A 102,893-nucleotide genomic window follows, 5' to 3' on the forward strand; every position below is an offset into this window, starting at 1 on the left:
ACAACGAGCCCGTCGCCGCAGGCGGCTCCGACTACGGCGCGGAATCGATCAAGGTTCTCAAGGGCCTGGACGCCGTGCGCAAGCGGCCGGGCATGTATATCGGCGACACCGACGACGGCTCCGGCCTGCATCACATGGTCTACGAGGTGGTCGACAACGCCATCGACGAGGCGCTTGCCGGCTGGTGCGACCGGGTCGATGTCACGCTCAATGCGGACGGCTCGGTGACCGTCACCGACAACGGCCGCGGCATTCCCACGGAGATGCACGAGGAGGGCGTGTCGGCCGCCGAAGTCATCATGACCCAGCTGCATGCGGGGGGAAAGTTCGACCAGAACTCCTACAAGGTGTCCGGCGGCCTGCATGGCGTCGGCGTTTCGGTGGTCAACGCGCTGTCCTCGAAGCTGACGCTCAGGATCTGGCGCGGCGGCAGCGAGCACATGATGGTTTTCCGGGACGGCAACGCCGAGGCGCCGCTCGCCGTGGTCGGGCCGTCGAACGGCCGCACCGGGACCGAAGTGACCTTCCTGCCGAGCCCGGCCACCTTCACCATGACCGAGTTCGACTGGCACACGCTCGAACATCGGCTGCGCGAGCTCGCGTTCCTCAATTCCGGCGTCACCATCACGCTGACCGACAATCGCGGCGTCGAGCAGAAGCGCGAGGAGATGCACTACGAGGGTGGTGTCGAGGCCTTCGTGCGCTGGCTCGACCGTGCGAAATCGCCACTGATCAGCCAGCCGGTGGTGCTGAAGGGCGAGCGCGACGGCATCGCCGTCGAGGCGGCGCTGTGGTGGAACGACAGTTACCACGAGAACGTGCTGTGTTTCACCAACAACATACCCCAGCGCGACGGTGGCACGCATCTGGCAGGCTTCCGCGCTGCGCTGACCCGTCAGGTGACGGGCTACGCCGACAGCTCCGGCATCATCAAGCGGGAGAAGGTGTCGCTGACCGGCGACGACTGCCGCGAGGGGCTGACCTGTGTCCTGTCGGTGAAGGTGCCGGATCCGAAATTCTCGAGCCAGACAAAGGACAAGCTGGTCTCCTCCGAAGTCCGGCCGGTCGTCGAGAGCCTTGTCGGCGAGGGACTCTCGGTGTGGTTCGAGGAACATCCCGCCGAGGCCAGGGCGATCGTCTCCAAGGTCGTCGAGGCCGCGGCCGCCCGCGAGGCGGCGCGCAAGGCGCGTGAACTGACCCGCCGCAAGGGCGCGCTCGACATCGCCAACCTGCCCGGCAAGCTCGCCGACTGCCAGGAGCGCGATCCGGCCAAGTCCGAACTGTTCATCGTCGAGGGCGATTCGGCCGGCGGCTCGGCCAAGCAGGGCCGCGACCGTGCCTTCCAGGCGGTGTTGCCACTCAGGGGCAAGATCCTCAATGTCGAGCGGGCGCGCTTCGACAAGATGCTGTCGTCCGAACAGATCGGCATGCTGATCACGGCGCTCGGCACCGGCATCGGTCCGGAGGACTTCGACATCGGCAAGCTGCGCTACCACAAGATCATCATCATGACCGACGCCGACGTTGACGGCGCCCATATCCGCACGCTGCTGCTGACCTTCTTCTATCGCCAGATGCGCGAACTCATCGAGCGCGGCCACCTGTTCATCGCCCAGCCGCCGCTCTACAAGGTCAAGCGCGGCAATTCCGAGCAGTATCTGAAGGATGAACGGGCGCTTGAGGACTACCTGCTCGCCTGCGGGCTGGAGGACGCCTCGCTGACGCTCGCCAATGGCGAGGTCCGCACCGGCGCCGATCTGCGGGCGATCGTCGAGGAGGCCCGCATCATCGCCAGGACGATCGACGCCCTGCATCACCGCTATCACCGCACCACCGTCGAGCAGGCGGCAATCGCCGGCGTGCTCAGCCCCGATGTGGGCAAGTCGGAAGAGGAGCGGCAGGCCGCCGCGGCCTACATCGCCCGGCGGCTCGATCTTCTGTCGGAGGAGACCGAGCGCGGCTGGGTCGGCATTCCCACCGACGACGGCTTCCGCTTCGAGCGCGAGGTGCGCGGGGTGAAGGAGGCCTCGTTCATCGACCGGGCCCTGTTGTCCTCGGCCGATGCGCGCAAGCTCGACAGCCACGCCGCGCACCTGCAGGAGGTCTATGTCAAGGCTGCGGTGTTCCGCCGCAAGGACGTCGCCACCGAGATCCGCGGTCCGAGCGCGCTGTTCCGCGCAGTGATGGCGGCCGGGTCTAAGGGGCTGTCGCTGCAGCGCTACAAGGGGCTCGGCGAGATGAATCCCGAACAGCTCTGGGAAACGACGCTCGATGTGAACGCCCGCTCGCTGCTGCAGGTGCGGGTGCGCGATGCGGCCGACGCCGACGAGATCTTCACCGAGCTGATGGGTGACGTTGTCGAGCCGCGCAAGCGGTTCATCCAGGAGAACGCGCTCAGCGTGTCGAACCTCGACGTGTGAGGCTGGCGCGGGGGTGAGCAGGCGATTGTTACTGCCGCGCAGCGAGACAGTTGCGCTGCGACGCGGACGGCTGCACGGGCCCGCACCGGGTGGAGCGGCGCGGGCCCGCGACGGTCGCCGCCGCCGGCGGTCGGGTCGGACGGAGATCAGCCGGGCGGCGGCGACGCCGGGGGAGAATCGATGAGCGGGATCAGCGCGGCGCGGCAGGCTGCCGACAGCCCGTCAGCATGGTCCCTGAAGCAGGCGGCAAGGCGTCCGTCGCCGGGCCGGACCGACCTGCAGTAGCGTTGATAGTCGGCCACGCAGGCCATGCGGATCGCCTGCCGCGTGGTGCGGTCGAGACCACCCGTCTCCTGGGCGCGCGCCGTCGTGACCGCCATTGGCGCCACCGCCATGATCCCGGCCACCAGGCCCAGGGTCCTGGGGCGAAGCATTGCAATCGGCATCGTTGCTCTCCCTGCCGGTGCCTCCGAATGGGACCCACCATGCATGGCTGATGTCGCAGAACTGTCCCTCGCGGGGCGGTAAAGTGTAAGACTTGGTCGCCGCCCGCGCCGAAGCGGTGCGATGCGGACGCCGATCGGGGACAGCAGGCGCCGGGGGATCGGGTACGCTCGGGACTCAGGGGCAGGGGAGAAGCCGGACCGGATCGGCCCCGCCCACGAGCTCGGCGAGGCTGCGGCATCCTTCCGGCTCGGTGCACAGGCTCCAGTCGCCGGCCATCGCGGTGTCGGCCCGGCGCAGCACGATCTGCGTCCGCGTGTCGTCCCGCGGATGCCAGACATACCAGCCGTCGACGAGCCGCGCCTCCGGGGCCGGCTCCATGCCGGCGCCTGAGCCCTTGAGCCGCACGGTCTCGAGCACGAGGCGGTCCGCCTCGACCCGCCAGTCCTCCTGCCACGGGATGCGTTCGACCGTGTGCATCCAGGTAAGCGTGAAGGCCGTTGCGGCGATGCGCGCCGCGGCGACGGCGCTCGCCAGGCACACAGCCATCGCTCAGCCTGCCGAAACGGCCGCCGCGCGGCTGCGGCGGTTGCGCCACCACACCCAGCCGACGAAGGCGAAACAGGCGGCAAGGCCGATCTCGTCGGTGATCGGCAGGGCGACGATCAGCAAGGCGGCCCCGGCGAACGCCCACAGCCGCTCCCACCAGGCGAGCCTGACGCCAGCGAAGCCGATTGCGGTCGCCCCCCACAGCGAGATCGCCAGCAGCGCCTTGAAGACGTTGTAGGCGACCGCCGGCCAGAAGCCGATCGCCGCGGCGAGCGGTCCGCCCGGCTGCAGCATCAGCGTCGGCGCGTAGACCGCCATGTAGGGGATGACGAAGCCGGCGATGGCGACGCGCACCGCCTGCACGCCGATCTTCATGCCCGATTCCTTGGCGATCGGGGCTGCAGCGAAGGCGGCCAGCGCCACCGGTGGCGTCAGGTCGGCCATGATGCCGAAATAGAAGACGAACATGTGGCTGACGATCAGCGGCACGCCGAGATCGAGCAGAGCGGGGCCGGCGATCGACGAGGTGATGATGTAGTTGGGGATCGTCGGGATGCCCATGCCGAGGATCAGGCAGGTCAGCATGGTCAGCACCAGCGACAGGAACAGCGAGCTCTCGCCGATTGCCACGATCACCCGGGCGAAGGTGGTGGCGGTCCCGGTCAGCGCCAGCACGCCGATGATGACACCGACCAGCGCGCAGGCGACGCCGACGGGCAGCGCGTTCTTGGCGCCCTCCGCGAGGCTTTCGACCGACAGCTTCAGCGTCTCCCGTCCGCCTCTGGTGAACAGATTGGCCACGATCAGCAGCCCGATCAGCAGCACGACGATGTTGATGCCGAATCGGAAGAACTGGCTCGCCGCCAGGCCGAGCGCCACCCAGAACACCATTCTCAGTGCGATCGGTCCGAGCCGGGCGGCGACCGGCACGCCGAGGATGATCAGCATCGTCAGCGCCAGGCCGAGCGTTCCGGCGAACAGCGGCGTGTAGCCTGAGAACAGCAGATAGACGAGCGCGGCCAGCGGCAGGATCAGATACCAGCGCCGCCGGAGCGCGCCGAGCGCGCTCGGCAGTTCATCGCGCGGCAGCCCCTTCAGACCGAGCCGGCCGGCTTCCAGATGCACCATCCAGAACACGGTGACGAAGTAGAGGATCGCCGGCACGATTGCCGCCGTCACAACCTCGACATAGGGAACACCGATCGTCTCGGCCATGATGAAGGCGACAGCCCCCATCACCGGCGGCATGATCTGGCCCCCCATCGAGGAGGTCGCCTCGACGCCGCCGGCAAAGGCCGGACGGAAGCCGAATCGCTTCATCAACGGAATGGTGAACTGCCCGGTGGTCACCACATTGGCAACGCCCGAGCCGTTGATCGTGCCCATCAGACCGGAGGAGACGACGGAGACCTTGGCCGGGCCGCCACGTGTGTGGCCGACCGTGCCCATGGCGACGTCGGTGAACAGCTGGATCATCCCGGCCCGCTCCAGGAAGGCGCCGAACAGGATGAACAGGAAGATGTAGGTCGACGACACATAAGTGGGCGTGCCGTAGATGCCCTCGGTGCCGAGGAACAGGATCTCGATGATCTGTTCATAGTCGTAGGGGCGATGGCCGAAGGGCGGCGGCAGGAGGTGACCCCAAAGGCCGTAGGCGAGGAACAGCCCGCAGATGATCGGCAGCGCCGGGCCCATCATCACGTAGCCGGCGAGGAAGACCAGCGCGACCGCGACGGTGCCAACGACGAGATCGACGTCATTCGGCGCGCCGGCGCGCTCGATCACGATCTCGACGTAGAACACCCAGTGGTAGAGGCCGATGGCGAAGCCGGCGATGCCGAGACCCGCGAACAGGGCGACGCGCCAGCCGGCCAGTGGCGCGCGGTTGGCGACGAGCCCGAACAGCAGCAGCATCAGGAAGCCGACATGCACCGCCCTGACCACCTGGCTCGGGATCGGTGAATAGGCGGCCGTCCACAGCTGGAACAGCGAGAAGGCGATGGCGACCGCAAACAGGATCGCCGCGCCTGGCCGGGGTCCCCAGGCCCAGTGCTGGGTCTCCCGCGGTGCCGTCGCACCGTCGGGCGCCGCGATGCGTGCTGCGGTCATGCGAGACCCCTGACTGCCGGCGGCGCGGCGCGCGCATCGGACGGATGTGGCGGTTTCCCGGCCCGAGATGCGCCGGGCCATGATGCGCCCGTTCGGGACGCGGCGATGGCCGGGGCGGCCCCGGCCATCGTGTTGCACCGCCGTTCGGTCATGGCGCCGTGCCCGGTCTGCGGTCGTGCTGAGACCGGTCCGGTGATCTACATCACACCCTTTTCCCGGTAATACCGCTCCGCACCGGGATGCAGCGGGATCGGCGAATCCTTCGGCGCATTCTCCAGCGAGATCGCCCGGGCAGCCGAATGCGCCGCGACCAACTGATCGAGGTTCTCGAAGATCGCCTTGGTCATGCCATAGGCAAGGTCGTCGGACACGCCCGAATGCGTCACCAGGAAGTTGACGACCGCAGCGGTCGCGACATCCGCATCCTGTCCGGTGTAGGTGCCGGCGGGAATGGTCGCGGCGATGTACGGCGCGCCGATCTTCGCGACCACGTCGGCCGGTACCTCGACCACCACGATGTCGACCGACGTGGCGAGATCTCGGATCGAGGCGACGCCGAGCCCGGCCGACTGCAACGTGGCGTCGAGCTGGCGATTCTTCATCAGTTCGACCGATTCGGCGAAGGGCAGGTACTCGACCTTGCCGAGATCGTCATAGCTGATGCCGGCGGCGCCGAGGATCGCCCGGGCGTTGAGCTCGGTCCCCGAACGCGGCGCGCCGACCGACAGGCGCTTGCCCTTCAGGTCTGCCAGCGTCGTGATGCCGGACTCCTTCGAGGCGACGATCTGGATGTAGTTCGGATAGATCGCGCCGATTGCCCGCAGCTTGTCGAGCGGCGCCTTGAAACCGGCATCCGCATTGCCTTCCCAGGCGAGCGCGACCGAATCGCCCAGTGCCAGGGCGATTTCCCCCTTGCCGTCCTGAAGCAGATTGAGGTTCTCGACCGAGGCCTTGGTCGACTGCACGGACGGCTGGACGTCGGGGATCTGCGCGGCGAACAGCTTTTCCATGGCGACGCCGAGCGGATAGTAGACGCCGGCCTGCCCGCCGGTGAGAATGTTGACGTATTCGACTGCCTTCGCGGTCAGAGGGGCGGCAACGATCGCCGCTGCTCCGGCAGCTATCAGGATGGGGCGCTTCAAAAGGTGCATCAATATTCCTCCGCGTCGACGTGTGCCTGATTCTTGGAACATGCGGTTGAGCCCGGATGGGACTGTCGGCCAATCTAACAGCCGGACCGTCGCTGACAACATGAAGGTCGCCGCTGTGATCGACGTGGCGCAGGAAGATCTTGCAGTCTTGGGCATACCAGTTACGATCATCGTAACATTGATCTCGTGATTGTAACCGCCAGGCAGGAGGTCGTTTCGATGCCCCGCATCTCCGGGTCGCCGCGCGGCAGCGGCGTCCAGGCCGTGGTCTTCGCGCTGGAGATCCTCGAACTCCTCGCCCAGCGCCAGGCGGCGGTGGGGGTGACCGAGCTCGCCAAGGCGTTCAATACCACCAAGAGCCGGATGCATCGGCATCTGCAGACGCTGCTGGCCGCCGGGTACATCATCCGCGAGGAGGACACCGAGCGCTACAAGGTCAGCACCCGACTGATCGCGCTCGGCCGGGCGGTCTCCGACAATTTCGAACTGACCTCGGTGGCCCGCCCGGTGATGCGCGAGCTGCGCGAGCATCTCGGCAATCCGGTGGTGCTGTCGCAGGCCGAGCCCGACGGCGTGCACATCCTCGCCATGCTGACCGGCAAGTCCGCGCTGGAGATCGGTGTCAAGGTCGGATCGGTGATCGATTTCCACTCGACCGCGCAGGGAAAGGTGGCGCTCGCCTTCGGCGAGAAGGAGACGCATGATCGGGTGCTCGCCGGACCGCTCGAACCGCACACCGACGACACGATCACCGATCCGGCATTGCTGGCGGCGGAGATCGACCAGATCCGCGCGCGCGGCTGGGCGTCAGCGGCCAACCAGACCACGATCGGACTGAACGCGCTGGCTGCGCCCATCCTCGACGGTGGCGGTCGCCTTGCCGGCATCATCGCCATCGTCGATTCGGTGCAATACATCCCCGAGCCGCCGACCGCCGAACAGACCGCCGCGGTGACGCGGGCCGGCCGCGAGATCTCCAGGCTGCTCGGCTACCGGCCGACCTGAGATGAGGTCAGGTATCCCACCAGGGGGTGCGACATCGTCGGTCACCGTGCGGGTGACATCGGCGGTACGCTCGGTGGCCGGCCACAGCGCGGTCATGCAGGCGCAGACGACCGTCTGGTTTCAGGCCGTCGGCGTGACCGGGACGACGACGCTGACCGACGGCAGCCTCGACGCCATCGGTGCCGCGCGCCCGCTGCCCGGGCTGCTGCCGGCGACCGGCATCGACGAGCTGCCATTGTCGGGAACCGGTCACCGGGACGGTCGAGGCCCGGATTGCGGAAAGGACGCGGCCGGCTTCCTCGCCCGCCGCAGGCCGTGCTGGTTCGGCGGCCTGGACTGGGCAACCGCCTGACCAGGCCCGAGGTCGAGCTGACCGAACAGGTCAATGATCCGCCTTGCTGCCGGCAGAGCCGCCTGGCCGGCAGCGCCTGTTCGCTGCGGAACGTCTCAATGCGGCTTGCGGTGTGCCTCGGCCGGCAGGCACGACGCGCGCACCGCCTCGCCGCTCTCCCTGACCAGGCTGCTGGTCATCGCCATCAGCTTGTTGGCCTCGCGCATGTAATCCTCGAACATCGTGCGCATGTGCTCGAGCTGCAGCTGCAGGAGTTCCGGCGGCGACTTCACATCGGTCAGCCGCGCGAAATCCTCGGCATTGGCTTCGACCCGGTGCGCCGCGAAGGCGGTGAACTCCTGCGCGAAGCGCGAGGCGGTCTCCAGGAAGCTCATCTGCAGCTCCAGCACCGTCTCCAGTGCCTCCTGATTGATCTGGAGGACGTTGGCCTCGGCGGCCGTCGCAGATCGGGATGCGGACTTCGCCATTGCGGGAACCTCCCTGCACTCGTTCGGTGTATCGAACACACTGATCGCCCCCCGGGCCGTTGCATTGCGCCTGATCAAAATCTCGTCACCAAAGCGGGCCTATATGTGACGTCATGACGGCTGCCCGACCCACCCTTGCCACTGTTCCCGCGCCGCAGCCGGACGGCGCCACCGGCGCTGCATCCGAGCCCCGCCGATCCCCGCCCGCTCCCGACGGCCTCGCCGGGTCTCGCTACGACACGCTCGCCGGGTCTCGCTACGACACGCTCGACCGCGTCGCCCGCGCCGCGCTCGCCCGGTGGACACAGGGAATTTCCCCTTGGGCATTCGCCAGCGCCTGGGCCGACTGGGGCGTGCATCTTGCCGCCGCACCCGGCCGCCAGGCCGAGCTCGTCCACAAGGCCTGGGCCGACGCGCTGAAGCTTGGCCTCTATGCGATCGAGACTGCTGCCGGGAACACCCCCGAGCCGCCGTTCCGACCCGATGCCGACGATCGCCGCTTCTCCCATCGGGACTGGCAGAAGCCGCCCTACCGGATGATGCTGCAGACCTATCTGGGGATCGAGGACTGGTGGCGGGCAGCGACCCGGCCGATCCGCGGCGTCAAGCGCAAGAGCGCGGCGCGCGTCGCCTTCATGGCCGACCAGGCGCTCGACATGCTGTCGCCCTCCAACTGGATGCTGACCAATCCGGAGATCCTCGAGGCGCTCAGGCGGACCGGCGGCGGCAATCTCGTCGAGGGGTGGCGCAACCTGATCGATGACATCGCCCGCCAGATCGCCGGCCGCCCGCCCGCGGGAAGCGAACGCTGGCGGGTCGGCGAGACTCTCGCCGTCACGCCTGGCCAGGTCGTATTCCGCAACGATCTGATGGAGGTGATCCAGTATGCACCGACGACGCCGACGGTACGCCGCGAACCGGTGCTGATCGTGCCGGCCTGGATCATGAAGTACTACATCCTCGACCTGTCGCCGGAGAACTCGCTGGTGCGATGGCTGGTCGGCGAGGGGTATACCGTGTTCATGGTCTCCTGGCGCAATCCCGGACCCGCCGACGCCGGCATTGGCCTCGACGACTACCGCACCCGGGGCGTAATAGCCGCCCTCGACGTGGTCGGCAGGATCGTGCCCGATACCCCGGTCCATGCCTGCGGCTACTGCCTCGGCGGCACCATGCTGGCGATCGCCGCCGCCACCATGGCGCGCGACGGCGACCGGCGTCTCGGGACCATCACCCTGTTCGCCGCCCAGACCGATTTTTCCGAGGCCGGCGAACTGATGCTGTTCGTCGATGAGGCGCAGATCGCCCTCCTCGAGGACATGATGTGGGACCAGGGAGTGCTCGACACCCACCAGATGGCCGGCGCATTCCAGCTTCTCAGGGCGAACGATCTCGTCTGGTCGAAGTCGGTGCGCACCTACGTGCTCGGCGAGCGCGAACCGATGAGCGACCTGATGGCGTGGAACGCCGACCAGACGCGGATGCCGGCGCGCATGCATTCGGAGTATCTGCGTGCACTGTTCCTGGAGAACCGGCTCACTGCCGGCCGCTTCGCGGTGGAGGGGCGGGTCATCGCGCTGCGCGACATCGAGGCCCCGATCTTCCTGGTCGGCACCGAGAAGGATCACATCGCCCCGTGGCGATCGGTGTACAAGCTTCACCTGTTCAGCCACGCCGACATCACCTTCGTGCTGACCTCGGGCGGCCACAATGCGGGGATCGTCTCGGAACCCGGACACCCCCGGCGCCACTACCGGATCGCCACCCGCCACGATGGCGACCCGTACCGGAGCCCGGACGAGTGGGCGGCCGTGGCGCAGGTTCGGCCGGGTTCGTGGTGGCCGGACTGGCAGGCCTGGCTTGCAGCGCACAGCGCTGCGGAGCGCGTGCCGCCGCCGCCGATGGGCGCGCCCGACAAGGGGCTCCCGCCGCTCGAACCCGCACCCGGCAGCTACGTGCACGGCCGCTGAGGCGGTCCGCCTAGCCAGCCGGCGCGGCGCCGACGAGCCCCCGTTCCCAGCCGAGCATGGCGCGCTTGCGTGTCAGCCCCCAGTGATATCCGCACAGCGAGCCGGACTTGCCCAGAACCCGATGGCAGGGCACCACGAAGGAGATCGGGTTGCGGCCGACGGCGGCACCGACGGCACGGGCCGCCTTCGGCCGGCCGAGGCGGGCGGCGATGTCGGAATAGGTCGTGGCGCGTCCGAGCGGAATCTTCAGCAGCGTCTCCCAGACCCGGATCTCGAAGTCCGAGCCGATGAACACCACCCGCAGCGGGTCGTCGGCCCGCCACATGTCCGGCCGGAAGATCCGCGCCGCATAGGGCGCGGTCGCCGCTTCATCCTCCCGGAACGCCGCGCGCGGCCAGCGCGCAGTCATGTCGGCGAGCACCCCTGGCCTGTCCTGCGGACCGTCGGCGAAGGCCATGCCGGCCAGCCCGCGTGACGTCGCCATCACCAGCGCCTCGCCGAACGGCGAGGGATGGAAGCCCCAGACGATCTCGACGCCGGCGCCGCGCGTGGCGTACTCGCCGGGACTCATCGCCTCGTGGGTGACGAACAGATCATGCAGGCGGCCGGGTCCGGACAGGCCGAGCGCGTAGGTCGCGTCCAGCACACTCGCCGAATCGCGCAGCATCTCGCGGGCCGCATCCAGCGTGATCGCCTGCAGGAACGCCTTCGGCGTCAGTCCGCACCAGCGCCGGAACAGGACGCGCAGCCGCTCCGGCGACAGCCCGACATGGGCGGCCACGGTCTCGGTCTCCGGCTGCGCACGCCAGGTTGCGGCGATGAATTCGATGGCGCGGCGAACGTTCGCATAGTCATCGGCGCCGTGCCGATGAGCATTCGCGGCGGTCGGGGGATCGGTGAGCATCACGGTCATGGCTGGCTGGCTCCGATGCCGGTGAGCGGTCGAACCTAGCGGGTCGCTCCGCCCGCCGACACCCGATTCCGCGATGCCGCCTCGTCAGGCGGCCGGACCTGCCCGCGCGGCCGCCAGCGCGCCCGCGAGCGCGCGGTGGAAGTCCGCCTTCTCGCCCGGCGACAGCCAGTAACCGATCTCGATGCCCTTGCCGTGCGAGATCAGCCACAGGCGGGTGATCTCCCCGTCCGCATCGCGGTCCGCGCCGAGCCGCACCCAGTAGGGGTTGAAGCTCCAGTCCGACTGCACGCCTCTGGCCGAGATGCGCCGGACCGTCAACTCCTCCGTGCTCAGCCGCAACAGTTCGCAGGCCCGCGCCGCCCTGTAATTGGCGCGAAAGGCGAACCAGATCAGCGCGATGTCGAGACCGAAGAAGCCGAAGACCGGCCAGGCGCCCATCGCCATGAACACGATGCCGGCACCGAAGCCGACGGTCCCGACCGCCAGCATCAGCGCCAGGAAGCCGCGCTGCGACAGCGAGCGGTGCGGGGTGATCACCGCCGAGAAGATCTCGCGTCCGCGGACCGTTGGCTGATTGGCATCGACCATGTGCGCCAATATAGAGACGAAATGACGAAGAGACAGCCTGCCGCATCGTCCGCCAGAGCGCCGTCCGGCGCAAGGGGCCGGACCGTGCGCGCGCCGGCGAAGCGCCGCCGCGTCGACTGCCTGCTCGCTCCGGAGGAGGTCCACCGCCTGTTCGCTGCGCTGCGTGCGGCCAACCCGGCGCCGAAGAGCGAGCTCGAATATGTCAACCCCTACACGCTGCTGGTCGCCGTCGTGCTCTCCGCCCAGGCAACCGATGCCGGCGTCAACAAGGCGACCCGCGCACTGTTTGCCAAGGCGGATACGCCGCAGAAGATGCTGGCGCTCGGCGAGGACGTGGTGCGCGAGCATATCCGGACCATCGGGCTGTTCCGTACCAAGGCGAAGAATGTCATCGCCCTGTCGCGGCGCCTCGTCGAGACGACGGGTGGCGAGGTGCCGCGCGACCGCGCGCTGCTCGAATCGCTGCCGGGCGTCGGCCGCAAGACCGCCAATGTCGTCCTCAATGTCGCCTTCGGCGAACCGACGATCGCAGTCGATACCCACATCTTCCGCGTCTGCAACCGCACCGGACTGGCGATCGGCCGGACCCCTCTCGAGGTCGAACGGGTGCTCGAGCGGGTGGTGCCGGACGAGTTCCGCCTGCATGCCCACCACTGGCTGATCCTGCACGGGCGCTATGTCTGCAAGGCGCGCCGGCCCGAATGCGGCCGCTGTCCGATCCGCGAGATCTGCCGCTATCCCGACAAGACCGTCTGAGGGAGGTCTGCCGCGCGTCCGATCCGCCGGTGCAACCGCACCATCAGTGAGGTGGCGAACAACGGCGTCAGCAGGTTGACGATCGGGATCGACACCATCAGCGCGACGAGCAGCCCGGCCAGGAACACCCGGCCGCCATTGGCGCGGCGCAGGTTGCGCGCGTCCTCGTAGGATCGGTAGCGCAGCGCGGCGAGCTCGAAATACTCGCGTCCGAGCAGGTAGGCGTTGGCGAGGTAGAAGGCGACGAGATTGACGCCGGGCACCAGCAGCAGCACCAGCGCGATCAGGTTGGCGAGGATCACCAGTCCGGAGAACTTCAGCGACAGCACGACCGACTGGCCGATCGGCAGCGCGACGCCCGGCCGATCGCCGGGGAAGGCGGTCGTCTCGACCGTCTCGGCGATCTCGTCGAGATGGAGTCCGGCGACCAGCGAGGTCACCGGTGCGACGAGGAACACCATCCCGACCAAAAGGCCGGCGCCGGCCAGCCAGTCGACCAGCGTCTCGAGCCAGCCCCACGGCAGCACGAGATACGAGCCGATCACCGAGACCAGCAGCAACCACAGCCCGACGAGAACCGCGATGGTCAGCCCGAGCGAGCGCAGCAGCACCCGGCGGAACGGCGCGGAGACCACGTCGGAAAGCGCGGCGAGCGCGTCGGCAATCATCGGCTCGGCATCCTGTCGGGTTGGCGGCGCCCGGACGGCGATCCGATCTCACATAGGCAGCGGCCGGGCCGGCTGCAATCGCGCAAGGCTGCGGCGCACCACCTCGCTGCGGGCTGTCGAGCCTCGCCGCGGCGCAACCGGCCGAATGCTGACGAATTAGAAAGGGGAAGAAGGTTGGAGCGGGCGATCGGGATCGAACCGACGACATTCAGCTTGGGAAGCTGACGTTCTACCACTGAACTACGCCCGCACCGCCGACACAACAACGTCCAGCGACGGCGAAGTCAAGAGGCCGGATGCGCGCTGCCGTGCCGACGCGGCAGGGCAGCGCGCTCGGGCCGCATCAATCGAACGTGATGCCGGGACGATCCCGCTCGGGCTTTGCTGCGCCGCCTCTTCTGTTACCTTCTGCCCGCTCCAGCATGATGACGGCCTTTGCCGATGAACGACCTGTCCCATTCCGCCGACTTCGTCCCGCTTGATCCCAGGAAGTTCCGCCACCCCGCCATCACCGCGAAGGGGGAGCGGCGGGCCAGCGTCGCGCTGAAGCGGCTGGAGACGCTGTGGTTCAACACCGGCACGCTGTGCAACATCACCTGCGCCAACTGCTACATCGAGTCGAGCCCGACCAATGACCGCCTCGCCTATCTGACCCGGGCGGAAGCCGCCGCCTATCTCGACGAGATTGCCCGGCTCGGTCTGGGAACTGCGGAAGTGGGCTTCACCGGCGGCGAGCCGTTCATGAATCCGGAGATCCTCGGGCTGCTCGAGGAGGCGCTGCGGCGGGGGTTCCGCGTCCTCGTCCTGACCAACGCCATGCAGCCGATGCGCCGGCCGCGGATCGCCACCGGCCTGCTGCGCCTGCGCGAGGAACATGGCGGACGGTTGCTGCTGCGGATCAGCCTCGATCACCCCACCGCCCGGCTGCACGACTCAGAGCGCGGTCAAGGCAGTTTCGACAGGACCGTTGCGGGGATCGACTGGCTGGTCGCCAACGGCTTCTCGATCGCCATCGCCGGCCGCTCGATGTGGGGGGAGGCCGAGCCCGCGGCGCGGGCGGGCTATGCGCGGCTGTTCGCCGAACGCGGCTGGCCGCTGGATGCCAGCGACCGCTCGGCGCTGGTGATCTTTCCGGAGATGGACGCGCGGCGCGACGTGCCGGAGATCACCACGGCCTGCTGGGGCATCCTGAAGGTCTCGCCCGACACGATGATGTGTGCTACCAGCCGCATGGTGGTGAAGCGCAAGGGCGCCGCTCGGCCGGTGGTCGTGCCCTGCACGCTCCTGCCCTACGAGACGGCCTTCGAGATGGGATCGAGCATCGCCGAGTCCCTCGCCGCCGACGGCGGCATGTTCGAGTCGGGTGCCGTTCGGCTCTGCCATCCCCATTGCGCGAAGTTCTGCGTGCTGGGCGGCGGATCCTGCGCGCCGGGCTGACCGGGATCGGTCACCGGACGGCGAACCCTCGGGATTGCCCCCGGCGGCGACCCGCCGCAGTGGCTCGACCTGCGCTGCATCAGCCACGCAGCTTTGCCGTACCAAGCCTTGACGGACGACGCCGTTTCGATCCCAATTCCCGCCGATGCGATGGCCCGGCGCCGGTGTCGGGACGAAGGGGGAACGATGCTGCGATTCGCCGCAAACATCTCGACCATGTTCACCGAGCTGCCGTTCCGCGCCCGCTTCGCGGCAGCGCGAATGGCCGGCTTCCCGGCGGTCGAGTTCCAGTTTGCCTATGATCACGAGCCGGGCGAACTTGCTGCCGAGCTGCAGGTCAACGGTCTCACCCAGGTGCTGCTGAACACGCCGCCGGGCGATTTCGAGGCGGGCGAGCGGGGGCTCGCGGCGCTGCCCGGTCGCGAGCTCGCCTTCGAGACGGCGATGGAGAAGGCATTCGCCTATGCCGATGCGCTCGGCTGCACCATGATCCACGTCATGGCCGGTATCCCGGATGTCAGTGTCGATCCCGACCGGGCGATGCGGACCTTCGTGTCAAACCTCCAGCAGGCTGCCGCCGAGGCGAAACGGCACGGCGTGACGCTGCTGATCGAGCCGATCAACCGGCGCGACGTGCCGGGCTATTTCCTGTCCCGCAACGAGACCGCCCGCCGGGTCATCGAGACGGTCGCCGCCGACAATCTCGGCCTGCAGTTCGACGTCTATCACCGGCAGATCGTCCAGGGCGACCTCGTTCACGGCCTGCGCGAGGATTTCGACATCATCCGCCACATTCAGATCGCGAACCCGCCGGAGCGGACCGATCCGGGTCAGGGGGAGATAAATTTCGATTGCATCTTCAAGGAGATCGCGGCGCTCGGCTACAAGGGCTGGATCGGCTGCGAATACACCCCGAAGGGCCGCACCCTCGACAGCCTTGCCTGGTACGAACCGTTCAGGCCGTTGCGCAAGCCGTCCTGACATCGGCCCTGGACCGCATGGCGGCCGGTCAGGGTGCTGCCCAGACCGGCCGCAGCGGGCCTGCTTCCTGTGATCCGGACCAGCCGTCGTCGCAGATCATCCCGGCGGCGATCCGTCCGAGAGCGATGCAGGATTTCGCCGCATAGCCATTGCAGCCGAGCGCGATGCCGATCCGCTCCCAGCCCGGCACCCGGCCGATGAACGGGCGGCCGCTGACTGTTTCGACAAGGGCGCAGGGCTCGGTGCGCCAGCGCGCGGCCGACAGCGCGGGAAACACCGTCAGCACCTCCGCGCGGATGCGCCGCGCTTCCTCCTGCGAGCCGCCGGACTGGAACCAGTCCCGCACCGCCGCACCGTCGGGCAACGGGCTGTCGATGCAACCGTTGCCGGCCTTCAGCCACAGCCCGCCGCCCGGATAGGGCACCGGCGCCACACCATAGAAGGACGTGTCGGGCGCTGCCGGGTCGAGGCCGACAATGAAGCTCGGCATTGCCCGGAACTGCGGATCGTCCGCCGCCACCTCGAACAGTACGACGGTGCGGCCGACAGGCTTCAGGTCCGGCAGCACCGGCACGAGCCGGCGGTCGCGGGCATGCGGACCGGTCGCGACCAGCACCCGCCCGCAGGCGACCCGCTCGCCCGACGCCAGGGCGACCTCGGCCCCGCCCGGACCGGTGGCCACGGCCGTCGCTTCCGTCTCGATCAGCCTGGCGCCGGCGCGCAGCGCGGCCACCTTCAGCGCCGCGACCTTGCGGCGCGGATTGACATGGCCGGCCGGTGCGGCTTCCCAGAGCACCGCGACGCCCTCGTGCGTTGCGAAGGCCGGGCAGCGGGCAGCCAGCTCGCGCCCGTCGATCTCCTCGACCGCCGCGCCGAGCGCCCTGGCGGCTGCCCGCGCCCGCGCCAGTCCCGGCGATCCGGCCGGCGCGACGCGGACGGACCCGACCGGATGATGGAAGCGGATGCCGCTCGCCGCCTCGATGTCGGGGTAGCAGGCGATCGATTCCGCGGCCCAGCCCGCCCACAGCGGGTCGGGATCGGCGATCCGCGTGATGCGCCCCTCGTCGTAATGGCTGGCGAAGGGCCCAGTGGCCGTGGCCTTGTCGTCAGGCTCGCGCGGACCGATCAGCGTGACCGAGACGCCGGCCCTGGCCAGAGCCAGCGCTGCCGAGGCGCCGATCATGCCGGCGCCGATCACCACGATGTCGGGGCGCATCATCCGGAAGCGTCCTGTACCGCCGGTCCATCGGGCGGATCACGGCGCGGCGGCGAGCCGCTCGGCCCTTTGCCGCTCCACTTCCTGGCGCTTGGTGATCAGCGACGCGGAGACGACGCCGACCGTGACGACGGCGATCAGCACCGTCGAGACGGCGTTGATCTCGGGCGTCACCCCGAGCCGGACCGATGAATAGATCCGCATCGGCAGCGTCGTCGCCCCGGGCCCGGTGGTGAAGCTGGCGATGACGAGATCGTCCAGCGACAGGGTGAAGGCCAGCATCCAGCCCGCGATGACAGCCGGCAGGATGATCGGCAGGGTGACGACGAAGAACGTCTTGAAGGGCGGACAGCCGAGATCCATCGCCGCTTCCTCGAGCGAACGATCGAAGGTGACGAGGCGCGACTGCACGACGACCGCGACGAAGCACATCGAGAAGGTGATGTGGGCGATGGTGACGGTCCAGAAGCCGCGATCGAAGTTGATCGCGACGAACAGCAAGAGCAGCGACAGGCCGGTGATCACTTCCGGCATTACCAGCGGGGCATAGACCATGCCGGAGAACAGCGTGCGGCCGGCGAAGCGCCCGTGCCGGACGAGCGCGATCGCCGCCAGCGTGCCGAGCACGGTGGCGATCGAGGCCGACAGCAATGCAACCCGCAGCGTCACCCAGGCGGCGTCGAGAAGCTGCTGGTTCTGCAGCATCGCCACGTACCATCGGGTCGACCATCCGGCCCAGATCGCCACGTTGCGTCCGGCGTTGAACGAGTAGATCACCAGCAGGATGATCGGGATGTAGAGGAACGCGAAGCCGAGCGTGATCGACACCACGTTGAACAGGGTGGGGCCCTTCCTCATCGCTCGCGCTCCTGCTGGCGCTGCTGCATGTTCTGGAAGATCACGATCGGCACGACCAGGATGAGAAGCAGCACGACGGCAACCGCTGAGGCGAGCGGCCAGTCGCGGTTGGCGAAGAACTCCGCCCACAGCGTCTTGCCGATCATCAGCGTGTCGGAGCCGCCGAGCAGATCGGGGATGACGAACTCGCCGACCGCCGGGATGAAGACGAGCAGGCAGCCGGCGATCACGCCGGGCAGCGACAGCGGGAAGGTGACCACCCAGAACGCCTTCAGCGGCGGACAGCCGAGATCGGCGGCCGCCTCCAGCAGCGTGTCATCCATCCTCTCCAGCGCGGCATAGAGCGGCAGCACCATGAATGGCAGATAGGAATAGACGATGCCGATATAGACAGCGGTGTTGGTCGACAGGATCGTCAGCGGACTGTCGATCAGGCCGAGCCATGACAGGAAGGAGTTGAGCAGGCCCTCGCGGCTGAGGATGCCAATCCAGGCGTAGACCCGGATCAGGAAGCTCGTCCAGAACGGCAGGATGACCAGCATCACGAGCGTCGGCCGCCACGCCCGCGGCGCGCGGGCCATGCCGTAGGCGATCGGGTAGCCGATCGCCAGCAGCAGCGCCGTCGACACTCCGGCGATCCACAGGCTCGACAGGTAGGAGCGGATGTACAGGTCGTCGGTGGTCAGGAAGACGTAGTTGTCGAAGGAGAGCTGCCTGATGCTCTCCCACAGTCCGGAAAGCCCCTCCGCCAGGTCAAAGACTGGCACATAGGGCGGCATCGCGATCGCTGTCTGCGACAGCGAGATCTTCAGGACGATCAGAAACGGCGCGAGAAAGAAGGCGAGCAGCCAGAGATAGGGAACGAGGACGACGAGGCCCTTCGCGCGAACCGGGGATCTGGAGCCGGTCTCGGCCATCGCGCCCCTCACTTGGTCAGCACGATGCCGGCATCGTCCGGCCAGGACACATACACCGTATCGTCCCAGCCGATCGGCCGCTCGACGAGCCGGGTCTGGTTGGCGACGGCGGACTTGATGATCTGCCCGCCCGGAAGCCGGACGTGATAGATCGACAGGTCACCGAGATAGCCGATGTCCCAGACCTCGCCCTTCACGCAGTTGCGCGTTGCTGCCTCGGGCGCGTCGAGCGAGATGCGCATCTTCTCCGGCCGGATCGCAAGCCACGCCGTGTCACCCGTCGTCGCGGGCAGGTCGCCGTCGTGGATCGCCACGATCGGACATGGCACGTCGTTGCTGACGAGTTCCACGTCGTTCCTGCCGATCCGGCTGATCCGGCCTTCGAGGAAGTTCACGTTGCCGATGAAGTCGGCCACATAGCGCGAGTTCGGATACTCGTAGATCACGGCCGGCGTTGCCACCTGCACCAGCTTGCCGTGGTCCATCACCGCGATCCGGTCGGACACGGTCATCGCCTCCTCCTGGTCGTGGGTGACGATGACGAAGGTCAGGCCGGTCTGCTGCTGCAGGTCCATCAGCTCGAACTGCGTCTCCTCGCGCAGCTTCTTGTCCAGTGCGCCGAGCGGCTCGTCGAGCAGCAGGACCTTCGGGCGCTTGGCGAGCGAGCGGGCGAGCGCGACGCGCTGGCGCTGGCCCCCCGAGAGCTGGTGCGGCTTGCGCCGCGCGAAGGGCTCGAGCTTGACCAGCTTCAGCATCTCCGCGACGCGCGCCTCGATCTGGTCTCTCGGCAAGCCGTCCTGCTTCAGCCCGAAGGCGATGTTCTTCTCCACGCTCATGTGCGGGAACAGCGCATAGGACTGGAACATCATGTTGACCGGGCGCCGGTGCGGCGGCACCGTCGAGATGTCGCTGCCCTCGAGCAGGATGCGGCCCTCGCTCGGCGTCTCGAAGCCTGCCAGCATCCTGAGCAGCGTGGTCTTGCCGCAGCCGGACGGGCCGAGCAGCGCGAAGAACTCGCGTTCGTAGATGTCGAGGCTGAGACTGTCGACCGCGACGAAATCGCCGAACCTCTTGGTGACGCCCTCGAAGCGGATGAACGGCCGGGCGGCCGGGTCCTCCCAGGGCGCGAATGCCCGCTTGATCGGCCCGATGGCCTTCGCCGCCATGTCGTCCCCCGCTTGCGGCCGCAACTGTCAGTCCCGACGTAAAGCGGGCCGGATCGGGATCCGGCCCGCCACTGCCCTGATCAGCTCCCCGACTTGATCCGCGTCCAGGCCCGCGTCACCACCCGCTGCGTGCGCGGGTCGTAGGGCGTGGTCGTGTAGAGTCGCTTCATCGTCTCCTCGTCCGGATAGATCGCCGGATCACCGATCACCTCCTCGTCGAGGAACTGCTGCGATCCCTTGCTGCCGTTGGCGAAGTACACGAAGTTCGAATTCTCCGCCGCGATCTCCGGATCCATCATGAAGTTGATGAAGGCATGTGCCTCCTCGACATGCGGCGCGTCAGCGGGAATCGCGAAGTTGTCGAACCACATCATCGCCCCCTCCTTGGGGATGACGTACTCGATCTCGACGCCCGCATCCGCTTCCGCGGCGCGGTCGCGCGCCTGCAGCACGTCGCCCGACCAGCCAACCGCCAGGCAGATGTTTCCGTTCGCCAGCGCCTCGATATATTCCGAGGAGTGGAACTTCTGGACGTAGGGGCGAACCGTCTCGATCAGCTTCGCCGCGGCCTCGATCTCGTCCGGATCCTTCGAGTCGGGGTCCTTGCCGAGGTAGTTCAGGGCCGCAGGGATCAGTTCGTCGGCCGCATCCAGGAAATAGACGCCGCAGTCCTGGAACTTCGAGATGACCTCCGGCTTGAACACCATGTCCCACGAATTGACGGGCGCGTCGGGCATCCGCTCATTGATTTTCGCCACGTTGTAGCCGATGCCGGTCGTGCCCCACATGTAGTTCACGGCATACTTGTTGCCCGGGTCGTACTTGGCGAGCCGCTGCTCGATCTCGTCCCACTGATATTCGAGGTTGGGCAGTTTCGACTTGTCGAGCGGCTGGAACACGCCGGCCTGGATCTGCCGCATCAGGAAGGTGCCGGTCGGCACCACCACATCGTAGCCGGTGCCGCCGGCGAGCAGCTTGGTTTCCAGGATGTCGTTGGAATCGAAGACGTCGTAGACGACCCGTATCCCCGTGGCCTTGGTGAACTTGTCGAGCACCTCCGGCCCGATGTAGTCGGACCAGTTGTAGACATGGACCACCCGATCCTGGGCGGCGGCCGCGGCTGTCAGCGCGATTCCGGTTGCCAGGGCGGTGGCGAGTGTCTTGAGGATCATCATCGTCTCCTGTCCGGTTGGCGGTCGGTCATTGAGGCGGAGCCGTCTGGCGCGGCCCTTGACGTCGCGGTCGGGGACATCAAATCCCCGAACACGCCGCGGTGCAACAGGAAGCGTCCCGCAGCGCCGCTAGAGATAGGTCTCGTACTCGAGCGGCGAGACATAGGACTCGAAACCGGCCAGCTCCTGCCGCTTGATCTCGGCATAGAAGTCGCGCCATCTGGCGCCGAACGCCTCGGCGACCCAATCGGATCGCTCGAAGCGTTCCAGCGCATGCCGCATCGATGGCGGCAGCGGCTCGGTGGCCACCGCCTTCACGTCCCCATCGACGGGCGCCGGCAGTGGCAGGTCCGCGGCAAGGCCGCGCTCGATGCCGGCGAGGATCGCCGCCAGCACCAGCTGCGGATTCGCGTCGGCGCCTGCCACACGGTGCTCCAGTCGCCGCGCTGGCCCGGACCCGCGCGGAAGCCGCACCGCGACGTAGCGGTTGTTCTCCGCCCACAGCGCCTTCGACGGCGAATAGGCGCCGTTGAGGCGACGGAAGCCGTTGTAGCTCGACACCAGCATCAGCGTCGCAGCATGCATGGTATCAAGCAGCCCGGCGACCGCACGCCGCAGCAGCGTCTCGCCGTCCGGGCGCTGGCCGAACACGTTGCGGCCGTCGCCATCGACGAGACTGACATGGGCGTGCATGCCGTTGCCGGCTCGATCGGCGAACGGCTTGGCCATGAACGAGGCGCGCAGGCCGCGCCGACGCGCCACCTGCCGGATGATGCGGCGCAGCAGGAGCGCCTGGTCCGCCGCCGCAAACGGATCGCCGACATGCACCAGATTGATCTCGAACTGGCCTGGTGCGGCCTCCGAGATGATGGTGTCGGTGGGCACGTCGAAGGCCTGTGCCGCCTGCTCGATCTCGGCGAACAGGTCGCCATAGGCCCTGAGGTCGGAGACGGAGTAGATGTTGGTGCGGTCGGGGCCGAGCCCTTCGATCACCGGCAACGGCGCGCCGCCGCGCCGGACCTCGGACGGCCGGGTGTCGTCGAACAGGTAGAATTCGAGCTCGAAGGCGACCACCGGCCTGAAGCCGCGCGCGGCGAGCCGATCCACCGCCGAGGCGAGCACCGTACGCGGATCGGCGAAGAACGGCGAGCCGTCCTCGTCGTCCATGCGCAACATCACCTGCGCCGTCGGCCGCGCCGTCCACGGCACCCGCCGGAGACTGCCGGGTACGGGCCGGCAGATGCCATCACGGTCCCCGGTCTCGTGGTAGAGGCCCGTCGCGACCACGTCGCCGCCCCAAGCGTCCAGGGCGAACACCGACTTGGCCAGCGCCAGGCCGTCGCGGAACAGGCCCTCGAGATGGCCGACAGGCACCCACTTGCCGCGGAACACGCCGTTGGTATCCGGCAGCAGCAGCTCCACGATCTCGATGTCGGGGTTGGCGGCAAGAAAACGCGCGGCCTCGCCAACCTGGGGCAGCGGTTCGAGTCGGGGCTTGGGATCTGCCATGCGGCGGGCTGGTTGCGACGCGATACGGATTCTGGAATGATCGACCCCGATTGTGATCACGCGAGAGAGGGCTGTCAACGTGACGGAGGCGAAAACCGACACGCTGATGCGCGAGACCATGCACGAGCGGGTCTACCGCGAGTTGCGCGCTCGGCTGATCGGCGGACGGGTCGTCCCGGGGCGGCCGGTGACGCTGCGCGGGCTGGCGGCCGAACTCGGCGTCAGCCCGATGCCGGTGCGCGAGGCGGTCAGTCGTCTGGTCGCGGAGCGGGCGCTGGTGATGACCGCCAACCGCCGGATCGCGGTGCCGCAGATGACGCAGGCGCGCTTCGACGAGCTGGTGATCGCCCGTGAGCGGCTGGAGCCGGAGGCCGCCCGGCGCGCCCTCACCACCCTGACGCGCAGCGACGTCGCACGGCTCAGGAAGATCGACGACGAACTCGAGCGGCATCTGGCCAATGGCAATGTCGAGGGCTACGTTGCGGCCAATCACGCGTTTCACTTCGCCATCTACCGGGCCGTTCCCTCCGATGTCCTGGTGCCGCTGATCGAGAGCCTGTGGCTGCAGTTCGGGCCGTTCATGCGGCTTGTCTACGGCCGCGTAGGCACCGGTTGGCTGGTGGATTATCACGAGCAGGCGATTGCCGCGATTCTCGCCCGCGACGCCGACGCGCTGGCCGAGGCGATCCGCTCGGACATTCTCGATGGCATGCGCCACATCGGCTCGAGCGTGTTCGAGGACGCCGCCGAACCTGGCCTCAGGCTGCGTGCGCGTTGAACGGCGAGCCGATTGACATTGCGGTTTTGTGATCACAGAATCCGCGACACTGTTCTGAGACACTGTTCTGACAAGGAGAGGTGCCCTTCGTCGCGGGCCGAGGGTCTGCGGCGCGCCGGGCCACGGTCATGCCGAGAAAGAAGGTCGCCCAGACGACGCTCGATTCCCCGCGCGGGGTAGCCTCCGCGGAGGAGGCGAAGGCATGGATGGCGTCGCGCCGCATCGACGACGTCGAATGTATCGTGCCGGACCAGTCCGGGGTGGCACGCGGCAAGCTGATGCCGGCCTCGAAGTTCTTCACCGGCCGGGTCATGAACATGCCGGAGTCGATCTTCTATCAGACCATCACCGGCGACTATCCGCAGCTGGCCGATGTCGCCAAGCTCGATTCCGCCGACGGCGACCTGCAGTTCAATCCCGACTTCTCGACGCTGTGCATCGTCCCCTGGGAGGACGAGCCGACGGCCCAGGTCATCCACGACGCCTTCCACCGCGACGGCCGCCCGGTCGAGCTTGCGCCGCGCCACGTGTTGAGGCGGGTCCAGCGCGCCTTCGAGATGCGCGGCTGGAAGCCGGTGGTGGCGCCTGAGATCGAGTTCTACCTCGTCAAGCCGAACACCGATCCGGACTATCCGCTGGAGCCGCCGATCGGCCGGTCCGGCCGGGCCGAGACCGGGCGCAAGTCGTTCTCGATCTCGGCGGTCAACGAGTTCGATCCGCTGTTCGACGACATCTACGACTATTCCGAGGCGCAGGGTCTGGCGATCGACACGCTGATTCACGAGGAGGGCGCCGCGCAGATGGAGATCAACCTGCGTCACGGCATTCCGCTCGAACTCGCCGACCAGGTATTCCTGTTCAAGCGGACGATCCGCGAGGCGGCGCTGAAGCACAACATCTATGCCACCTTCATGGCCAAGCCGATCGCCCACGAGCCCGGCAGCGCCATGCATATCCACCAGTCGATCATCGACGAGGAAACCGGCCGCAACGTCTTCTCCAACGAGGATGGCGACCCGACGCCGGAATTCTTCTCCTTCATCGCCGGCCTGCAGGAATATCTGCCGGCGGTCATGTGCATGCTCGCCCCTTACGTGAATTCCTATCGGCGCCTGGCGCGCTTCACCGCCGCACCGATCAACATCCACTGGGGCTATGACAACCGTACCGTCGGCATCCGGATTCCCCCCTCCAAGCCGGAGGCCCGGCGCGTCGAGAACCGGGTACCGTCCTCGGACGCCAATCCCTATCTGGCGATCGCTGCCTCGCTCGCCTGCGGCTGGCTCGGCATCGAGAACGGCCTGACGCCGAGCGAGCCGATCAAGGGATCGGCCCGCCACCTTCCCTACGACCTGCCGCGCGGCCTTCTGGAGGCGGTCGCCGCGTTCGAGGAATGCGAGCCGCTGCGCGAGGTCTTCGGCGACACCTTCGTGACCGTCTACGCAGCGATCAAGCAGGAGGAGTTCGAGACGTTCATGCGGGTGATCAGCCCGTGGGAACGCGAGCATCTGCTGCTCAACGTGTGAGCCGCCATGTCACATCCGGCTTTCATCATCCCGGAGGGAGCAGGCGAATGCGCGCCCAGGTCCGGGATCGGGATGCAGCGACCGTCGGCGGCGTCCCGGATCCGGTTCGATCGGCCGCGAGCCGATCGCCGGGATGACGAGGGATCCCTAACGAACCGACGCTTCGGCATCAGACACCGGCAGGAACCGACATGACCCACGCCCCGAATCTCTCCACCGCCGACTACCAGCGCATCGACGCCGCCCACCACCTGCATCCCTTCACGGATTTCAAGGCGCTGAACGCGGAACGGTCGCGGGTGATGACTCGTGGTGACGGGGTGTGGATCTGGGACACCGACGGCAACCGCTATCTCGACGGCATGGCCGGGCTGTGGTGCACCCAGATCGGCCACGGCCGCCGCGAGATCGCCGATGCCGTGCACCGGCAGATGCTGGAGCTCGAGTTCTACAACACCTTCTTCAAGACGACGCATCCGCGCGCCGCGGAACTGGCCGAAGTGCTCGCCGAGCTGACCCCCGAGGGGCTCAACCACGTCTTCTTCACCGGCTCCGGCTCCGAGGCCAACGATACCGTCTTCCGCATGGTCCGCCGCTACTGGACGCTTGCCGGCAAGCCGGACAAGCAGATCATCATCGGGCGCAGATATGGCTATCACGGCTCGACCGTGGCCGCCGCCGCGATGGGTGGCATGGCCGGCATGCACGAGCAGGCCGGCATGGTGCCCGGCGTCCATCACATCACCCCGCCCTACTGGTTCGACTTCGGCGGGGACATGAGTCCGGACGAGTTCGGAATCTGGGCGGCGCGGGAACTCGAGCGGGCGATCGACGAACTCGGCGAGGGCAATGTCGCCGCCTTCATCGCCGAGCCGATCCAGGGCGCCGGCGGCGTGCTGATTCCGCCGGAGACCTATTGGCCGGAGATCCGTCGCATCTGCGCCGAACGGGAAATCCTTCTGGTCGTCGACGAGGTGATCTGCGGTTTCGGCCGGACCGGCAACTGGTTCGGCTCCGACACCTACGGGTTGAAGCCGGATCTGATGCCGATCGCCAAGGGGCTGTCGTCGGGATATCTGCCGATCGGAGGCGTGATGGTCTCCGATCGAGTCTGCGAATATCTGATCGGCGATGGCGGCGAATTCTTCCATGGCTTCACCTATTCCGGCCATCCCGCCTCCTGCGCGGCCGCGCTCGCCAATCTCCGGATCATGCGCGAGGAGAAGGTCGTCGAGCGTGCGGCGAGCGAGGCGGCGCCGTATCTGCAGGCGAAATGGCTCGCCTTCGCCGACCACCCGCTGGTGGGCGAAGCGCGCATGAAGGGGCTTGTCGGCGCGCTGGAACTCGTTCCCCGCAAGCCGAGCCGCCGCGACCGCTTCGCACCGGTCGGCGACGTCGGCACGATCGCCCGCGACATCTCGTTCAACAACGGTCTCGTCATGCGTGCCGTGCGCGATGCCCTGATCATCTCCCCGCCGCTGGTCATCACCCGCGAGGAGATCGACGAGCTCGCAAGACGCGTCGAGAAGACGCTCGACGACACCCATGCGGAGCTGAAGAAGCGGGGCTGGCTCGTCTAGTCTCGTCCGCGAGGGACCGGTGCGCTCGTCCTGCCGTCATCCCGTTCCGTCTCAACCCGGAATCGGCGCTGCCGACCCTGGCGATCGGCGCGCGGTGCGCTTGGGTGCGTGGTCTGCCGATCCCGGGGCTCCGCGTTGCTCTGCCCGGGATCGCGGCAACGGGGCGGGCATTCCTCGGGGCACGGCGTGCCGGCTGCGAACAAGTTCGCCATGACAGCCCCCTATCCCCCCGATTCCTGGTACGTCGCGACGGCCGATCTGCTGCCGCCATTTCCGGCGCTCGATGGCGATACCGACGCCGATGTCGCCATCGTCGGCGGCGGCTACACTGGCCTGTCGGCGGCGCTGCATCTGGCGGAGCGGGGCGTCGATGTGGTGCTGCTCGAGGAGAATCGTGTCGGCTGGGGTGCCTCGGGGCGCAACGGCGGCCAGCTCCATTCCGGCCAGCGTCGCGACGTGGCGTGGCTGGAGCGGACGCTGGGGCGCGAGCAGGCGCAGCGTCTGTGGGCTCTGGCCGAGGAGGCAAAGGCGCTCGTCCATGACCTGATCGCCCGCCACGCGATCGAGTGCGCCTGGCGGCCGGGCCTGTTCCACGCCGTTCACAAGCCGCGCCACGTCGCCGGCGAACGCGCCTATGTCGAGAAGCTCAGGCGCGACTATGCCTATGCCGACATCGCCTGGGTCGAGCGCGACGCGCTGGCCGAGGCGCTCGGCACGGCCGTCTATTTTGGCGGCTGGCGCGACGCGGGGGCGGGGCATCTGCACCCGTTGAACTTCGCGTTGGGCCTCGCGCGTGCCGCGGCCGGCGCCGGCGCGCGCATCCATGAGGGCGTCCGCGTCCGCAGGCTCGAAGCCGCCTGCGGCCGCCATCTGCTGACCACCGCCACCGGTCGGGTGTCCGCCGAGACGGTGATCCTCGCCGGCAACGGCTATCTCGACGGCATCGATGCAGACCTGGAGTCGCGCGTGATGCCGATCAACAACTACATCCTGACCACCGAACCGATCGGCGCGGGCATTCCGGGCGGCATCCTGCAGGGCGGCGAGGCGGCCTCGGACTCCCGGTTCGTCGTCTATTACTGGCGGCCGACCGCCGATGGCCGGCTGCTGTTCGGCGGCGGCGAAACCTATTCGCGGCGCCATCCGGCTGATATCCGTGCCTTCGTGCGTCGTCACATGCTGCGGCTCTATCCCCGGCTCGAGAGCGTCCGGATCGACCACGCCTGGGGCGGAACGTTGGCGGTGACCGCCCGGCGCCTGCCCTATCTGCGCCGCCACCGGCCCGGCGTCTATGTCGGCGCCGGCTTCTCCGGTCAGGGCGTCGCCATCGCGCCCTATGCTGGCCGGATCCTGGCCGAGGCGATCCTTGGGTCGCCCGGCCGGCTCGATGCCTTTGCCGCCTTGCCCTGTCCGCCGTTTCCCGGCGGCAGATGGCTGCGGGCTCCGACGCTCGTCGCGGCGATGACGTGGTTCGCCCTCCGTGACCGGCTGTAGGCCGCACGACAGGAACGCGCGGACCCGCGGTTCATGACGTCCGCCATCGCCCGCCGTGACGGCGGGCGAGCTCGTCAGCGCGAGACGCCTGGTGCACCCTTCCGCCAGTCGCGATGCTTTGCGCTGGCGCCGATCGCGGCGGCGGACTCGGTCAGCTTGACCGATCAGGCCGTCATCGCCGCCGGTGCCGGGAAGATCACGACCAGTTCCCGTGCGCTCGTCCCCTTCCCTGTCGGCGCGGCCCGCTACACGACGTTCGTCGTCGCGTACCGTCGTCGGCGGGCCCGGCGTGACCGAGGATGGGCCTGCCCGTGGCGGTTCAGTTGGGCTGTGTCGTCGGGCGCACCACGATCTCGGTCGGGCTGACGCGCGGCGGCTGCGTCACCGCGTAGAGGATCGCCGCGGCGATGTCGGCCGGGGACAGCGGTGTCATCGATCCCATGAACTGTTCGAACGAGGCCTTCATCGTCGCATCGGGGATGTGGGCGGTGATCTCGGTCGCGACGAAGCCGGGCAGGATGGTGGTCACCCGGGTGCCATCGGCAATCAGCTCCTTGCGCAGCGTTTCCGCGAAGACGTGGATCGCCGATTTCACCCCGGCGTAGACGGCATTGCCCGGGGTGCAGAAGCGGGCGCCGAGCGAGCCGATGAAAACCAGATGGCCGCCCCCCGTCGCCCGCATCGGTTCGATCGCTGCCCGGGCGGCCAGGACGGGGGTGAGGAAATTGAGATCGGTCATCCGCCTGAGGTCGGCCGGATCGGCGGAGCGCAGTGGCGAGGACAACATGGATCCGGCATTGTTGACCAGGATGTCGAGCCGGCCGTGCCGTCGGGCGACATCGGCAACGACGCCGGCCAGCGCCGAGGGATCGTAGAGGTCGGCCGCATGCACACTGGCGCCGCCGCCGATCTCGGCGGCCAGAGCCTCGAGCCGCTCGCGGCGGCGAGCGACCAGCGCCACACGCGCACCGGCGGCGGCCAGCGCGCGGGCCGTGGCTGCGCCGACACCGGCGGAGGCGCCGCTGACGATCGCCACACGTCCGTCCAGCCGAGCCTGCTGCGAACCCATGTGTACCTCCTATCAGAACAGTCATTCGCCGTTCAGAACAATCTGTTGCTGATTAGCGAGGCAGGACTGGCATTGTAAAGTGCAAACCGGCTGCACAGCGTGAACCAGCGCAACCGACGGGTCGCGTCCGACAGGACTTGACGGCACCGCCCACAGCGGCCGCGAATGAGCGAACCGGTCACATGAGAAGACGAAGCTTCGGCGTGAACTTCGAGGCAGGGATCACCCCAAGCCGTTGCGCGCGCTGCGCCGTCGTCCCGAGGCGCCCGTCGAGACGGTCGATGCCGCTTGGATCGCGCCAGACCAGATCGGTGCCCGGTGGGGTACGGTCAGCTCCCGAACCCTGAACGCAGAGGCCGATCCGAGGAATCGCGGCCGGTGCGCAGTCGCCTTCCGAATCCCGGATGGCGAGCACCACGCTGTGTCGGGCGTATGCCGCAAGATCGTTCCGACCCGTTAGCTGGTGTTCGGCTGGGCCTGGCGGATGATGCCCGCGCGCCAATCGCAGCGCCCTGTCCGTCTCGCTCCCGATGGCGATGCCGGCGGCCGCCGCCGATCACCACGAAGCCGGCAAGGGCGGCGTCGGTCGTGATCGGCGTCAGATGCAACGCCCACCGTCCACCTCGAGCGCCACCCCGGTGATGAATTCCGCCTCGTCGGAGGCAAGCCACAACGCCGCATTGGCCACGTCGCGCGGCGTCGACAATCGGCCGAGCGGGATGGTGGAGATGAACTGGGCCCGCTTTTCCGGCGTGTCCTCGCCCATGAACAGGTGAAGCATTCCGGTCTCGCCGGCGACCGGACACAGGCAGTTGACGCGGATCCTCTTCGGCGCGAGCTCGATTGCCATCGACTTGGTGGCGGTGATCACCCAGCCCTTGGTGGCATTGTACCAGACCAGTCCGGGGCGCGGGCGGATGCCGGCGGTCGAGGCGGTGTTGATGATGACGCCGCCGCGCTCCGCCATCATCGGCACGGCGCGGATGCAGGCGAGGTAGATCGCCTTGGTATTGACCGCGAGCACCCGGTCGAACGTCGCCTCGTCGACCTCGGTCATCGGCATGTTGCGGTGCGAGGCGCCGGCATTGTTGACGAGAATGTCGAGCGGTCCGTACTGGGCGGCCGCCTTCAGCATCGCGTCGATGTCGAGCGGGTCGGTGACGTCGGCCTCGACCGCGACCGCGTTCGCACCGATCTCGCCGGCCACCCGCTCGGCGCCCTCGCCGTTCATGTCCGCGACCACGACGCAGGCCCCTTCCTCGGCGAACCGCTTGGCCATGCCCTCGCCGAATCCCGATGCCGCCCCGGTGATTACCGCAACCTTGCCCTCCAGCCGTCCTGCCATGCCTGCGCCTCCCTGACGTGGTCGCAACCCTCAGCCGCGGACCTGTCAGGCTCTTAACCGGTTCGATGCGGCGAGAAAAGCAGCAGCTGTTGCCCCCGCCGATCGGCATTGGTCGCCCCGTCGATTTTCAATCATTCGATTGACTAATTCAATCGAACGACATAGAGTCGCTGCGTGGAGTTTCCGCCAATGACCGACGACTCCGAGATCCCGTCGCCGCAGGGCGCACCCCGTCGCCGCGCCTCGCCACGCGTGTCTGGCCGCGCCGCTGGAGCGACCCGCGACCGGCTCATCGATGCCGCACTCGATGCCTTCGGCCGATACGGCTTCGATGCCGCCTCGACCCGCGAGATCGCTCGCCTTGCCGGGACCAACCTTGCGGCAATCCCCTACCATTTCGGCGGCAAGGAGGGCCTGCACATCGCCGTCGCCCGCCATATTGCCGACGAGGTGCATGGCAGGCTCGGTGGCGTCGTCGATCAGGCCGAGGCGGCGCTCTCGGCGGGCACCATCGACCCGCCGGCGGCGCGCGTCATGCTGCATGCTCTCCTCGACAGCGGCGCGGCGATGATCCTCGGCCATCCCGAGGCGGCGCGCTGGGCGCCGTTCATCATCCGCGAGCAGGCGCAACCCTCGGCCGCCTTCGACGTGATCTATGACGGCTTCATGGGTCGCGCCCATGTGGTGGCGACCCGACTGTTCGCGATCGCCACCGGCCGCCCGGCCGAGGCTGAGGCGACGATCGTCCGGGTGTTGGGGCTGTTCGGGCAGCTGATCGTGTTCCGGATGGCCCGGGCGCTGGTCGAGCGGCGGCTCGGCTGGACAGACTACGGGCCAGGCGAGATCGCGCTGGTGACGGCGATGCTGCACGAGCATCTCGACGCCATGCTCGATGCGCAGCGCGAGGCGGAGGCGAAGCGATGACGGGGCTGCGCATGCTCCTGCTCGGCCTTGTTGCCGCCGGTCTCGGCGGCTGCTGGTGGGATGAGCCGGCCGGCACGTTCCAGGGGTATGTCGAGGGGGATTTCCTCGATGTCGGAGCCGAGGAGACGGCGCGTCTCGTTGCGCTCGAGGTGCGGCGCGGCGATCAGGTCGAGGCCGGTGCGGTGCTGTTCCGCCTCGATGATGCCGATGCCGCCGCCGAGCGCCGCGAGGCGATCGCACGGCTCGACCAGGCGCGCGCCCAGCTCGCCGATCTGCGCACCGGCAAGCGTCCGGAGGAACTCGCCGTGCTCGAAGCCCAGGCCGAGGAGATCGCGGCGAGCCTGGACCTCGCCGAACGCGACCTCAAGCGGTACGAGACCCTGCACGAGGCCAGCGTCGTTTCGGACGCGCGGGCCGAGACGGCGCGCGAGCGCTTCGCGGTGCTCAGCGCCCGTCTCAAGGCGATCGAGGCGCAGCTCGAGGTGGCGAAACTCCCCGCCAGGCCAGACGCCATCGCGGCCGCCGGCCAGAATGTCGCCGCAGCCGAGGCCGTACTGGCCAGAATCGACGCCCGGCTTGCCCGGTTGAACGGCATCGCGCCGATGTCGGGCAGCATTCAGGACATCTTCTTCGAGCCTGGCGAGGTGGTTCCCGCAGGCCGCGCCGTGGTGTCCCTGCTGCCGCCCGAGAATCTGAAGGTGCGCTTCTTCGTTCCCGAAACCGACCTGTCGCGCGTCGTTCTCGGCGGCCGCGTCGACATCGCCTGCGATTCCTGTGTCGAGGCCATTCCGGCGCGCGTGAGCTTCGTTGCCCGCGAGGCCGAGTTCACGCCGCCGGTGATCTACTCGGTCGAGGCACGCGCGAAGCTCGTCTACATGGTCGAGGCGACCCCCGACGACGTCGGGCCGCTGAAGGTCGGCCAGCCTGTCGATGTGCGGCTTGCGCCATGACCGCCACGCCCAGTCCCGCCGACAACGGCAATGCCATCTCGGTCAGGGGGCTGACCAAGCGGTTCGGGTCGAAGACCGTCGTCGACCATGTCGATCTCGATGTCCGCCGCGGCGAGATCGTCGGTTTCCTCGGCCCAAACGGATCAGGCAAGACCACGACCATCCGGCTGATCTGCGGGCTGCTCAGCCCGGATGCCGGCGAAGGTGTCTGCCTCGGCTACGACATCCGCACCCAGTCGGCGCTGATCAAGGCCGAGACCGGGTACATGACCCAGCGATTCTCGTTCTACGAGGATCTGACCATCCGCGAGAACCTCGATTTCGTCGCCCGGCTCTACGACCTGCGACCGCGCCGCGAGACCGTCGACGCGACACTCGACCGCCTCGGTCTCGCCGACCGCCAGCATCAGCTCGCCGGCCAGCTGTCGGGGGGCTGGAAGCAGCGGCTGGCGCTGGCCGCCTGCGTCATGCACCATCCGAAGCTGCTGCTCCTCGACGAGCCGACGGCCGGCGTCGATCCCAAGGCGCGGCGCGAGTTCTGGGACGAGATCCACGATCTTGCCGCCGGGGGTCTGACGGTGCTGGTCTCGACCCATTACATGGACGAGGCGGAACGCTGTCATCGCATCGTCTACATCGCCTACGGGACGATCGTCGCCCGCGGCACGGTCGACGAGGTGGTGGCAAGCTCCGGCCTGAAGACCTGGGTGATTCGCGGCGACGGCTCGGCCCGGCTGATGGCGGAGCTGCGCCGTCTGCCCGGTGTCGAGCAGGTTGCCCCGTTCGGTACCGACATCCATGTGGTCGGCTCCGATGCGGCTGCCCTCGAGACGGCTGTCGCCACGATCGCCCGCCAACACGGGCTGAAGGCCGCCCCGGGCGAGACCAGCCTCGAGGACGTCTTCATCCGCCTGATGACCGAAGCCCAGGCTCGGGAACGGTGATGCGCACCGCCTGTCCGCCGCGCCACCGGCCTGCGCTCGGCATCGGACGCCCAGGCCCGTCGGGAGCGTTCGCATGAGCCGTGCTGTCTCGCTGTCGCGCATCAGCGCGATCCTCCTGAAGGAACTGATCCAGATGCGGCGCGACAGGTTGACCTTCGCGATGATGGTCGGCATCCCGATCGTGCAGCTCGTCCTGTTCGGCTTCGCCATCAATACCGATCCGAAGCATCTGCCGGCGGCAGCGATCGTCGAGGATGCCAGCCGCTTCGGCCGGGCCGTCCTTGCTGCGATGCGCAACTCCCGCTACTTCGATTTCGTCGCCGATGCCGAAAGTGAGGCTCGCGCCGCCGACATGCTGGCGCGGGGCGAGGTCGCCTTCGTCGTCACCGTGCCGGCCGATTTCGGCCGCGATCTCGTCCGCGGCGCGCGGCCGCAGCTGCTGCTGCAGGCCGACGCCACCGATCCGGCGGCCGCCTCCAACGCGGTCGGCGCCATCGCCGAGATCGTCCGCTCCGGACTCGCCCACGATCTCAGGGGACCGTTCGAGGCGCTGAAGGCGGGGCAGCCGCCGGTCGATGTGGTGGTCCACCGCATGTACAACCCCGAGGGCATCACCCAGTACAACATCGTTCCCGGTCTGCTCGGCGTGGTGCTGACCATGACCACGATCCTGATGACGGCGATGGCGCTCACCCGCGAGCTCGAGCGCGGCACAATGGAGAACCTGCTGGCAATGCCGGCCCGGCCGGCCGAGATCATGGTCGGCAAGATCCTTCCCTATATCGGGCTCGGATTCATCCAGGTCGGCGTCATCCTCGCTGCCGCCTGGACGATCTTCACCGTGCCGATGCTGGGCTCCCTCGCCGTGCTGCTCATTGCCCTCCTCGTCTTCATCGCCGCCAACGTCACGCTCGGCTACACCTTCTCGACGCTCGCCCGCACGCAGATGCAGGCGATGCAGATGACGTTCTTCTTCTTCCTGCCGTCGATCCTGCTGTCGGGCTTCATGTTCCCGTTCCGCGGCATGCCCGTCTGGGCGCAGTGGATCGGCGAGGCGCTGCCGCTTACCCACTTCCTGCGCATCGTCCGCGGCATCGTCCTGAAGGGCAACGGGATGCCGGAAATCCTGCTGGAACTCGGCGCCATCGCAGCCTTTCTGGCCGCCGTGGCGACGATCGCGCTGCTCCGATACCGCCGCACGCTGGACTGATCCGGCATCGGCCCATCCATTCCGGTCGCGGGCCGGCCGGGATGGCCGTCAGGCCGGCCCGCGATCGGGAGGGCGCCACGGTCCGCGCAGACGCTTCCCGATTTCGGCCGCTGGCTTCGTCTCGGCCTGAGGGACAGGGTTCATGCCGGCGACGACGAGGTGAAGCCTTGCATGTCGAGGCGCCTGCGCAGACGCATGCCCGTCCCTAGCCGTGCCGGAACACCACCGTCTTCGTCGTCGAGAACTCGTAGAGCGCCTCGAAGCCCTTCTCGCGGCCGTGGCCGGATTTCTTGCGGCCGCCGAAGGGCAGCTCGATGCCGCCGCCGGCGCCGTAGCAGTTGACGAACACCTGGCCGACCTGAAGCGCCTTCGCCACGCGCATCTGCCGACCGCCGTCCGCGGTCCACACGCCGGCGACGAGGCCGTACTGGCTCGCATTGGCGATGCGAATCGCGTCCGCTTCGTCCGCGAAGGGGAGTGCGGCCAGCACCGGCCCGAACACCTCCTCGCAGGCGAGCCTCGCATCCGCCGGCACCGGGCCGAACAGGACCGGCGCGGCATAGAAACCGCCCTTCGGCGCATCGGCGGCGATCCGGCCCTCGCCGATCAGCGGCAGGCCGGCAGCCTTCGCCTCGGCCACGAACCGCGCCACCCGGTCGCGCTGCCGGGCACTGATCAGCGGCCCGAGGTCGAGATCGGCCTGGTGCGGGCCGGCGACGAGCGCGGCGAAGCGGCCCGCGAGATCGGCGGTCACCTCGTCCCAGATCGATTCCTGGACGAGCAGGCGACTTCCCGCCGAGCAGGTCTGGCCGGCATTCTGGATGATCGCGTTGACGGCGATCGGCAGCGCCGCATCGAGATCGGCATCGGCGAACAGGATCTGCGGCGACTTGCCGCCGAGTTCCAGTGTTGCGCTGATATGGTTGCGGGCGGCCGCCTGCTGCACCAGCGTGCCGACCTCCGGCGAGCCGGTAAAGGAGAGGAAGTCGATGCCGGGATGGCCGGCGAGCGCCGCGCCGGCCTCCTCGCCGAGCCCGGTCACGACATTGATGGCCCCGGCCGGGAACCCGACCTCCAGCGCCAGTTCGGCGAAGCGCAGCACCGACAGGCAGGCGTCCTCGGCGGGCTTGATCACGCAGGCATTGCCCATCGCCAGCGCCCCGCCCACCGAGCGGCCGAACATCTGGGCCGGATAGTTCCACGGGATGATATGGCCAGTGACCCCGTGCGGCTCGCGCAGCGTCAGCGCCATGTGGCCGGCGAGGAACGGCAGAGTGTCGCCATGGATCTTGTCGCAGGCGCCCGCATAGAACTCGAAATAGCGCGCCGCGGCCGTCATGTCGGCCCGACCCTGCCGCATCGGCTTGCCGGTGTCGCGGGATTCGAGCGCGGCCAGTTCGTCGAAATTGTCGAGGATCGCACCGGACAGCTTCATCAACAGTCGGCCGCGCTCGGCGGCGTCAAGCCGGCCCCAGGCACCGTCGAAGGCGGCGCGCGCCGCCGCCACTGCCCGGTCGACGTCCGCTGGTCCCGAGCGCGGGATCGTGGCGAAGGGTTCGCCATCCGAGGGACAGATCACCGCGAGCGTCCGGCGGTCGGCGGCCGGCGAGATCTCTCCACCGACGACGTTGCCCCAGACCTTCGTGTGCGAACGCGATTCGGCTGCCGCCGTCATGTCTTTGACCTCCGCAGTCGCGCGCGATGATGGCACGATAGGACGGCAAATGGCTGGCAACAAGGCGGTTTCGCCGCTACCCGACCCGCCGAAATGGAACAGGCAGCATCCCCCGATGCTGCCTGTCACCCTCGCTCCGGTACTGTCCCCGTCCCGGCGCTGTCCCGTGGTGGTTACCATGTCGTCGCACGGAGGTTAAGACGCCGTTAACACGATTGCCCTGCGCCGGCGACAGCGGCCGCCCCGGCTGGCGGTCGGTCTCGATCACGGCAACCCTCCGATCCCCGTCCCCCGCGTTCTGGCCGGCGAGACATGCGTTACCTTAGCCTTCTTCAATTTCCTCGTCGGCTACCTGATCCTGCATCGCCAGCGGCCGGGGCTCGTCTCGCCCGGTCTCTGCGTCTGCGCCATCGCGCTGCACCTCACGGTCGCTGATCTCGGCCTCCTCCAGGATCACAGGAAGGACTGCCGGCGCCACATCCGTTGGCTCCTTGCAGCGGCTGTCGTGGCCGGCTGGCTCGCGGGCGTGCTGATCGGACTGAGGCCGATCGGCATCGGTTTCCTGTTTGTCCTTCTGGGTGGTGGCGCGGTAGGGACGCCGCACCCCGGCCTGCCACGGCCTTGCGCCTGCAGCAGCCTGCCTCCGCCCGGCCGGGATGACGAGGGCGTGAGAGCGGGCTGTAGCAATTGCTGGACAAGACGACATCGGCGCGCCGTCTGCACGTGCGAGGGATCCGGCAGCCAGGCGGGATCATCGAGTCCGTGACGCGATGAGCCGTCCTAGTACCCCGGCAGCACCAGCACGGTGCGCCGTACCGGCAGGCTGTCGCGCGACAGCAGGACGGACGGTCCGTCGCTTACCTGAACGTCCCAGTTCTCCTCGCCGAGCCGCGACAGGAAGCGGTTCAGCGTCGCGGTACCGAAGAAGTGCATCGGCACCACCAGCGGTACCTGCAGCTGGTCGAGCACCTCGAGCATTCCCTCGATGTCCAGCGTGTAGCTGCCGTCGACAGGGGCGAGCACGACGTCGATGCGTCCGAGCGCGTCGAGGTGCTCCCTGGTGAGCACATGATGCAGGTGGCCGAGATGCAGGATGCACAGCCCGGCCACCTCGAACACGAACATCGAGTTGGCGTCGCGGATCGTTTCGCCCATCCCGCCGCGTATGTTGGTCGTGACGTTGCGCAGCCAGACGTCGTCGACCGTCAGATCGTACCGGGCCGGCGCGCCACCCTCGCCCCAGCCCGGCAGCAGATGCTCGATGCCCGGATCGGGATTGAGCGAGTAGTGGGTGATGTGGGCGCGGTTCATCGTGGCGATGCGCGGGGTCGCGGGCGGGCGGATGGCATCGTTGTAGTCGGTGGCGATGGTCACGCCGGCCGGGCTCTCGATCAGGAAGGTCGCATGGCCGAGAAAGGTGAGCCGGACCTCGCTTTCCGCCTCGCCGTCGGCCTGGGCAAGGCGGAAGGCGGCCGGCACGACGCGCGGCATCTCCCAGGCGATCAGCCTGGGACAGCGTTCGGGCTCGACCGCCTCGGCCCGCTCGGTGTCCGCGCCGGCCGCGAAAGCGGCGAGCAGCATGCCGGCAGCCAGTCGTCCAAGTTTGCGGGCGCGCCGTCCCGCCATCTCGAAAACCTCCGACCTCGTGGCTACGAGACTGCCATGGCCGCTGCCGGCCGGCCAGCTTCCGCTGCTGACAAGCCCGTGAACAGGGCCCGACCGGCGTTGCCGATCCGCCACGGTGGCGAACGGATCGACCGATGCCCGCCGGATGCCACGATCTCATCCTTAACCCGCCCTTAATGGGCCGGATTTAGGTTCGATCACGCCGGTCGCAGCAGTCAGCCGGCGACGGGCGGCACCGCCGCTGTTCCAGCGTCGGCTCCCGCTGGCGCGCATCGAGCTTCGCGACGGAGACGGCCAAGCCCGCATGAGCCCGTACGATCTGAGACTGACCCCCGAGGACCGGCCCGGAGCCGTGTCCCAGCATCGCCCCTCCACCTCGCGCTCGGCCAAGCCCTCGCGCGACGGTTCGCGACGCACTCAACAGACGCGCCCTCGCCGCAAGCAGCGCCGTTCGCGCGGCGGCCGGCGTCGGCGCAGCCTGCTCGGGCGGCTGGTCCACGGCATCTTCCTGCTGGGACTGTGGGGCGTGATCGGCGCCATGGGCGTCGTCGGCTATTTCGCCCTCACCCTTCCGCCGCCCGAGGAACTGGCGGTACCCAAGCGACCGGCCAACGTGATGGTCGTCGCCGCCGATGGTACGGTGCTCGGCAATCGCGGCGAAACCCGCGGCGAGGAGGTGCGTCTGTTCGAACTGCCCCCCTACCTGCCGCAGGCGGTGCTGGCGATCGAGGACCGGCGCTTCTATTCCCATTTCGGTATCGACCCGATCGGCCTGGCGCGCGCTGCCTTCGTCAACCTGACCGCCGGCGGCGTCGTCCAGGGCGGCTCGACGCTGACCCAGCAGCTCGCCAAGAACCTGTTCCTCAAGCCGGACCGCACCCTCACCCGCAAGGTGCACGAGGCGCTGCTGGCGGTCTGGCTCGAGCACAAGTTCACCAAGGACGAGATTCTCGAGATGTATCTCAACCGCGCCTATCTCGGCAGCGGCGCGACCGGCGTCGAGGCAGCGGCGCGGACCTATTTCGGCAAGTCCGCGCGCGACGTGACACTGGCAGAGGCGGCGACCATTGCCGGGCTGCTGAAGGCGCCGTCCCGATTCGCGCCGACCGCCAACCCGCAGCTGGCCGAGGAGCGCGCGCAGACGGTGCTCTCGGCGATGATGGAGGCCGGTTTCATCACCGAGGAGGATGCCAAGCTCGCGCTGATCAGTCCGGCCACCGTGCGCCAGCGCACGCCGGGCGAGTCCGCCGGCTATGTCGCCGACTGGGTCTACGAACTCGTCCCCTCCTTCATCGGTGAGGTCCGTCAGGACATCGTCGTCGATACCACCATCGACACGCTGATGCAGAACGCGGCCGAGGCGGCGCTGGTGCGCGTCATCGACGCCGAGGGCAAGGAGAAGGGGGTGTCCGAGGGGGCGCTGGTAGCGATGGACACCAGCGGAGCTGTCCGCGCGCTGGTCGGCGGCCGCGACTATACCCGCAGCCAGTTCAATCGCGCCGTCAAGGCCAGGCGCCAGCCCGGCTCCTCCTTCAAGACCTTCGTCTACCTCGCCGCGATCGAGGCCGGCCTGACGCCCGACACGATCCGCAACGATGCGCCGATCTCGTTCGGATCGTGGTCGCCGGGCAACTACACCGGCAAGTTCAAGGGGCCGGTGACCCTCACCGAGGGGCTGAAGGATTCGATCAACACGGTGGCTGTCAGGCTTACCGCAGAGGTCGGGCCCGAGCGGGTGATCGCCGCCGCGCACCGGATGGGCATCACCTCGCCGATCGGCAAGAACCTGTCGATCGCGCTCGGCACCGCGGAGGTGACGCCGCTCGAGCTGGTTGCCGCCTACGTGCCCTTTGCCAGTGGTGGCTACGGCGTGGTGCCGTATGTGATCCGCCGCATCCGAACCACCGACGGCCAGGTGCTCTACGAGCGGCGTGGCGATGGCCCGGGCCGCGTCGTCTCCCTCGAGACCGTCGGCGCGATGAACTACATGCTGAAGCAGACGGTGGCCAGCGGCACCGGCCGGCGCGCAGGATTCGAAGGCTGGCCGGCCGCCGGCAAGACCGGCACCAGCCAGGAGTATCGCAACGCCTGGTTCATCGGCTACACCGCCTATCTGGTCGCTGGCGTCTGGCTCGGCAACGACGACGGCACCCCGACCAGGAAGGTTACCGGCGGCAGCCTGCCAGCCACCGTCTGGGCCGATTTCATGGCCGCCGCCCATGACGGCCTCGCCATGGCCGACCTGCCGGGCGAATACCATCCGGCGCCGAGCGGCCCGATGGTCGCCGACAGTCAGACCCTGCCATGGATGCAGGGCCAGCCCGCGCAGGCGGCTGCGCGCAGCGCCGACCCGAGCGCCCCGGTCCCGCAACGCACCGGCGGCGGGCTGTTCGGCAGGGGCGGCTTCTTCAACCGGCTGTTCGGCGGCGGCTGAGGCGGCCGCGTCTCAGGGCGGCGGGTCGCCGGCGCCGCCGCCGGCTTCGAGCCGGCAGAACGGCCCTCCCTGGTGCAGGTCGATCACGTCGTCGCCGCTCGGTCCGGGGTCGGCGGCGAGCACCGCCTCGGCGAAGACCTCCGAATCGTCCTGGGGACGGTAGCCGAGCCGATGCGCATTGGAATTGTCCCACCAGCTGCGGGTGTTGCCCGACACGCCGTAGACGATCTCGTGGCGGATGCCCGGTCGCTCGAGCCCGATTCCGATCAGCTGGACGAGATCGCGCGGGCTTATCCAGATCGCCAGCCGCCGCGCGTCGACAGGCCGGTCCAATACGTTGCCGATGCGGATCGACAGGATCTCCATCCCGTATTTGTGACCGTACAGACTGCCGAGCGCCTCGCCGAACACCTTGCTCACGCCGTAGCGCGAATCCGGCAGGGGCGTGACGTTGTCGCCGATCGTCTGGTCGCGCCGGTAGAAGCCGACCGCGTGGTTCGACGAGGCGAACACGATGCGGCGGACGCCCGCCTGTCGCGCCGCCTCGTAGAGGTTGTAGGTCCCCTCGATATTGGCCGGCAGGATCGCCTCCCACGGCCCCTCGACCGAGAACCCTCCGAAATGGACGATGCCGTCGACGCCCTCCACCGCGCGCGCGACGGCCTCGGCATCGGTCAGATCGGCGGGCACGTCCTCCTCGTCCGGGTGCCTGTCGGCGACGGGCGCCCGGTCCGACAGGCGCAGACGGTATGTCTCGCGCAGCAGCGGACGGATCATCCGCGCCGCTCCGCCGGCCGCGCCGGTCAGCAGGATCAGTTTCATGGTCATGTCGTTGACCTCGCGATGCGCCGCCGTCTGCCGTCACGGGGCAGGCGGGCCGGCGCAGTATCCGTGGCGTTGCCGTCAGGATCAACCGCGGGGGATCAATTCGCGATGGCGACGTCCGATTCTGGCAATCGGCCGCACGGCGCCGGACTCATCATCGGATGGTTCATCGCGCGCCGCATTCCCGGCCGGAACGGCTGGGCAGAGTAGTCACCGGCGGCAGCCTGACGAGAATGTTCCATATCGGGTGAGACCCGGGGTGAAGCGCCAGCGAGCAGTCCCGGGCGGCGGATCGCCATGCCGACGACGGTTCGGCCCGGCCGGTCCATTCGACCGCAACGTCACACATTTGCCGCGCAAGCAGGACCTATCGTCTGGACCCGACTGGCCGGGCGGCTGGCAGGTGACGTGCGTGCGAGCCCTGATCCTGTCCACCCTGGCCTTCACGTTCGCGAGGCGTATCCGATGACTATCCCGACGCGTGCCGCCGGTCCGCAGGTCGGAGCCTGGGGCGACAGGCTGAGCGGCTTCCTCGAGCGCCATCCCCGCCTGGCGCTCGCCGTCGCCGGATTGGAGTCCCGGCTGTTGCGCGACCGGCTCGCGCAGACCGATGTGCTGTCACCGGTCTATGTGACAGGCCTCGCCGGCTCCGGTTCGACGATCCTGTTCGAGCTGCTTGCCCGTCATCCCTGGTTTGCGACGCATCGCGGCAGCGATTCTCCGCCAGTCCTCTCGCCGGTCGCCTGGAACTGGCTCATGGATCTGGCTGGCAAGGCCACGGGCAAGGCCCGCGTGCGCGCCCTGGCCGATGGCATCAAGGACACGCCAGACCGCCTCGCGGCCTTAGAGGAGCGGGTGTGGATGGCCTTCTTCCCCGATCTCCATGCCCCGGGCAGGGACGCGGTGCTCGACCGGCGCACGTCGAACCCGCCCTTCGAGGTCTTCTACCGCGACCATATCCGCAAGATCCTGCTGCTGCGCGGCGGCGATCGCTATCTCGCCAATGCCAGCTACAACATCACCCGTATCGGCTACATCCTGAGCCTGTTTCCGGATGCCCGCTTCATCGTGCCGGTCCGCGAGCCCGTCGCCCAGGTCGCCTCGCTGATGCGGCAGCACGAACTGTTCTGCCACGCGGGCGGCATCGATCCGCGCGGCGCCCGCCACCCGGGCCGGGCCGGTCATCTCGGGTATGGCCTTGACCGGCGCGCGATGCCGATCAACGCAGACGGCCAGGCGTCGCGGATCGAGGCGCTGTGGCAACAGGGGCGCGAAATCGAGGGCTGGGCGCTCAGCTGGGCGCAGGTCTACGGCCATCTCGCCGATCGGTTTGCCGCCGATCCCGCCATTGCCGAGGCGACGATGGTGGTGCGCTACGAGGATCTGTGCGCCGATCCGCAGACGACGATGCGCGCGGTGCTCGCCCATTGCCGGGTGGAAGACGAGGCGATCATTGCCCATGCCGTCGCGACGGTGCGTGTGCCGGATCACCACCTGCCCGGCTTCACGCCCGCGGAGATGCGGCAGATCGTCGCAATCACCGGCCCGGTCGCCCACCGCTACGGCTATCCGGACCCGGCCGCCGCCGCCCGCCGCGCGGCCGTCCGCTGAACCGCTACCGCGCCGCGACGACGGCGACGTGCCGGGCGAAGTCGGGCGTCGCCATCAGCGCCTTGCAGCGCGCGAAGCGGTTGTTCGCATAGGCCCAGAAATCGTCGGCCGGATTGCCGTTGGCGTGCTGGATCAGGCCCCACAGCGTCCACAGAAGGTCGCACATCGCCTTGTAGATCACCATCCGGCCTACGTCGGCGGGCGCGGCCGGGCCGCCGAAATAGGCCTCGAGCAGACGGCGGTCCATCTCCGCGTCGAAGCCGCCTTCGACCGACAGGTCGCCGAGATCCCACATCGGATCGTTCAGTCCGGAATATTCCCAGTCGACGATCCACATGCGTGTCCCGGTGTCGAGAAAGTTCTCGCACAAGGGGTCGCAATGGCACGAGACCAGCGGCAGCTCGCGCGCGGCCAGCGCCCGGCGCACGCCGTCCGCCTCGGCGACGACGTCGTTGTAGCCGTCCGGCACCGCGGCGCCGAGGCCGGCCAGATGCTTGAGGTAGCCGTCGATCATCGCGAACAGCTCGAAGCGGAAGGCGAAGGGGGCCGCGCGGTCGTGCAGCTGCCGGAAGGCGCGGCCGGCCCGTTCGACGGCGCCGGGCCGATCGGCGAAGGCCTGCGGCGACATCGTCTCGGCACCGTCGACGAAGCGGGTCAGCATCACCCCGTCCGGCCCGAAATGCAGGACCTCCGGCGAAACCCCTGCGGTCGCGGCGGCGGCGGCGTTCACCCTCTCGACGGCGCGGTCGATATAGGCCTCGGTGCCCCTGCCGGGCAGCCTGAGGCAGAACCGGCTGCCGTCGGTGTCCACGCGGAACACACGGTTGGTCAGTCCGCCGAGCCGGGTGATCCGGGCCTCGGCGAGATCGGTCGCGGCGATCGTCGGGATGGCTGCCAGCGCCGCGCGGGCATCATCGATGTCGGACATGGTGTTCCCTTCCGTTGCCTCCGCCGTCACCCCGGCCGAGGCGCAGCGCAGAGTCGGGCGCGCGCGGCCAGACCGGAGTGTCGATCCCGGTACCCCGGCTTCGCCCCGGGCCGGAATGACGCGGCCGCGGGTTGCCGGGGCGGCGATCGACAGGCATGACGCGCTCAAGATCGGCCGCCTCATCCCCTCAGCCGCTCGCCCTTCGGATCATACACGGCGCGCGCTGCGCGCCGTGCCGGATACAGCCGGCCGTAGGCCTCGATGCAGAGGTCGCGTGCGGCAAGGTCAGCCGGCAGGTAGGCGAAGGCGATGGTACAGCCCACCGTGTGGCCGAAGCCGGCGCTCGTCGTCGTGGCGACCACAGCGCCATCCGCCAGTACGGCCTCGCCGCCGATCAGCGGGGCGAAGCCGTCGACGGTCAGTGTGACGAGCCGCCGCGACGGCCCCTCGGCCCTGATTCGCGCCAGTGCCTCGCGGCCGATGAAGTCGCCCTTGCCGAGCGCGACCGCAAAGCCGAGCCCCGCCGCGAACGGATCGGTGTCCGGCGTCACGTCCGCCGACCAGTAGACATAGCCCTTCTCCAGCCGCAGCGAATCGATCGCACGGTAGCCGACATCGATGATGCCGTGCGCTTGGCCTGCCGCCTTCAGCGTGTCGTAGACGGCGGCCGCCTCGTCGGTGGGCACGTGCAATTCGTAGCCGAGCTCGCCGACATAGCCGATCCTGGCCGCCCGGGCCCGGCCGAGCCCGATCTCGATGTCGCGCACGGCGAGATGGGGGAACGCTGCGTCGGAGACATCGTCGAGGCTCGCCGCCGCAAGCACGGCGCGCGCCTTCGGGCCGACCAGGTTGATGACCGCGATGGCGGAGGTGACCTCTTCCAGCCGCACCGATCCGTCGCTGGGAAGGTGGCGGGCGATCCAGCCCGAGTCGCGCACGCCGAACTGGCTGCCTGTGACGACATAGAAGCGGTCCCGGGCGACCCGCATGATGGTCAGATCGGCCTCGATGCCGCCCCGTTCGTTGCACAGCTGGGTGTAGACGCAGGTTCCCTCCGGCCGGTCGAGATCGTTGGCGGCGATCCGCTGCAGCGCGGCCAGCGCGCCTGGTCCGAAGATCTCGAACTTGGAGAACGAGGTCTGGTCGATCAGGCCGACCGCCTCGCGTACCGCCCGATGCTCGCGTGCGACCGCCGCGAACCAGCCCGGCCGACCCTCGAAGCTCGGCGTTTCGGACGCCTCGACCGCGCCGCTGTCGAACCACAGTGGCCGTTCCCAGCCGGCCTTCGACCCGAAGACCGCGCCGGCCGCCGCCAGCCGCCCGTGGAGCGGACTGGTGCGTTGCGGTCGTGCCGAGACCATCTCCTCGCCGGGATAATGCAGCGCATAGTAGCGGCCATAGGCCTCCGAGGATCGGGCCGCGAGCCATGACCGGTTTGCCTGATGTGGCGAGAACCGGCGCACGTCGAAGGGCCACAGGTCCATGCCCGGATCGCCGTGCAGGATCCAGTTCGCCATGGCCTCGCCGGCGCCGCCGGATGCGGCGATCCCGGCAGTGAAGCCGCAGGCGACGAAGAAGTTGTCGAGCTCCGGCGCGAGCCCCATCATCGGCTCGCCATCCGCCGATACCGGGATCGGTCCGTTGATGACCGTCTGGATGCCGATCTCCTCGAGGATCGGCAGGCGCTCTGCGGCCGGCACCAGGAACTGCTCGAGCCGCGCGTGGTTCTCGGGGAACAGTTCGCGACCGAACTCGAACGGCACGCCCTGCGGCCAACACGCCGGTGCCCCCTGCTCCCAGCCGCCGATGGCGAAGGCGCCGACATCGGGCTTCAGATAGAAGATCCGGTCGGGATCGCGGAATGTCGGCGTCTCGGGCGTCACCGCGACCTTCTTCTCGGTCACCACATATTGATGCTCGACCGCGCCGGCGGCGAGACGGACGCCGGCCATCTCGCCGATGCGCTTCGCCCAGATGCCGGCGGCATTGACCACGCAGTCGCAGCCGACCGCGCCGTGGTCGGTCAGCACGCGGACGATGCGTCGATCTCTCATCTCGAAACCGGTGACGCGGACACCCTCGCGAATCGCGATCCCGCCGGCGCGCGCAACCCGGGCATAGGCCTGGGTCAGGGCATAGGGGTCGATATAGCCGTCGGAGGGAATCCAGGCCGCACCGACGACCCCGCGGGTCGTCATCCACGGAAAGCGGTCCTTGGCCTCGGCAGCGGTGATTTCGTGGGCCTCGAAGCCGAAGCCCTTGGCCTGGGTCAGCGAGCGGCGGATCTCCGCCAGCCGTTCGGGCGAGGAGGCGATCCGGATCGATCCCGACTTCCGCCAGTCGATGACCTGACCCGATTCGGCCTCGAGCCGGTCGAAGACCGCGACCGAATTCTGCATCAGCCGGGTCAGGTTCTTCTTCGAGCGCAGCTGCCCGACCAGGCCGGCGGCATGCCAGGTCGAGCCGTGGGTGAGCTGCGCCTTCTCGATGACGAGCACATCCGATTCGCCGGCGCGGGCCAGATGATAGGCGATTGCCGAGCCGATCGCCCCGCCGCCGATGATGACGATGCGGGCGTGGGAGGGAAGCGCGCTCATCGCCGGCACCGGATGATCGCAGACCACCGCCGCCCGTCATCCCGGCGGCAGCGCGCAGGGTGCGCGGCATGCGGGGATCGGGATATGGCCAACGATATCGGCGTCGCGATCCCGGATCGGCCCTTGGCCGTCCGGGATGACGCAGGCACTGCGCATTGGTTTTCCATCACGCCTTCACCCGGATCATCTGCGGATCGTAGAGCGGTTCGAGGAACACCTCGGCCGCCACGCGCTCGGTGGCGACCTCGAGTTCGTAGCTGCCGGCCTCCACATAGGCTCGGTCGACGCCCGCACCGTTGCGGACATAGCCGTAGCCGATCGACCTGCCCACCGTGTAGCCGTAGCCGCCGCTGGTCAGCCAGCCGACGCGCTCGCCGTTGCGGTAGATCGTCTCGCGGCCGAGCAGGACGACCTTCGGGTCGACGGCAAATCCCGCCAGCAGCTTCTTCAGCGGTCCCCGCCGCTGCCGGTCGAGCGCCTCGCGGCCGAGGAACGGCTGGTTCGACTTCAGCTTGACCGCCCAGCCGAGGCCCGCCTCGAGCGGAGTATGGTCAGGTCCGATGTCGGACCCCCAGGCCCGGTAGCCCTTTTCGAGCCTCAAGCTCTCGATCGCGCGGTAGCCGGCCGGCCGGAGCCCGAGATCACCACCATGCGCGATCAGCGCCTCGTAGACATTGACGACATATTCGCTTGGCAGGTGCAGCTCCCAGCCGAGCTCGCCGACATAGGTGATGCGCAGCGCCAGGACCGGCGCGCCGGCCACCCCGATCTCGCGCACGGTGCCGAACGGGAAGGACGCATTCGACAGGTCCTCTCGGGTCAGGCGCGACAGCAGTTCGCGGCTGTTCGGGCCCATGACCGAGAGGGTTCCATAAGCCGACGTAACATCCACTGCCTGGACGTTCAGTCCAGCCGGAATGTTGCGGCGGATCCAGTCGAGGTCGTGCGTCGCGAAGCCGGTCCCGGTGACGATGTAGTAGCGATCGGCGGCCAGTCGCGCCACCGTCAGGTCGCACTCGATGCCACCGCGCGCGTTGAGCATCTGCGTATAGACGAGCCGCCCTGGCGGTCGCGTGACGTCGTTGGCGCAGATCCAGGACAGCGCAGCCTCCGCGTCCGGGCCGATCACGAGGAACTTGGCGAAGGACGACTGGTCGAACACCGTCACCGCCTCGCGGGTCGCCCGGTGCTCGCGTCCGACCGCCTCGAACCAGTTCTGTCGGCCGAAGCCGTAGACGTCTCTCGGCTCCTCGCCGGCCGACAGGTCGGCGAACCAGTTCGGCCGCTCCCAGCCGAGCTTTTCGCCGAACGCGGCGCCGGCCGCCTTGAGGCGGTCGTAGAGGGGCGAGCGCCGGCAGGGTCGGCCGCTCTCATGTTCCTCGCCCGGCCAGGCGATGGTGTAGTGCTTGCCGTAGAGTTCGAGCGTGCGCGTGCGGATCCAGTCCGTGTCGAAATGCGGCCGTCCGAAGCGGCGGATGTCCACCGGCCACAGGTCGAAGGGCGGCTCGCCTGCGACGATCCATTCCGCCAGTGCCATGCCCGCGCCGCCGCCAGAGGCGATACCGAAGGCGTTGAAGCCCGCGCCGACGAAGAACCCACGCTGCTCCGGCGCCTCGCCGAGAATGAAATTGCCGTCCGGCGTGAAGCTCTCGGGACCGTTGATCAGTTCCTTGATGCCGGCGTGGGCCAGCGCCGGGACGCGACCGAGCGCCAGCTCCATGGTCGGTGAGAAATGATCCCAGTCGGAATTGAGCAGCGCGAACGTGAAGCCCTCCGGGATGCCGTCGACGGCCCAGGCGATCGGATTCGGCTCGTAGCCGCCCATGACGAGACCGCCGACCTCCTCCTTGTAGTAGGTCAGCCGGTCGGGATCGCGCAGCGTCGGCAGGTCGGGCGTGACCCCGTCGATTCGTTCGGTGATCAGGTACTGGTGCTGCACCGAGACCAGCGGAACGTTGACGCCGGCCAGCCGGCCAACCTCGCGCGCCCACTGCCCGGCGCAGTTGACGACGATCTCGCAGGCGATCGTGCCGCGCGGCGTCACGACACCGCGGATGCGGCCACCCTCGATCAGGATGGCAGTCACCGGCGTGTCCTCGTAGAACCTGACGCCGGTCATCCGTGCGCCCTTCGCCAGCGCCTGGGTGATGTCGGAGGGATTTGCCTGGCCGTCGGTCGGCAGGTAGGCGGCACCGACCACGTCGGACACGTCCATCAGCGGCCAGAGTTCCTGCGCCTCCTTCGGTGTCAGCAGATGCATCTCGAGCCCGAAGGAATGAGCCGTGGTCGCCTGCCGGCGCACTTCCGTCCAGCGGTCGGCGGTGCAGGCAAGCCGCAGGCCACCGTTCATCTTCCAGCCGGTGGCAAGTCCGGTCTCCGCCTCGAGCCGGTCGTACAGACGGACCGAGTTGCCGAGCAGCTGGGTGATATTAGCCGACGTACGGAGTTGCCCGACGAGTCCTGCTGCGTGCCAGGTCGAGCCCGAGGTGAGCTTCGCCCGCTCCAGCACGATGGTGTCGGTCCAGCCGAGCTTGCCGAGATGGTAAGCTGTCGAACATCCGACGATGCCGCCGCCGATCACCACGGCACGTGCGTCCTTCGGCAGGTCAGTCATGAGCGTGTTTCCTGAGGTATTGCGCTTGTCTGTTCATCGTCGGTCCGGTGGCCTGACGCCTGGGCAGGGTCGTGTCACGCGTCGATTTCCGGCCTGCCGTGGAGAGCCGGGATCGGCCCGCAGGCGAGTCGCCGGTCCGCGCATCCGCGACCGGACTGCCGTCCTGATGCGGATCTGAGCCGTCACCGTCACATCTCCCCGAATGCGGCCAACGCTGCCTCGAACCGTTTCAGGTTTTCCGCCGTGTAGGCGGCGTAGTCGAAGTCGAGGGCGGAGTGGATCTCCGACACCATGCTCCACATCGTTTCGCGCAGCAGCGAGGCGCATTTCATCGCGGCGTAGCGGCGGCGCAGGTCGTCGGTGACCGGACGGTCGAAATAGGCCTCCAGCAGCCACTCCTCCTGGGCCGCCGACAGGCCGTTGTTGGAGGCGAGGCCGCCGAGATCGAACAGCGGCGAGTTGAAGCCGGCATAGTCCCAGTCGATCAGCCAGATGCGCGCCCCGTCGTCGATCAGGTTGCCGGGCAGCAGGTCGTTGTGGCCGAACACGATATCGACCGGGCCGACGGCCTGTTCGAGCCTCTCGGCGGTGTCCAGCAGGCCGGCGAGGCGATCGGTGTGACGGCTGCCGCCGTCGCGCAGCGTCGCGGCATAGTCGCGCACCACGTGGAACACCCAGAACATCAGCACCGGTCCGCGCAGCCGTTTCGGCACGTCGCGGTGGCAGCGCAGCACCACCGGCAGGATGCGCTCGAGCCGCGCCTGGTCGCGCACATCGGCGTCGGCGAGCGTCCGGCCCTCGATGAATTCGATCACCAGCGCGCCGGGCTCCCAGTAGACATCGCGCGGCGAGATGCCGGTTTCGGCAGCCGCGCGCGCGGCGGCGAGTTCGTTGAAGCGCATCACCTGATGCACGGGGATGTCGTCGCCGATCCTGACGACGAATGACCGGCCGGCATCCTCGACGCGGAAGTTGACATTGGTGATGCCGCCGCCAAGCGGCACCGGATCGACCGGGCCGGACCAGATCGGCAGTGCGGCGGCCCGCTGGCGTGCAAGCTCGATCATGGTGCGAGCCCCAGTCGCCTGCGCGTTCGCGCCGCTGCTGCGCAGACCAGTCGGTCGGCGATGATGGCGATGCAGGCGACGCAGAGGCCTGCAACGATGCCGCGTCCGGTGTCGGCCTTGGTCAGCGCGATGTAGACCTCCTGGCCGAGATCGCGGGTCCCGACCAGCGCGGTGATCACCACCATCGAGATCGCCAGCATGATGGTCTGGTTGATGCCGAGCAGGATTTCCGGCAGCGCGAGCGGCAGCTTGATACGTGCGAGCAGCTGGCGCGGCGTGCAGCCGGCGACGACGCCCGCCTCGACCAGCTGCGGGTCGATCCGGCGGATGCCATGGGCGGTGTAGCGGATCGCCGGGGCGAGCGCGTAGAGCACCACGGCGATCATCGCCGAGAAGTCGCCGACCCGGAACAGCATGACCACCGGGATCAGGTAAACGAAGGCCGGCAGGGTCTGCAGCGTGTCGGTGATCCCGCCGAGCAGCTGTCCGGCGCGCTCGTTCTCTGCGGCCAGGATGCCGAGCGGGATGCCGATCAGGGCGGCGATGAGCACCGACACGCCGCACAGATATACGGTGATCATCGCCTTCTCCCACTGGCCGTTGACGACGATGAACATCGAAAGTCCCAGCACGATCAGAGCCAGCCGCACGCCGCCGAGCCGAAAGCCGGCAATCGTCGCCAGCGCCACGATCCAGGCCCAGGGCAGCTCGGTGAGGAAGCGGCGGACCGGGACGAGCATGTTGACGAGGATGGCCGTCTTGATCGCCTCGAGCTCGTCGAAGAAGTTGACGTTGATGTACTGGACGATGGCCGCCCAGAAGCCGCCGGTCGAGATTTCGCCGGCCGGCGGATAGGTCTGGACGGCAGGAAAGGCCAGACCGGCGAGGCCGGTGCCAAGGATCACCAGCACGACCGTCGCGGTCCATGGATGGCGGCGCAGCGGGTTGGCCGGTTTCACGCCGTGCACCGGCGGCGACCGGTCGGCGAAGGCTTGGCTGAGCCGGTCGAGCGCGATGGCAAGCACCACGATCGCCACGCCTGCCTCGATGCCGCCGCCGATATCGAGCCGCCTGAGCGAGGTCAGCACGTCATAGCCGAGCCCGCCCGCGCCGATCATCGAGGCGATGATGACCATGTTGAGCGACAGCATGATCACCTGATTGACGCCGACCATCAGGCCCGGTCGAGCCGACGGTATCATCACCTTCCAGGTCATCTGACGCGGCGTGCAACCGGCCATCCGCCCGAAGTCGCGGATCTCGCCCGGCACCTGCGACAGCGCCAGTATCGTGACGCGCACCATCGGCGGCATGGCATAGATGATGGTGGCGATCATCGCAGCGACCGGCCCGAAGCCGAACAGGAACAGGATCGGCACGAGGTAGGCGAATACCGGCACCGTCTGCATGATGTCGAGGACCGGCGCCATCACCCTTTCGAAGCGGGGCCAGCGGTGTCCGGCGATGCCGAGCACGAGGCCGCCGGCGACGCCGAACGGCACGGCGATGACGATCGAGGACAGCGTCACCATGGCGCTTTGCCACTGGCCGAAAACGGCAAGATAGAGGAAGCAGGCGCCGACGAAGGCGGCCAGCTTCCAGTTGCTGGCGTAATGGCCCATCGCGACGACGACCGCGATCACCGCGATCCACGACAGCGGCGGCAGGATCTGCTGCGCTGCCGATCCCTGGCCGCTGAGGAAGCCGGAGGCGAGCAGGCTGGTCGCGATGGTGAGCGGAATGTCGAGCAGCCAGGAGATGCCGCGGGTGAGATCGACGAACGAGACCGGGCCGAGCCGTGCATCCTCGATCAACCAGGTCATGAAGGACGATACCCAGCCTGTCAGCGGCACGGTCCAGGCGCGCGGCCAGTCATAGGCCCAGCCGAGCCCCGCCGCTTCCGCCCAGGATTTGCCCGCGGACCAGACGAGCAGCGAGGCGAGGAAGGCCGCGGACCAGAATGCGCTGTCGATGGCAAGCCGGGCCGGCCGCGCCGCTGCTGCCGTGATCGCGGCTTCGGGCGCGCTCATTGCCGTCCCCGCGACCGGCCGACCAGCACATCGACCACTGCCTGCCGGCCGATCAGTCCGACCGGCTGCCCATCGGCCCCCAGCACGGCGAACGGCCGGTCCGCCGCCTCGACCCGGTCGGCGATATCGGCGATCCGGTCGGACGCGGCCACCGTGCCGGCGGTCGCGGCGCCCTCGCGCCATGGCTCCATGGCCGAAGCCGCCGACATGACCTTGGCGCGCGGGATGTGACGGGTGAACTCGGCCACGTAGTCGGTCGCCGGGTTCAGCACCAGTTGCTCCGGCGTGCCGGTCTGGATGATCGCGCCGTCCTTCATGATGGCGATGCGGTCGGCAAGACGGATCGCCTCGTCGAAATCGTGGGTGATGAAGACGATGGTCTTCTTCAGGCTCGCCTGCAGGCGGATGAACTCGTCCTGCATCTCGCGCCGGATCAGCGGATCGAGCGCCGAGAACGGCTCGTCGAGGAACCAAAGTTCCGGCTCCACCGCCAGCGAGCGGGCGATACCGACGCGCTGCTGCTGGCCGCCGGACAGCTCGCGCGGATAGTAGCCCTCGCGGCCCGCTAGCCCGACCAGCTCGATCACCCGACGGGCACGGGCCTCGCGGGTCGCCCGGTCGATGCCCTGCACGGCAAGCGGAAACGCAACGTTGCCGAGCACGGTCAGATGCGGCAACAGGGCGAAGTGCTGGAACACCATGCCCATGCGGTGGCGCCGGATCTCGATCATCTCCCGGTCGCTCATCCGCAACAGGTCGCGGCCATCAAACAGGATCTCGCCTGCCGTCGGCTCGATCAGCCGTGACAGGCAGCGCACCAGCGTCGACTTGCCGGAGCCCGACAGGCCCATGATCACGAAGATCTCGCCGGGTCGCACCTCCAGGTTGGCGTCGCGCACCGCGCCAACCAGGCCGGCGGCGCGGATCGCCTCGCCGTCCGGGTAGCGGCCGTCGGCCAGCAGCCGTTCGGCTCCCTGGCCGAACAGCTTCCAGACGCCGCGACAGGCGAGCTTGATGTCGGTCGATGGACGGGGGGAAGCGGTCACGGTCGCGATCACGTCACAAGGGGTCGGCAGCGGATCGATAGGCGGAGAACGGTCGCGGGCCCGGCCACGCCCGCCACCGGGTCATGGACAGGGTCATGGCATGGCCTCACCCGTCCATCCGGGACGCCCGCGGCCGGACGGGCGATGCCGTCCGGGACGTCGCGATCCACCTCGCGTCCGCCCGGCCGGTGCGAATGCCGGGCCGGTGCGAACGCCGGGCCGGGATCGGGACATCGCGGCGGGATGAGGGTGCCTCCCGACCCGGTTCGGCCTTATGGCCGCTCCGGATGACGCGAGATGGGACGGAGAGGCCTCACTGCCCGATCCACTTCTTCCAGCGGTCCTCGTTGCTGTTCATCCATTCCGACACCACATCCTCGACGCGCTTGCCCTCCAGATCGACCTTGGCGACCATCTCGCCCATCTCGTCGTTGGTAACGCGGAACGCCTCGATCGCCGCGCGGGCACCCGGCCACTTGTCCTTCAGGCCGGCCCAGGCGACCTTCCAGATCGGTCCGCGTGGCTTGCCGCAGTCATAGGCCATGTCGGGATTCGAGCCCCAGGACGGATCCTCGTAGCAGGCGGGCTCATAGGGCGGAAATTCGACCCACTCGCCCTCGTACTTGATCGGCGCCCAGTGCGGCGCGTAGACCCACAGCAGGATCGGCGCCTTGCGCTGATAGGCGGATTCCAGTTCCGCGAACAACGCCGCGTCGGTGCCTGCATGGATCACCTCGAAGGGCAGGTCGAGCGCCTCGACCCGCTCGTCGTCGAAGCCGCCCCAGGTCACCGGCCCGCCGAGATAGCGGCCCTTCGGCGCCGTCTCGGGGGTGGCGAAGGCCTCCGCGCAGCCCTTCAGCGCCTCCCAGTCGGGCAGGCCGGGGCACTGCTCCTTCATGTAGAGCGGGTACCACCACTCCTCGATCGCCAGCATGCCGGTCTCGCCGAGGTTCTCGACACGCCCGGAACCGACGGCCTCGTCCAGCGCCTCGCGACCGGTGGTCTCCCAGATTTCCATGGCCACGTGCAGGTCGCCCGACTTCAGGCCCGCGAACTGGGCAAGATAGTCGGCCTGCACGTACTCGATGTTGTAGCCGGCCTGCTTGAGCACTTCGCCCATGATCTGCGTGGTGATCAGCTGGCCGGTCCAGTCGTGCAGCGTCAGCTTGATCGGATCGGTCGATTCCGGCGCTGCCGCGGCCGGCAGACCGCAGGAAGCGAAGAGGGCGAGCGCGCTCGCGGCGGTCAGCGCCAGGCGCGGCAGGCCCGTTGCGGTCTTGATCATGTCGCTCACCTCCCCTGGTTGTCGCGAGCGTCGATACTGTTCCCCGAAAGCCGATGGGCGGCTCTCGCGCAGGATGATCCGGCGATGTTGGCCCCAACGTCAACAAGAAACTGTCGCAATCTGTTGGTTTGTGATGGAATGAATTCCAAACATGAGGGATTCTGTGGTAATGGCACGCTGGCGGGCGTGCCCGTCACGTCGGCGCAGGGGAGAACGCCAACCATGCATCGGTCCCGCCGGCAGAGCGAGATCCTGCGTCTCGTGCAGCTTTCGGGCGCCTGTACCATCGGCGAACTGGCCGAGCGGCTCGCGGTGTCCGACGAGACCATCCGCCGCACCGTCAAGCCGCTGGTCTCGCAGGGACTGCTGGCCAAGGTTCACGGCGGCATCACGCTTCCCGATGCGTTGCGCGAGCCGCCCTTCCAGAAGCGGATGCTGGAGCGCGCGGAGGCCAAGCGGCTGATTGCCGAGACGGTCGCCGCCGGGGTCGCGAACGGCGACACGGTGATGCTCGACTGCGGCTCGACCACGGCCTTCGTCGCGCGGGCGCTGAGCGGTCATTCCGGGCTGACGGTGATCACCAACTCCGCCGAAATCGCCCGCACGCTTGCGACCAACGCCTCGAACCGGGTGTTCATGGCCGGCGGCGAACTGAGATCGGACGATACGGCGGCGCTCGGCCCGGAGGCGCTCGCCTTCGTTCGGCAGTTCCGTGTGCGCCATGCGATCCTGTCGATTGGCGCGATGGGCCTCGACGGATCGCTGATGGTCTACCATCTGGCGGAAGCCGAATTCTCCCGTGCAGTGATCGACCAGGCCGAGCAGGTGACGGTGGCGGCCGACGCCGCCAAGTTCGGGCGGCCGAGCCTGGTCAGGATCTGCGGTCCCGAGCGGATCGATGCGCTCGTCACCGATCGCGCGCCGCCTCCGGAGCTCGAGGCTGCCCTGACCGCCGCCGGCGTGCGCATCGAGATCGCCCGGGCGCGCCGCTTCGCCTCCTGAGGCCGCAGACCCGCTGGACATCGCCGGAAAACGCTGTAATGCCCACCCCGGCGCAGATTGCGGAGCAAGGCGTATGGGCGATCGGCAGGTGAGCACCCGCGGCGACTATCGCCATTTCAGCGAGATTGCCACGCGCTGGATGGACAACGACGTCTATGGACACGTCAACAACGTCGTCTACTACTCGTTCTTCGACACGGCGGTGAACGGTTACCTGATCGGATCGGGCGCACTCGACATCCACGCCGGCGCGACCATCGGCCTCGTGGTCGAGACCCAGTGCCGCTATCACGCCCCGATCGCCTTTCCGGACCTGGTGACCTGCGGCATCCGCGTCGCCCGCATCGGCACGTCCTCCGTGCGCTACGAGATTGGCATCTTCCGCGGCGACGAGGAGACGGCAGCAGCCGAGGGCCACTTCGTCCACGTCTATGTCGACCGCGCCACCCGCCGCCCGGCCCCGCTGCCGCCCGCCCTGCGCACTGCGCTCGAGGCGATCGCGGTTGCGTGAGGCCGGCCGCCGCTACCCGTGGACCGCATCGCGGATCTCGATCGGCGCGGCGCCCGACATGCCTTCGCCGACATGCCTTTGAACGCTGTCCTGGTCAGCGCCGCCACGGTCGGGCCGCACCGGGGACCGAAGAACGAGCCGCGGGCCGGGTGCGCCGCTGCTGCGTCATGCTCCTCCAGCCTGCGGGTCCAGGCGGCGCCCAAGCGGGATCACCTCGACGCCGTTCAGCATCGCGACCGGACGTTTGCGCCATGGCTGCAGGCTGGCTCTGACGGGAGGATTTGGTACAGCTGCCCCGGCTCGAACGGGGGACCTCCTGATCCACAATCAGGCGCTCTAACCAACTGAGCTACAGCTGCCCAAGACGTGGGCCACACTTACGGTCTGTCCGGCCATTTTGCAAGGCCGGCGCGACGGGCGAAACCTTCCGAGGCGAGGGGTGGGCCTGGTCCATACGCACGAAGCCCGGCCGAGAGGCCGGGCTTCGCATCGGGGGGGCAGCCTTCGTGTCCTGCGCGGCTTCAGAAGGCGGCCTTCCAGTGGTTCATCGCCTTGGCGATGCCGTCCTTGAACGGCTTGGTCGACTCGCTCTGCACCCTGCTGGCGAGCGCCTGGAACTCCTTGGCCTGCTCGGTCAGCGCATCGAACTGCTTGCGGGCGAACTCCGACTGGATCTCGATCGCTTCGGCCAGCGACTTCACGCCGATCATCTTCTCGACGAAGTCGAAGCCGGCGTTGAACTGCGCCTTGGCGACACCCAGCGCCTTGGCCTGGAAGTCGTTGGTGCCCTTGTTGATCGAGGCGAAGGTATCCTCGAGCGCGTCGGTCGCGTCCTCGGCCAGCGACTTGTAGCTGTCATAGGCCTCCTTGGCCTTCATTACGTTCTTTTCGGCCATCTCGCGGAAGGCGGCCGGCACTTCAAGCGTGCCGAAGTTCGGAAAGGCGGCGGTGGCGGCACCAGCGGTCTTCGCGGTCGCCTCCGCGGCGGTCTTCGGAGCGGTCTTTTCCTTGGCGGCGGTCATGGTCATGGTCCTTCAGGCTCAAGCCGGCGGTCGGACCGCCGGCGCAGAATGGCAACTGCGGCGCATCAGCCTCCACAGACGGAGTGCGCGCCAATGATGATGATCCGGAATATAGGCAGTGCTCTTGTGCATTGCAACAGAAAATACTGCATTGCACAAAAATCCGCCCGCAACGCCGGTCTGCGCCGATCCGCAACGCGCCCGACCCGCCCGACCCGCCCCGGCGTCGCGGCAGGTCGTGTCCAGGCCGGTCAATCGCCTCTGGCCTTACCTGCCTTTCCCGCGGCCGCAGCGCCGGCCGACGAAAGCTTGCGGGCCTGTTCCGCCAGGACGGCCATCTGCCGCTCGACGAAATCGGTCTGGACCCTGAGCATCTCCTCGACGTTGCGCGCCTGTACCAGCCGTTGGGCGAACTCGAAGCTCGCCGCCATGTTCTCCTCGGCGAAGCGGATGGCCTCCTCGCCGAGCGTCCGGACATTGCGCTGGGCGGTCTGGGCCGAGGTCTCGAGGCTGTCGACCGCCTGATGAGCGGCGCCGAGGAATTCCTCGAAGGCCTTGCGCGCATGATCGACGCTCTTCTCGGCGAACTCGCGCATCGCGTCGGGGATGTCGAACTTGGCGGTCATTGCGGCCTCCTTCCGTTTCGGGATGTCGATCTGGTCTTAACCAAGCTGGCGCCCGGCGCGTTGCCTGCAGTCGTGCTGCTGGACGGCCCTCGGGCAGGACGACTATAACACCGCATTGTGACGGGTTCTCCGGCTCCGGCGGCGCCGGTTGTGATCCCGGTCCAATCGGATAGCCCCATCCCGGACGCTGGACCGGGGAGTGTGCCACCCTTGCGGGACAGACCGGACACCACGCTGACATGACCGGCCGTCACGACCTTCCCTCGCTGTTGCGGTTGCCGGCGGTCGCCGAGGCAGTGCTCGGCGTCGCGCCCGCCTGGCTGTGGGACGTCGAGGCCGGCAGGGTCGTGACGGCAAGTGCCGTGGGTGCCGCCTTCTTCGAGGCTCGGGACCCCGCCGCCCTGGCGATGCGCAGCTTCGACATGGGCCGGCCGGGGATGACGCAGCTCGCGCGCCTGCCCGGCCAGCTTCCCGCAGACGGCACGCCGCGCATGGCGATGCTGCGCTTTTTCGTCAGGCTGCGCGACGTCAGCGTTGCCGGACGCTGCCGGCTCGTCGATCCGAACCGGCGCAATCTCGTCCTGGTGCTTGCGATCGGGCTTGCTCCCGACCGCCGCCCCCTGGCGGAGAGGGCGGCGACCGTGTTCGGCGCGCTCGCCCTGCCGGTGCTCCTGCGTGGCTCGCAGGGCGAGATCTACCGCAACCCGGCGGCTGCCGCCGCCGAGCTGTCCACCGATGCGCCGGCTGCCGTCCGGCTCGCGCTGCCCGAAGGATCGCTCGAACTCGTCCTCGGTGCCGTCGCGGACGAGGTGGCTGATGTTGACGCGCACGAGGCGGTCGCGACGGTCGGATCATCTGCACCGCCGCCTGCCGCGACGGGCGGATCCGGCGGCGAGGGCACAGCGCCCGAATCCGGTACCGACGTCTCGCCCGGCCCGTCCGGCTCCGACCCGGTATCGCCCGTCCGGCCGCCGGCGGCGGCGCCCGGCCAGCGTCGGCTTCCCGAGACCCGTCGTTTCACCTTCCTGCTCGATGCGGATGGTCGCTTCGTCGAGATCGGCGCCGGATTCGCCGGGATCGTCGGACCGCGTGCCGCCGCCGTCGCCGGCCGGCGCTGGCCGGACGTTGCCGCGCAGCACGGGCTCGATCCCGACGGACGCATCGCCGCGGCGCTCGCCAGCCGCGACACCTGGAGCGACATCCTGGTCGACTGGCCGACCGATTACGGGGATGCCGTGCGGCTGCGGCTGTCGGCCCTGCCCCGCTATGGCGAGGGCCGCGCCTTCGCCGGTTTCCGCGGCTTCGCCGACGCCCTGGCCATCCTGCCGCCCGCCACCCAGCCCGGCGCCGGATCTGCCCCGATCGATCCCGTTCCCGCGACGCCCGCACCCGCCGCGCCCGATGTCTCCGACGCGACGGATGCGCCGCCCGAGGGTCTGAACGCTGCGCAGCAGCCCGATGGTGGCGACGTGGGCGCCGGTGATGTGGTCTTCGCAGAGCCGGAGGACCTTCAGCCGGTCGCGGCGGGGGCCCCTGCCGGACAGACGCCGCGGATCGTCCGGCTCAAGCCGATACCGGCTGCGGCAGAGGCAGGGGAGGGGGCCGGACTGAACGAGCGCGAACGCAATGCGTTTCGCGCCATTGCCCGTGCGCTCGGCGCCCGCCTGCCGGAAGAGGATGCGCCGCAGGCTGCAACCGACGCTGCGACGCCTGCGGATGCGCCTGACGGGGAGCCGACCGCGGCAGCGGCTGGCGCGGCGACACCGCATGCCGAGTCCGGCCGGTCGGAGTCCGGCGCTGCCGACCTGGCGGACACCGCGTCGCAGGTGGCCGCAACCCCGGATGACGGGCCTCAGGGCGACGGTGCCAACCTGGCGTCCGCACCCGACGCCGTCGGCGAAGACGCAACCGCGCAGGCCTCACCGCCGAGCGCCTGCTCGCGCCAGGCGATGGCCGAGCCCGGCGATGCGGCCGCCCCGGCAGCCGCGCCGGATGCCTCGTCGCCGGCTGCGTCCGAAGCGGCTGCGTCCGAGTCCGCCGCTGCCGGCCAGGAGGCCACCATCCCCCCGGCGGCCGTACCGGCATGGATCGGCGAGGTCCTCGACCGCGTCCCGCTCGGCCTTGCGGTCGTTCGCGACGCCCGCATCCTGTTCGCCAACCGGGCGTTTCTCGAACTGTTCGCGTTCGACGATCTCGCCGATCTCGAGGCGGCGGGCGGCCTTGCCGGTCTGCTCGAGGGACGCGCGCCGACCGAGGATGACGAGCACGCCCACGTCGTCGCGCGCCGCCGCGACGGAACGCTGATGCCGGTCGCCATGCATCTGGCGCGCACACCCTGGGCCGGCGGCCCTGCGATGCTGCTCAGCGCCCGCCTGCCAGAGCCTGCGCCGACATCGGCCGTGCCATTGCCGCAGACACCCACCCCGCGCGAGGCACCGGTCGACACCGAGCTTGCCGATCTGCGCGCCGTCGTGGCGATGGCCGTCGACGGCGTTCTGGTGCTGGGCCCCGATGGCGCGATCGTCTCCGCCAATCCGGGCGCCCGGCGCCTGCTCGCCGGGCTCGACGGCGAATTGCTCGGCCGCCCCTTCGTCGATTGCGTGGCGCCGGGCTCGCGCTCGCACGCCATCGACCTGATCGAGGGGCTGAAGGCCGGCGGCGTGCCCAGCGTGCTGGCCGAGGGCCGCGAGATCCGGTTGATCGCCGGCGACGGCGAGGGAACGCCGGTGCATATGAAGGTCGGCCGGATCGGGACCGGTCAGCCGGCCCGGTTCTGCGCCGTGCTGCGCGATCTGACCGATCGCAAGGCCGCCGAGGAGGCCCTGGTCGAAGCCCGCAGGCGCGCCGAGGAGGCCAGCGCGCAGAAATCGGACTTCCTCGCCAAGATCAGCCATGAGATCCGCACGCCGCTCAACGGCATCATCGGCTTCTCCGAGGTGATGGGCGAGGAGCGCTTCGGTCCGCTCGGCAACGAGCGCTACCGCGAGTACGTCAGGGACATCCGCGCCAGCGGCGAGCATATCATGAGCCTGGTCAACGACCTGCTCGACCTCTCGAAGGTGGAGGCAGGCAAGCTTGACCTCGCCTTCGCCGGTGTCCGGCTCAACGATCTTGTCGAGCAGACCGTGGCGATCGTCGGGCCGCAGGCGAACCGCGCGCAGATCATCGTCCGCACCAGCCTGGCGCCGAACCTGCCGCCGGTCGTCGCCGACGCCCGCAGCATCCGGCAGGTCGTGCTCAACCTGCTGTCGAACGCGATCAAGTTCACCCTTCCCGGTGGTCAGGTGTTCGTCTCGACCGTGCATGACGAGACCGGCGAGGTGGTCCTGCGCGTCCGCGACACCGGCATCGGCATGTCGGAGACCGAGATCACCGCGGCCATGGAGCCGTTCCGCCAGCTTGCGGTGGCAGGCAGCGACCGCGAGCGCGGCACCGGTCTCGGCCTGCCGCTGTCGAAGGCGCTGACCGAAGCCAACCGGGCCAGCTTCGCGATCACCAGCCGGCCCGGCGAGGGCACGATGATCGAGATCCGGTTTCCGCAGAACCGCGTCCTGTCGGAATGAAATGCTTCGAGCGATACGGCACGGGCTGGCGGCAAGGCCTTAGAATTATTCCATTTGTAATGCTGACTTTGATTGTCGGATAATATTGACTCGTCCCGAGCACTCCGGCAAATGTCGCTTCCGGAGCGGAGAACCGCTCTCTTGCCCTTGATGGCAGGGCCTTGACCCCTGTCGATTGGAGGAAGTCATGATCCTTAGTCTCGCCCGGCCGCTGGCGGCCGCCGTCCTGTCGCTATCCGGTATTCTCGCCAGCGGCATGCTGGCGCCGGCCCGATCGGCCGAGGTCAACGTCTACACCACCCGCGAGCCCGGACTGATCCAGCCGATCCTCGATGCCTTCACCGCCGAGACCGGAACCAAGGTGAACGTGCTGTTCGGCAAGGACGAACTCGTCGAGCGCATCCAGGCCGAGGGTGCCAACAGCCCGGCCGACCTGCTGATCACGGTGGACATCAGCGCGCTGCAGAGGGCCAAGGATCTCGGCATCACCCAGCCGATCGTCTCGGATGTCGTCGCGGCGAACATCCCGTCCCAGTACCGCGACCCCGACGGTCACTGGCTCGGCCTGTCGCAGCGGGCGCGGATCGTCTATGCCTCCAGGGACCGGGTCGAACAGGACGAGATCACCTACGAGGAGCTCGCCGATCCGAAGTGGAAGGGCCGGATCTGCATCCGCTCGGGGCAGCACCCCTACAATATCGCGCTGTTCGCCTCGATGATCGCCCATCACGGCGAGGCCGAGACGAAGGCCTGGCTCGAGGGGCTGCGCGACAATCTCGCCCGCAATCCGGGCGGCAACGACCGCGCCGGAGCGAAGTCGATCTTCGCCGGCGAATGCGATCTGGCGATCGGCAATACCTACTATGTCGGGCTGATGCAGACCAATGAGAGCGAGCCGGAGCAGAAGGACTGGGCGAAGGCGATCAAGGTCCTGTTCCCCAACGCGGCCGACCGCGGCACTCACGTCAACATCTCCGGCGTGGTGATGGCGAGGAACGCGCCGAACCGCGACGCCGCCCTGGCGCTGATCGAGTTCATGACCTCCGACAAGGCGCAGTATCTCCTGGCCGAGGCGAACTTCGAGTATCCGCTGAAGCCTGGTGTCAAGGCATCGGAGATCGTTCGGTCGTGGGGCGAGCTCAAGGCCGACACGCTGCCGCTGACCGAAGTGGCAGCCAGGCGTGCCCGCGCCAGCGAGCTCGTCGACGAGGTGAACTTCGACGGCGGCCCGAAGAGCTGACCGTCACCGGCAGGTCCGTGCCGGGCGGGCATTGCGCCGCGCGGCACGGCGGAGGAGAAGCGATGTCTGTCAACTGTGCCTGGCGTACGCGCATCAGCCTCGACCGCAAGCCCGAGCGGCTGGTGATTCTCGGCATGCGCGGCTGGATCGCCGGATACGAGACCGGCGACATTTCCTGTTGGGAGGCGGTCTGGAACGACCATGCCCGCGAGGTCGGGCCGCTGGCGGCCAAGCGGATCGTGTCCGAGCTGTCCGGCTGGGTGCGGATCATGCGCAGCGAGGGATGCCGGGGGGTGGCCTGCTACCCCCGACCCTGCCGCTTCATGTGCCGCGACGAATGTCTGGCGCTGCGGATGATCGCCAGCTGCCAGAACGGCTTGCGCGCCGTCGCCGAGGAAAGCGGGCGTCAGCTCGTCGAGATCGACCGGGTCGACGAGTTCCTCGCCGCAGCGGATGCCTACGCGGCGGAGCTGTCCGGCGCGGGGCTCGACCTGATCCCGATCCCCTCCGAGGTGATCGCGATGGCGCCGCGTGATCCGTCCGGCCGCTCCGTCAACTGAGCGGATGCGGCTGCGGCGAGGCGGGGGCGCGGCGATCCGCCATCACCGCGCCGCCGCGGCCGGGGCCCTGCTGGTCGCCGGCGTCGCCATTGCGCCGATCGTGGCGCTGGTGGCGATCGCCCTGAGCGGCGACGCTGCCGTCTGGACGCATCTGCTGGCGACCGTGCTGCCGCCGTCGCTGAAGGCGACGGCGCTGCTCATGCTCGGCGTCGGACTGGCCACCGCAGTGGTCGGCATCGCCACGGCCTGGCTGGTTGCGATGTATCGCTTTCCGGGCCGCGGCATGCTCGAATGGATGCTGCTGCTGCCGCTGGCCGTGCCGACCTACGTCGTCGCCTACTGCTATGTCGAACTGCTCGACCATGTCGGTCCGGTCCAGAGCGGCATCCGCAGCCTGTTCGGCTTCTCCTCGATCCGCGACTACTGGTTCCCCGACATCCGCTCGCTGGGTGGCGCCGTGTTCGTCATGAGCGCGGTGCTCTATCCCTATGTCTACCTGACCGTGCGCGCCACCTTCCTGATGCAGTCGGTCTGCGTTCTCGACGTCGGCCGCACCCTCGGCGCCGGTCCGGCGCGGTGCTTCCGCGAAGTGGCGCTGCCGCTTGCGCGACCGGCCGCCGTGGTCGGGGTGACGCTGGCGCTGATGGAATGTCTCAACGACATCGGCGCCGTCCAGTATCTCGGCGTGCGCACGCTGACGCTGTCGGTCTATGCCACCTGGGTCAATCGCGGCGATCTCGCCGGCGCCGCCCAGCTTGCCTGCGCGATGCTGCTCGCGGTGCTGCTGCTGATCTGGCTGGAACGGCGCGGCCGCGGCCTGCAGCGCTTCCACAATACTGCCCGCCGCCAGCAACCCCTGCCCGACCATCCGCTGCGCGGCTGGCGCGCCATCGCCGCCGTCGCCGTCTGCGCGGTGCCGGTGCTGGCCGGCTTCGTGTTCCCGGCGAGCTATCTCCTGTCCGCTGCGATCCGCCGCGGCGCCTCCGATTTCGGTCCGGCCTATTTCTCGCTGGTCACCAACAGCCTGACGCTTTCGCTCGCCGCAGCGCTCGCCGCGGTCGTGGCCGCCCTGGTCCTCGTCTATGCGGCGCGCCTGACGGGCTCGCGGCTGGTTCGCGCCGCCGGCCGCATCGCCGCGATCGGCTACGCGGTGCCGGGAACGGTGCTGGCGATCGGCATCGTGATACCGCTCGCAGCCCTCGACAACGCGGTCGATGGGCTCGCGCGCCAGTGGTTCGGGCTGTCGACTGGCCTGCTGCTGACGGGCAGCATCGCGGCCCTCGTCTATGCCTATGTCGTCCGCTTCCTCGCCGTCTCCCACGGCACGGTAGAGGCCGGCCTCGAGCGCATCACGCCCTCCATCGACATGGCGGCGCGTTCGCTCGGCAGATCGCCCGGCCGGGTGCTGCGCGAGATCCATCTGCCGCTCGTCAGACCGGCGGCGACGACGGCGGCGCTGCTGGTCTTCGTCGATTCGATGAAGGAGCTGCCTGCGACAATCCTGCTCAGGCCGTTCAACTTCGAAACTCTGGCGACCCATGTCTACACCTATGCGTCGATGCAGATGGTCGAGCAGGGCGCGCTCGCCGCGCTGACCATTGTCGCCGCGGGGCTCCTGCCGGTGGCGCTGCTGGCGCGTAGCGCGCGACAGTCCAGACCCGGTGCCGGCACCGCCGCCCGCGCAACGCTGCCGTCGATCTAGCGGCCGCGTCGCACCTGCGCCTTGCCGACGTGCCGCGACTTGCCACAATGGGCGGCGAATCGGGTCGGCGCGCAGCGGTGCGACCGGCGTTGCGATCGGGGGAAACCCTTCGGGGGTCTGCGATGCGCGAGAAGGAACTGCGCCTCGCGCTGGTCCTGTACGGCGGCGTCTCGCTGGCCGTCTACATGTTCGGCGTGTGCCACGAGGTCAGCAAGCTCGTCCGGGCGTCCAAGCTGCTGCACGGGACGCCGCGGTCCGACCGCGGACGGGCCGGCGCGCCCGGCAGGCTGCCGGATGGCGCCGATACCGAGCCGATCTATGTCGATCTGCTGCACCGCCTGTCGGCGCAGACGGAACTGAGGGTCGTTGTCGACGTGATCGCCGGCGCCTCGGCGGGCGGCATCAACGGTGTCTTCCTGGCACGGGCGCTCGCCCACGATCTGCCGCTGGCGCCGCTGCGCGACATGTGGCTGGAGAAGGCCGACATTACCCGGCTGATCGAGGAGGATGCGCTCGCCGGACGCTGGAGCAAGAGGTTCCTGACACCGTTCCTCGGCCGCATCCTGAAGATGGCTCCGGACCTTGCCGAGGATCCCGAGACCCGCGCCAAGCTCGATCTGTTCGTCCGCTCGCGCTGGTTCCAGCCGCCCTTCTCCGGACCGCGATTCTCCGGCTGGATGCTTGAGGCGGCCGAGGCGATGGGCACGCCCGAGCCGGGCGCCTCGCTGCTGCCGGATGATCATGCGCTCGACCTGTTCGTCTCGGTCACCGACTATCACGGCCATCCGCGCACCATTCCGCTTGACGATCCGCCCCTCGCCGTGGAGCTCGAGCACCAGCTGACCCTCGCCTTCCGCTATCTGAGGCACGGCGGCGGTGACGCGGAGACCGAGTTCGACGACCGCGCCCTGCCGGGTCTCGTTTTCGCGGCGCGCGCCACCTCGTCCTTTCCCGGCGCGTTTCCGCCGGCGACGCTGACCGAGATCGAGCAGGTGCTCGCCGGCCACGGATCGGCCTGGCCCGACCGGGAGCGGTTCATCCGCGACAAGCTCGGCGTGATCCTGAGGGACGGCCGCGATCCGCTGACCACGCCCTTCGTCGACGGCGCGGTCGTGACCAACAAGCCGTTCGCGGCGGCGGTGTCGGCTCTGATGGGCAGACCCGCCAACCGCGAGGTTGTCCGCCGCATCGTCTTCGTCGACCCGAACCCGGATGTCGAGCTTGCCGAGGATGAACCATTGCCCGGGTTCTTCCGGGCGATCTTCACCTCGCTCGCGCAGATTCCGCGCAACGAGCCGATCCACCAGGAACTCGAGCGCCTCGCCGCGCTCAACAGCCAGGTCTCGGTGATCTCCGAAGTCGTCGAGGCGGCGCGTCCGCGGATCCGGTCGCTGGTCGAGAACATTCTCGCGGAGGAGGACGAAACCGCGCCGGATGCGCGCACCTTCGCCCGCTGGCGCGACCTTGCCAACGAGGCTGCGGCGACGGATGCCGGCTTCGCCTTCGAGAGCTATCTGCGCCTGAAGATCCTGACCGTCGCCCGCCGCCTGCGTTCGATCGCCGAGACGATGACGGACACGAGTCTTGCCGGGCTCGGGCACGCCATTGCCCGGCCACTCCTCGAGACGCCGCGCGGGGCGGAGGGCCGGGTGTCGGCCGAGGCGGTCGCCTTCCTGCGCGCCTTCGATGTCGATTTCCGTATCCGAAGGCTGCGCTTCATCATCCGCCACCTCAACGATCTCTACCATGCCGATCGACCGGAGGCGCATGTCGAGCCGCTCGACGAGACCCGTCTCGACGAGCTGAAGTCCGAGCTCTATGCGCTGCTCGACTCGGTGCGGCGGCGGCTGCGCGACCTGCCCGGCGAGGCGGATCTGGTCGACGCCGTCCGACAGCTCGCCGACCCGGCGCAGGCCGCCGATGCGCGGCAGGCCGCCATCGCGCGTATCGGCGAACGTCTCGCGCTGAAGCGGGACGACGACAGGCTCGACGAGATCTTCTCGGTGATGGTGCTCAACAGCCTGCCATTGTGGGCCCGCCACGAGCTGATCATCGCCTATATCGGCTTCCCGTTCTTCGACGTGCTGACCCTGCCGATGACCCAGTGGCAGGATCTCGACGAGCTCGACATCATCCGCGTGTTCCGGATCAGTCCCTCCGATGCGCGCGCCATCCGCGCCGGCACCGCGATGGACAAGCTGAAGGGTGTGCGGCTGCGCCGCTTCGGTGCCTTCTTCAACCGCGCCTGGCGCGAGAACGACTATCTGTGGGGCCGTCTGGTTGCTGCCGACCGGCTGGTCGACGTCGTCATGACCGCGGCCGCGGAGGCCGCGGCCGGCATCGACCGGCTGTCCGTCAAGAAGGCGCTGTTCGAGGCGATCCTGGCGGCGGAGGGGCCGCATCTGACCGCCGATCCGCATCTCGTGCCGCGGCTGCTCGAGGAGGTGGCCGCCATCCGCGCCCCGGCATTCGGACGCTAGGGCGGTTCGTCGTTCTCAAGACCCGATGATCCACCCGACCTCCCCGCGTCGGCGCGAGTTCCGACGCAGAAGCGGTTCTCGCCTCGCCGGGAGTGGGCCTGGCGACGATCGGGTCGTCGAACCTAGGACTTCAGTGCCTCGATGTCGCGGAAATGCTCGAGAGCCTCCGGGTTGGCCAGCGCCTCCTTGTTCTTCACCTCGCGGCCATGCACGACGTCGCGCACCGCAAGCTCGGTGATCTTGCCGGACTTGGTGCGGGGAATGTCGGGCACCGGGACGATGCGCGCGGGCACGTGACGCGGACTCGCGCCCTCGCGAATCTGCTTCTTGATTCGTGCGACAAGCGCTTCGTCGAAGACCACCCCCTCGGCCAGCCGCACGAACAGCACGACGCGCACGTCGTCGTCCCAGCTCTGGCCGATGGCGAGAGCCTCCAGGATCTCCGGCATCTGCTCGACCTGGGCGTAGATCTCCGCAGTGCCGATCCGCACGCCACCCGGATTGAGCGTCGCATCCGAGCGGCCGTGGATGATCATTCCGCCGTGCTCGGTCCATTCGGCGAAATCGCCGTGGCACCACACATTGTCGAAGCGTTCGAAATAGGCCGACCGGTATTTCGCGCCATCCGGATCGTTCCAGAATTGCACGGGCATCGACGGGAATGCCCGGGTGCAGACCAGCTCGCCCTTGACGCCGGCCGGACAGCTCCTGCCATCGTCGTCCCAGACATCCACCGCCATGCCGAGCCCGGGGCCCTGGATCTCGCCGCGCCAGACCGGCGACAGCGGGTTGCCGATGACGAAGCAGGCGGCGATGTCGGTGCCGCCGGAGATCGAGGCCAGATGCACGTCCGGCTTGATCGCCTCGTAGACGTAATCGAAGCTTTCGGCGGCCAGCGGCGACCCGGTCGAGGTCATCAGCCGGACGCTCGACAGGTCGTGCGAGTCGCGTGGCCTGAGGCCTGCCTTCTTGACCGCATCGATGAACTTCGCCGAGGTGCCGAACAGCGTCATCCTCTCCTCGGCGGCGTAGTCGAAGATCACGTTTGCATCCGGATGGAACGGCGAACCGTCGTAGAGCAGCAGCGTCGCGCCCGAGCCGAGCCCCGATACCAGCCAGTTCCACATCATCCAGCCGAGCGTGGTGAAGTAGAAGATCCGGTCGCCGGGCCGGACATCGCAGTGCAGCTGATGCTCCTTCAGATGCTGGATCAGCATGCCGCCGGCCGAATGGACGATGCATTTCGGGACACCTGTCGTGCCGCTCGAGAACAGGATGTAGAGCGGCTGGGCGAAGGGCAGCCGGACATAGCTGACCGGCCCGGCGGCGTAAGCCTCGATCGCCGCGGCCAGCGTCATGCCCGTCGCGACCTTCGCCGCCGCGGCCTCCGCCTCGCCCAGATACGGCACCACGATCACCGCCGCCAGCGTCGGCAGCCGGGCTGCGACCGCCGCGACCTTGTCGGAAATGTCGATCCGCTTGCCGGCATACCAGTATCCGTCGCAGGCGATCAGCAGCTTCGGCTCGATCTGTCCGAACCGGTCGAGAATGCCGCGCTCGCCGAAATCCGGTGAACAGGACGACCAGATCGCCCCCAGCGAGGTGGCGGCCAGCATGGCGGCGATCGCTTCGGGCATGTTGGGCATGATCGCCGCGACCCGGTCGCCGACGCCGACGCCGTGCGCGGCGAAGGCCTGCTGCAGGCGCGAGACCAGCGCATTCAGCTCGGCCCAGCTCATCCTGCGGCGTACCTTGTCCTCGCCGCGGAAGATCAGCGCCTCGCCGTCGTCGGCGCGACGCAGCAGGTTCTCGGCGAAGTTCAGCCGTGCGTCGGGAAAGAACCCGGCGCCCGGCATGCGGTCGCCGTCGACGAGGATGCGCTCGCCCTTGTCGCCGATGACGCCGCAGAAATCCCAGACGGCGGACCAGAACGCCTCTCGCTCGTCGATGGAGTACGCATGCAGCGCCCGGTACCCGCCTTCCCGCAGCCGGCCGCCGGGATCGACGCGCTCGCGGAACCGCGTCATGTTGGCCTGGGCGACGAGTTGCGGCGACGGGGTCCACAGCGGCGTTCCGGACATGGGGCCTCCTCAGCGTGCGGGGAGCGGGACAGTGCGGCCGTGCAGTCTCGACCGTGCCGTCTATTGCCACAGTGGACCGGCCGTCGCCAGCCCGGCGGGCAGGTGCCTCCAAATGGGGAGTAGCCTTGGGATCGCGACCGTCGGGCTGTATTGTGCGCCGGTGCCGTCCGGAGGAAACGCGGGCCGGAGGAAACGCGGGCCGGAGGAAGCGCAGGAACGAGCGCCGGAGCGAGCTGAGGTGACACGGCGGAAGTCTTTCCAATGAAGCGGCTGGCCTATGTCCTCGCGGCGGGGCTGCTGGCGGTCGCGCTCGTGACTGTGATTGCCCGCGCGGCGATCACCACCGAGGCCGTCCGCCACGCTGCCATCCGCCATATCGAGGCGCTGACCGGGCTGGAGACCGAGGTGCACGGCGAGACCCGCCTGTCGCTGTTCCCGCGGCTCGGCTTCCGCATCGGCGATGTCGAGCTCGAGCGGTCCGCGGGCCGCCGCAAGAATGTCGTCGCCGAGGTCGAAGCCGTCCGGGGCGAGATCGCGTTGCTGCCGCTGCTGACCGGCCATGTCATCCTCGACGAGCTGACGCTGGTGCGGCCGCAGGTGGTGATCGGCACCGAAGCCGGCGGCGCGCCGGACTGGGTGCCCGATGGCGGTGCGCTCGGCGACCTGTGGGCCGGGCGGCAGCCCGCTCCGGACAGGGAGGGCACGAGGATCGGCGCCATCCGCATCGAGGATGGTGCCATCGAACATGTCGACGAGCGCACCGGCAGGACGGTCCGCCTCACCGCCGTCAACGGCAGCATCGTCTGGCCGGCGCTGAATGCCCCGTTCAAGATGGCCGCCTCCCTCATCTGGAACGGCGAGATCGTCTCGGTCGCGCTCGAGGCCGCCACGCCGCTGGACTACCTGACCGGCGGCAGCACACGCGTGCGGTTGGCGCTCGAGTCCGGTCTGCTGCGTGCCGGCCTCGATGGCCGCGCCGGCACCGGAACCGAGGCCGACTTCGATGGGTCGGTGGCGCTGTCGAGTTCCTCGGTGCGCGCAGCCCTGCGCTGGCTGGGCCATGCCGGCGCCGGGCTTCCGGTGCCCGCCGAGCTGTCGGCTACGGCAAAGCTGCGGCTGGTTGGGCGCGCCGCCTCCCTGTCGGAGCTCGCGCTGACGCTCGACGGCAGTGTCGCCGAAGGCGGGATGCGACTCCAGCTGGGCGATGATGGGCGACCGGATGTGCAGGGCACGCTGGCCTTCGACGTGCTCGATCTCGACCGCTTTCGACCGCCGGCCAGACCGGACTCGGCGCCCGGAACGCCAGGTTGGCTCGACCAGCCGATCACCATTGCGGATCTCGACCAGGTATCCGCCGACATGCGCATCTCGGCCCGCACGGTCCATCTCGGGGCGATCGAATTCGGCGAGCTGGCCGGAACCGTTTCCGTCCGTTCCGGGGCGATCAACATCGGTATCGGCGATGTCGCGCTGTTCGCAGGTCGGGGGCTCGGTTCGCTGACGCTGGCACCGGCGCCCGAGGGAATATCCTTCAGGCTTTCGGCGAAACTCGAGCGCACCGAGATGTCCCGGCTGCTCGGCCAGACGCTGGGCATCAGGCGGATCGACGGTATCGGCAATCTCACCGCAACCCTCAGCGGCGCGGGCGCCACGCCCTCGCAGATCGTTTCGACCCTGTCGGGCGAGGGTCGCATCGCCATCACCGGGGGTGCGCTGGCGGGCGTCGATGTGGCGAGCCTTGCCGAGACGTTGCGGACGGGCAGGGTGGAGGGCTGGCCCGCCAATCCGGCCGCAAGCACCCGCTTCGACACGCTGGCAGCCACCTTCCGCGTCGCGCAGGGCACGGCCTCGACGGCAAACTTCAGCCTGATCGGCCCCGGTCTGGACGTGTCCGCCGAAGCCGAGGTCCGCCTGTTGCCGGCCTCGATCGCAGGCCATGGGCTCGCCGAACTTGGGGGTGCGGACTCGGAGCAAGGCCTGACGGTTCCCTTCGTCATCGAAGGTCCCGTGGGGCGGCCGAGCATCTATCCCGATCCGCTTTGGCTGCTCGAGCGGGCGGCGGTGAGCGAGGAGCTGCTGCGCGACTTCAAGCGCGATCTCGAACAGAAGCCGCCGGAGCTGGTCGTCCAGGAGATCCTCGGTCATGCCCTCGACCGAGGCCCGGCGCCACGGCTACGCCAGCCAGTGGTCAACGCCCCGCAGCAATAGCGGGCCGCGGCTGGATGGGGCGCGGGCACGGCCGGCCGCTTCGTCGCGGGGCCGCGGCTCGTGTATCCTTCCGGGCATGATTCGCGCGCGGCGGGGGCCGGCGCCGGCTCGGGGAGTGGCCATGGTGGTGCTGCGTCTTTGCGAGGCCGTGACCGCCGCCTGCCTGTCGCGTCGCCTCCTGCATCGCTGCCGCGCGCTCGCCTTGGCAGTCGCGGCCGGCGCGGGCGCCCTGCCCGTCGCAGCCGCCGACTGGGGGCTGGCCGTGTTCCTGATCGCAGAACGCACCACCGACCGGGCATCCCAAGCGAGCTATGCGCCGGGCGATCGGGCCCGCACCCGGCTCGCGGTGGAAAACCGCGGCGCTGTGGGGCTGTCGGATATCCGCATCGAGATCGAATTCGTCGGCGCCGTGCCCGTGCTCTCGGCGATGCGGGAGGCGGCCGACTGGACGGCCGAGGCCGACCGGCTGCGGACGGTCATTGCGACGCTCGACCCGGGGCAGTCGGTCGAGTTCCCGGTGGTCGTCGAACTCGCCGACGGAACCGAGCGCGGTGCGCGCGGGACCGGCGGCGAGGCGCGCATTCGCGTGACGGTCCCGGCCTCGGGGGAGACCGTGGTGACGCAGGCGCGCTGGCCGATCGTCGGCTGCGCGCGCGCCTATCACGATGCGCTGCGGCTGGTCCGGCTTTCCGAATTCGCCGATCTGCGTGCGGCGGTCGAGGCGTCGCTGACCCCCGACACCGACCTGCCCGGCAGGCTGATCTTCGTGCGGGCCCCGGCCGATTCGACCGCGCCGGCGAAGTTCGCCGGCCAGATCGCGAGAACCCGCGGCGTCGATGGCTTCTTCACCACCGAGGATGCCAGATGGGTCGCGGGGCGGGTGATCCGCGACATCGATGCCTATCTCGGCCAGGATCTCTACCCCGGCCTGTGCACGGGGGTTGTACAATGGACCGCGGCGATGGAGGCGCAGGTCGATCGCTTTGCCCGGCGGGCCGCCCAGACCCGCGCGCTGCTGGACGCGTTTCTGCCGGCCGTCTCCGACACCGCTGCATCCATCGGCGGCGGGCTTGCCGCTGAAATCGGCGGCGAAATCGGCGGCGAGGGCTCGGGGCCCGGCCGTCACGACGCCGAGCTGCTGGCGGCCGAGCTGCTGGCGGCGCTCGGCACCCGGACGGACGGGCTATCCGGCGCAGGCGTCTTCGCCGCCGCGCAGGGCTGGATCGGCTCCGGCAGCCATGGTCTGGGCGAGGCAGAGCGCCGCGCGGTCGACGCCGCCTTCGCGATGCTCGAGCGACAGTGGTATCTGGAGATGGCGGCAACCCGGGCCGACGCCGTTGCGGATGGCTTCGCCCGGACGCTCGAGGCGATCCGCGCCGCACATGGTGCGACCTGTACCTGCCGCCGCTGAACCGCGCGGCCGCGGCATTTACCGTTGCGGTTAACGATCCGGTCGGAAATTGCCTCCGACCTCGCCTGGCAGACGCGCATTCGGGGCCCGCTTGCGATAGGTTGCGGCAGGCCGGCCGCCGCCAGGCGGCGACCGCGAACCGGGATTGCGCAGCCATGACGGATATCGCCCGCCACGCCCCGACATCGCCCGCGCGCGCCTTTGGCCGTCGTGCCGCACTCGCCGATCTCCGGGCGGATCGCGGTGCGCTGCTGTTGCTGCTGACCCTGGCGATGGCGGCCGTGCTGCTCGTCACGCTGGCGCTGCGGGCGCTCGGTGAATCGGGCGGCACCAACTCCTACGCGGCCCTGGCAGATGCCTTCCTGAACGGCCGGCTGCATGTCGATGCATGCATGGACGAGGACTGCGCCCTATACGATGGCCGCATCTGGGTGATCTTCCCGCCGTTCCCGGCGATCGTGGCGATGCCGTTCGTGGCCCTGTTCGGCACCGGTTTCTCGGGCTTCATCACGTTGGCCACGCTGTTTTCGGGCGTGTCGCTGCTCCTATGGTGGCGCATTCTCGAACGGCTCTCCGTCGAGCCCCGGACGGCGATCTGGCTGGTTCTGGCGATCGGCTTCGCGACGCCGCTCTACTATGTGACGTTCCGCGGCGACGGCGTCTGGTTCTTCGCCCAGGCGATCGCCTTCCTGCTGGTGGCGGTCGCGATCCACGAGGCGGTGCGCGGCGGCAGTCTGATGCTTGCCGGTGTCTGCATCGGCCTTGCCTTCCTCACCCGCCAGTTCACCATCCTCTATCTGCCGTTCCTGTTCGCGCTGGCGCTGCGTCCGGACGAGCCGCTGATCTCGCTGAAATGGCCGCACTGGCGCCGAGCGCTGGCGCTGGCATTGCCAGTGGCGGCCGCGCTCGCGGTCTACCTCGTCTACAATCAGATCCGTTTCGGCGATCCCCTCGACACCGGCTACGGCTACATAGCGGCCTGGTCGCCCGATGCGGACGACATGATCTCCAACCGGCTGCGCGAGCACGGATTGTTTTCGTCAGCCTATTTCGTCTTCAATGCGCTCTATCTCGTCGTTCAGGGGTTCCATGCCCGGTTCGAGGGGCCGTATCTCACCGATCTCGCCGATCTCGACCCGTCGGGCACCTCGCTCTTGGCCGCCAGCCCGTTCGTGCTGCTCGCCGTCTTCGCGCCGATGCGCCGGCCGGTGGTGATCGGGCTTCTGGTGATCGTGGCGATGGTCGTGCCGATGCTGTTCTACCATTCGAACGGCTTCAGCCAGTACAACGTGCAGCGCTACACACTCGACTGGCTGCCGATCCTGTTCGTGATGCTGGCGCTCGCGGTGAAGCCCGGCCTCAGGCCGGCGTTGCAGGTTCTCGTCGCCTACGCGGTCGGGCTCAATGTGGTCACGGTGGCGCTGCTGGCCCTGACCCACCCGGCGGGATAGGCACCGTACCGTGTGACGATCAGCGTGCGCCGTCGCGCCGCTCAGCCTTGGTGATGATTAAGGAGAAATCGTAGGACGAGGCGCCGTAGCAGCCGATGCAGCTGCCGGTGCCGAACACCAGTTCGTCGCTGGTCGATTCCCATGGCTGGTGGACCGCACTTGCGGTACCGCTGGCGTTCGCCCGTCTGACATGCCTTGCATCGGACGCATGGCTGATATCGAATATGACGGATCGCAATGCCAGCCCGGCGATCGGTGACTATATGTCGCGCATGTGCGTACAGGATGCTGGCGAGCCAGGATATGCTGCAGATGACCGAGGAAGCCCGGAGCACGGTGGCCCATCTTGAGGATCGCAGTCTGCTGGTCCTCGACGATGACCGGCCGTTCCTGAACCGGCTGGCACGTGCGATGGAGCGGCGCGGCTTCGTCGTCACCGAGGCCGATACGGTGGCCGACGGCCTTGCTGCGGTGGAAGCGCACGCGCCGGCCTTCGCGGTGGTCGACATGCGCCTCGGCGACGGCAACGGTCTCGACGTGATCCAGCGGCTGAAGGAGAAGCGGCCCGATGCCCGCGCGATCATCCTCACCGGCTACGGCAACATTGCCACCGCCGTTACGGCGGTGAAGCTCGGCGCTGTCGATTATCTGGCCAAGCCGGCCGATGCCGACGAGGTCTTTGCCGCCCTGATGAACGACGGCGAGGCGAAGGCGGCCCCCCCCGAGAATCCGATGTCGGCCGACCGGGTGCGATGGGAGCATATCCAGCGCGTCTACGAACTGTGCGACCGCAATGTCTCCGAGACCGCCCGCCGCCTGAACATGCATCGGCGCACCCTGCAGCGCATCCTCGCCAAGCGCGCACCACGCTGACACGCGGATGGCGGAGGCATCGCCGGCAGCGATCACAATCCTTGTCGACGCCGACGCCTGCCCGGTGAAGGACGAGGTCTACCGTGTCGCTGCGCGGCACCGGATCAGGGTCGTTATCGTCGCCAATGCGTTCATCGCCGTGCCACGCGATCCGCTCGTCGAGCGCGTCATCGTGCCGAGCGGCCCGGACGTGGCCGACGACTGGATCGCCGAGCGGGCAGGACCCGCAACAATCGTCGTGACCGCGGATATCCCGCTCGCGGAGCGGGTGGTGCAGGCCGGAGCTGCGGCGATCGCACCGAACGGACGGGCGTTCGACGCCGGCTCGATCGGCATGGCGCTGGCAATGCGCAACCTCATGACCGAGCTGCGGTCGGCCGGACATATCACGTCCGGTCCACGTCCGTTCTCTCCGAAGGATCGCTCCGCCTTTCTCGGCGCGCTCGACCGTGCCGTGGTCCGGCTGAAGCGCCGGGGCTTTCCGGCCTGAGCTGGCCGGTGCGCTGTTCGATCTGCGCCCGCTCGTCCCGGGCGCGGGGCGCAAGTAGGGGCCGCCCTTCAGCCGCCGGCGGGGGGCTCGGCCGTGCGCTTGATCCGCGCCGGCTTGAACGGCGCCATGCCGGCGCGCGCCAGTTCGTCGGCCCGCTCGTTGCCGGGATCGCCGGCATGGCCGCGGACCCAGTGCCAGAAGATCTCGTGCTCGCCGAGCAGCGATTCGAGCTCCCGCCACAGCTCGACATTCTTGACGGGCTTGTTGTCGGCGGTCCGCCAGCCGCGCTGTTTCCAGGTCTTCAGCCAGGACGTGATGCCATCGCGCAGGTAGCTGGAATCGGTGTGCAGGTGGACGATCGACGGCTTCTTCAACGCCTTGAGCGCCCGAATCGCGGCGACCAGCTCCATGCGGTTGTTGGTGGTCAGCGCCTCGCCGCCGGACAGTTCCCTCTCGTGCTGGCCCGACACCAACAGCGCGCCCCAGCCGCCCGGACCCGGATTCCCCGAGCAGGCGCCATCCGTCCAGATGTCGACGCGCGGCTTCTCCCCCATCAGTCGAGTCCGTACTCGGCGGCGCTCCGCACCACCCGGTGGAAGCGCAGCCGTCTGGCATATTCGAGGGGGTCCTTCGGTCGGACGAAGGCGCCGGGCGGGTGATTCAGCCAGTCATAGAGGCGGGTGACGAAGAAGCGCATCGCCGCCCCGCGCGCCAGGATCGGCAGCGCGTCGTACTCGTCGCCGGTCAGCCGGCGGCGGCCGGCATAGGCGGTCAGCATTGCCCGCGCCTTGGTGACGTTGAACGACAGGTCGGGCTCGAAGCACCACGCATTGAGGCAGACCGCGATGTCATAGGCGAGCGCGTCACGGCAGGCGAAATAGAAGTCGATGAGGCCGGAGACCCGCGTATCGAGGAAGAACACGTTGTCGGGAAACAGGTCGGCATGGATGATGCCGGTCGGCAGGTGCTTCGGCCAGTTGGTCTCGAGGAACCGCAATTCGCCTTCCATCTCAGCGGCGAGCCCCGGTTGCAGCGTGTCGGCCCGGTCGGCGACCGCGGCGAAGATCGGCCGCCAGTCGTCGACCGACAGGGCGTTGCGTCGTTGGCCGGGGAAGTCGAGCGCTGCCTTGTGCATCGCCGCGAGCGTGCCGCCGAGTGCCCGGCAGTGCTCGACGCCGGGCCGGCGCACCCACAGCCCGTCGAGAAAGGTCATCAGCGCCGCGGGGCGTCCGCACAGGGTGCGCAGCGCCTCGCCGTTGCGGTCGCGGACCGGCAACGGACAGGTTAGCCCCTTCCCCGACAGATGCTCCATCAACTCCAGGAAGAACGGCAGGTCGGCGGGGTTCACCCGCTTCTCGTAGAGCGTCAGGATGAAGTTCCCCGCCTCGGCGTGGACCAGGTAGTTGGTGTTCTCGACGCCCTCGGCAATACCCTTGAAGGAGAGCAGCGCGCCGATTTCGTAGTCCGCGACGAACTGCGACAGAGCCTCGTCGGGCACCTCGGTGTAGACGGCCATATGCGCTATTCCGCAGCGTCGCGGAGCTGCCGCGGCAGGTTGAAGGCGATCGACTCCTGCGCCGTCGAAACGGTCTCGATATCGATCGCGTAACGCTGGTCGAACGCGCCGATGATCTCCTCGACAAGCACCTCCGGTGCCGAGGCCCCGGCCGTGATCGCCAGGGTGCGGATGCCGTCAAGGCGTTTCCAGTCGATGTCGCTCGCCCGCTGCACCAGCATCGAGACCGGACAGCCGGCCCGTTCGGCGACCTCGACCAGCCGTTGCGAATTCGAGGAATTGGGGGCGCCGACGACGAGCGTCGCGTCCGCCCTCGGTGCCACTGCCTTGACCGCCTCCTGGCGGTTGGTCGTGGCGTAGCAGATGTCCTCCTTGTGCGGGCCGGTGATGTCCGGGAACCGCTCGGTCAGCACCGCGACGATCTCGCGGGTGTCGTCGACCGACAGTGTGGTCTGGGTGATGAAGGCGAGTGCCTCGGGGCGGCGGGGAACGAAGGCGCGGGCATCCTCGACCGTCTCGATCAGCGTGACGGCGCCGTCCGGCAGCTGGCCCATTGTGCCGATCACCTCGGGATGTCCGGCATGGCCGATCAGCACGATCTCGCGGCCCCGCTTGTGGTGGATCTCGGCTTCCCGGTGCACCTTGGTGACCAGCGGGCAGGTGGCGTCGATCTGCAGCATGTTGCGGGCCGCCGCCCCTGCCGGAACCGACTTCGGCACGCCGTGCGCGGAAAAGATAACCGGCGCTGTGGTCTCCGGAATCTGGTCGAGTTCCTCGACGAACACGGCCCCCTTTGCCTTCAGACCCTCGACCACGTAGCGGTTGTGGACGATTTCGTGGCGCACATAGACCGGCGGCCCGAATCGTTCCAGCGCCAGTTCGACGATCCGGATCGCCCGGTCGACACCCGCGCAGAAGCCGCGCGGCGAGCACAGCAGGATCTTCAGCGGCGGGCGCGTGTCGGCGGGCATCGGGAGCGTTCGGGTCCAGCGTCCCGGCTCGGCGCGAGCGGGGTCTCGCCGGCTATACTGGAATCGGCCCCCGCAGTGTCAAGGCCAGGCTGCGTCGACGCCGGGCTGCCCGCCCGGCGGACAGGTGACGGTCGTTTGCGCTTTTCCGACATCGGCGGCCGATCCCGTTCCATTGCGCCGCAGGATGACCTATATCGCGCGCCGCACGGTCGCGCCGTGGGGAGCGCCGGCTTGCCGCAAGGGGTATCGGGAATGCTGCGAGTGAAGACGCGGGTTGCGCCGAGCGCCATCCAGGGACTTGGTCTGTTCGCCGACGAGGACATCCCGGAAGGTGCCACGATCTGGCAGTTCGACCGTGGCATAGACCAGGTGATCGACCTGCGCTACGTCGATCCGGGCGCGTTCATCCCCCGCGACTTCATCCTAAAGTACGGCTACCAGACCGTGGTCGACCAGCCGGTCTTCGTGCTGTGCGTCGACGATGCCCGCTTCATGAACCATTCCGACGATCCGAACATCGTCGAGACCGAGGAGCGCTCGGTGGCGATCCGCCCCATTGCCAGGGGCGAGGAAATCACCACCAACTACAAGGCCTTCGACCGTCGCTATCTGAGCCGGAACCCGATGTGGGACTCGGGCGACTAGCAACAGGCGACGCGTCGTGGTCGATGGCGGCGGACGGGGCTGCCGTCGGGCCGCTCACAATGGTGTGAGGTGCCGCGCTCGCGGGGCGATCCTCCCGGCCCGGGCGCTATCTTGCCCGAAGCCACCGTGTAACGCGCGCTGGCCGGACCAGTTCGGGAGGACACACCATGACGACAGGACTGCAGGTCACCCGCCGTTGGGCGCTGCTCACCGGTGCCGGAGCGGCGGCAATGACGGCCGTTGGCGGCCTCGGCATCAGGCCGACCTCTGCCGCGCCGCAGAAGCTTGGGCCGAGCACCCCGACGGTCTACCGGTTCGAGCTCGGCGACTTCGAGATTGCGACCATCGCCGACGGGGCGATCCAGCTCGACGGTCCCCATCCGATCTTCGGCAACGATCAGCCGGCCGAGGATGTCCAGGCCTATGCCGAGGCGAACTTCCTGCCGCCGACGCGGATGGAGATCTCCTTCACGCCGGTGATCGTCAACACCGGCAGCGACCTGGTGATGTTCGATTCGGGCAACGGCGCCGCGCGCCGGCCCGGCGCCGGCCTGCTGGGCGAGCGGCTGGCCGCGGCCGGCTACGCACCGGACGATGTCAGCGTCGTCGTCATCACGCACTGCCACCCCGATCACATCGGTGGCCTGATGGAGGACGGTCGGCCGCTGTTCCCCAATGCCCGCTACGTGATCGGCGAGACCGAGTACCAGTTCTGGACGTCGGACGACCGCATCGGCACCCCGGCCGAGAACGCCGCCAGCCTTGCCCGCACCAACGTGATGCCCTTCGCCGAGAAGATGACCTTCCTGCAGGATGGCGGCGAGGTGGTGTCCGGCATCCGCGCCGTTGCCGCACACGGACATACACCGGGGCACATGGCCTACATGATCGAAAGCCAGGGCAAGCCGTTCCTGATCTGGGCCGACTCCGTCAACCATTACGTCATGTCGCTGCAGCGGCCGGACTGGCATGTCCATTTCGACATGGACAAGGCGGCCGCGGCCGCAAACAGACGTCGGATCCTCGACATGGTGGCGACCGACCGCATTCCAGCGACGGGCTATCACATGCCGTTCCCGGCGGTCGGCTTTGTCGAGAAGACCGGGGATTCGTTCCGCTGGGTGCCGGTCAGCTACCAGCTCAGGGTGTAGACGCGGTCGCATCGGCGCGAATGCCGCGGGCGGCCGTCGTCAGGACTGCCGCCGCCACGCGCGCCAGTCTTCACCGGTGTCGATGTCGGTCAGGGATGCGACGAGACCGATCGACAGGCCTGTGCAATTTGCCTGTGTGTCGGCGAGCGCATGCTCGCTCGACCAGCGCACCCCGTCGAAGATGCGCGGGACCATGGGGCGCCGCCTGAGGCCAACCAGCCAATAGCCGCCGTCCGCCGCCGGGCCGAACACCGCGTCATGGCGTCCGAGCAGCCGGAACGCGACGTCGATGTGCGCCGGACGGACGCCGGGTATGTCGCTGCCGATGATCACGACCGGTCCGGGCGGCATCGTCTCCATGATCCGCTGCATCCGTGCGCCGAGATCGCCCGCGCCCTGGCCGATCCTGGCGAGGCCGGCCGGCAGGGCGCGGTCGGTCACGGCAGGATCGGGCGTGACGGCAAGTACCGTCGTCCAGCGGGCATCGCCGGCGAGAGCGCGCATCAGCCGGGCAAGGTTGGTCCGATAGAACCGGATCGCCTCCGTCGCGCCGATTTCGGCAGCCAGCCGCGACTTGACCGCGAAGGCGCGGGGCCGTTTGGCCATGACGACCAGCCACCGGCCCGTCATCGGCGATGTCAGCCGTAGATCCGGACGATGACGCGCGGCGGCACCCGCAGGAAGAACAGCGTCAGGCAGCCGAGATTGCGCGCCATCCGCGCCAGATAGCCCGACGCGCGGTAGCGCTCCGCGCTGGTGACTGCCCTGGCGCGCAGGTAGACGAGGCCGCGCCGGCCGATTCGGCGCACCAGATCGACATCCTCCATCAGCGGGATCGGGCGAAAGCCGCCGAGCCGCTCGTAATGTCGTCGCGAGATCAACAGCCCCTGATCCCCGTAGGGCAGCGCGAACAACGCGCAGCGCAGTCCGACCATCGCCTCCAGCAGGCGGGGCCGGAAACCGTGATCGTCGAGCGCGAAGCCGAACACGGCGGCGCGGCGGTCGGCCTCGCCCTTCGCCTCGACCCGCTCGATGAAGGCGCGGACCTCGCGCATCCAGCCATCCTCCAGACAGGTGTCGGCATGCAGGAACAGAAGCCAGGGATGACGCGCCAGCCGCGCGCCGGCCGCAAGCTGGATGCCGCGGCCGCGCGGGCAGCGCACGATATCGCAGCCGAGCTCGTCGGCGATGTCGAGCGTCGCGTCGGTGGAGCCGCCGTCGGCGATCACCACCTGTCCGACCAGCCCGTCGGCGGCGGCGGGAATCAGCGCGGCGAGCGTCGCGACCAGCGTGCGCTCGCAGTCCAGTGTCGGAACGACCACGGTCAGCATGGGACTGACTTATAGACCGAGGCTTTCGCCGCTTCCATCGGGAGACAGGCTCGAGTGGTCAATGTTCTTGATTTGTTCAGGTCAACGCGATAAGCTGCGCTCATGACCGACCGACCCGTCACCGCGCACAGCCCCGATGGCCGGCCCTGCCCCGATCCAGCGGCGCTCGCGACGGCTGTCGCGCCCGACCGCCGCCGCGGGCGCGGCGCGATCTCCAACGTTTCCGGGCGTTACGAGCGGCTAACCCGGCAGATCTTCGACGACGGCTGGACGAGCCTGGACGAGCTGCCGCCGTTCCGCACGACCGTGACGCAGGAGCGGCCGAAACGGATCATCACCCGCAATCAGTCACCCGACATTTCCTTCGATCGCTCGATCAACCCCTACCGGGGCTGCGAGCACGGTTGCAGCTACTGCTTCGCCCGGCCGACCCACGCCTATATGGGCCTGTCGCCGGGCCTCGACTTCGAATCACGGCTGTTCGCCAAGCCGAACGCCGCTGAACTGCTGGAGCGCGAATTGGCCGATCCCGGCTATCGGCCGCGCACCATCGCGATGGGCACCAACACTGACCCCTACCAGCCGGTGGAACGCCAGTGGCGGATCACCCGGCAGGTGCTCGAGGTGCTCGCGCGCCACAACCACCCCGTCGGGATCGTCACCAAGTCGGCGCTGATCGTGCGCGACATCGACATCCTGTCGCACATGGCGGAGCGGGGCCTTGTGAAGGTGGCGCTGTCGGTGACGACGCTCGACCGCAGGCTTGCCCGCGCCATGGAGCCGCGCGCGGCGACGCCATCGCGCAGGCTGGAGACGATCATGCGGCTTGCCGAGGCGGGCATCCCGACCGCGGTAATGGTCGCGCCGGTGATTCCCGGCCTGAACGACCAGGAGATCGAGGCGATCCTGGCGGCCGCCGCCGCGGCCGGCGCGCGCGAGGCGGGATACGTCATGTTGCGGTTGCCGCTCGAGGTGCGTGATCTGTTCGTCGAATGGCTTCGCGCCAACGTGCCGGATCGGGCCGAGCGCGTGATGTCGCTCGTCCGCCAGATGCGGGGCGGCAAGGATTACGACTCGGGCTTCGGCACCCGCATGCGCGGTACCGGTCCGATCGCCTGGACGATCGGACGGCGTTTCGAGCTCGCTGCAAGCCGCAACGGTTATGCGAGCGAGCGGCTGCAGCTGCGCACCGACCTCTTCACCCGCCCGGTCAGCCCGGGCGACCAGCTCAGCCTGTTCTGAAGGAGCGCGCCCGTGCATCAGCGGATCAATCTCGTCACCCTCGGCGTCGGCGACGTCCAGGCGAGCGCCGCCTTTTACGAGCGGCTGGGCTGGCGAAGATCGGGGGCGAGCATGCAGGAGGTCGTGTTCTTCGACGCGGGTGGCGTGGTGCTCGGACTGTACGGCCGCGGGCCGCTGGCCGAAGACGCTGCCGTGTCGGCGGAGGGGGCGGGCTTCCGGGCCGTCGCCCTGGCGCTGAACCTTCCCAGCCGCGCCGAGGTGGACGCGACGATCGCAGAGGCCGCGGCGGCAGGCGCGACAGTCACAAAGCGCGCCGAGGAGGTCTTCTGGGGCGGATACTCCGGCTATTTCGCCGACCCCGACGGCCATCTGTGGGAAGTCGCGCACAACCCGCTCTGGCCGCTCGCCGAGGACGGCCGGATCGTTCTGCCCGACTGAGCCTTCCGCTCGAGGGCCGCTGTTCGCCCGACCCCTCCGGCGGCCCGCGAATGCCGGCCGGCGCAGCCCCCGCGCCGGCCGGCCCCTCGCCACCGGCATTGCGGATCATGGCGTCACACGGGCGATCGTGGGCGCGGGCTTGCCTCGCGGTCGCGACTCAGCCGATGCATGCGGCATGAGCCGATGGCCAGACTTCCGGCGGGAGGATGCCGCCTTGTCGGTAGGCGCGCGGGTGGTGGCCGGCGTGGACGAGGCGGGCCGAGGCCCGCTCGCCGGCCCCGTCGTCGCCGCCGCGGTGGTGCTCGACCCGCGCCGCATTCCCGTTGGTCTTGCCGATTCCAAGCAGCTTGACGCGCCCCGCCGCGAGGCCCTCTACGCCGAGATCCTCGCCACTGCGCTCGTCTCCGCCGCGGCCGTCTCCGCCGCGGTGGTCGACCGGATCAACATCCGCATGGCGACACTGAGGGCGATGTCGCGGGCGATCGCCGGACTGCCGGCCGCTGCCGACCACATCCTCGTCGACGGACGCGACCTGCCGCCCGTGCGCTGCCGCGGCGAGGCGGTGATCGACGGCGACGCCCTCTGCCTGTCGATCGCCGCGGCCTCGATCGTTGCCAAGGTGACACGCGACCGGATGATGGACCGGCTGGCCATGCTGCATCCCGGCTACGGCTTCGAGACCAACCGCGGCTACGCAACCCGCACCCACATCGAGGCGCTGGCGCGCCTCGGTCCCTGCCCGGTCCACCGGATGACCTTCCGTCCGCTCGCCCAGCGCGACCTGTTCGCGCCCTGAGCAGTTCGCGCGCGAGCCTTAATCCAACCTTTACCCTGACCGCCCATGCTCCGGATCGTCAGTTGCGTAAGGGTTGCGTAGAGTCATGGCAGTCTGCTCACCGCGCCGGGCACTTCTGGTGCCCGGCACGGCCTCCCGAGAGGCCGAGGACCGCATCCTCGTCGGCGATTGCATCGCCCTGATGGAGACGCTTCCGCCGAAATCGGTGGACGCGGTCTTCGCCGATCCGCCCTACAACCTGCAGCTCGACGGAGCCTTGCACCGACCGGACAATTCGCGCGTCGATGCGGTCGACGACGACTGGGACAAGTTCGAGAGCTTTGCCGCCTACGATGCCTTCACCCGCGCCTGGCTGCTGGCCTGCCGCAGGGTGATGAAGCCCGAGGCGACGCTCTGGGTGATCGGCTCCTACCACAACATCTTCCGCGTCGGCGCGATCCTGCAGGATCTCGGCTTCTGGATCCTCAACGACATCATCTGGCGCAAGGCCAACCCGATGCCGAATTTCCGTGGCCGCCGCTTCACCAATGCCCACGAGACGCTGATCTGGGCGGGGCGCGACGCCGGAACCAGGCGCTACACCTTCAATTACGAGGCGATGAAGGCTCTGAACGACGGTGTCCAGATGCGCTCCGACTGGCTGTTGCCGATCTGCACCGGTGCCGAGCGGCTGAAGGATGCGCAGGGACGCAAGACCCATCCGACGCAGAAGCCGGAGAGCCTGCTTGCCCGTGTCATCCTGGCCTCGACCAGGCCTGGCGACCTGATCCTCGATCCCTTCTTCGGCTCCGGCACCACTGGCGCAGTGGCCAGGCGGCTCGGCCGCCGCTTCATCGGGATCGAGCGCGAGCGCGCCTATGCCGACGCTGCTGCCAAGCGGATTGCCGCCGTCACGCCGTTGCCCGAGGCGGGGCTCGCGACCGCGCGCGCGCGACGCGAGGAACCGCGCGTCGCGTTCGGCACGCTGATCGAACGCGGCCTGGTTCAACCGGGCGAGCGGCTCGTCGACATCCGCCGCCGCCATTCGGCGCTGGTGCGCGTCGACGGCACGCTGGCTGCCGGCGAGGCGACCGGTTCCATCCACAAGGTCGGAGCCCTGGTGCAGGGGCTCGAGGCCTGCAACGGCTGGACCTTCTGGCATGTCGAGCGGGCCGGGGCGCTCGAGCCGATCGACACGCTCAGGCAGATTGTCAGGTCCGAGTTGGCCGCCGCCGCCTGAACGCAGCAAGCGCCTCCGCGCCCGGTCCGTGCAGCGCGCGCAGAGCGTGCTGCGCGGCCTTGCGCATGACGGTCGGAAATCCCACCTCGGCGAGCTCCGCCTTCGACACCCAGCGTGAGCCCGTCGGCGCGAAGGCGGTGACGTCGGTTGCCGCGAACACGGTCAGCCGCAGCCGGAAATGGGTGAAGAGGTGGTCCACCTCGCCTGCGATCCGGTTCCATCGGGCGGGAAACGGGGCGTGCGCCCGCGCTTCGGCCGGATCGATGTCGGCGCTGAGCGGGGTCAGCCACAGCCCGTCCATGCCGCCCAGCAGGCCCTTCGGCGGACGCCGGTGGATCAGCACCGTGCCGTTGCCGCGTTCTGCCCAGAAGGCGGCCCCGCGCCGGGTCGGGCGCTCCGGCTTCGCTGCCCGCCGCGGTAGCGTCTCTGCGTCGCCGCGGGCGTTGGCGACGCAGCAGTCCCGCCACGGGCACAGCGCGCAGGCCGGCCGCTTCGGCGAGCACAGGCTGGCGCCGAGATCCATCAGCGCCTGGGCGAAATCTCCCGGCCGATCCTCGGGAACGAGGTCGAGCGTGCGCGCGCGGATCTGCGCCTTTGCCTCCGGCAGCGGCGTGTCGATCCCGTGAAGCCGAGTGATCACCCGCTCGACATTGCCGTCGACAGCCGCCGCCGGCCGCCCGAAGGCGATCGCCGCGATTGCTGCCGCCGTGTAGGGTCCGACGCCCGGCAGCGCCCGCAAGCCGACCTCGGTATCCGGAAAACGACCGCCATGTGTGCCCGCCACCACCCTGGCGCAGGCATGCAGGTTGCGCGCCCGGGCGTAGTAGCCGAGCCCTGCCCAGGCCGCCAGCACGTCTTCCAGCGGCGCGGCGGCGAGCGCCTCCACGCTCGGCCAGCGCGTAATGAAGCGCTCGAAATAGGGGCCGACGGTGGCAACCGTCGTCTGCTGCAGCATGATCTCCGACAGCCAGACGCGATAGGGATCGGCGGCCTCGCCGGGCGGCGCCCGCCACGGCAGCCGCCGGCGATGGCGGTCGTACCAGGAGAGGAGATCGCCGGCCTGGGGTGACGGCAGGATCGGGCGTGCGGACATGTGCTGTCGGGGCCGGATTTCGCGCGCTATGGTGTCATCGGGCATGCATCACGCAATGAGCATGCATCACGCAATGGATTCGATGCGGCAACGGCTCGGAAGATCGGGGAGCGGACCGGTCCGCCTGGATCGGCTGGCGGAAGCCTGTCTCGCCCCGGCGGTGATGCGGCAGGGTTTCGGCTCGGCCCGGATGATCGCCGCCTGGGATGCGATCGTCGGCCCCGATCTCGCTGGCCGTACCCGGCCGGAGCGGATCCGCTGGCCGGGCCGGCGCGAGGAACCCGGCGACATCGCCGCCGCGACGCTGGTAATCCGCGCCGAAGGCTTCGACGCGCTGGAGCTGCAGCACATGGCCGCCATCATCCTCGACCGCGTCAACGCCATGTTCGGCTGGCGGGCCGTCGGCCGCATTGCGATAAGGCAGGCGCCGGTCGAGCTGGGTCCTGCCGAACCGCTGCCGCCGCCTGCAGCGCCGGCCATCGACTCGCCGGCCCTGCAGGCGGTCCGGGATCCGGATCTGCGCGCGGCGCTTGCCCGCCTCGGCGCCTGCATCGCACGACGCGAGGACACGGCGATGTGAAACGGGCGTGCGAAGTCTTGCCATAATCCACCGGAACAGCATGATCCGTGCTAAGGGACCGCTCGGTCGCCGCACGGCGTGCGCGAAGGGTCCTCTGGATGCTGGGAGAGCATGATGAACATGAACCGCAGGCAACTGCTTCTCGCCGGAACCGCCGGCATCGCGCTGCTGGCGGCGGGCGCCATCGGCATGGGCCGCCTGGCGCCGCTTGCCGCCGCGCCTGTGGACAGCGAGGCGCTCGCCGTGGCCGGGCCGCTCGGCGAGCGGACGCTGGGTGATCCCAATGCCCCCGTGACGATCGTGGAATATGCCTCGCTCACCTGCTCGCATTGTGCCCAGTTCCACAAGCTGACCTATCCGCAGCTCAAGGAGAAGTACATCGACACGGGTCAGGTATATTTCATCTTCCGCGAGTTTCCGCTCGATCCGGTGGCGACCGCGGCGTTCATGCTGACGCGCTGCGTGCCGGAGGAGCAGTATTTCCCCTTTGTCGGGGCGCTGTTCGAGAACCTCGATGTCTGGGCCTACACCAACGACCGGGTCGCCGGTCTCAAGCAGATGGCGCGGCAGGTCGGGATTACGGAGGAAAAGTTCGAGGCATGCTTGGCGAATCAGGAGCTTCTTGACGGGGTGAACTGGGTCAAGCAGCGCGGTGCCGAGCAGTTCGACGTGAACTCGACGCCGACCTTCTTCATCAACGGCGAGATCCATCGTGGCGCATTGCCGTTCGAGGAGTTCGAGAAGCTCATCACGCCGCATCTGCCGAGCTGAAGCCGCGGCGCGCGTCCTGCCGCGCGCGGCGCGCCGCCGGACCCCCGACCGATGAAGCTCACCCGGCTGCGGATCGTCGGTTTCAAGTCCTTCGTCGATCCGTCCGAGATCCATATCGACCCCGGCCTGACCGGCATCGTCGGGCCGAACGGCTGCGGCAAGTCGAACCTGCTGGAGTCGCTGCGCTGGGTGATGGGCGAGGCGTCGCACAAGTCGATGCGCGCCTCCAGCATGGACGACGTCATCTTCTCCGGCAGCGCCGGCCGACCGGCGCGCAACTCGGCCGAGGTCTCGCTCGTCATCGACAATTCCGATCGTCGCGCGCCGGCCCAGTTCAACGACGCCGACATCCTGGAGGTTTCCCGCCGCATCGAGCGCGAGACGGGCTCGGTCTACAAGATCAATGGCCGCGAGGTGCGGGCCCGCGACGTCCAGCTGCTGTTCGCCGACGCCTCCACCGGTGCCCATTCCGCCGCCATGGTCCGCCAGGGCGAGATCGGCGAATTGATCGCCGCCAAGCCGCGCGACCGTCGCCGCGTGCTCGAGGAGGCCGCCGGCATCGCCGGGCTGCACAGCCGCCGCCACGAGGCCGAACTGCGGCTGCGCGGCGCCGAGCAGAACCTCGAGCGGCTCGACGACGTGATCGGTCAGCTGGCGCTGCAGCTCGAGGGGCTGAAGCGCCAGGCGCGCCAGGCGTCCCGCTACCGGATGCTGTCGGCCGAGATCCGGCGCGCCGAGGCGATCCTGTGGCATCTGCGGCGTCAGGCCGCCATCGCCGCCATCAAGGAGCGCAAGCAGGCTCTCGGTGCGGCCTTCGCCCTGGTGACGGAGCTGACCGAGGCCGCCGCCGCCGCCGCCGCCCGCCGCGCCGAGGCGGCCGCGGTGCTGCCGTCGCTGCGCGAGCGCGAGGCGGAGGCCGCGGCGCGCCTGCGCCATCTTGTCGTCAGCCGCGAGGGCATCGAGCGCGAGATCAAGCAGGTGTCGCGGCGCCGTGACGAGCTGGCCGAACGGCTTCTCCAGATCGGCGGCGATCTCGAGCGCGAACGCCGGGCGATCCTCGACAGCCGCGAAACGCTGGCCCGCCTTGAAGCCGAGGACCGCGAAATCGCCGAGGAGGCGGTCGCGGCCGGCGCCGCGGCGGGCGATCTGGCGCGGCGGCTCGCCACGGCCGAGACCGAGCTGCAGGCTGCCGATACGGCGCTCGGCCAGGCGACGGCCGCAGCGGCCGAGTTGGCGGCGCGCCGGCGCGGCCTCGAGCGGAGCCTGCGCGAGGAGACCGACCGGGTCGGCAAGTTCGAAGCCCAGCTGCGCGAGGTCGAGGCAGAGGCGGCGCGCCTCGCCGCCGCTGACGCCGGCGGCGAACTGGACGCGCTGCGGGCCGCCGTCGCCGAGGCCCGCGCGGCCATCGAGGGGGCCGAGGCCGCGGCCAGCGCCGCCGAGGCGGCCGAGGCGGCCGGCCGCGACGCGCGCGAGGCCGCGCGTCGGCCGCTCAACGACCTCGAGCGGGATATGAAGGCGCTCGAAACCGAGCGTCAGACGCTTCTCAAGGTGCTCGCGGCGCAGACCGGCGCGGCATGGCCACCGCTGATCGATTCCATCACGGTAGAGCCCGGCTTCGAGGCGGCGCTCGGAGCGGCGTTCGGCGAGGACATCGATCATCCGGCCGTGGCGGACGCGGCCATCCACTGGCGGCAGGTCGCGCCAGCCCCTGACGACCCCCGGCTGCCGGAGGGCGTCCGGCCGCTCGCCGACGTCGTGACGGCGCCGGCGGTTCTCGCCCGCAGCCTGGCGCAGGTCGGCCTCGTCGCCCCCGAGGACGGTCCCCGTTTGCAGCCGCTGCTCAAGCCCGGCCAGCGGCTCGTCTCCCGATCCGGCGGGCTGTGGCGCTGGGACGGCTACACCGCGGCCTCCGATGCCCCGACCGCTGCCGCCCGGCGCCTCGAACAGCGGAACCGGGTGGCCGAACTCGACCGCGAGATCGCCACAACCGCGGCCGATCTTGCCGCGGCCCGTGCGGCGCTTGCTGCCGCAGAAGCCGAGGCGAAACGTCTGGCCGAGCAGGCGGCCGCGGCCAAGGCGGCCCGTCAGCGCGCCCGCGCCGCACTGGCCGAAGCCGACGAGCGTCGCGCCGCCGCCGAACGGCGCGCCAGCGAGGCCACCGCGCGGGTTGGCGCACTCGCCGAGGCCAGGGCCCGCATCACCGCGAGCCTGGCCGAGTCGCAGGCGCGCCGGGCCGAGGCCGAGGCGGCGCTTGCCGCGCTTGACGGTGAGACGGACATCGCCACCCGCGTCGAGATGCTGAAGGTGACGGCCGCTGCCGCCCGCAATGCCTTTGCCGAAGCGCGCGCCGCGCTCGAGGCCCATTCCCGCGAGGCGAAGCAGCGCCAGACGCGACGCGAGCGCGTTGCCGCCGACACGGCGCGCTGGCGCGGGCGCATCGCCGAGGCGGAACGCCATGTGGCGACATTGTCGGCGCGCGAGGCCGAGATCCGGGCCGAGGCCGACGCTCTCGCCTCGGTCCCTGCCGAGCTCGCGGCCCGCCGCGAATCCCTGTCCAGCGAGATCGCCGCTGCCGAGGCCGCCCGCAAGTCCGCCGCCGATGCGCTCGCGGCCGGCGAGACGGCGCTGGTGGAGGCCGACCGAGTCGGCCGCGAGGCGGATGCCGCCCTGTCGGCGGCGCGCGAGGCCAAGGCGCGCGAGGAGGCGATGCTGGAGGGGCTGCGCCAACGACTTGCGGACGTCGAGGAGGCGGCACTGGAAGCGCTCGACCGTCCGGCCGGCGAGGCGCTTGCCGTTGCCGGGCTCGGACCGGAGGACCCGCTGCCGCAGCCGGAGGAGCTTGAACGCGATCTCGAGCGGCTGAAGCGCGATCGCGAACGCCTCGGCAGCGTCAACCTGCGCGCCGAGGAGGAGATGCGCGAGATCGAGACCCGGCACGACGGGCTGGTCGCCGAGCGCCGCGATCTCGAGGAGGCGATCCACCGTCTCCGGCAGGCGATCGCCAGCCTGAACCGGGAAGGCCGCGAGCGGCTGCTGGCGGCCTTCGATGTGGTCAACGGCCATTTCCAGACCCTGTTCACGCGGCTGTTCGGCGGCGGCGCCGCAGAACTGCAGCTCATCGAATCCGACGATCCGCTGGAGGCCGGTCTGGAGATCGTGGCGCGACCGCCGGGCAAGCGCCCGCAGACGCTGACGCTGTTGTCCGGCGGCGAGCAGGCGCTGACGGCGACCGCACTGATCTTCGCGGTATTCCTGACCAATCCCTCGCCGATCTGCGTGCTCGACGAGGTCGATGCGCCGCTCGATGATCACAATGTCGAGCGCTTCTGCGACCTGATGCAGGAGATGGCCCGCACGACCGAAACGCGCTTCCTGCTGATCACCCACAACCCGATCACCATGGCACGGATGGACCGGCTGTTCGGCGTGACCATGGCCGAGCGCGGCGTGAGCCAGCTTGTCTCGGTAGACTTCAGGGCGGCCCTGAGCCTCCGCGAAGCGGGCTGAATCCCGCCGCAGCGATGCCGGCAAGTCGTATGTCGCGGTGCAGCGAGGTCAACATTTATGTTATAAGTCAGATAGTTAGCCTGAAATGGCGCATCCTTGACACTGTGCTGGCGGCCCACTATGGTGCGCGCGGCTTCGGGGGCGGGATGCCCCGGCTGTCGTTTCGGGCGGATGCACACCGGGCCGTCGAGGTGCGGTGGTGACTGACGAGCCGAAGACAGAGCCGGGAACCGTCGAGCCAGGGGTTAATCCGGCCGATCTGACGAGCCGTCGAAAGGCGCATGGCGAATCTCTGGCCAGTGCCCGCCGGCGGTACGATCCGCCGCCGGAGGAGTCGCAGCGTTCGAGGGCGCTCGGCATGGCCTTCAAGGTCGGTGTCGATCTCGTCGCGGGGCTTCTGGTCGGCGGGTTTCTCGGCTGGTATCTCGACAGCTGGCTGGGAACGAAGCCAATTCTGTTCCTGCTGTTCATCGCGCTCGGCGCGGCAGCGGGGATACGCAGCATCTTCCGCCAGGCCTACCGGATGAACCGGGAAGCCGGGGGCGGGCCGAACGAGACGGCCGGCGGCGCCGGCGGGACCTGACAGGCGACGAGGAGTTTCGCGTGGCGGCCGAGAGCGGACATGGCGGTGCAACGTTCGATCCGATGCACCAGTTCGAGATCAACCGCATCCTTCCGCTCAACATCGGCGGGATCGACGTCTCCTTCACCAATTCCGCGCTGTTCATGGTCATCATCGTCGCGGCGGTGAGCCTGTTCACCATCGCCTCGATGAGTGGTCGCGCGCTGGTTCCCGGCCGCATGCAGTCGCTGGCGGAGCTCTCCTACGAGTTCGTCGCCAACATGGTGCGGCAGAATGCCGGCACCGAGGGGATGAAGTACTTCCCCTTCATCTTCACGCTGTTCATGTTCATCCTGTTCGCCAACATGATCGGCATGATCCCCTATGCCTTCACGGTGACGAGCCACATCATCGTCACCTTCGTGCTGGCGCTCGCCGTGTTCATCGGCGTCACCATCATCGGCTTCGTCAAGAACGGTGTCGGCTTCCTGACGCTGTTCGCGCCCTCCGGCGCGCCGATGGTGCTGATGCCGCTGCTCATCGTCATCGAGGTCATCTCCTATCTGACCCGACCGGTGAGCCTGTCGGTGCGCCTGTTCGCCAACATGCTGGCCGGCCACACCATGCTCAAGGTGTTTGCCGGCTTCGTCGTCATGCTCGGCTTTGTCGGCGGCTGGCTGCCGCTCGCCGCGATGGTCGCGTTCACCGGCCTTGAGGTGCTGGTGGCGTTCCTGCAGGCCTATGTCTTCGCCATCCTCACCTGCATCTACCTCAACGACGCGCTCCACATGCACCACTGAGCGAGCGAACGTCGCGACCAGACCTTCACCGAACCCTTCAGAACCGTCAGTCTTCAAGGAGCTAGTGACATGGAAGCGGAAGCTGCAAAGTACCTCGGCGCGGGCATCGCCTGCATCGCGCTCGCCGGCGCCGGTCTTGGCATCGGAACCATCTTCGGCAACTACCTGTCGGCCGCGCTGCGCAATCCGTCGGCCGCCCAGGGTCAGTTCCCGAACCTGCTGCTGGGATTCGCGCTCGCCGAAGCGACCGGTCTGTTCGGCCTCGTCGTCGCCCTGATCCTCCTCTTCGTCGTCTGACGGCGCTGCCGCCGGCGGCCCCTTCAACGGGCTCGAACCGATGCTCAGCTACAAAGAGACCATCATCGTTCTGGCCCAGTCCGACGGGCAGGGCAGCGGGATTGCCGAAGAGGTGATCCACAGCGAGCAGACCGAGATCTCCGAGGCCATCGGACTTGAAGAGCACGGCAGCGGCGGAATGCCGCAGTTCAACTTCGAGACCTACGCTCCGCAGATCGTCTGGCTGATCATCACCTTCGCCGTGTTGTATGCGCTGATGGCGCGCGTGGCACTGCCGCGCATTGCCACGGTGATCGAGCATCGGCGGGATCGGATTGCCAGCGATCTCGATACCGCCGCCCGTCTCGGCGCCGAAACGGACGAGGTCATCGCGGCCTATGAGGCCGAGCTCGCCGAGGCCCGCGGTCGGGCGCACGAGATCGCCGCGGCCACCCGCGCCCGGCTCGATGCCGAGCTGGGCGAGGAACGGGCGAGGGTCGAGGCGGAACTCGCCGAGAAGACCGCCGACGCGGAGCGGCGCATCGCCGAGAGCAAGGCACGGGCGCTCGCCGAGGTGGACGGCGCTGCCGCCGATGCGGCGGCGCAGATCGTCGAGATGCTCGCCGGCGTCAAGGTCAGCAGGTCCGAAGTCGAGGCGGCCGTCGCCGCTGCCCGCGGCGCCTAGACAGGAGCCCGCCATGGGAATCTTCGCCGCACCGGAAACCTGGGTTCTGGTTTCCTTCATCATCTTCGTCGCCATCGTGCTGTACCTCAAGGTGCCGGCCCGAGTGACGGCGGCGCTCGATGCGCGCGCCGCGCGAATCCGGGCCGAACTCGAGGAGGCGCAGCGCCTGCGCGAGGAAGCTCAGTCGCTTCTCGCCGAATATCAGCGCAAGCGCCGCGAGGCCGAAAAGGAGGCCGAGGATATCCTCACCCTGGCCCGGGAAGAGGCCGACCGCCTCAAGCTGGAGGCGCGCCGGCAGCTCGAAGAGATGATCGCGCGGCGCACGCGCATGGCCGAGCTCAAGATCTCGCAGGCCGAGGCACAGGCCGTCGCGGATGTCCGCGCTGCCGCGGCGGATGCCGCAATCGCGGCCGCCGAGCGCATCCTGGCCGAGAAGGTGAGCGGCAAGGCGGCCACGGCGCTGGTCGCCGACAGCATCGAACAGGTCAAGCGGCGCCTGCAGTAGGCGCACCGTTGAGCCGTCGTCGTTGGAACTCCCGATGCCCCGTCCGCGGCGGGGCACGCTCGCCTGCTGGCGCGCCCGCCGGTCAGATGCGGTCAGCGAACCGGTCCGTTGCCGACACGATCTCGTGCAGGATGCCTGGCTCGGTCCAGGCGTGACCGGCATCCGGCACGACGACGAATGCGGCCTCTGGCCAGGCGCGATGCAGGTCCCAGGCCGTCTGCATCGGCGTGCAGATGTCGTACCGGCCCTGGATGATGACGCCGGGAATGTCCTTCAGCCGCGAGGCGTCACGGATCAGCTGCCCCTCCTCGAAGAAGCCGCCATTGACGAAGTAGTGGTTCTCGATCCGGGCGAAGGCGACGGCGAACCTGTCCTCGCCGTGCCGCACCGCCATCTGCGGATCCGGCAGCAGTGTCAGCGTGCGACCCTCCCAGAGGCTCCACGCGCGCGCCGCCTCGACCTGCACGGCGCGGTCGGGATGGGTCAGCCGCTTGTGGTAGGCCGCCATCAGGTCGCCGCGCTCATCCTCCGGAATCGGAGCCAGATAGGCCTCCCACAGGTCCGGGAAGATCCACGAGGCGCCTTCCTGATAGAACCACAGCAGTTCGGCGCGCCTGAGCGTGAAGATGCCACGCAGGATCAGGCCGCGGCAGCGTTCGGGATGGGTCTGGGCATAGGCGAGGGCGAGACAGCTGCCCCAGGACCCGCCCAGAACCAGCCAGCGTTCGACGCCCAGCATCCGGCGCAGCCGTTCGATGTCGGCGATGAGATGCCATGTCGTGTTGGCCTCGAGCGAGGCGTGAGGCGTCGAGCGCCCGCACCCGCGCTGGTCGAACAGCAGCATACGGTAACGGGCCGGATCGAACAGCCGCCGGTGATCCGGCGAACATCCCGCACCGGGTCCGCCATGCAGGAACACGGCGGGGAGTCCGTCGGGATTTCCGCAGACCTCCCAGTAGATCGAATGCCCGTCGCCAACGTCGAGATACCCCTGGTCAAGGGGCTCGATCGGCGGATAGAGCGTGCGGCGGTCCTGCATCTGGCCTCTGGTTCCGTACGCCCCTACTCCGCCGCGTCACGCGCCGGCTCGGGTCCGACCGGTGCCGGGGCCGACCAGCGCAGCACCGGCTGGCGGGCGGCGCGGGTCTCGTCAAGGCGGCGGCGGGGGGCGAACCGGGGCGCGCCGGCGAAGCGGTCTGTCTCGCCGCGCCTCGCCGCCATGGCGAGATCGCGCAGGGTCGCGATGAACAGGTCTAGGCTCGCCTTGGATTCCGATTCGGTCGGCTCGATCAGCATCGCCCCATGCACGACCAGCGGGAAGTACATGGTCATCGGGTGGTAGCCCTCGTCGATCATCGCCTTGGCGAAATCCAGCGTGGTGACGCCAGTGCCATCGAGGAATTCATCGTCGAACAGCACCTCGTGCATGCACGGCCGGTCGCCGAACGGCAGGCTCATCAGGTCGGACAGGCTGGCGCGGATGTAGTTCGCCGCCAGCACCGCATCCTCGGCCGCCTGGCGCATCCCATCGGCGCCGTGGCTGAGCATCCAGGCAGCGGCCCGCACGAACATGCCCATCTGGCCATGGAAGGCGGTCATCCTGCCGAAGGGATGCGCCCCGCCAGCCTTGTCGGCATTTTCGACGAGATCGAATCCCTCGGGTCCCGACACGACCCAGGGCAGTGGCGCGAAGGCAGCCAGCGCCTCCGAGAGTACCACCGGCCCCGCCCCCGGCCCGCCGCCGCCATGCGGCGTCGAAAAGGTCTTGTGCAGGTTGATGTGCATGGCGTCGACGCCGAGATCGCCCGGTCGGACGCGGCCGAGGATGGCGTTGAAGTTCGCCCCGTCGCAGTAGAAGAAGGCGCCCGCCGCATGCACGGCCTCGGCGATCTCGATGATGTCGCGCTCGAACAGGCCGCAGGTGTTGGGGTTGGTCAGCATGATGGCGGCGACGTCCGGCGCGAGCTTCGCCTTCACCGCTTCCGGATCGACGGTTCCGTCCGCGCGGGCCGGGATCGATTCGACCCGGTAGCCGAGAAGCGCCGCCGTGGCGGGATTGGTGCCGTGCGCGGATTCCGGCACCAGCACCACCGATCGGGCGTCGCCGCGCGCCCGCAGCGCCGCCTTGATCGCCATCATCCCGCACAGTTCGCCATGCGCGCCGGCCTTGGGCGACATGGCGACGGCCGGCATCCCGGTCAGCACCTTCAGCCCCTCGGCGACCAGATGGATCAATTCCAGCGCGCCCTGCACGGTCGAGACCGGTTGCAGCGGATGGATGTCGCCGAAGCCCGGCAGCCGCGCCATCTTCTCGTTGAGCCGCGGATTGTGCTTCATCGTGCACGAGCCGAGCGGGTAGAGGCCCGTGTCGATCGCATAGTTCTTCTGGCTGAGGCGCACATAGTGGCGCACTGCCTCGGGCTCGGTGAGGCCAGGCAGGTGCGGCGCCGTCCTGCGCCTCAGCCCGCCGAGCCGTGCCGGGGTTTCCTCCTGCGCGTAGAGATCGACACCGGTGACATCGAGCCGCCCGGTCTCGAAGATCAGCGGCTCCTCGATCGTCAGCGCGCGGTTGCCGGTGAAGGTCTCGTGCCCTGCGGCTGTGGTCTGCTGGGGCACGCTCGGGCGCCCCTGGCGGTTCATCGTCATCCCACCACCTCCTCGAGCGCCGTCACATAGGCTGCCCTGTCGTCGTCCGTGTTGATCTCGGTCGCAGCGACCAGGATCAGGTTGTCGAGGCCCTCGCCCGGATACAGACGGCTCGCCGGCACGCCGCCGAGCACGCCCTTGCGCGCCAGTGCCTCGATCGCTTCGTGGGCCTTGCCGGGGATGCGGATCGTGAACTCGTTGAAGAACGCCGTATTGAGCACGTCGACGCCCGGCACGGCCCCGAGCATGTCCGCGAGCTTCACCGCGTTCTGGTGGTTGATCTCGGCGAGGCGCTCGAGGCCCCTGGCGCCCAGCAGCGTCATGTGGATGGTGAAGGCGAGCGCGCACAGTCCGGAATTGGTGCAGATGTTGGAGGTCGCCTTCTCGCGGCGGATGTGCTGTTCGCGCGTCGACAGGGTCAGCACGAAGCCGCGCCGGCCCTCCGCGTCGACGGTCTGGCCGCACAGGCGGCCCGGCATCTGCCGCACGAATTTCTGCCGCGTCGCGAACAGGCCGACATAGGGGCCGCCGAAATTGAGCCCGTTGCCGATGCCCTGGCCCTCGCCGACCACGATGTCGGCGCCCATCGCACCGGGCGGCTCGATCAGGCCGAGCGACACGACCTCGGTGAACACCGCGATCAGCAGTGCTCCGTGGGCGTGCGCCTTCTCCGCAATCGGCGCCATGTCGACCAGATTGCCGAACACGTCCGGCGACTGCACCACGACGCAGGACACGGTGTCGTCGATGCGGCCGAGGATGTCCTCCGCGCCGACCGGCACCGGCGGCAGCACCTCGACCTCGTGGCCGGCCATCTCTGCGAGGTTCTCGACCACGGCGCGATAGTGCGGATGCAGGTTGCCGGCGACGACCGCCTTCTCGCGTCGCGTCAGCCGGTGCGCCATCAGCACCGCCTCGCCGGTCGCCGTCGAGCCGTCATACATCGAGGCATTGGCGACTTCCATGCCGGTCAGCTCCGCCACCTGGGTCTGGAACTCGAACAGCACCTGCAGCGTCCCCTGGCTCACCTCCGGCTGGTAGGGCGTGTAGGAGGTGAGGAATTCGGAACGCTGGATCAGATGGTCGACACTCGCCGGCACGTGATGGCGGTAGGCGCCGGCACCGACGAAGAACGGTACGCTCGCAGCCGCCACGTTCCTTCCGGCCAGACGGGCAAGCAGCCGCTCGACCTCCATCTCGCTCTTGGCCTTGGGCAGATCGACGGGGTCCGTCCGCCAGGCCGCGCGCGGCACGTCGGCGAACAGATCGTCGATGCTGGAGACGCCGATCTTCGCCAGCATGGCGGCGCGGTCGGCCTCGGTCAGGGGCAGGTAGCGCATCAGGAGCTCCTCAATCGGTCACCGGCTCGACGGTGACCTCGCTGCGCACGGAATTGGCGATGTAGCAGAGGCGGTGGGCCTCCTCGTGCAGCGCGGCGAGACGGGCCGGATCGGGCGCGGCGCCCGCGGCGAAGGTGGCGCGCGGCCTCAGCGTCACCTTGTCCACCCACCAGCGCTTCGCCTCGAGGCGGGCCATGCTGGCGTGCGCGTGGTCCTCGTAGGCCTCGACGACGAAGCCGGCCCGCTGGGCCAGATTGAGGAACCACAGCATGTGGCACGACGCCAGCGCGGCGACCAACGCTTCCTCCGGATCCACCGCGTCCTCGCGCGACAGCGGCGGCGGCACCACCGCGGGCGAGGATGAGCCCGGCACGGTCACCCCGCCGTCGAACATCCAGTCGTGCCCGCGGCTGTACTGGCCTGAGGCGAAATCGCCCTCGGCCGTCCAGCGGACGGTCGCTGTGTAGAGATGCGCCATGGCTCAGCCGATCTCGTCCAGATAGGCCTTGTAGGCATCCGCTGACATCAGACTTGCGAGCTGTCCCTTGTCGGCGATCCTGAGCTTCAGGAACCAGCCGTCGCCCTCGGCGGCGGTGTTCACCTTCGCCGGCTCGTCGGTCAGGCCCTCATTCACCTCGACGACCTCGCCGGAAACCGGCGCATAGACCTCGCTTGCGGCCTTCACCGATTCGACGACGGCCGCCTCTTCGCCCTGCTTGACCGACTTGCCGATCTCGGGAAGCTCGACATAGACGACGTCGCCGAGCTGGCCCTGCGCGTAGTTGGTGATGCCGACGGTGGCAATGTCGCCCTCTACGGTGATCCACTCGTGATCCTTGGTGAAATAGGTGGTCATGCGGTCGGTCCCTCGGGTTTGGTCATGAGTTCGACGATGTCGCCTTCCGTCATCCCGGGCGGCCGCAGGCCGATCCGGGGTCGGGACGCCACCGGCGCAGGGTGAGTCCCATCCCGGCTCATCGCTTGTACCGGTTGGGCACGAAGGGCAGGGCGGCCACCGTTGCCGGCTCGTCGCGGCCGCGGACGCTCAGCGACACTTCGGTTCCGATATCGGTGAAGCCTCGGGCGACGTAGCCCATGGCGACCGGGCCGCCGACGGACGGGCCGAAGCCGCCGCTGGTCACGGTGCCGACCGGCCTGCCACCGGCTGCGATCGCGGTGCCCTCGCGCGCCGGAGCCCGGCCCGAAGGTCTGATCCCGACCCGCCGACGTGACGGCCCTTCGGACATCTCCCGCCGGATCCGGTCGAAGCCCGGAAAGCCACCTTCCGCGCGCCGACGCCTGCCGATCGACCAGACGAGCCCCGCCTCGACCGGCGAGGTGGTCTCGTCGATGTCGTGGCCGTACAGGCACAGACCTGCCTCGAGGCGCAGCGTATCTCGCGCGCCGAGCCCGATCGGCGCGACCTCCGCTTCGGCGAGCAGCGCATCCCAGACCGTGCCGGCGTCGCTGTCGGCCACGGAAATCTCGAAGCCGTCCTCGCCGGTGTAGCCGGAGCGGGAGACATGGCAGTCGATCCCGTCGAACTGGGCGCGCGTCGCGGTCATGAAGCCGAGTTCGACGGCCCTCGGGCAGTGCCGCGCCATCACCGCCTCGGCCTGCGGCCCCTGCAGCGCGATCAGCGCCCGGTCGGTCAGCGGCGTGAGTGTGAGTCCGGCGGGCAGGCGCGCGGCGATATGCGCGTAGTCCACTTCCTTGCGCGCCGCGTTGACGACCAGCAGCAGCCGGCCGTCCTCCTGCGGTGCCGCCGGGCGGGTGACCATCAGGTCGTCGATGATCCCGCCATCCTCGGTGAGCAGCTGGGTGTAGCGTAGTGCGCCGGGCTTCAGGTCGCGGATCTCGCCGGGCACCAGCGACTCGATCGCGGCGGCCACGGCGGCGTGGTCGGACCCGGCGAGGACAGCCTGGCCCATGTGCGACACGTCGAACAGACCGGCCTTCTCGCGCGTCCAGAGATGCTCGGCAATGATTCCCTTCGGATACTGCACCGGCATCGCATAGCCCGCGAAGGCAACGATGCGCGCGCCGAGCGCCGCGTGGCGGTCGTGCAGCGGCGTGCGGAGCAGCGGCGTGTCGGAGGCGGGACTGTCAGCCATGTCGGATCCTGCGTGAAGGCGTGAGTCGATGACCCTCGATGGGTTCGCTCGTGCCCCCTCTGTCGCAGGACCTGAGAGATTTCGCCGCGGGTCGGCCGCGACTTACCCCCTTCGGTGAGCCGCCGGCACGATCGGCCGCCGGCGGCTGCTTTCCAGAGTTTCATCCTCCTGCGGTCCGTTTGCCTGAGCGTTTCCGGGGCCGGTTGCGCCTTCGGCGACGGGTTGCGGACCGTTCTCTCCCGCAGGATTCGTCGAATGTCGACGCGATCTTAAGGGTCGGTGGCAGGCTGTCAACCGCGGCGGCGGCCTGACGCCATGTCGTCGAACCCGACATAGACCACGAAGTCGTTGATGTGCTGGCCCTCCGGCACCTCGTAGTAGAGGTTGTCCTCGACCTGCTGGAACTGCGCCACCGTCTCGCCGGGCATCACCGTGGCCTGAACCCGGTAGAGCTGGGTCCAGACCGGCTCGCCGCCGCGCCCGACGAAGGCTGCGCGCAGCGGCAGTTCGACCGTCCCGGGCCCGCCCTTCGGACCGGTGATCACGCGCCCCGCAACCCCGAACTTGATGCGGATCGCATTCGGCGCGATGAACTCGCACTCGCGCGCCGTGCGGGTGACCCCGCCCTGGTAGATGATGTGGCCGGGGTCCCCGTCGAAGCCGCGCTCGTAGGTGCGGTAGGTCTCCGTTCCCTCGCGAACCACCACCTGCGGACACTTGACCGGCACCGGCGGCGGCGGCGCGTTGGGATCGACCTGCAGCTCGTTCGGGTCAGGCTGGCCCGCGCCGACCAGGAGCCGGCCGAGTCCGATGGTGGAATCACTTGCGTCCTTCATCGCCTGCGAGTCGCAGGCCGCCACACCGCCCGCCAGCCCGACCAGCATGATCAGCCGCGCCAGGCGACGGGCCGTCGGCACCGTCGGGATCTCCCGCATTCCACGCTCACCTTCGTTTACGCTACTCGGGCGCCCTTATAGCAGGGCGCAGCGGCATTGCCCAAGGGGCGAGCCCGCTGTCGGCAGCTTACACCCTGTCGGCCTCCCGGCGTTGGCCCGGTCTGGGCAAGACCCGGACCCGTGGAAACCGGTCCGGCGTCAGGGCTTGCGACGACAGGGCAGTCAGGGCGGATCATCGGTTCGCTGAAACGATGATCTGCTCCAGCCATGCATGGATCGGCAGCCGCCGAGGTGGAACACCCGGCGCCGGATGCGGGATTCACTCCGCCTTCACGCCGCGCATGCGAGAGTGGCCCTTGTTGCGGCGCCACCCCTTGCGTTTGCGGCTGCTGATACCACATCACTTGGGAATATTTTCTTGACCACTCCAAATCACAGCTTGGCTCCCATCCATGGCGCGTGATCCCTATGACGTCCTCGGCGTGAGCCGCTCGGCCAGTGCCGCCGAGATCAAGAAGGCCTATCGCAAGCTCGCCAAGAAGTATCATCCCGATACAAGCCGCGAGCCCAGGGCCAAGGAGCGCTTTTCCGAGGCGACCGCCGCCTATGATCTGCTGAGCGACGCCGACAAGCGCGGAAAATTCGACCGCGGCGAGATTGACGCCGACGGCAACCCGCGCTTCCACGGCTTCGAGGGCTTCGGCCCCGGCGGCATGCGTGGCGGCGTTCACGAAGGCCCCGGCGGCATGCGCTGGACCTATACCACCAGCAGCGATCCGCGCGCAGGTGGCGGCTTCGATCCGGAGGATCTGCTGCAGGGCATATTCGGCGGGCTCGGCGGCGGCTTCGGAACGCGTACGCGGTCGCGGTCGCCGGGCGTGCGCGGCGAGGACGTGGCGTTGGCCTTGAGCATCGACCTCGCCGAGGCCGCCAGAGGCGCCGTCAAGCGCGTGCGGCTGCCCACCGGCAAGGAGGTCGATGTCCGAATTCCCGCCGGCATCGAATCGGGCAAGCAGATCCGCCTGCGCGGTCAGGGCATGCCGGGCGAATTCGGTGGACCCGACGGCGATGCCATCATCACCGTTACCGTCAACAAGCATCCGCTGTTCAAGGTCGATGGATACGACCTGCGCCACGAGCTGCCGGTGACGCTCTACGAGGCGGTGCTGGGCGCGACGGTGCGCGTGCCGACGCTGGACGGACAGGTCGAGCTCAAGATTCCGCCGAATTCCTCGGGTGGGCGCACGCTGCGCCTGAAGGGCAAGGGGTTGCCCAGGCCCGGCCACGGCCATGGCGATCTGTATGTGACGCTGCGCATCGTCCTGCCGGAGAAGCCCGATCCCGAGCTTGAGTCGCTGATGGTGAAGTGGCGCGAGACCAGGCCCTACACGCCGCGCGACTGACCGCTCGTCCCGCCGGACTGGCCTGCGGCCTCTTGTGCCGCCATTGTGCTAGAGGCAGACCACCGGGTCTGCTGACCCACACATGCGGAGCGGAACATGCCAATTCTGTACAGGACCAAGGCGACGGCGACAGGCGGACGCGACGGGGCGGCGCGCAGCGAGGACGGCAAGGTCGACGTCAAGCTCTCGGTACCGAAGGAACTCGGCGGCCCGGGCGGGGCTGGCACCAATCCGGAACAGCTGTTCGCGGCCGGCTATGCGGCCTGCTTCCTCGGTGCGCTGCGCTTCGTCGCAGGCAAGCAGCAGGTGGCCATTCCGTCGGATGCGACGGTGACGGCGGATGTCGGCATCGGGCCACGCGACGACGGCGGCGGCTTCGGTCTCGACGTGGCGCTGACCGTGTCGGTGCCCGGCGTCGCGCGCTCTGTGGTCGAGGACCTCGTCCACAAGGCGCACGTCGTCTGTCCCTACTCGCACGCCACCAGGAACAACATCGACGTGCGGCTCGAAGTGGCGTGACCGACGGGAGGTCCGCCTCACCTCTCCCGGCCGGCGTGGATGGTGCCGCGATGCTCGGTGCACCTGACCGCTCCGCGGCCGCCGTCGCCTGACCGCGGCCGACCGTCCGATCGGACCGGGCGGCGCGCCCGCTGCATCATCGACGAGAGCGGCATCGAGATCCGGATCGCCGACGCGAGAGCCGGACGCGCTGCGGGCCGCAACGTGCATGCATGGCTTTGCGCACCGGATACCGGAAGTGTTACGCTTGCCGGGCCTTCCGATGCGCAACGACCGGGCAATCGCGCGCCCGGTCACCAGATGAGCCGGAAGATCACCCGTCCCGAACGAGCGACAGCGCAAAGACACCCGATGACTCCGCCCAAGACCCCCCTTTTGGACACGGTACGCGTTCCTGCTGATCTTCGTCGGCTGTCGGACGATCAGCTTCCGCAGCTTGCGGAGGAGCTTCGCCGAGAGCT

88 protein-coding genes, 2 tRNA genes and 2 riboswitches (1 of these 92 cut by a window edge) are annotated in these 102,893 nt (G+C 68.8%); of the genes, 45 read left to right on the top strand and 45 right to left on the bottom strand.

The genetic code is table 11. From position 1 onward, the window contains the following. A protein-coding gene (gene gyrB, locus EDC22_RS07005) for a DNA topoisomerase (ATP-hydrolyzing) subunit B (RefSeq protein WP_132805896.1) crosses the window boundary here: on the top strand, nt 1–2,420 show its 3' portion. It extends 7 nt beyond the left edge of the window; 2,420 of the gene's 2,427 nt are visible here — the last part of the coding sequence; its start codon lies beyond the left edge, outside the window; the stop codon is at nt 2,418–2,420. A gap of 146 nt (nt 2,421–2,566) precedes the next feature. On the opposite strand, the gene EDC22_RS07010 is transcribed toward gyrB, so the two are convergent. The 4 genes from EDC22_RS07010 to EDC22_RS07025 all read right to left on the bottom strand — a co-directional run bounded on the left by EDC22_RS07010 (nt 2,567) and on the right by EDC22_RS07025 (nt 6,673). Next, the gene (locus EDC22_RS07010) at nt 2,567–2,866 is read right to left on the bottom strand and encodes a cysteine rich repeat-containing protein (protein WP_132805897.1); all 300 of its coding nucleotides are present in this window, start codon (nt 2,864–2,866) and stop codon (nt 2,567–2,569) included. Nucleotides 2,867–3,041: 175 nt separating this feature from the next. Beyond that, nucleotides 3,042–3,413: a DUF1850 domain-containing protein gene (locus EDC22_RS07015; RefSeq protein WP_132805898.1), complete on the bottom strand. Its 372-nt coding sequence runs from the start codon at nt 3,411–3,413 to the stop codon at nt 3,042–3,044. A 3-nt stretch (nt 3,414–3,416) separates the two neighbouring features. Then, a complete protein-coding gene (locus EDC22_RS07020) occupies nt 3,417–5,522 on the bottom strand; it encodes a TRAP transporter permease (protein ID WP_132805899.1) in 2,106 nt (701 codons plus the stop codon). Between the two features lie 197 nt (nt 5,523–5,719). Further along, the gene (locus EDC22_RS07025; protein WP_207903724.1) at nt 5,720–6,673 is read right to left on the bottom strand and encodes a TAXI family TRAP transporter solute-binding subunit; all 954 of its coding nucleotides are present in this window, start codon (nt 6,671–6,673) and stop codon (nt 5,720–5,722) included. Between the two features lie 219 nt (nt 6,674–6,892). Here EDC22_RS07025 and EDC22_RS07030 point away from each other — a divergent pair, with 219 nt between their 5' ends. Continuing rightward, the gene (locus tag EDC22_RS07030) at nt 6,893–7,678 is read left to right on the top strand and encodes an IclR family transcriptional regulator (RefSeq protein ID WP_132805900.1); all 786 of its coding nucleotides are present in this window, start codon (nt 6,893–6,895) and stop codon (nt 7,676–7,678) included. Nucleotides 7,679–7,724: 46 nt separating this feature from the next. Beyond that, nucleotides 7,725–8,030 carry a hypothetical protein gene (locus EDC22_RS07035; protein ID WP_165926819.1) on the top strand — a complete coding sequence of 102 codons (306 nt, stop codon included), beginning with the start codon at nt 7,725–7,727 and terminating at the stop codon, nt 8,028–8,030. A 95-nt stretch (nt 8,031–8,125) separates the two neighbouring features. Here EDC22_RS07035 and EDC22_RS07040 read toward each other — a convergent pair whose 3' ends face one another. Further along, nucleotides 8,126–8,497: a phasin family protein gene (locus tag EDC22_RS07040; RefSeq protein WP_132805902.1), complete on the bottom strand. Its 372-nt coding sequence runs from the start codon at nt 8,495–8,497 to the stop codon at nt 8,126–8,128. A 113-nt stretch (nt 8,498–8,610) separates the two neighbouring features. On the opposite strand from EDC22_RS07040, the gene EDC22_RS07045 reads away from it, so the two are divergent. After that, nucleotides 8,611–10,467, top strand: a complete 1,857-nt coding sequence (locus tag EDC22_RS07045; RefSeq protein ID WP_132805903.1) for a PHA/PHB synthase family protein — start codon at nt 8,611–8,613, stop codon at nt 10,465–10,467. Nucleotides 10,468–10,477: 10 nt separating this feature from the next. Here EDC22_RS07045 and EDC22_RS07050 read toward each other — a convergent pair whose 3' ends face one another. After that, a complete protein-coding gene (locus EDC22_RS07050; RefSeq protein WP_132805904.1) occupies nt 10,478–11,380 on the bottom strand; it encodes a methylated-DNA--[protein]-cysteine S-methyltransferase in 903 nt (300 codons plus the stop codon). Between the two features lie 84 nt (nt 11,381–11,464). Further along, a complete protein-coding gene (locus EDC22_RS07055; RefSeq protein ID WP_132805905.1) occupies nt 11,465–11,968 on the bottom strand; it encodes a DUF2244 domain-containing protein in 504 nt (167 codons plus the stop codon). A 21-nt stretch (nt 11,969–11,989) separates the two neighbouring features. On the opposite strand from EDC22_RS07055, the gene nth reads away from it, so the two are divergent. Further along, a complete protein-coding gene (gene nth, locus EDC22_RS07060; RefSeq protein ID WP_132805906.1) occupies nt 11,990–12,724 on the top strand; it encodes an endonuclease III in 735 nt (244 codons plus the stop codon). Here nth and EDC22_RS07065 read toward each other — a convergent pair. Together EDC22_RS07065 and EDC22_RS07070 are read right to left on the bottom strand one after the other, a co-directional pair. Next, the gene (locus tag EDC22_RS07065) at nt 12,703–13,392 is read right to left on the bottom strand and encodes a sulfate transporter family protein (RefSeq protein ID WP_132805907.1); all 690 of its coding nucleotides are present in this window, start codon (nt 13,390–13,392) and stop codon (nt 12,703–12,705) included. The genes nth and EDC22_RS07065 overlap by 22 nt on opposite strands. A 175-nt stretch (nt 13,393–13,567) precedes the next feature. Continuing rightward, nucleotides 13,568–13,642, bottom strand: a tRNA-Gly gene (locus EDC22_RS07070). A 191-nt stretch (nt 13,643–13,833) separates the two neighbouring features. Between EDC22_RS07070 and EDC22_RS07075 the strand changes: the two genes are divergently transcribed. Both EDC22_RS07075 and otnI read left to right on the top strand, forming a co-directional pair. Continuing rightward, entirely contained in the window at nt 13,834–14,829 is a 996-nt protein-coding gene (locus EDC22_RS07075) for a radical SAM protein (protein WP_132805908.1), read from the top strand. A gap of 186 nt (nt 14,830–15,015) precedes the next feature. Next, nucleotides 15,016–15,810, top strand: a complete 795-nt coding sequence (otnI, locus tag EDC22_RS07080) for a 2-oxo-tetronate isomerase (protein WP_132805909.1) — start codon at nt 15,016–15,018, stop codon at nt 15,808–15,810. A gap of 28 nt (nt 15,811–15,838) precedes the next feature. Here the strand turns inward: otnI and EDC22_RS07085 are convergent, their stop codons facing one another. From EDC22_RS07085 to EDC22_RS07110, 6 genes are all read right to left on the bottom strand, one after another. Continuing rightward, nucleotides 15,839–17,029 (bottom strand): NAD(P)/FAD-dependent oxidoreductase, encoded by a 1,191-nt coding sequence (locus EDC22_RS07085; RefSeq protein ID WP_132805910.1) that lies wholly within the window; start codon nt 17,027–17,029, stop codon nt 15,839–15,841. 36 nt (nt 17,030–17,065) lie between these two features. Continuing rightward, complete coding sequence (locus EDC22_RS07090; RefSeq protein ID WP_132805911.1) at nt 17,066–17,884, bottom strand: ABC transporter permease; 819 nt, start codon at nt 17,882–17,884, stop codon at nt 17,066–17,068. After that, entirely contained in the window at nt 17,881–18,801 is a 921-nt protein-coding gene (locus tag EDC22_RS07095; RefSeq protein ID WP_132805912.1) for an ABC transporter permease subunit, read from the bottom strand. Before EDC22_RS07095 ends, EDC22_RS07090 begins: the two co-directional genes overlap by 4 nt. An 8-nt stretch (nt 18,802–18,809) precedes the next feature. Then, nucleotides 18,810–19,967, bottom strand: coding sequence for an ABC transporter ATP-binding protein (locus EDC22_RS07100; RefSeq protein ID WP_132805913.1), 1,158 nt, complete (start codon nt 19,965–19,967; stop codon nt 18,810–18,812). A gap of 80 nt (nt 19,968–20,047) precedes the next feature. Further along, nucleotides 20,048–21,142, bottom strand: a complete 1,095-nt coding sequence (locus EDC22_RS07105) for a polyamine ABC transporter substrate-binding protein (RefSeq protein ID WP_425385516.1) — start codon at nt 21,140–21,142, stop codon at nt 20,048–20,050. A 126-nt stretch (nt 21,143–21,268) separates the two neighbouring features. After that, nucleotides 21,269–22,648 (bottom strand): glutamine synthetase family protein, encoded by a 1,380-nt coding sequence (locus tag EDC22_RS07110; protein ID WP_132805915.1) that lies wholly within the window; start codon nt 22,646–22,648, stop codon nt 21,269–21,271. Nucleotides 22,649–22,727: 79 nt separating this feature from the next. On the opposite strand from EDC22_RS07110, the gene EDC22_RS07115 reads away from it, so the two are divergent. The 4 genes from EDC22_RS07115 (at nt 22,728) to EDC22_RS07130 (ending at nt 28,026) form a co-directional block, all read left to right on the top strand. Further along, nucleotides 22,728–23,426 (top strand): GntR family transcriptional regulator, encoded by a 699-nt coding sequence (locus EDC22_RS07115; protein WP_245499670.1) that lies wholly within the window; start codon nt 22,728–22,730, stop codon nt 23,424–23,426. Between the two features lie 128 nt (nt 23,427–23,554). Beyond that, nucleotides 23,555–24,952 (top strand): glutamine synthetase family protein, encoded by a 1,398-nt coding sequence (locus EDC22_RS07120; RefSeq protein WP_132805916.1) that lies wholly within the window; start codon nt 23,555–23,557, stop codon nt 24,950–24,952. Nucleotides 24,953–25,143: 191 nt separating this feature from the next. Continuing rightward, nucleotides 25,144–26,532: an aspartate aminotransferase family protein gene (locus EDC22_RS07125; protein WP_132805917.1), complete on the top strand. Its 1,389-nt coding sequence runs from the start codon at nt 25,144–25,146 to the stop codon at nt 26,530–26,532. Nucleotides 26,533–26,742: 210 nt separating this feature from the next. Next, nucleotides 26,743–28,026: an NAD(P)/FAD-dependent oxidoreductase gene (locus EDC22_RS07130; protein ID WP_132805918.1), complete on the top strand. Its 1,284-nt coding sequence runs from the start codon at nt 26,743–26,745 to the stop codon at nt 28,024–28,026. Between the two features lie 319 nt (nt 28,027–28,345). Here EDC22_RS07130 and EDC22_RS07135 read toward each other — a convergent pair whose 3' ends face one another. Continuing rightward, on the bottom strand, nt 28,346–29,095 hold the full coding sequence (locus EDC22_RS07135; protein ID WP_132805919.1) for an SDR family oxidoreductase: 750 nt from the start codon (nt 29,093–29,095) through the stop codon (nt 28,346–28,348). A gap of 598 nt (nt 29,096–29,693) precedes the next feature. Further along, nucleotides 29,694–30,440: an SDR family oxidoreductase gene (locus EDC22_RS07140; protein WP_132805920.1), complete on the bottom strand. Its 747-nt coding sequence runs from the start codon at nt 30,438–30,440 to the stop codon at nt 29,694–29,696. A gap of 189 nt (nt 30,441–30,629) precedes the next feature. On the opposite strand from EDC22_RS07140, the gene EDC22_RS07145 reads away from it, so the two are divergent. From EDC22_RS07145 to EDC22_RS07160, 4 genes are all read left to right on the top strand, one after another. Next, nucleotides 30,630–31,364, top strand: coding sequence for a CerR family C-terminal domain-containing protein (locus EDC22_RS07145; RefSeq protein ID WP_132805921.1), 735 nt, complete (start codon nt 30,630–30,632; stop codon nt 31,362–31,364). Next, the gene (locus EDC22_RS07150) at nt 31,361–32,314 is read left to right on the top strand and encodes an HlyD family secretion protein (protein ID WP_132805922.1); all 954 of its coding nucleotides are present in this window, start codon (nt 31,361–31,363) and stop codon (nt 32,312–32,314) included. The genes EDC22_RS07145 and EDC22_RS07150 overlap by 4 nt, the downstream gene beginning before the upstream one ends. Next, nucleotides 32,311–33,258 carry an ABC transporter ATP-binding protein gene (locus tag EDC22_RS07155; protein WP_132805923.1) on the top strand — a complete coding sequence of 316 codons (948 nt, stop codon included), beginning with the start codon at nt 32,311–32,313 and terminating at the stop codon, nt 33,256–33,258. Before EDC22_RS07150 ends, EDC22_RS07155 begins: the two co-directional genes overlap by 4 nt. Before the next feature lie 73 nt (nt 33,259–33,331). Further along, on the top strand, nt 33,332–34,468 hold the full coding sequence (locus EDC22_RS07160) for an ABC transporter permease (protein WP_132805924.1): 1,137 nt from the start codon (nt 33,332–33,334) through the stop codon (nt 34,466–34,468). Between the two features lie 205 nt (nt 34,469–34,673). Here EDC22_RS07160 and EDC22_RS07165 read toward each other — a convergent pair whose 3' ends face one another. From EDC22_RS07165 to EDC22_RS07175, 3 genes are all read right to left on the bottom strand, one after another. Further along, nucleotides 34,674–36,143 carry an aldehyde dehydrogenase family protein gene (locus tag EDC22_RS07165; RefSeq protein ID WP_132805925.1) on the bottom strand — a complete coding sequence of 490 codons (1,470 nt, stop codon included), beginning with the start codon at nt 36,141–36,143 and terminating at the stop codon, nt 34,674–34,676. Nucleotides 36,144–36,465: 322 nt separating this feature from the next. Next, nucleotides 36,466–36,747 carry a hypothetical protein gene (locus EDC22_RS07170; protein ID WP_132805926.1) on the bottom strand — a complete coding sequence of 94 codons (282 nt, stop codon included), beginning with the start codon at nt 36,745–36,747 and terminating at the stop codon, nt 36,466–36,468. Between the two features lie 176 nt (nt 36,748–36,923). After that, on the bottom strand, nt 36,924–37,769 hold the full coding sequence (locus EDC22_RS07175; protein ID WP_132805927.1) for an MBL fold metallo-hydrolase: 846 nt from the start codon (nt 37,767–37,769) through the stop codon (nt 36,924–36,926). 304 nt (nt 37,770–38,073) lie between these two features. Between EDC22_RS07175 and EDC22_RS07180 the strand changes: the two genes are divergently transcribed. Then, a complete protein-coding gene (locus EDC22_RS07180) occupies nt 38,074–40,203 on the top strand; it encodes a transglycosylase domain-containing protein (RefSeq protein WP_132805928.1) in 2,130 nt (709 codons plus the stop codon). A 12-nt stretch (nt 40,204–40,215) separates the two neighbouring features. On the opposite strand, the gene EDC22_RS07185 is transcribed toward EDC22_RS07180, so the two are convergent. Continuing rightward, nucleotides 40,216–41,025 carry an NAD-dependent epimerase/dehydratase family protein gene (locus EDC22_RS07185; RefSeq protein ID WP_132806018.1) on the bottom strand — a complete coding sequence of 270 codons (810 nt, stop codon included), beginning with the start codon at nt 41,023–41,025 and terminating at the stop codon, nt 40,216–40,218. A gap of 468 nt (nt 41,026–41,493) precedes the next feature. On the opposite strand from EDC22_RS07185, the gene EDC22_RS07190 reads away from it, so the two are divergent. Then, nucleotides 41,494–42,639, top strand: coding sequence for a sulfotransferase family protein (locus tag EDC22_RS07190; RefSeq protein ID WP_165926820.1), 1,146 nt, complete (start codon nt 41,494–41,496; stop codon nt 42,637–42,639). A 4-nt stretch (nt 42,640–42,643) separates the two neighbouring features. Here the strand turns inward: EDC22_RS07190 and EDC22_RS07195 are convergent, their stop codons facing one another. The 7 genes from EDC22_RS07195 to EDC22_RS07225 all read right to left on the bottom strand — a co-directional run bounded on the left by EDC22_RS07195 (nt 42,644) and on the right by EDC22_RS07225 (nt 54,206). Continuing rightward, complete coding sequence (locus EDC22_RS07195) at nt 42,644–43,567, bottom strand: choline/ethanolamine kinase family protein (protein ID WP_132805930.1); 924 nt, start codon at nt 43,565–43,567, stop codon at nt 42,644–42,646. Nucleotides 43,568–43,746: 179 nt separating this feature from the next. Then, nucleotides 43,747–46,164 (bottom strand): GcvT family protein, encoded by a 2,418-nt coding sequence (locus tag EDC22_RS07200; RefSeq protein ID WP_132805931.1) that lies wholly within the window; start codon nt 46,162–46,164, stop codon nt 43,747–43,749. A 166-nt stretch (nt 46,165–46,330) separates the two neighbouring features. Further along, nucleotides 46,331–48,778: a GcvT family protein gene (locus tag EDC22_RS07205; protein WP_132805932.1), complete on the bottom strand. Its 2,448-nt coding sequence runs from the start codon at nt 48,776–48,778 to the stop codon at nt 46,331–46,333. Between the two features lie 188 nt (nt 48,779–48,966). After that, entirely contained in the window at nt 48,967–49,845 is an 879-nt protein-coding gene (locus EDC22_RS07210; protein WP_132805933.1) for a choline/ethanolamine kinase family protein, read from the bottom strand. After that, a complete protein-coding gene (locus EDC22_RS07215; protein ID WP_132805934.1) occupies nt 49,842–51,875 on the bottom strand; it encodes an ABC transporter permease in 2,034 nt (677 codons plus the stop codon). Before EDC22_RS07215 ends, EDC22_RS07210 begins: the two co-directional genes overlap by 4 nt. Then, the gene (locus EDC22_RS07220) at nt 51,872–52,921 is read right to left on the bottom strand and encodes a quaternary amine ABC transporter ATP-binding protein (protein ID WP_165926821.1); all 1,050 of its coding nucleotides are present in this window, start codon (nt 52,919–52,921) and stop codon (nt 51,872–51,874) included. The genes EDC22_RS07215 and EDC22_RS07220 overlap by 4 nt, the downstream gene beginning before the upstream one ends. Before the next feature lie 313 nt (nt 52,922–53,234). Further along, entirely contained in the window at nt 53,235–54,206 is a 972-nt protein-coding gene (locus EDC22_RS07225) for an ABC transporter substrate-binding protein (RefSeq protein WP_132805936.1), read from the bottom strand. Nucleotides 54,207–54,428: 222 nt separating this feature from the next. On the opposite strand from EDC22_RS07225, the gene EDC22_RS07230 reads away from it, so the two are divergent. After that, nucleotides 54,429–55,208, top strand: coding sequence for a DeoR/GlpR family DNA-binding transcription regulator (locus tag EDC22_RS07230; protein WP_132805937.1), 780 nt, complete (start codon nt 54,429–54,431; stop codon nt 55,206–55,208). A gap of 73 nt (nt 55,209–55,281) precedes the next feature. Then, entirely contained in the window at nt 55,282–55,719 is a 438-nt protein-coding gene (locus tag EDC22_RS07235; protein WP_132805938.1) for an acyl-CoA thioesterase, read from the top strand. 282 nt (nt 55,720–56,001) lie between these two features. Here the strand turns inward: EDC22_RS07235 and EDC22_RS07240 are convergent. From EDC22_RS07240 to EDC22_RS07250, 3 genes are all read right to left on the bottom strand, one after another. Continuing rightward, a tRNA-His gene (locus EDC22_RS07240) sits at nt 56,002–56,078 on the bottom strand. Between the two features lie 162 nt (nt 56,079–56,240). Further along, the gene (locus tag EDC22_RS07245; RefSeq protein ID WP_207903725.1) at nt 56,241–56,741 is read right to left on the bottom strand and encodes a phasin; all 501 of its coding nucleotides are present in this window, start codon (nt 56,739–56,741) and stop codon (nt 56,241–56,243) included. Between the two features lie 251 nt (nt 56,742–56,992). Continuing rightward, the gene (locus tag EDC22_RS07250; protein WP_132805940.1) at nt 56,993–57,367 is read right to left on the bottom strand and encodes a phasin family protein; all 375 of its coding nucleotides are present in this window, start codon (nt 57,365–57,367) and stop codon (nt 56,993–56,995) included. Nucleotides 57,368–57,606: 239 nt separating this feature from the next. Here EDC22_RS07250 and EDC22_RS07255 point away from each other — a divergent pair, with 239 nt between their 5' ends. The 5 genes from EDC22_RS07255 to EDC22_RS07275 all read left to right on the top strand — a co-directional run bounded on the left by EDC22_RS07255 (nt 57,607) and on the right by EDC22_RS07275 (nt 66,912). Continuing rightward, nucleotides 57,607–60,930, top strand: coding sequence for an ATP-binding protein (locus EDC22_RS07255; RefSeq protein ID WP_132805941.1), 3,324 nt, complete (start codon nt 57,607–57,609; stop codon nt 60,928–60,930). Nucleotides 60,931–61,117: 187 nt separating this feature from the next. After that, complete coding sequence (locus EDC22_RS07260; protein WP_132805942.1) at nt 61,118–62,170, top strand: Fe(3+) ABC transporter substrate-binding protein; 1,053 nt, start codon at nt 61,118–61,120, stop codon at nt 62,168–62,170. 62 nt (nt 62,171–62,232) lie between these two features. Further along, complete coding sequence (locus EDC22_RS07265) at nt 62,233–62,730, top strand: hypothetical protein (protein ID WP_132805943.1); 498 nt, start codon at nt 62,233–62,235, stop codon at nt 62,728–62,730. Nucleotides 62,731–62,734: 4 nt separating this feature from the next. Further along, the gene (locus EDC22_RS07270; RefSeq protein WP_132805944.1) at nt 62,735–64,432 is read left to right on the top strand and encodes an ABC transporter permease; all 1,698 of its coding nucleotides are present in this window, start codon (nt 62,735–62,737) and stop codon (nt 64,430–64,432) included. Nucleotides 64,433–64,554: 122 nt separating this feature from the next. Continuing rightward, nucleotides 64,555–66,912: a patatin-like protein gene (locus tag EDC22_RS07275; RefSeq protein ID WP_165926822.1), complete on the top strand. Its 2,358-nt coding sequence runs from the start codon at nt 64,555–64,557 to the stop codon at nt 66,910–66,912. A 122-nt stretch (nt 66,913–67,034) separates the two neighbouring features. Here EDC22_RS07275 and EDC22_RS07280 read toward each other — a convergent pair whose 3' ends face one another. Continuing rightward, nucleotides 67,035–68,993, bottom strand: a complete 1,959-nt coding sequence (locus EDC22_RS07280; RefSeq protein WP_132805946.1) for an acetoacetate--CoA ligase — start codon at nt 68,991–68,993, stop codon at nt 67,035–67,037. A gap of 261 nt (nt 68,994–69,254) precedes the next feature. On the opposite strand from EDC22_RS07280, the gene EDC22_RS07285 reads away from it, so the two are divergent. The 5 genes from EDC22_RS07285 to EDC22_RS07305 all read left to right on the top strand — a co-directional run bounded on the left by EDC22_RS07285 (nt 69,255) and on the right by EDC22_RS07305 (nt 75,426). Further along, nucleotides 69,255–71,201: an AsmA family protein gene (locus EDC22_RS07285; protein WP_132805947.1), complete on the top strand. Its 1,947-nt coding sequence runs from the start codon at nt 69,255–69,257 to the stop codon at nt 71,199–71,201. Nucleotides 71,202–71,322: 121 nt separating this feature from the next. Next, entirely contained in the window at nt 71,323–72,612 is a 1,290-nt protein-coding gene (locus tag EDC22_RS07290; RefSeq protein ID WP_132805948.1) for a hypothetical protein, read from the top strand. A gap of 155 nt (nt 72,613–72,767) precedes the next feature. Next, on the top strand, nt 72,768–74,063 hold the full coding sequence (locus EDC22_RS07295) for a glycosyltransferase family 39 protein (RefSeq protein WP_132805949.1): 1,296 nt from the start codon (nt 72,768–72,770) through the stop codon (nt 74,061–74,063). A 312-nt stretch (nt 74,064–74,375) separates the two neighbouring features. Then, nucleotides 74,376–74,936, top strand: coding sequence for an ActR/PrrA/RegA family redox response regulator transcription factor (locus EDC22_RS07300; protein ID WP_132805950.1), 561 nt, complete (start codon nt 74,376–74,378; stop codon nt 74,934–74,936). 7 nt (nt 74,937–74,943) lie between these two features. Beyond that, nucleotides 74,944–75,426, top strand: a complete 483-nt coding sequence (locus EDC22_RS07305) for a YaiI/YqxD family protein (protein ID WP_132805951.1) — start codon at nt 74,944–74,946, stop codon at nt 75,424–75,426. Nucleotides 75,427–75,494: 68 nt separating this feature from the next. Here EDC22_RS07305 and rnhA read toward each other — a convergent pair whose 3' ends face one another. From rnhA to ispH, 3 genes are read right to left on the bottom strand one after another with little or no spacing between them, the layout of a single operon-like run. Then, on the bottom strand, nt 75,495–75,980 hold the full coding sequence (gene rnhA, locus EDC22_RS07310) for a ribonuclease HI (protein ID WP_132805952.1): 486 nt from the start codon (nt 75,978–75,980) through the stop codon (nt 75,495–75,497). Beyond that, on the bottom strand, nt 75,980–76,942 hold the full coding sequence (locus EDC22_RS07315) for a homoserine kinase (protein WP_132805953.1): 963 nt from the start codon (nt 76,940–76,942) through the stop codon (nt 75,980–75,982). Before EDC22_RS07315 ends, rnhA begins: the two co-directional genes overlap by 1 nt. A gap of 5 nt (nt 76,943–76,947) precedes the next feature. Then, on the bottom strand, nt 76,948–77,913 hold the full coding sequence (gene ispH / locus EDC22_RS07320; RefSeq protein ID WP_132805954.1) for a 4-hydroxy-3-methylbut-2-enyl diphosphate reductase: 966 nt from the start codon (nt 77,911–77,913) through the stop codon (nt 76,948–76,950). A 261-nt stretch (nt 77,914–78,174) separates the two neighbouring features. On the opposite strand from ispH, the gene EDC22_RS07325 reads away from it, so the two are divergent. Together EDC22_RS07325 and EDC22_RS07330 are read left to right on the top strand one after the other, a co-directional pair. After that, a complete protein-coding gene (locus EDC22_RS07325) occupies nt 78,175–78,558 on the top strand; it encodes an SET domain-containing protein (protein ID WP_165926823.1) in 384 nt (127 codons plus the stop codon). Nucleotides 78,559–78,725: 167 nt separating this feature from the next. Next, entirely contained in the window at nt 78,726–79,709 is a 984-nt protein-coding gene (locus tag EDC22_RS07330) for an MBL fold metallo-hydrolase (RefSeq protein ID WP_132805956.1), read from the top strand. A gap of 39 nt (nt 79,710–79,748) precedes the next feature. On the opposite strand, the gene EDC22_RS07335 is transcribed toward EDC22_RS07330, so the two are convergent. Then, nucleotides 79,749–80,339: a TIGR04282 family arsenosugar biosynthesis glycosyltransferase gene (locus EDC22_RS07335; protein ID WP_132805957.1), complete on the bottom strand. Its 591-nt coding sequence runs from the start codon at nt 80,337–80,339 to the stop codon at nt 79,749–79,751. An 8-nt stretch (nt 80,340–80,347) separates the two neighbouring features. Continuing rightward, entirely contained in the window at nt 80,348–81,040 is a 693-nt protein-coding gene (locus tag EDC22_RS07340; RefSeq protein ID WP_132805958.1) for a TIGR04283 family arsenosugar biosynthesis glycosyltransferase, read from the bottom strand. Between the two features lie 102 nt (nt 81,041–81,142). Between EDC22_RS07340 and EDC22_RS07345 the strand changes: the two genes are divergently transcribed. The 4 genes from EDC22_RS07345 (at nt 81,143) to EDC22_RS07360 (ending at nt 84,735) form a co-directional block, all read left to right on the top strand. Then, nucleotides 81,143–82,282 carry a PA0069 family radical SAM protein gene (locus EDC22_RS07345; protein WP_132805959.1) on the top strand — a complete coding sequence of 380 codons (1,140 nt, stop codon included), beginning with the start codon at nt 81,143–81,145 and terminating at the stop codon, nt 82,280–82,282. A 12-nt stretch (nt 82,283–82,294) separates the two neighbouring features. Then, a complete protein-coding gene (locus EDC22_RS07350) occupies nt 82,295–82,720 on the top strand; it encodes a VOC family protein (protein WP_132805960.1) in 426 nt (141 codons plus the stop codon). A gap of 175 nt (nt 82,721–82,895) precedes the next feature. Continuing rightward, nucleotides 82,896–83,516: a ribonuclease HII gene (locus EDC22_RS07355; protein WP_132805961.1), complete on the top strand. Its 621-nt coding sequence runs from the start codon at nt 82,896–82,898 to the stop codon at nt 83,514–83,516. Between the two features lie 85 nt (nt 83,517–83,601). After that, nucleotides 83,602–84,735: a site-specific DNA-methyltransferase gene (locus tag EDC22_RS07360; protein WP_132805962.1), complete on the top strand. Its 1,134-nt coding sequence runs from the start codon at nt 83,602–83,604 to the stop codon at nt 84,733–84,735. Here EDC22_RS07360 and mutY read toward each other — a convergent pair. Then, a complete protein-coding gene (mutY, locus tag EDC22_RS07365; RefSeq protein ID WP_207903726.1) occupies nt 84,707–85,828 on the bottom strand; it encodes an A/G-specific adenine glycosylase in 1,122 nt (373 codons plus the stop codon). The genes EDC22_RS07360 and mutY overlap by 29 nt on opposite strands. Nucleotides 85,829–85,883: 55 nt before the next feature. Between mutY and EDC22_RS07370 the strand changes: the two genes are divergently transcribed. From EDC22_RS07370 to EDC22_RS07405, 8 genes are all read left to right on the top strand, one after another. Next, complete coding sequence (locus EDC22_RS07370; RefSeq protein ID WP_165926824.1) at nt 85,884–86,408, top strand: DUF721 domain-containing protein; 525 nt, start codon at nt 85,884–85,886, stop codon at nt 86,406–86,408. A gap of 114 nt (nt 86,409–86,522) precedes the next feature. Further along, a complete protein-coding gene (locus EDC22_RS07375; RefSeq protein WP_132805964.1) occupies nt 86,523–87,179 on the top strand; it encodes a DsbA family protein in 657 nt (218 codons plus the stop codon). Between the two features lie 51 nt (nt 87,180–87,230). Beyond that, on the top strand, nt 87,231–90,686 hold the full coding sequence (smc, locus tag EDC22_RS07380) for a chromosome segregation protein SMC (protein WP_132805965.1): 3,456 nt from the start codon (nt 87,231–87,233) through the stop codon (nt 90,684–90,686). 199 nt (nt 90,687–90,885) lie between these two features. Then, on the top strand, nt 90,886–91,269 hold the full coding sequence (locus EDC22_RS07385; RefSeq protein ID WP_132805966.1) for an AtpZ/AtpI family protein: 384 nt from the start codon (nt 90,886–90,888) through the stop codon (nt 91,267–91,269). Nucleotides 91,270–91,331: 62 nt separating this feature from the next. Continuing rightward, on the top strand, nt 91,332–92,048 hold the full coding sequence (locus EDC22_RS07390; protein ID WP_132806020.1) for a F0F1 ATP synthase subunit A: 717 nt from the start codon (nt 91,332–91,334) through the stop codon (nt 92,046–92,048). Between the two features lie 69 nt (nt 92,049–92,117). Then, nucleotides 92,118–92,345: a F0F1 ATP synthase subunit C gene (locus tag EDC22_RS07395; RefSeq protein ID WP_132805967.1), complete on the top strand. Its 228-nt coding sequence runs from the start codon at nt 92,118–92,120 to the stop codon at nt 92,343–92,345. A gap of 40 nt (nt 92,346–92,385) precedes the next feature. Beyond that, the gene (locus EDC22_RS07400) at nt 92,386–93,009 is read left to right on the top strand and encodes a F0F1 ATP synthase subunit B (RefSeq protein ID WP_132805968.1); all 624 of its coding nucleotides are present in this window, start codon (nt 92,386–92,388) and stop codon (nt 93,007–93,009) included. Nucleotides 93,010–93,022: 13 nt separating this feature from the next. Next, nucleotides 93,023–93,514 carry a F0F1 ATP synthase subunit B family protein gene (locus EDC22_RS07405; RefSeq protein WP_132805969.1) on the top strand — a complete coding sequence of 164 codons (492 nt, stop codon included), beginning with the start codon at nt 93,023–93,025 and terminating at the stop codon, nt 93,512–93,514. Nucleotides 93,515–93,596: 82 nt separating this feature from the next. Here EDC22_RS07405 and pip read toward each other — a convergent pair whose 3' ends face one another. The 7 genes from pip to EDC22_RS07440 form a co-directional block, all read right to left on the bottom strand. Next, entirely contained in the window at nt 93,597–94,553 is a 957-nt protein-coding gene (gene pip, locus EDC22_RS07410; protein ID WP_132805970.1) for a prolyl aminopeptidase, read from the bottom strand. Nucleotides 94,554–94,576: 23 nt separating this feature from the next. Beyond that, nucleotides 94,577–96,160: an aminomethyl-transferring glycine dehydrogenase subunit GcvPB gene (gcvPB, locus tag EDC22_RS07415; protein WP_132805971.1), complete on the bottom strand. Its 1,584-nt coding sequence runs from the start codon at nt 96,158–96,160 to the stop codon at nt 94,577–94,579. Beyond that, the gene (gene gcvPA, locus EDC22_RS07420; protein WP_132805972.1) at nt 96,157–97,500 is read right to left on the bottom strand and encodes an aminomethyl-transferring glycine dehydrogenase subunit GcvPA; all 1,344 of its coding nucleotides are present in this window, start codon (nt 97,498–97,500) and stop codon (nt 96,157–96,159) included. Before gcvPA ends, gcvPB begins: the two co-directional genes overlap by 4 nt. A gap of 10 nt (nt 97,501–97,510) precedes the next feature. After that, nucleotides 97,511–97,978, bottom strand: a complete 468-nt coding sequence (locus EDC22_RS07425; protein WP_132805973.1) for an OsmC family protein — start codon at nt 97,976–97,978, stop codon at nt 97,511–97,513. 3 nt (nt 97,979–97,981) lie between these two features. Continuing rightward, a complete protein-coding gene (gcvH, locus tag EDC22_RS07430) occupies nt 97,982–98,356 on the bottom strand; it encodes a glycine cleavage system protein GcvH (RefSeq protein WP_132805974.1) in 375 nt (124 codons plus the stop codon). A 118-nt stretch (nt 98,357–98,474) separates the two neighbouring features. Further along, entirely contained in the window at nt 98,475–99,614 is a 1,140-nt protein-coding gene (gcvT, locus tag EDC22_RS07435) for a glycine cleavage system aminomethyltransferase GcvT (protein ID WP_132805975.1), read from the bottom strand. A 57-nt stretch (nt 99,615–99,671) separates the two neighbouring features. Beyond that, nucleotides 99,672–99,772, bottom strand: a riboswitch (glycine riboswitch). 3 nt (nt 99,773–99,775) lie between these two features. After that, nucleotides 99,776–99,866: riboswitch (glycine riboswitch) on the bottom strand. A 38-nt stretch (nt 99,867–99,904) separates the two neighbouring features. Further along, nucleotides 99,905–100,549, bottom strand: coding sequence for a hypothetical protein (locus EDC22_RS07440; RefSeq protein WP_132805976.1), 645 nt, complete (start codon nt 100,547–100,549; stop codon nt 99,905–99,907). Between the two features lie 413 nt (nt 100,550–100,962). On the opposite strand from EDC22_RS07440, the gene EDC22_RS07445 reads away from it, so the two are divergent. Continuing rightward, complete coding sequence (locus EDC22_RS07445; protein ID WP_132805977.1) at nt 100,963–101,913, top strand: DnaJ C-terminal domain-containing protein; 951 nt, start codon at nt 100,963–100,965, stop codon at nt 101,911–101,913. A 96-nt stretch (nt 101,914–102,009) separates the two neighbouring features. Beyond that, nucleotides 102,010–102,432 (top strand): organic hydroperoxide resistance protein, encoded by a 423-nt coding sequence (locus EDC22_RS07450; RefSeq protein WP_132805978.1) that lies wholly within the window; start codon nt 102,010–102,012, stop codon nt 102,430–102,432. Nucleotides 102,433–102,893: the final 461 nt, after the last annotated feature.

The sequence above is a fragment of the Tepidamorphus gemmatus genome (assembly GCF_004346195.1).
GTDB classification, from domain to species: domain Bacteria; phylum Pseudomonadota; class Alphaproteobacteria; order Rhizobiales; family Tepidamorphaceae; genus Tepidamorphus; species Tepidamorphus gemmatus.

Bases quoted from the DNA above. Each gene is read 5' to 3' on its own strand.
- EDC22_RS07010 (WP_132805897.1), bottom strand. From the start codon at position 2,866: ATGCCGATTGCAATGCTTCGCCCCAGGACCCTGGGCCTGGTGGCCGGG.
- EDC22_RS07015 (WP_132805898.1), bottom strand. From the start codon at position 3,413: ATGGCTGTGTGCCTGGCGAGCGCCGTCGCCGCGGCGCGCATCGCCGCA.
- EDC22_RS07020 (WP_132805899.1), bottom strand. From the start codon at position 5,522: ATGACCGCAGCACGCATCGCGGCGCCCGACGGTGCGACGGCACCGCGG.
- EDC22_RS07025 (WP_207903724.1), bottom strand. From the start codon at position 6,673: ATGCACCTTTTGAAGCGCCCCATCCTGATAGCTGCCGGAGCAGCGGCG.
- EDC22_RS07030 (WP_132805900.1), top strand. From the start codon at position 6,893: ATGCCCCGCATCTCCGGGTCGCCGCGCGGCAGCGGCGTCCAGGCCGTG.
- EDC22_RS07040 (WP_132805902.1), bottom strand. From the start codon at position 8,497: ATGGCGAAGTCCGCATCCCGATCTGCGACGGCCGCCGAGGCCAACGTC.
- EDC22_RS07045 (WP_132805903.1), top strand. From the start codon at position 8,611: ATGACGGCTGCCCGACCCACCCTTGCCACTGTTCCCGCGCCGCAGCCG.
- EDC22_RS07050 (WP_132805904.1), bottom strand. From the start codon at position 11,380: ATGACCGTGATGCTCACCGATCCCCCGACCGCCGCGAATGCTCATCGG.
- EDC22_RS07055 (WP_132805905.1), bottom strand. From the start codon at position 11,968: ATGGTCGATGCCAATCAGCCAACGGTCCGCGGACGCGAGATCTTCTCG.
- nth (WP_132805906.1), top strand. From the start codon at position 11,990: ATGACGAAGAGACAGCCTGCCGCATCGTCCGCCAGAGCGCCGTCCGGC.
- EDC22_RS07065 (WP_132805907.1), bottom strand. From the start codon at position 13,392: ATGATTGCCGACGCGCTCGCCGCGCTTTCCGACGTGGTCTCCGCGCCG.
- EDC22_RS07075 (WP_132805908.1), top strand. From the start codon at position 13,834: ATGAACGACCTGTCCCATTCCGCCGACTTCGTCCCGCTTGATCCCAGG.
- otnI (WP_132805909.1), top strand. From the start codon at position 15,016: ATGCTGCGATTCGCCGCAAACATCTCGACCATGTTCACCGAGCTGCCG.
- EDC22_RS07085 (WP_132805910.1), bottom strand. From the start codon at position 17,029: ATGATGCGCCCCGACATCGTGGTGATCGGCGCCGGCATGATCGGCGCC.
- EDC22_RS07090 (WP_132805911.1), bottom strand. From the start codon at position 17,884: ATGAGGAAGGGCCCCACCCTGTTCAACGTGGTGTCGATCACGCTCGGC.
- EDC22_RS07095 (WP_132805912.1), bottom strand. From the start codon at position 18,801: ATGGCCGAGACCGGCTCCAGATCCCCGGTTCGCGCGAAGGGCCTCGTC.
- EDC22_RS07100 (WP_132805913.1), bottom strand. From the start codon at position 19,967: ATGGCGGCGAAGGCCATCGGGCCGATCAAGCGGGCATTCGCGCCCTGG.
- EDC22_RS07105 (WP_425385516.1), bottom strand. From the start codon at position 21,142: ATGATGATCCTCAAGACACTCGCCACCGCCCTGGCAACCGGAATCGCG.
- EDC22_RS07110 (WP_132805915.1), bottom strand. From the start codon at position 22,648: ATGGCAGATCCCAAGCCCCGACTCGAACCGCTGCCCCAGGTTGGCGAG.
- EDC22_RS07120 (WP_132805916.1), top strand. From the start codon at position 23,555: ATGCCGAGAAAGAAGGTCGCCCAGACGACGCTCGATTCCCCGCGCGGG.
- EDC22_RS07125 (WP_132805917.1), top strand. From the start codon at position 25,144: ATGACCCACGCCCCGAATCTCTCCACCGCCGACTACCAGCGCATCGAC.
- EDC22_RS07130 (WP_132805918.1), top strand. From the start codon at position 26,743: ATGACAGCCCCCTATCCCCCCGATTCCTGGTACGTCGCGACGGCCGAT.
- EDC22_RS07135 (WP_132805919.1), bottom strand. From the start codon at position 29,095: ATGGGTTCGCAGCAGGCTCGGCTGGACGGACGTGTGGCGATCGTCAGC.
- EDC22_RS07140 (WP_132805920.1), bottom strand. From the start codon at position 30,440: ATGGCAGGACGGCTGGAGGGCAAGGTTGCGGTAATCACCGGGGCGGCA.
- EDC22_RS07145 (WP_132805921.1), top strand. From the start codon at position 30,630: ATGACCGACGACTCCGAGATCCCGTCGCCGCAGGGCGCACCCCGTCGC.
- EDC22_RS07150 (WP_132805922.1), top strand. From the start codon at position 31,361: ATGACGGGGCTGCGCATGCTCCTGCTCGGCCTTGTTGCCGCCGGTCTC.
- EDC22_RS07155 (WP_132805923.1), top strand. From the start codon at position 32,311: ATGACCGCCACGCCCAGTCCCGCCGACAACGGCAATGCCATCTCGGTC.
- EDC22_RS07160 (WP_132805924.1), top strand. From the start codon at position 33,332: ATGAGCCGTGCTGTCTCGCTGTCGCGCATCAGCGCGATCCTCCTGAAG.
- EDC22_RS07165 (WP_132805925.1), bottom strand. From the start codon at position 36,143: ATGACGGCGGCAGCCGAATCGCGTTCGCACACGAAGGTCTGGGGCAAC.
- EDC22_RS07175 (WP_132805927.1), bottom strand. From the start codon at position 37,769: ATGGCGGGACGGCGCGCCCGCAAACTTGGACGACTGGCTGCCGGCATG.
- EDC22_RS07180 (WP_132805928.1), top strand. From the start codon at position 38,074: ATGAGCCCGTACGATCTGAGACTGACCCCCGAGGACCGGCCCGGAGCC.
- EDC22_RS07185 (WP_132806018.1), bottom strand. From the start codon at position 41,025: ATGAAACTGATCCTGCTGACCGGCGCGGCCGGCGGAGCGGCGCGGATG.
- EDC22_RS07190 (WP_165926820.1), top strand. From the start codon at position 41,494: ATGACTATCCCGACGCGTGCCGCCGGTCCGCAGGTCGGAGCCTGGGGC.
- EDC22_RS07195 (WP_132805930.1), bottom strand. From the start codon at position 43,567: ATGTCCGACATCGATGATGCCCGCGCGGCGCTGGCAGCCATCCCGACG.
- EDC22_RS07200 (WP_132805931.1), bottom strand. From the start codon at position 46,164: ATGAGCGCGCTTCCCTCCCACGCCCGCATCGTCATCATCGGCGGCGGG.
- EDC22_RS07205 (WP_132805932.1), bottom strand. From the start codon at position 48,778: ATGACTGACCTGCCGAAGGACGCACGTGCCGTGGTGATCGGCGGCGGC.
- EDC22_RS07210 (WP_132805933.1), bottom strand. From the start codon at position 49,845: ATGATCGAGCTTGCACGCCAGCGGGCCGCCGCACTGCCGATCTGGTCC.
- EDC22_RS07215 (WP_132805934.1), bottom strand. From the start codon at position 51,875: ATGAGCGCGCCCGAAGCCGCGATCACGGCAGCAGCGGCGCGGCCGGCC.
- EDC22_RS07225 (WP_132805936.1), bottom strand. From the start codon at position 54,206: ATGATCAAGACCGCAACGGGCCTGCCGCGCCTGGCGCTGACCGCCGCG.
- EDC22_RS07230 (WP_132805937.1), top strand. From the start codon at position 54,429: ATGCATCGGTCCCGCCGGCAGAGCGAGATCCTGCGTCTCGTGCAGCTT.
- EDC22_RS07235 (WP_132805938.1), top strand. From the start codon at position 55,282: ATGGGCGATCGGCAGGTGAGCACCCGCGGCGACTATCGCCATTTCAGC.
- EDC22_RS07245 (WP_207903725.1), bottom strand. From the start codon at position 56,741: ATGACCGCCGCCAAGGAAAAGACCGCTCCGAAGACCGCCGCGGAGGCG.
- EDC22_RS07250 (WP_132805940.1), bottom strand. From the start codon at position 57,367: ATGACCGCCAAGTTCGACATCCCCGACGCGATGCGCGAGTTCGCCGAG.
- EDC22_RS07255 (WP_132805941.1), top strand. From the start codon at position 57,607: ATGACCGGCCGTCACGACCTTCCCTCGCTGTTGCGGTTGCCGGCGGTC.
- EDC22_RS07260 (WP_132805942.1), top strand. From the start codon at position 61,118: ATGATCCTTAGTCTCGCCCGGCCGCTGGCGGCCGCCGTCCTGTCGCTA.
- EDC22_RS07265 (WP_132805943.1), top strand. From the start codon at position 62,233: ATGTCTGTCAACTGTGCCTGGCGTACGCGCATCAGCCTCGACCGCAAG.
- EDC22_RS07270 (WP_132805944.1), top strand. From the start codon at position 62,735: ATGCGGCTGCGGCGAGGCGGGGGCGCGGCGATCCGCCATCACCGCGCC.
- EDC22_RS07275 (WP_165926822.1), top strand. From the start codon at position 64,555: ATGCGCGAGAAGGAACTGCGCCTCGCGCTGGTCCTGTACGGCGGCGTC.
- EDC22_RS07280 (WP_132805946.1), bottom strand. From the start codon at position 68,993: ATGTCCGGAACGCCGCTGTGGACCCCGTCGCCGCAACTCGTCGCCCAG.
- EDC22_RS07285 (WP_132805947.1), top strand. From the start codon at position 69,255: ATGAAGCGGCTGGCCTATGTCCTCGCGGCGGGGCTGCTGGCGGTCGCG.
- EDC22_RS07290 (WP_132805948.1), top strand. From the start codon at position 71,323: ATGGTGGTGCTGCGTCTTTGCGAGGCCGTGACCGCCGCCTGCCTGTCG.
- EDC22_RS07295 (WP_132805949.1), top strand. From the start codon at position 72,768: ATGACGGATATCGCCCGCCACGCCCCGACATCGCCCGCGCGCGCCTTT.
- EDC22_RS07300 (WP_132805950.1), top strand. From the start codon at position 74,376: ATGACCGAGGAAGCCCGGAGCACGGTGGCCCATCTTGAGGATCGCAGT.
- EDC22_RS07305 (WP_132805951.1), top strand. From the start codon at position 74,944: ATGGCGGAGGCATCGCCGGCAGCGATCACAATCCTTGTCGACGCCGAC.
- rnhA (WP_132805952.1), bottom strand. From the start codon at position 75,980: ATGGGGGAGAAGCCGCGCGTCGACATCTGGACGGATGGCGCCTGCTCG.
- EDC22_RS07315 (WP_132805953.1), bottom strand. From the start codon at position 76,942: ATGGCCGTCTACACCGAGGTGCCCGACGAGGCTCTGTCGCAGTTCGTC.
- ispH (WP_132805954.1), bottom strand. From the start codon at position 77,913: ATGCCCGCCGACACGCGCCCGCCGCTGAAGATCCTGCTGTGCTCGCCG.
- EDC22_RS07330 (WP_132805956.1), top strand. From the start codon at position 78,726: ATGACGACAGGACTGCAGGTCACCCGCCGTTGGGCGCTGCTCACCGGT.
- EDC22_RS07335 (WP_132805957.1), bottom strand. From the start codon at position 80,339: ATGACGGGCCGGTGGCTGGTCGTCATGGCCAAACGGCCCCGCGCCTTC.
- EDC22_RS07340 (WP_132805958.1), bottom strand. From the start codon at position 81,040: ATGCTGACCGTGGTCGTTCCGACACTGGACTGCGAGCGCACGCTGGTC.
- EDC22_RS07345 (WP_132805959.1), top strand. From the start codon at position 81,143: ATGACCGACCGACCCGTCACCGCGCACAGCCCCGATGGCCGGCCCTGC.
- EDC22_RS07355 (WP_132805961.1), top strand. From the start codon at position 82,896: ATGAGCCGATGGCCAGACTTCCGGCGGGAGGATGCCGCCTTGTCGGTA.
- EDC22_RS07360 (WP_132805962.1), top strand. From the start codon at position 83,602: ATGGCAGTCTGCTCACCGCGCCGGGCACTTCTGGTGCCCGGCACGGCC.
- mutY (WP_207903726.1), bottom strand. From the start codon at position 85,828: ATGTCCGCACGCCCGATCCTGCCGTCACCCCAGGCCGGCGATCTCCTC.
- EDC22_RS07370 (WP_165926824.1), top strand. From the start codon at position 85,884: ATGAGCATGCATCACGCAATGGATTCGATGCGGCAACGGCTCGGAAGA.
- EDC22_RS07375 (WP_132805964.1), top strand. From the start codon at position 86,523: ATGAACATGAACCGCAGGCAACTGCTTCTCGCCGGAACCGCCGGCATC.
- smc (WP_132805965.1), top strand. From the start codon at position 87,231: ATGAAGCTCACCCGGCTGCGGATCGTCGGTTTCAAGTCCTTCGTCGAT.
- EDC22_RS07390 (WP_132806020.1), top strand. From the start codon at position 91,332: ATGCACCAGTTCGAGATCAACCGCATCCTTCCGCTCAACATCGGCGGG.
- EDC22_RS07395 (WP_132805967.1), top strand. From the start codon at position 92,118: ATGGAAGCGGAAGCTGCAAAGTACCTCGGCGCGGGCATCGCCTGCATC.
- EDC22_RS07400 (WP_132805968.1), top strand. From the start codon at position 92,386: ATGCTCAGCTACAAAGAGACCATCATCGTTCTGGCCCAGTCCGACGGG.
- EDC22_RS07405 (WP_132805969.1), top strand. From the start codon at position 93,023: ATGGGAATCTTCGCCGCACCGGAAACCTGGGTTCTGGTTTCCTTCATC.
- pip (WP_132805970.1), bottom strand. From the start codon at position 94,553: ATGCAGGACCGCCGCACGCTCTATCCGCCGATCGAGCCCCTTGACCAG.
- gcvPB (WP_132805971.1), bottom strand. From the start codon at position 96,160: ATGACGATGAACCGCCAGGGGCGCCCGAGCGTGCCCCAGCAGACCACA.
- gcvPA (WP_132805972.1), bottom strand. From the start codon at position 97,500: ATGCGCTACCTGCCCCTGACCGAGGCCGACCGCGCCGCCATGCTGGCG.
- EDC22_RS07425 (WP_132805973.1), bottom strand. From the start codon at position 97,978: ATGGCGCATCTCTACACAGCGACCGTCCGCTGGACGGCCGAGGGCGAT.
- gcvH (WP_132805974.1), bottom strand. From the start codon at position 98,356: ATGACCACCTATTTCACCAAGGATCACGAGTGGATCACCGTAGAGGGC.
- gcvT (WP_132805975.1), bottom strand. From the start codon at position 99,614: ATGGCTGACAGTCCCGCCTCCGACACGCCGCTGCTCCGCACGCCGCTG.
- EDC22_RS07440 (WP_132805976.1), bottom strand. From the start codon at position 100,549: ATGCGGGAGATCCCGACGGTGCCGACGGCCCGTCGCCTGGCGCGGCTG.
- EDC22_RS07445 (WP_132805977.1), top strand. From the start codon at position 100,963: ATGGCGCGTGATCCCTATGACGTCCTCGGCGTGAGCCGCTCGGCCAGT.
- EDC22_RS07450 (WP_132805978.1), top strand. From the start codon at position 102,010: ATGCCAATTCTGTACAGGACCAAGGCGACGGCGACAGGCGGACGCGAC.